We start from the raw sequence: 115,343 nt of genomic DNA, 5'->3' as shown, positions 1-115,343 counted from the left end.
CCAAATACGGACGTAACTTCCGTGTGGTAACACAGGCAGATACCAGTTACCGTATGCACATTGAAGATATCAATAAATTATATGTGAAGAACGTACAAGGTCAGCCTGTACCTATTTCAAACTTAGTGAGATATGAACTGACCACGAACCCTTCCATCGTGAACCACTTTAATATCTTCCGTTCAATCCAGATTTCTGGTGAGGCTGGTCCTGGTTATTCATCCGGTGATGCCATCCGTGCATTGGAAGAAGTAGCTGCACAGACTTTGTCTGACGGTTATTCGTATGAGTTCTCCGGCCTGTCCTTACAAGAGAAACAATCGGGTAGCAAGACCATCCAGATCTTTGCGCTCTGTATCTTGTTCGTGTTCTTGTTATTGGCATCGCTATATGAGAGTTGGTCGGTACCATTCTCCATCCTATTATCAGTACCTCTAGGTATTTTCGGAGCGATCTTGGCATTGACCCTATTACCAAACTTGGACAATAATATCTATGCGCAGATCGGTTTGGTTACCATTATCGGTTTGGCAGCTAAGAACGCAATCTTGATCGTGGAATTTGCCAAAGAGCGGGTGGATATTGGTATGAACCTAGTTGAAGCAACACTAGACGCTGTCAAGCTTCGTCTCCGTCCAATTATCATGACATCATTGGCCTTTATCTTAGGTATTATTCCATTGATGTTGTCCACTGGTGCAGGTGCTGTATCCAGACAGACCATTGGTTGGACCGTATTCGGTGGTATGACCGCAGCGACTTTCCTTGCCATCTTTATCGTACCAGTGCTATTCGTTGTGATTACACGATTGGCTTATGGTAAAAAGAAATTAGCCGAATTGGAAGCTAGTTTCGATGAGGAGAAAAAGAAAAGCTTAAGTGCGCACTAATTTAGTTTAACTCCATAATTTTAAAGGCTCGTCCAGCAATGGACGAGCCTTTTTTATTGCATTTTTCTCCAAATTTATGGTTATGCCTAATCTGTTTTTCAGCAATGGAAGAAAGTGGGAAAATTGAAAAAATAAGGAAAGTCTATGGCAAGAACCTTCGGGATTTCTTTTGCTCTCATTCGAGACATATTCGGAAATTTCAAAATGATTCTCGAATGAGGTCCGATTGAAGTCCAAAAGATTTTGCAAATTTTTAATTTATGAATTTGATAAGATTTTCTAAAGGTAAGGAATCAAATTTGGTGGGTGTTGAACCAGGATTCAAGGGATTTGGGGTTCGACTTCGCTCACCCACCGGATGGACCAAGATTATGGCCAATGTTTCGCTGGAAAGTCCATCATACTGTAGGGGCATATCGAATATGCCCGTTGGTATTTGAACCAGAATAGAAAGGATTTGGGGTTCGACTTCGCTCACCCACCGGATGGACCAAGATTATTTTGCTTACTTCCAATTCTGAACGATCAGTGAAGAATCTGTACGGTTCACCTCCCTAGGATCTTGTCATTCTGTACCGAAGGTACAGGAACTGTACGCTAATACAAAATATCGAAGAATACAAACTATCGAAGATAGAAGAACTGTACGTCAATACTATTTATTTTGTATTTGATTTTAAAAGTTTGCATTGCTTCGAGATACTTCGGATGGACCAAGATCTAATCCGAAGGTCGATCGGCACCTCGGCTTCGCTAACCGTTAATACCCGGCACAGGATAAATAAACCAAGATTATTTTGCTATTTCTTGCTAAATGGTATACCGCCAATGATCTTGGCCCATCCTCCCATCTTCGCTGGGTGAGCGGAGCCGAACCCCATCCTGGTTCAAATATCGCATTAACCGATAGGTCCCGAATTACTTCAACATTATCCCCACCGAAACATTCAAATGTTGATGGTCGAAATTGCTGGTATAAAAACTACCATGCAATTGTTGGTAGGCATAGGTTGCAGAAACCGTGAATTTGGTTTTGTTTAGGGAGTCATAAAGATAGAACAGCCCTGCTTTACCCATAAAACCCTTGTCATAGACTGGACCAATACTGGCGGAATAACCAGCATTTGCCACAAAACCGATCCTAGAAGCTTGTCCGAAATCCTTTACTGGCAATCGGCCATCGATAAATATGGGGAACAGGTTCCGGTCATACTTGGATTTTCTCACTTCCGTATTCCCAGCCTCTCCTGATTTGGTATAGTCCCCCTTTAAGGTTTCATTTCCAATCCCTAAACCTAAATAGGCTTTATCGTCAAAGTTTTTCCCAAAAATAAAATGCAGGGAATATCCATTGAAGGTGCCTTCGTAACCAGGATTGCGGACACCTAAATTTCCACCGCCTTGGATTAGGGTATAAAAAGAGCTTTGGGCAAAACCCAAGCTACTGATCAGCATCAGAATAAAAAATGAAAAAAGCTTTTGCATGTTCTTAGTTTAATATTTTATAGATCAACTCGGTCAATAGATCACCGGATTCAGTCAGGTGTCCTACATTCATACCCTTAGATTTCAAATCGAATTCCTTGATCAGATGGATGATCTCAAAGGTTTTCCTTCTATTGAAGTTCCTAGCGGCATATTCGTATTCCCTGACGAAAAATGGATGTACTCCGAGTTGCTTGGCAGCCACTGCGGAAGATTTATCTGGGAGGTAATGGTATTTCAGGATTTTGGTAAAATAGGTGCCCAAAGAACCTATCACAACTGGCATAGGATTACTCTTGGGGTTGGCGGCAAAATAATCCACGATCTGGAATGCCTTTAGTGCATTTCGCTTGGACAATGCAGTATTCAGTTCAAAAACATTGAAGTCCTTACTGATACCGATATTTTGCTCCACATCCACCGCAGTGATTTCCTTCTCGGCGGGGATATTCAACTGGAGTTTCTCTATTTCATTGGCAATCTTGGAAAGGTCGGTCCCTAAATATTCAGCCATTAGAGCTGCAGCTTGCGGATGCACCTTTCTTCCTGAAGCATTCAACTGTTCATTGATCCAGCCGGCAACCTTATCCTCATAAAGCTTATTTGATTCCAGCACAATACCTGCCTTTTCCATGGATTTGTAGGATTTCTTGCGCTTATCAAATTTGCTGTACTTATGGGCAAAGACCAAGACGGTCGATGGGGTCGGTTGTTCTAGGTATTTCAGTAGGAACTCATCATCTTTCCATTTCAGGTTTTGTGCTTCCTTGACGATGATAACTTGGTGGTTGCTCATCATGGGATAGCGCTTGGCCATACTGATGATGTTGGAGAAATCCGCATCCTTACCATACACGACGGACTGGTCGAAGCCCTTTTGGGAATCGTCGAGGACCGTTTGTTCGATGGCGTCAGAAATCAGGTCAATAAAGTAAGGTTCTTCACCATGCAGCAGGTAAACTGGGGCGAGCTTTTTTTTCTTTATATCGGATAAAATGGATTGGACATTCATGCTGTACGAAAGTACGAAAATACATAGACTTTTGCTTGTTGGAAAAGGTTGGAAAATTTCGTAATTTTGTAAATGTTTAGACCGGTTCCTTTGAACTTACCGCCGTTTCCGGCAAAAATCAGCAAAAAACAGGATCAGTATTTTATTTTCGACGAACTGCGGAAAAAGCATCTTTTGTTGACACCGGAGGAGTGGGTACGACAACATTGGGTCAGTCATCTGAACAAACATTATCAATATCCGATGGCCTTGATGAAGATCGAGGGCGGTCTATCGCTGAACAGCTTGCAGAAAAGGAGTGATCTAGTGGTTTATGACCGGGAAGGATCGCGCGTACTTTTGGCAGAATTCAAGGCTCCATCTGTCAAAATTACCGAAAAAACCTTCGAACAGATCGCAAATTATAACAGTATTTACAAAATCCCCCTTCTTTTGGTCAGTAATGGAATTGAGCATTATTATTGCAGGATAGATTTCGAGGAGGAGAAATTTACATTTATAACGGAACTGCCATCTTTTGGGCAGGAAAATTTCGGATATTAAAATAAATATTATATTAGTAGCACAAAGACAGAAAGAATCACATGAATATAGATAAAAACGAATTTAGAAAGTATGCTATTAAGCATCATAGAATTGGAAGCCAACACGTAGATGGTTACATTTCTAGATTACAACAACAAATTCCAAGCAACTTAACGCCATACATCATTGAAGAGAGACAATTGAACGTTGCTCAGATGGACGTATTTTCACGTTTGATGATGGACCGTATCATCTTTTTAGGAGATGGCATTAACGATCAGGTTGCTAATATCGTTCAAGCGCAGTTATTGTTCTTGCAATCGACCGATGCGCAACGTGACATCCAGATTTACATCAACTCACCAGGTGGTAGTGTTTATGCAGGTCTAGGGATCTATGACACCATGCAGTACATTTCACCAGATGTGGCAACGATCTGTACCGGTATGGCAGCATCGATGGGTGCGGTATTATTAGTGGCAGGTGCTAAAGGTAAACGTGCAGCATTGCGTCACTCGCGCGTGATGATCCACCAACCATCAGGCGGTGCACAAGGTGTAGCTGCGGATATGGAGATCAACTTGCGTGAAATGCTGAAGTTAAAAGAAGAATTATACACGATCATCGCTGATCACTCTGGCCAGACTTATGACTGGGTTGAGAAGTCATCAGATCGTGATTATTGGATGCGTGCCGCTGAAGCCAAAGAATTTGGTATGATAGATGAGGTATTGCTACCTAAGAAGAAAGAAACAAAATAATAACAATGAGTAAATCGAACAATAGAGATATCCATTGCTCATTTTGCGGAATCAGTAAAAATGAAGCGCAAATGCTTATTGCGGGTGATGGTGCGCATATCTGCGACAGATGTGTGCAACAAGCTGGGGAGATATTGGCGGAAGAGCTTAAGCAACGCAAGAATAAATCTATTCAAACTGCTCTTAAATTAATCCGTCCAAAGGAAATCAAGGAGCATTTGGATCAATACGTGATTGGACAAGATGATGCGAAGAAAGTCATTTCTGTAGCGGTTTACAACCATTACAAGCGTTTAAACCAACGTGTAGAGTCGGATGAGACCGAGATTGAAAAATCCAACTTGATTATCGTAGGAGAAACGGGTACCGGTAAGACCTTATTGGCCAAAACAGTTGCCAAGATCCTGAACGTACCTTTCTGTATCGTGGATGCGACAGTATTGACCGAAGCAGGATATGTAGGTGAGGATGTGGAAAGTATCTTGACCAGATTATTGCAAGCTGCAGATTATGATGTGGCTGCTGCAGAACGTGGAATCATCTATATAGATGAGATTGACAAAATCGCCAGAAAAAGCGACAACCCATCGATCACCCGTGATGTATCTGGAGAAGGTGTACAACAGGCCTTATTGAAAATCTTGGAAGGAACAAATGTAAATGTTCCACCTCAAGGTGGCCGTAAGCACCCTGACCAGAAAATGATCTCGGTAAATACCAGCAACATCCTATTTATCTGTGGTGGTGCATTTGATGGTATCCAAAAGAAAATCGCAAACAGATTGAGAACCCAAACTGTTGGCTATAAAATGAAAGATGAGGATCAGGAGATTGACCTGAACAACTTATATAAATACATCACGCCGCAAGATCTTAAGAACTTCGGCTTGATCCCTGAGTTGATCGGTCGTTTGCCAGTTCTTACGCATCTGAACCCATTGGATAAGGAAACTCTATTGAGTATCCTGACCAAGCCTAAGAATGCCTTGGTCAAACAATACATTAAATTGTTTGAATATGAGGGGATCAAGTTGTCATTCGAGCCTGAAGTCTATGACTTCATCGTTGACAAAGCTTGGGAGTTCAAATTAGGCGCCCGTGGGTTACGGAGCATTTGTGAGGCTATCATGCTGGATGCCATGTTCGAAACACCGAGCAATAAGGAAAATTCAGAAGACAAGACCTTGCAGATCAGTCTGGATTATGCAAAGAACAAATTTGCAAAGACGGACTTTAAGAAACTGCAAGTCGCATAAAAAATCTAAACCCTCGCCTATCACGCGAGGGTTTTTTGTATTAGTAAATTATTAAGAAAGGATGAAATTATGACTAAGAAGAAAGACGAAAAACAAGAAAATATCGAAGAGGTGAACTCTCCTATTACGGCTGGATTAAAGACAAAAGAAGATATTGTAAACAATTGGTTGCCCCGTTATACCGGTAGACCTTTGGAAGAATTTGGGGAATATATTTTGTTGACCAATTTCAGCAATTATGTGAAATTGTTCTCACAGATGCATGGCGATGCGCCCATCTTAGGTGAGGATAAACCCATGCAGACCTGTTCTGCAGACGGCATTACGATTATCAACTTTGGTATGGGATCGCCAGTTGCTGCAACGGTTATGGATCTATTGACTGCCATCCACCCTAAAGCAGTGCTTTTCCTAGGAAAGACGGGCGTATTGAAAAAGAAGATCGATGTTGGTGAACTGATCCTCCCTATCGCTGCAATCCGTGGAGAAGGGACTTCCAATGATTACTTACCTCCTGAAGTACCATCACTACCGGCCTTCGCCTTGCAGAAAGCAATTTCGACCACCATCCGTGACCACTCAAGAGATTATTGGACCGGAACGGTCTATACCACTAACCGTCGTGTGTGGGAGCATGACAAACAATTTAAGAAGTACTTGAAGAGCATCCGCGCCATGGCGGTGGATATGGAGACTGCTACGATCTTCTCGGTAGGCTTTGCCAACAAGATTCCTACCGGTGCCCTATTATTGGTTTCTGACCAACCGATGGTACCAGAAGGAGTGAAAACCGACAAGTCGGATGTAACCGTGACCAAGTCTTATGTGGAAACACACGTGAAAATCGGAATTGACGCTTTGAAGCAATTAATCAACAATGGCTTAACAGTAAAACACCTGAAGTTCTAAAAAATATCTACTTTTGTGGTAGACAACTAACAGACACAAAACTTCACCTATGTGGTATAATAACATTTTAGAAACCATTGGAAATACGCCATTGGTCAAACTAAATAAGATAACTGAAAATTTAAAGGGTACTATTTTAGCCAAGATCGAAACCAGTAACCCCGGCAATTCCATCAAGGACCGTATGGCCTTGAAGATGATCGAAGATGCAGAGGAAGCCGGATTATTGAAACCAGGGGGTACCATCATCGAGGGTACTTCGGGCAATACCGGAATGGGATTAGCCATGGCGGCAGTAGTGAAAGGTTATCGCTGTATTTTTACCACCACGGATAAGCAATCGAAAGAAAAGATCGATGCGCTACGTGCCTTTGGTGCGGAAGTGATCGTTTGCCCGACCAACGTAGATCCCGAGGATCCTCGCTCCTATTATTCGGTTTCAAGCCGATTGGAGAAAGAGGTTCCTAATGCTTGGAAGGCGAATCAATATGATAACCTTTCTAATTCCAAAGCCCACTATGAGCAGACAGGTCCTGAAATCTGGGAACAGACGGAAGGAAAGATCACCCATCTGGTTGTAGGTGTAGGAACTGGAGGAACTATCTCTGGTACTGCAAAATATTTAAGGGAGCAGAATCCTAACATCAAGGTTTGGGGAATTGATACCTACGGTTCTGTATTCAAGAAATATAAAGAAACCGGCATTTTTGACAAAAATGAAATCTATCCCTATATCACCGAAGGTATAGGTGAGGATTTCTTGCCTAAGAATGTTGATTTTTCAGTGATTGACCTTTTTGAAAAGGTAACCGATAAGGATGCTGCCTTGATGACCAGGGACCTGGCACGCAAGGAAGGTATCTTTGCCGGGAATTCTGCTGGAGCGGCATTGGCAGGTTTGTTACAATTAGGGAAAGACCTAAAGGAAGATGATGTGGTAGTCGTGATATTCCATGACCATGGATCTCGATACATGGGAAAAATGTATAATGAGGATTGGTTGCGTGAGCGCGGATTCCTGAAAGATGAAAAACTGACTGCAAAATCAATCCTTAAAAAACGTGGTGAACAAGCTATCGTCACCGCAGACGCCAACCAGACCGTTGTTGAAACCTTCAACATCATGAAATCCCTGAACATCTCCCAAATACCTGTCACCCAACAGGGTATGGTCATTGGGAAAGTAACAGAGTCTGATATCCTGTCGGCATTACTTGAAAATCCTTCGTTAAAATCATCGGCAGTAGAGGAGATTACCTCTAAACCATTCCCATTTGTGGACCTGAATACTTCGATTGATAAGATTTCAGGATTGATCAACAAAGATACCCAAGCGGTATTGGTGGAGGATGATTTTGGAAGGATCAATATCATCACGCAATACGATATTATTAACGCCATTTCAGAAGTTTAGGATATTTCCATTTTTTGGGTATATTTAAATTAATCTACCCCAAGGAATGGAAAGAAACGATAAACTTAAAAGATTAGAATATTGGATTAAAGCGCGTATCGGAAAGATTGCTTTTATTGACGTAGAAGAAAAACGTGCCAAGGAATGGTACGGTAACGGATACGGGGGGTTTTATGTGGACCCCAGCCTAGTTCCAGAGAATGCCATCGTGTATTCTTTTGGTATCGGTGAGGATATCTCTTTTGATAAAGCCATCATAGCGAAACATGGAGCCAAGGTCTTTGGTTTCGACCCTACCCCGAAATCCATCAACTACGTCCGTAATAACGAAACGCCTGAGCAGTTTTATTTCCATCCATTTGGATTAGGTGAAAAAACCGAAATGGTTACCTTTCACCTCCCTAAAAACAAAGAGCATGTTTCCGGAAGTGTCTATGACCATAGCTTGGTGGATGAACACGATTCGGTAGACGTGCTTTTAAAGGAGTTTAAAGAGATAGTACATGATTTGGGGCACCAATCCATTGATGTGCTGAAGATGGACATAGAGGGCTCGGAATACGCTGTAATGGAAGGGATACTGAACTCTGGCATTCCGATCAAGCAAATCCTTGTGGAAACCCACGAAAGGTTCTTTGCCAACGGCAAGGAAAAAGGCAAGGAATTCTTTAAGCTATTGCATGATCATGGTTATAGGATCTTTGCAATCTCGGATACCTACCAAGAAATATCATTAGTAAAAGGGTAAAAAGGCTTTTCTAAAACCCTAGTAGGATTCCAATATTATAGCAATTACGGCATATTAGCCTGAAAATACCGCAAAAACGATGTTCGATTAATCGAACATCGTTTTTGCAATATATGAATGATTTTTAGGCTATTATTGGCGGGCTTATGCAATAAGCCCCTACGAAAATTGGACACCTTTCAAGCGTTAAAATAATCTTGGCCCATTCTCTTATCCTCGTTTGGCGAGCTGAACCCTGAGAAGTCAAAGGGGAGTCGAGCCACATCCTGGTTCAAATCACATTTCCCCCTTCAGATCGTTCTTCATACAAACATTTACTTTCCGAAGGAAGTTCTTTAGCACCCGGCTCATTTCCAGTGGCGGAAAAATGGAAAGAATGCCGTTGACCTGTGCGATGGGATTGGCCTTGGAATGCTTTTAATAGATCATCCCATCAAAAGGGATGATCTATTAAAAGATATTCCCGACAACAAGGCATTCTTTTCATGTGCTATGGGTTGTGCGAAAAGCCACCTTAAATGAGCCAAAGGTTTTTGGTTACTTTTGGGCTCCAAAAGTAACAGAGAAGATCCCCCTTTCCTCCAAAAAAAAAGAGGCTGTCTTTTCAGACAACCTCTTTAAAATTATGATCAGAAAAACGAATTAATCGTTTTGTTTGATTTCTGGGTTTGCATTCAATTCCAATAATGGGAATAAGAACTGCCAATCTTTAGCACCAGCAGCAACCTTTACCATTCCATTTACACTTCCAGGAGCATAGTTAGGAACAACAGTTCTGTCTAATGGTTGGTTCAAACGTTTCAAATCGTAGAATCTGAATCCTTCGCCCCAAAGTTCTGTTCTTCTGTTAGTCCAGATCTCTTCCAATAAAGCAGCACCAGTGTTGGTAGATTTTGTAGCTTCAAGGTCACGAACTTTCACAAAGTTGAACAATGCCTCTTGTGCATTAGCAGTTTGGTTTGAGCTAGCATAAGCTTCTGCCAAGATCAAGTGCATTTCTGCTGATCTCATCAAAGGAACATCTCCTAAAGCACCACCTGGTGATTTGATTGCAAACTTTCTAGACATATACTCTTGACGAGCGAAAGATGCCAATGGCAATGGGAAGTTAGCCGCAGTTGGTTTTGGTTCCCAAAGTTTCTTTCTGATGTCTGTGTCAGAGATTTTTTCGTACAATGCAGAGTTGATTCTCTTAGGGTTTGCACGCATAAAAGAAGTATTCGCATTGTAAGCGATCTGCGCAAAGTATGATCCGAAAGCATCCATCTGATCTTGCGTCGGCATAGAAGCCCACATAAATTCAGACATTGAAGGAGCATCGTTGAATCCTTTCATGTATGTATCTTGGTTCATCAATGGGAAACTTCCTGACTCGATAACCAAATTAGCAAATTTGATCGCATTCGGGTAATCTTGCATAGTCAATGCAACTCTAGCACGGATACCGTAAGTCACATATACGTTGATATGAGACTTGTTCACTCTAGTTTGAACGTTCAATGCAACCGCATCATCTAAATCTTTGATGATTGAAGCATATACGTCTTTCACGGTGGATCTTGGTAATGCACCATCTGAAGATTTCAATACCAAAGGAACACCTAATTGATCGTTTGCTGTGCTTGCATCGTATCTTTTAGCATAAAGCTGAACAAGATTGGAGTAAGCATAAGCTCTAAGGGTCAAGGCTTGAGCTTTCAAGTTGTTTTTCTCTTCATCAGTACCTGGAAGACCGTCTACATTATCCAAGATGAAGTTTGAGTCACCAATGATCTTGTAGAAAGTTCTGTAATAGTATTCTGTCAATTTATGGTTGTCATTACGACCACCTTGCCAGTTACCTTCACCAGTAGAACCGAACCAGTTTGCATCACTGATACCTAAGTCTTCACCCATAAAGTCAAGGCCTAACATGATACCACCTACACCTGGTTTGTTTTGAACATTCCAATCCACTACGGTGGTACGCTCAAACATAAATCTATAGATACCGTTCAATGCTGTATTAGCATTGGCAATCGAACTGAAGATCTCATCTTGAGATACTTTGTCAGTTGGAGCGGTTTCCAAATAGTCCTTTTTACATCCGCTTAGGGCTAGAAGTAAAACGGAAGCATATATCGTTAAATTTCTTTTTTTCATAATAATTCAGCTGCTAATTAAAATCCAACATTTACACCGATGCTGAAAATACGAGTCGGCAAATAAGTAGATGATACTGATCCATCAAAGCTCTCTGTTGGATTCATACCTTTGCGTTTCGAGAATAAAGCTAAGTTCTCACCAGTGAAGAATACACGTGCAGTAGACAAGTCGATTTTGTTCAACAAGCTGCTTGGTAATCTATATTGGAAGTTTACGTTTTGGATGCTAAAGTAAGAAGCACTAGTTAACCATCTTGTAGAAGCAGCATTGATGTTGTTGCTGTTTGCTTGGTCTAATCTAGGGATATCACTTGTTGTATTCGTAGTGGTCCATGCTTTCATTGCATCAACATGGTATGATTTACCATATGAGTTGGTGCTCATTAAACCAACATAGTTACCATCATAGATTTTACCACCGATTTGGTAGTTCAACAAGAATGATAAAGTGAATGCTTTATAGTCGAAAGTATTGATGATGGATCCCATTACATCAGGAATAGAAGTACCTGAATAATCGAATTTAGCATAGTTTTGGTTGGTTACATATTCCTTACCATCAACCACACGGATGTTTTCTTGTGCAGTACCATCTGCAGGGATGTAAAGAGCAGAACCATCTGCATGGTCAACACCAGCATATTGTCTCAACCAGAAAGCGTAGTAATCTCTACCCACTTCTCTTCTCTTGTTACCTGCTGTGATCACTGGAGTTTCAACTGGCATCTTCGTGATCTCGTTCTTGAAAGTCGTGAAGTTCTTGGTCAATGTCCAAGTGAAGTTATCGTTTCTTACGATATCACCTGTTAATGACAATTCAAAACCTGTATTGTACATGGAACCAACGTTTCTGAATTCTGTACTAACGGCAGAAGAAAGAGGACGTGGAACGGATAACAATAACTCGTCAGAACCTCTCTTGTAGTATTCCGCCTCACCTCTTAATCTGTTGTTGAATAAAGAGAAGTTCACACCTACGTTGAAAGTATTTGAAGATTCCCAAGTCAAGTTAGGGTTTGCTAATGAACTAAGAACAGTTCCTGGCAATCCACCGTTTGACCATCCAAGGTTGTAAAGCGCTTGGTATCCGTAATAGATTCTATTTCCGTTTACATCCAATAGGTGGTTGTTACCAACTTGGCCGTATGAAGCTTTTAATCTCAAATCGTTAACCCAAGTAGCACTAGACATAAAGTCTTCTTTGTTGATTGCCCATGCAGCACCAACTGAGAAGAAGTTACCCCATCTTTTGCTATCGTCAAAGATTGAAGAACCATCCGTTCTGAAAGATGCATCAGCATAGTACTTCTCATCGTAGTTATAAGATGCTCTTGCGAAGTAAGACTCAAGACGGTTCACGTTTTTGTAACCTCCTGCAGAAAGTGGAGTTACGTAGTTATCTAATTCAGTGATACCAGAAGTAATCTGTCCAGTTTTAGTAGCATTTCTGCTGCTGAATTGATAATCATAGTTTTCGTGACCAGCTATTGCTGAAACGTTATGCAAATCAAATGATTTTCTGTATTGCAATACTTGGTTGAAAGTATATGATTTAGTGATGTAGTTTTCAGCAGAACCTAAACCATTGTAAGAAACACCATCACCCACTTTGTTGTTCCAAGAGTAATCGAAGTTTCTGTTTGAAAGGTCGATAGTTACTGTAGGAGTGAATGTGAAATCTTTTAGGAATTTGATTTCCATAAATGCTCTACCACCTAACATCGTACGTTTGTTCAAACGAGTGTTCAAGATGGTCTCGTAGATCACATGTCTACCTGGACTTGCGCCAGAAGGTCTGTTGATAGCACCTGGGTGCATTCCGTAGTCATAATATTGTTCGCCAGTAACTGGATCAACCACTGGTGCTCCTGTTGTAGCGTCGAATGCATGCACTGGGTAGATAGAACCTAAACCTCTGATGAAAGAGAATGGGTTGACGTATGAGTTAGCATTTCCTGTTGAAGCATCAGAAGCTAATGAGCCTTCTGACATAGCTCCAGAAATGTTAACACCTGCTTTTAACCAATCTTTGATCTGAGAGTTTACATTGATCCTACCGTTGAAACGTTGGAAGTCTGAGTTAAGGATATAACCTTGATCGTTCAAATAACCCAATGAAACGTAGTAATCAGTTTTTTCATTGCTACCACCAATGTTAATATTGGCATCTGTTCTTTTTCCTACACGCTGAATAGCATCAAACCAGTTGAAATCATCATATTTCAAACCTGCATTTGGATTCATCGTACCATCTAAAGAAACGATTTCATTGTCAGCAACGTTGAAAGGGTTGTAAGCTAAGAATCTCTTGATATTGTCGAATGCATATTTATTCGCATCTGCTTCTGAAGCACCTGGGCTTCCGTTAGCAGGGAACATTCTTGAGTTTTTGATAGCTTGGAATGCTACTGGGTAGTAATCATTGATTCCTACTGTTTCGTATTCTTGGATACCTCTTTGCGTAATACCTTGAGTTAAGCCAACATTTAATTTAGTAGCACCGCGACCTTTTTTCGTTGTGATCATGATCACACCGTTTCCAGCTCTAGATCCGTACAATGCTGCAGAAGTTGCATCCTTTAAGATAGAGATGCTTTCGATATCATCTGCATTTAGGTCTCCGATGTTACCATCAAATACAGCACCGTCCACCACGTACAAAGGAGAACTTGAAGCACTCATGGAACCGATACCTCTTAAACGTACACTAGCACCTGATCCTGGCTGACCATTTCCTGAAGAAACAGAGATACCTGGAGCCATACCTGCCAACGCATTCGATACGTTGGATACAGTACGTTTATCCAAATCTTCTGCACTCATGGTAGCCATGGAACCTGTTACTTCAGATTTCTTAGCTGTACCATAGGCAACGACAACAACCTCATCAAGTTCTTCGCCTGATAAGCTTAATTGAACATTAATGATGTTATTGTTGCTAACAGTTACGGTCTGCGAAGCATAACCGATAAATGAGAATGTGATGCTACTTCCAGAAGCCACATTGGTCAATGTGTACTTACCGTTAGCATCTGTTTGAGTCGCGTTAGTTGAACCAGACACACGAACTGATACACCAGGCAATGCTTGCCCATCGTTCGCCGAGGTAACTGTACCACTCAAATTTTGATTTTGCGCAAACGTTTGCCCAATTAGGCATGTAAACACAAAAAGAAGACAGAGTAATTTTTGTTTCATAAAAAATTGATCTTTTAATTGTAATTGTTAATAAAAATTAGACTTACGGCTAAATAAATAGTTATTAATGCCGTAAAAATATTAAAAAAGTCAATATTTTATCATTATTAAACGTTTTAAGTAAAAATATTTATTGAATAGAATTTGTTAGGGTAATATTTCAACTTAGTTGTCTCTATTCATTAATAATCTAACTATAGTTTATCTAATTTTCTTATGATTCAGAATTAACAACACACTCTTTCCGTAAATACGAAATTTTATTTTCAATTTTTAGCAAAACAAACTGCCTGTTTAAATGGAATTAAAACATATTTAGGGCGTTTTTAGAAATTTTGATAATTTTTTGATTAAAATATAACTACTATGGCAATTCCAAGAAGAATTGCAATTATTCATTATAAGAATAATTCTTTCTCTTTTTATCCAATTTGGTTGTCAATTATTTAATTTGATTTCATTTGGTTAGCTAAATCGAAAAAACAGCCTGTGGACCTACTTCAGCGCAGATTCTATCCTACGAATTTATCAGAATTAAGGAAACAGGAATAAGAAAAGAGGGAGGTTAGGCGAGTAGATTAAATGACAATAATATGATAATCGCAGAGCGATATCACTGTATTAAATTTAAAACTAGTTGTGGATTGTAACTAATTAGACCCTGGAGCGTCTATTTCGGTGATGATATAGACATCTTCTTGGTCTTTTTTCATCTTGTATTTCTCGCGAGCAATGCGTTGGATCTCACTTTGGTTGTATTGTACATCCTTAATGGATTGGGATATACTTTCAATTTCATTGGTATAGTATTCTTTCTCCTGTTCCAATTTGGTTTTTTCAGTCTGAAAGTTGTATTGGGTAGCAATGTCGTAACGATCGAAAAAACACATCCAAACTAAGAATGCAACTCCTGCGATAAGATATTGATTACGGATAGTATTGATGAAACGTTCCATAGGCTAGACCAAAGCAATTAAAATTCGGTTAAAGATAACTATTTTAAGATGAACAATACAAGGGGAGAAACAGTAATTAAATTAACCATTGTGGAAAACTAAATCTTTTTAAAATTTAGAGGCGCTGCAAAGTACCTAAACTCAATTCGTGAAAACGAAAAGCATAAAAAAAGGGAACCGCTTGGTTCCCTTTTCTGACCTTAAGGTCAATTATTTTTTCGGAGCGTATTTAAAATCTTTTCCGATGAATTTTGCATTCTCGCCTAATTCTTCTTCGATACGCAACAATTGATTGTATTTAGCAATCCGGTCTGAACGAGAGATTGAACCCGTTTTGATTTGACCACAGTTTAATGCTACCGCTAAGTCAGCAATGGTAGTATCTTCTGTTTCACCAGAACGGTGAGACATTACTGAAGTATAACCATTGGTCTGAGCCAAATGAACAGCATTGATAGTCTCAGTCAAAGAACCGATTTGGTTAACTTTTACTAAGATTGAGTTACCAATACCTTTGTCGATACCTTCTTGAAGACGTTTAGTGTTTGTAACAAATAAATCGTCACCAACTAATTGTACACGGTCACCGATCTTCTCAGTTAACAATTTCCAACCTTTCCAATCATCTTCTGCCATACCGTCCTCAATTGAGATAATAGGGTATTTAGCAGTCAATTCAGCTAGGTAATCTACTTGCTCTTCGATAGTACGAACCGCAGCACCTTTACCTTCGAATTTAGCGTAATCGTATTTACCTTTTTCGAAGAACTCAGTCGAAGCACAGTCTAAGGCAAGACAGATTTCCTTTCCTGGTTTGTAACCCGCTTTTTTAATAGCTTCCAAGATAGTTTCGATAGCATCTTCAGTACCTTCAAAAGTTGGAGCAAAACCACCTTCATCACCTACTGCTGTAGACAAGTTACGGTCGTGAAGGATTTTCTTAAGGCTATGAAAAACCTCAGCACCCCAACGTAAAGCTTCTGAGAAAGACTCAGCGCCCACAGGCATGATCATGAACTCTTGGAAAGCGATAGGCGCATCAGAGTGAGCACCACCGTTCACAATGTTCATCATTGGTAGAGGAAGTGTATTTGCATTTACACCACCGATATAACGATATAGAGGCTGACGGCTTTCTTGGGCTGCAGCTTTAGCAACCGCTAAAGAAACACCTAAGATCGCGTTAGCACCTAATTTACCTTTGTTTTCAGAACCATCTAAATCGATCATCAATTTGTCGATTGCGTTTTGTTCAAATACGTCAACACCTTCTAAAGCTTTTGCAATCTTAGTATTTACGTTTTCAACAGCTTTCAAAACACCTTTACCTAAGTATTTCTTTTTATCACCGTCGCGTAATTCTACCGCTTCGTGTGCACCTGTAGAAGCTCCTGAGGGAACTGCTGCACGGCCAACAAAACCGTTTTGCGTTGTTACATCAACTTCTATCGTAGGATTTCCGCGCGAATCTAAAATCTGGCGCGCATGTACGTCAATTATCAAGCTCATTTTATGTGTGGTTTATTTAAATATCTTCCTTAGTTAAATACTCTACTTAGTGTATTTAAGACACTAATATAACAATAATTCTTGCTTTATCAAAAATATGAAAAATCTAAGTGATTCGCCCTAATGCATAGAAAAATTAAATCATGCCTGCATTGATTATTATGAAAATCGCAAACCCAACAGATATACCAATACTTATACTCTCCGCACAAGACCATCACCTATTGATTAGCCTTATTCCCTCCTCCTAAAATAGATGACAAAAAAAAGGTCACATCTTCACGATGCGACCTCCTAAAATATTTTATTTGAAACTATCCTTTTACCATTGCGATAAAATCATCGAATAGATATCTTGAATCGTGTGGACCTGGAGATGATTCTGGGTGATATTGTACCGAGAAAGCATTCTTGCCTTTCACGCGGATTCCTTCAATAGAATTGTCATTTAAGTTTACGTGAGTGATCTCAACTTTATCCGACTTCTCAATATCTTCCGCTACTACACCAAAACCATGGTTTTGAGAAGTAATCTCACATTTATTAGCGATAATATTCTTTACAGGGTGGTTTATACCTCTGTGACCATTGTGCATTTTTTGCGTTCTGATATCATTTGCAAGTGCCAAGATTTGGTGACCAAGACAAATCCCGAACATCGGTTTATCAGCAGCTAAGATATCTTTTACAGTTTGGATAGCGTAATCCATTGCAGCAGGGTCACCAGGACCATTTGAAATGAAGAAACCATCTGGATTCCATTCTTGCATTTCTGCGAAGGTAGTTTTAGCAGGGAAAACCTTAGCATATACCTGACGAGAATCAAAGTTTCTCAAGATGTTCTTTTTGATCCCTAAATCCAATACAGCAATACGAGTCGGAGCGCCCTCTTCACCATAGTAGTATGGCTCGGTCGTAGAAACCTGAGAAGAAAGCTCTAATCCAGCCATTGAAGGCACCTTAGCCAATTCAGCTTTCAAAGAATCTACATCTAGGTTCTCTGAAGAAATGATAGCATTCATCGCACCTTTACTACGGATATGACGAACCAATGAACGCGTATCGATATCCGAGATACCCACCAAATTCTCCTCTTCGAAATAATTCTGGATAGATTGGTCAGCCATTTTACGACTGTAGTTGATGTTATAGTTCTTACAAACTAAACCTGCAATCTGAATCTTTCTAGACTCTTCATCCTCATCATCGATACCATAGTTTCCGATATGCGCATTGGTCGTAACCATGATCTGTGCATAATAGGAAGGATCTGTAAAGATCTCTTGGTAGCCAGTCGTACCAGTGTTGAAACAAATCTCACCTGTGGTAGTACCGATCTTTCCTGCGGCTTTACCATGAAAAACTGTTCCATCCTCTAGGACTAAAATTGCTGGCAATTTGCTGTAGTTGGTCATTCTTATTTCTAGTTAAAACGTATCACTAAATTACTGATAGATTTCCTTAACTCCTAAACATAAAAAAAGCCCAAACGGGCTAACAGATCAATTAAAATATTGACGAGAAGTAGAAACTACTTTTTGAAATGCTATTGGGTAGAAGGTCTCTTTCATTTTTATCGGGAGACAAAGGTACAAATTATTTTAATTCAGAAACAATAGTTTTTTATTTTATTCTTAAGCCAACATGCACAAAAAAAGCCCAGAGATCAATATACCTCAGGGCCCTTAAATTCTTTTAATTTCTATTACTTCGTCAGCTTGAAAATATCATTTCCAAACACGAATATCATCAAGGCTATAATAATGAAGAAACCCACGATCTGTGCCTTCTCCAAGAATTTATCACTCAGCGGTTTCCCTTGGATCATCTCAATCAACAAAAAGATCACGTGGCCACCATCCAAAGCTGGAATAGGCAGGATATTCATAAATGCCAATGCCATAGAAAGCATACCCACCAAGCTCCAGAACCTCAACCAATCCACCTCAGTACCAAACATGGTCGCAATCCCAACTGGACCTGAAAGCGCTTTATCCGCACGAACCTCACCTTTGAAGATCTTTCCGAAACCTTTGATATTATCCGTGATTACCGAGAAAGCTTTGCTAGCTCCCAACGGCAATGATTCCATAAAGCCATATTTATGCTGTACAACAGGAAGGTTCAAGAAACCTAAAGTAGAAGAGCTATCTGCTGCCGCTTTTAAAGCCATCGGACTTCCCTTACGTACAATATCCAAATTAACTTCCTTATTCTTGTTAGCTGCCAATTCAGATTTGAACTGATCTAGTTGCTGCACCTGAACACCATTGATCGACACGATGCTATCCCCTACTTGCAGTCCCATCTTCTCGGCCCTGCTATTCTTTTCGACCATAGTCACCGGAAGCATCTTGAACATAGGTTGAACCAATTCGTTCTTCTTATGCTCAGAAATATCATTCAGGATATCACTAGGCAACTTGATCTCCATTTGCTGACCAGCACGTTCAACGGTCAATACCGCATCGCCCATCAATACCTCAGAAGTCAATAGATCTTGGTAGAATAGGTTTGCTTTTTTACCATTCACGGCAAGGATCTTATCCCCTTCTTTCAAGCCTACCTTCTCACCGATAATGCCCGGTTTCACACCATAAAGTTGCGTATTGTTAAAGTCAGTAGTACCATATTTAAAGGTCAACATCCAAAAAACAACAATACCCACGATCACATTGACAATAATACCGCCTAACATGACGATCAAACGTTGCCAAGCTGGTTTAGAACGGAATTCCCATGGTTGTGGCTCCCCTTTCATCTGTTCGGTATCCATCGATTCATCGATCATACCCGCAATCTTCACATAGCCACCCAATGGCAACCAGCCCACACCATACTCACAACCTTTATAATTGAATTTGAACAATTTCACACCCCAGGCATCAAAGAAAAGATAAAACTTCTCCACCTTGATTCCGAATGCTCGTGCAGCTAGAAAGTGCCCAAGCTCATGCAAGATGATTAATAATGACAAGCCTAAAAGTACCTGCCCAATCATGATTACAATTCCCATCGATTATATTTTTATTATTTTATTTACTATTTAATTATTTAAATACGTTCTATTAAACTTCGTGCCACAGTCCGGCTTTCCAAATCGAACTGCAAATAATCCTCTAAACTTAACGTTTTTTGTGATTTCACCTGACACAATGTCTCTTCAATGATTTCACTCATCTGTAAAAATCCTACTCGATCATTCAAAAAAGCTTCCACTACGATTTCGTTGGCACCATTCAGCACACAGGCCGCATTACCACCCGCCTCAAGAGCCTGAAAAGCCAACTTCAGATTACGGAAAACCTCCATATCTGGCTGTTCAAAAGTCAAATTCGGGTAGTCCAAGAAATTAAAACGCTTGAAATTATTCTCAAATCGCTTCGGATAGGTCAATGCATATTGAATAGGAAGTTTCATGTCTGGCAAGCCCATCTGAGCTTTCAATGAACCATCTTCAAATTGCACCAAAGAGTGTATAATAGATTGCGGATGGATGATTACGTCGATTTGGTCATATTCCAAACCAAACAACCATTTGGCCTCAATCACCTCTAGGCCTTTATTCATCAAGGAAGCCGAGTCAATCGTTATTTTAGCGCCCATGGTCCAATTCGGGTGCTTCAAAGCTTGCGCTTTCGTAACGGACTTTAGATCTTCAATTGATTTTCCTCGAAAAGGACCTCCCGAGGCAGTAAGGATAATCTTCTCAATAGGGTTGGCTTCTTCACCAGCCAAGCATTGAAATATAGCGGAATGCTCTGAATCTACCGGCAACAATTTAACCTGATGTTTTTCAACCAAGCCAGTTATCAATTCCCCAGCTACTACTAAAGTCTCTTTATTTGCCAGGGCGATATCCTTACCCGACTCAATGGCTGCCACCGTTGGCCTCAGCCCTACTGCTCCTACTACCGCCGTCAAGACGATGTCAATATCATCCCTTTGCACCGTTTCCACGAGAGCATCTTCACCAAACAGCACCTCTATCCCCTTGCCCTGCAAAGTATCTCTCACCTTCTCAAAGGCAGCCTTTTCACAAACGACAACCGCAGCTGGTTTGAACTTAAGAGCCTGTTGGATCAATAAATCGGCGTTTCTTCCGGCAGAGAGTACAGTAATCGAAAAATGATCAGGATATTGTTCTACTACTTCTAAGGTCTGTGTCCCAATACTGCCCGTAGAACCTAATATGGCTAATTTCCTTTTACTCAAAACTTAAATGATTTTATATAATGTTATCCATAAGGGAAGGATCAGAACTGCCCTTATAGGCTTTTATCATGTCAATATACACAATTGACATAACAACGCTTACCACTGGGATAATTACAAAGGAATTGATCAGACTCAAGATCTTTGAAACCAAAGAGTATCCCATGTATTCTGTACCTAATTGTAGTAGATGAGTGAATGCAACGATAAATATAATGGCCAACAGCCTCAAAACATTACCTTTTGTCATCGCTAGGCTAAACCTGTACGATTTGAAGGTATTGAAACCATTCTCCACGATGAAGAACGGAAAGAAAGTGGTCCTGATCAACACAAACAGCATGATTACCCCCGTCAAGAAGGGGTGAATCTCGGTCTGAACCGTATTCATGTTGACTCCTAAATACAGCAATGGAAATAATGCCACATACATAATGATGTAAATCACGAATGCGATCAGACTGTACAGTAACAGTCCCAAAATATAATAGCAAAACTGCGACATGCTCGGCAGATAATCCATCAAGCCATGGCTCTTTTCATCCTTTGCTAAGAAAATAGCCTTCTTCAACAGCACTAATTGCAAGCCAAAATAAACGGCCACGAACAACAGCAACAAAAGCACCTTTACGATCAGATTCGAAGAATCTAAATACATAGCTAGAAAAGAAGAAAGGTTGGATGTTACAAAAATTAAAAAACATAGACCAGCAATAGAAATGTAATTCCTCATGAGGATATCTATCGCTCTTAAAACAACGTCGTTAGCTTTAAATGTAATGTCTTTGAGAAAATCTAGCATGGCATAAATAATATTGCAAATATGATAATTTTTTCGGTGGAATCAATTTTTTTAAAGCCCTATATGCTATAAAAAAAGGCTAAGATTTTATATTCTTAGCCTTTTATCGACAATTATTACTTTAAATTTTCTGGAACAGGTTTATCCAATAGGTATTGGTAATAGAACCTGGTTCTTTCCTTGAAATCATAAGGACTTTTAGACCTGTTGAATCCATGTCGGCTACCCGGATAGATCATCAGTTCAAATGGCACTGCTCTATCGGTCAAGGCATCCACCAACTGAATGGTATTCTGCATATGAACGTTATCATCCATGTCTCCATGCATGATACGTAACCTACCTTTGTATTGATTTACATAAGGCAAAATAGAACCGTTCTTATATCCTTCCGGATTAGACTGCGGCGTGTCCATCCAACGCTCGGTATAATGCGTATCATATAGCTCCCAGCTTGTTACCGGCGCACCCGCAATACCATAATCAAAATAATCAGCTCCTTTGGTCAATGCCAGACAAGTCATGTAACCACCATAACTATGTCCAGTAATCAACAATTTGTCCTTAGCCACAAATGGCTTAGCTTTCAACCATTTTGCAACGGTGATATAATCCACCAATTCCCAGTTTCCTAGGTTTCTGTGCATCCAAGCAACTCCTTGTTTACCAAAATGTCCAGAAGCTCTATGGTCAGCCTCAATCTGAATAATTCCTTCTTGAGACCAATATTCACCATTCACCCCTTTCCATGTATTTCTTACGGTACCCGCATCCGGACCACCATAGATACTCATGATCACAGGATACTGTTTTGTTTCATCAAAATCAGTTGGATAGGTGATGATAAGCGGAAGATTAAATTTACCATCTTCAGAAGGGATGGTCAGGTACTCACGTTTTGCAACTTTATAGTTCGCAAAATCATCAGCCTTGCTATCTGCCAATTCCTTCAAAACTTTGCCCTTATTGTCCACAAGAGCAACCTTATTAGGCGTGAAGATATTGGAATAGTTCGTGATGAAATATTTACCATCAGGCGACACCAATACATTATGTGTATAATCACCAAAAGTCAATCTCTGCATTTTTTTTCCATCAAAGCCAATTCTGTAAAGATCCTTCGTTGCAGAATTTTCCTTCCTAGCAGAGAAATAAAGCACTTTACCTTTCTCATCGATGCGCTCGATGGAAGTCACCTGCCAATCACCTTGGGTAATTGGGTTAACCAATTTCCCATCCAGTGTATATAGATAGTAATGTGCCCATCCGGTTTTATCCGATTTCAATATATAGTGTTTGTTATCGGCTAAATAAGTAATGCGCTCATCATGGTCCAAATTGATCCATGTGGGCTGCTCCTCATTGTAGATCTCTGTTTTTTGACCATTTTCAGGATTCACAGCGTAAAACTTCAAGGTATTCTGCTCCCTATTCATCCACTGAACCATGATCGATTGGCTATCAAAGCTCCAGTATGGTTGTCCAAAGTATTGATCATCTTTCTCATTGAAATCAGCCCAAACAACTGGAGAACCTTCCACTTTCACAAAACCAACTTTAACCTCTGGGTTAGGGTCACCAGCTTTTGGGTATCGCGTTTCCTCTAGGTAGCCATGCTGTCCTTTGGAAACATAGATCGGGAACATTGGGACCTTAGTGTCATCAAAGCGCATAAAAGCAATCTCCTTACTGTCAGGAGACCACCAGAAAGCCCTATAATTTGTTGGACGGCCTAAAATTTCCTCGTAATAAACCCATGATGACCAACCATTGTAGATCACATCCGTTCCATCATTGGTGTAGCGAACTTCCTTTCCGGATGCCACTTCGAGACCATACAAGTCACTTTTCCTTGTAAAAGCGACGTATTTACCATCGGGAGATAGCGTTGGGTTCTGTTCTTCTACTTCCGGAGAATTGGTCAATTTCTTAGCCTCCCCTTCCGGATATTGGATGAATACATCTTTATCCTTCACAAAAACCTGCGTCGAAGTATTCACAGGATAGCTGTAGCTCTCCTTTTTACCGGTTTTTACATTGACTTTGAAAAGCTGGTTGTTTGCTCTTTCTATATAATGATTGGCATCGGCCCATCCTTCAAATCGACTGATCGTCTTGGTCAATGAAGGCGCTTGGTTCCATGCCTGCTCATAGGTTAATTTTTTCGTTTGCGCGTCTGCCCCTGCTGTCGTCGACAAGATAAACAGCGTGAGACAAGCCGCTGAAAACAACTTGTTCATATGATTTCGTAATTAGTAATTTGTTTCAATAAATCTTCGAAAATAGGAAATTCTAACCGATCTAGTAAAATAATACCTGTAACATATTTAACGAAATCGATAGCATAAAATTCAAAGGAATCAAATGGTTCTTCTTAGGGTTTATTTTTGGGGCTTTCCCTTTGGCCCCATCATTTTATTGCTTTAGGCTTCCCAAAGCCGCTTGCAATAAAAAAAAGCCACTAAATTATAGTGGCCCATTAATTATGTATTCAAAACTAAATTAAAAAGAGTAATTGTCTTTTTGTACTAGTTCGCCATTGTTCTCAAAACCGTTTTCGTCTTGATTTGGCTCATATCTTTTTTCAACAACTTCTTGGTTAGCTTTAATGTATTCAACTACATCTTGAAGGCCTTCAGCAAACTTTTCGAAGTCTTCTTTATAAAGGAAGATCTTGTGTTTAATGAATTGTCCGTCTTCGAAGCGCTTTTTGCTTTCTGTAATTGTCACATAATAATCGTTCGAGCGAGTGGCTTTCACATCAAAAAAATAAGTACGTTTGCCCGCTCTCACCTTTTTTGAAAATACCTCTTCTCGCTCTTTATTGTCAAAATCTCCCATTAGATTAATATAAAATTTAAGTTTAACCCTCTATTTTCAGTCATAAATATATAATAATTAAATTCAATCATCCAAATTTTATTTAAAAATTATTATTATAATAATTAAAATATTGCATCAGATTTGAAGAGTTGGCAAAATGATTTCGAATTTTCACCGATTAAATGCAGTAATTCACCGAAAAAAATACCCAAGAGACCTATTTGCTCTGTGGCTATGCTTATATTCGCTATACTTTTGAGTAAACTAATTCAAAAGGAAACAATATCATGAATAATCAAACAACGAAAACAGATTACGAAAAGCCACCTAAAAACAACAAATCTTCCAACTTAGTCGGATTTATCATTGTTTTTCTAGGAGTAGCTATCCTTTTCAAAAACTTGAACATGGGCACGATCATCCCACATTGGATGTTCGGATGGGAAACGATCTTGATCGTCATCGGTCTAGTCATTGGGGTGAATTCAAAATTCGAAAAGAAATCCTCCATTGTCCTAATCATCATCGGTTCAGTATTCTTACTTAAGAATGAATTGGATATTCACTTAGGTAGGTTCTTGATCCCTGCTGCAGCAATCGCTTTGGGCTTCTACCTGATCAATCGTAACAAAAGCACGCCGCAATTGCCACCAACCACGCCTCCTCGAAATGATGAGTACGACTGGGACAAACGCGTAAACCAAGATTACCAAGGGAATACCGAAGGCCAAACCAACCCTGGCACGCAAAACCCTAACGATTCCTATGCTCAGGCCACCGGTACTGAGCATAGGCCATACGGAAGAAATTTCCTACCCGATTTTGAAAACTACTTGAAGGTCGACAACTTTTTCAGCGATACAAAAAAAGTGATCCTGAGCAAGAACTTCCTAGGTGGTAATATTACATCTGTTTTTGGCAGTACACAGTTAAACTTCCTTCAGGCAGATTTAAAACAACCTGTTGTCATCGACACCTTCCAATTATTCGGAAGCACCAAGATCATTGTACCTACCAATTGGAAAGTGTATTCAAATGTATCTTCTATTTTTGGTGAGGTAGATGACAGAAGACCTATGATCGAAGTCGTGACTGACGAGAACAAAAAGATCTATATCACAGGTACATCTTTATTTGGAGGATTAACCATTAAGAACAGTTAGTTTTAGGCATGCAAAAACCCATAAGTGAACAATCCAAACGCTATGTAATCCATGCCTCCTCGTGGATTATTTGTGTTTTATATTTCCTCATTGTCTATGGACTTTTGCTTTGGTCTAATATTGCCAAGGTTACTGCAGCTTACGACGCCGTTATCGGTGCCCTGACCATGACAGGTATTTCCTATCTAATCTACAGTACCCTCCAATTTTATCTTCCAAACAACAAAAACTATTGGAAGCTCTTTTCCATGGCGGCCATCTTTTCAGCCATCAGCGTTCTCATCATCCGCATCTTGATTATTCAGCTTTCCCCCGATGAAAACCTGGTCTATTTAGATTTCAGCCTGCCATTTCGCTTTGTGATCAATTTCTTGATCATCACCTGCGTCATGACCATCAATATCTTCTGGAATATCCAAGAAGAACTTGTATTCAACAAACGTAGAAAAGACGAAAGCGAACGCATGGTCCGTGATGCTGAACTTTATAATCTAAGGCAGCAATTACAGCCCCACTTTCTTTTCAACAGCTTAAATTCCATCATCGCTTTAATCGGCAGCAAACCGACTGAAGCCAGGAACATGGTCTTCCAACTTTCCGACTTCCTTCGCGGAACCATGAGAAAGGATGAAAAACAGTTTACAACCGTTGAAGAAGAAATAAATCATTTAAGCCTATATTTGGATATTGAAAAAGTAAGGTTCGGGCATCGATTGAGCACCGAATTTGATTATGATGAATCCGTTTTCAACGCCAAAATACCTGTGATGATCTTGCAGCCCTTGGTAGAAAACGCCATAAAATTCGGACTTTACAATGTGACTGACCAAGTAACTATTAAAACCAGCATCCACTTAGATAACAATATGTTGACCATCCAAATCAGCAATCCATTTGAACAGGACCAACCTGAGCAGAAAAAAGGAACTGGCTTTGGCTTGACCAGCATCCAAAGAAGACTGTACCTCCTATTTGGCAGAACTGACCTCTTGGAAACAGCGGTCGATGGTAGTACATTTATATCCACATTAAGAATCCCTCAACTATGATAAAGACAATCCTTATAGACGATGAACCATTGGCGCGTAGCATGGTCCTGGAATATTTAAAAGAGCATCCGGATTTTGAAGTATTAGCCGAATGCAACGATGGATTTGAAGGCGTAAAAGCCATCCAGCAATTCCAACCTGACTTGGTCTTCCTGGATATACAAATGCCTAAATTGACCGGATTCGAAATGCTGGAGCTGCTGGATACCCAACCGCATATCATCTTTACAACGGCTTTCGATGAGTATGCCCTAAAAGCATTTGAGAAAAATGCCGTGGATTACCTTTTGAAACCCATCAGGCCCGATCGTTTCCAAAAAGCCATTGACAAATTCAAAGCCTCTTTCAATAGCCAACAGGCTCCTAAAATAGATTCTGCCAAATTGCAAGAATCCATGGAAGAAGATACTTCCCTAGAACGAATCGTTGTAAAAACTGGAAATCAAATTAAAATTATCCCAGTGCAGCAGATCAATTTCCTAGAAGCCTACGATGATTATGTCAAGATCCACACCCCTGATGGTATGTTCTTAAAAAACAAGACCATGAGTTCCTTTGAAAAACAATTGGACGGAAAACAGTATGTCAGAGTCCACCGCTCTTTCATCGTAAAAGTGGATCAACTCCAAAAGATCGAGCCTATGGAAAAAGACAGCTATATCGCTACCCTGCTGACTGGCGAGAAGGTTAATATCAGCAAGTCCGGCTATGCCAGATTAAAGCAAGTTATAGGTTTATAATTTGTTTTGTATTTTTGGGCATGAGAATTAAAGCGATCAACCTCCTCATTATCCTAGTTTTAGCTTGTTTGGGTACTGTAAAAGCCCAAACGGTTGACGAGAATAACAATAGAGCCGTATTCAATAGAATAGAATTTTTCTTCAACTCCCAGCAAGTAGACTCCATCTACAATCTTGCCAATGATAATTTTAAACAAAACATCAGCAAAGAAAAGATGGCAGAATTACTGAATAACCTTTTTGTCTTAGGGAGGATTGAAAATGTAACCAAAACTGGTTTTAGCAGGGGATTGGCAACCTATAAAGTGGAATTGCAAGAGGAAACGCTGACCATGCAACTTGCAATTGACTCCAACATGAGGTACAATACCTTTTTGGTAAAACCTTATTCACCGGACGAAGCCCCGAAAAAAGAAGACATCATTTCCAATGTAGAAGCCAAAAGCCCATTGGATGTATATATAGACTCTGTGGCGCGTAGTTATGCAAAAAATGGGAATGCACATTCCTTAGCTGTTGCCGTGATTCACCAAAACAAAATCAATACTTTTTTCTATGGTGAAACTACGCCCGGAAACAGCACCTTACCAGATGCCAACACCTTATATGAAATAGGCTCGGTGACTAAAACCTTTACCGCGACCCTTTTAGCCGAGATGGTCAATCAAGGAACCATTTCCTTAGAAGACAGTATCGCAAAATTCCTTCCTGATTCCGTAGCCCAAAATCCTGATATACAAAAAATCACTTTCAAGATGTTGGCTAACCATACTTCGGGTTTACCGAGGCTTGCGGACAATTGGAACAAGGTCCCGAAATTCTCCAATAGTGATCCTTATGCAGCATACGACAAGAAGGCCTTATACGCTTTCTTAAAAGGCTATACAGCAAAGACAGAAGCAGGAACGGAATATGCATATAGCAATCTAGGTTATGGTCTATTAGGAGACCTTCTATCGACCATATCGAAAAAGCCATACATGACCATGGTCAAGGAAATGATCTTGACTCCCCTGGAAATGACCAATACGATTGATAAATTGAACCCCAAGGAAAAGAACATTGCACCTCCATTTGATGGAGAAGGCCAGCAGGTTCCTTTCTGGAATTTTCAAGCATTAACTGCAGCAGGCTCTCTAAAATCAAGTGTAAATGATCTTTTGCGTTATACCATCGCGCAATTGACCTACCCGGAAACAAATGTGCAGAAAGCGATGAACCTCACTAAACAGTTCACTTTCTTCGTCCCTCCTAATAGCGATATCGGATTGGCTTGGCACATGAACATGTTAGATGGAGTCATTTACTACCATCACACTGGTGCTACTGCCGGTTCTAATGCATTTGTAGGCTTTGTTCCGGATGAAAAATCAGTAGTTATCATGCTTTCCAATTCGAGCAATGAATTGGGCAAAGTAGGTACAGCCCTATTGGAAAAAGTACTTTCCACGAAATAATGTTTTCAAGCTGCATCTCCAAGGCAAAAATTCACAAAATAAACAGCAAGAATTAACAGGCAATAGAAAAAATAAAAAAAAGGGGAGATTTCCATTGGAAACCTCCCTTTTTTCATTGTTTAGTTGTCTTTAAAATTTATCTTTCAATTTCCAGATCCATCGTTGACAGAAATATAAATTGGAGATAAACCTAAGAAAGAAACCAATCGCTTTTTCATCCTAAACTTTATTTTAAACATCCACAGCGAGAAATTAAACTAGATTTTCTTCCGGGATAATAATAAACTCAATTTTCGAATGAAAAGGAATATACGGGTTTAATAAATGTGTGCAGGACTATACTTCTGCTATCAAGTCTACCTCTAGCATATATCCATGACGTAATTCAGCTACCGGAACGACCGTTCGGGCGGGCTTATGTTTACCAATGAAATCGGCAAATAAAGCGTTGAATTGGGGACAAAATTTAACGTCACTGACATAAGCTGTAACCTTGACGATCTTCGACATACTACTCGAAGAGGCTAATAGAATATTCTCAATGTTCTGAAACACAACGGTAAATTGACTTTCAAAATCATCTTCTTCATGGTGCTTTCCATCTGCCGATATGGGCAATTGGCCCGATACAAATAGAAAATGATTAGAAACTATGGCTGTGCTATAATGGCCGTTTGGCTTTGGCAGTCGATTCCCCTGTAGTATTTTCATGTTAAACAATTGATTTTATTCGCTTGCTACAAAATAAACCTATGCTTAAATTTTAAAATAGAACGATATTAGCGTCAGGCCTTCTGTAACTCCTTAGGCAAGAATCCAATCATTTGACGAAAGTACCTCGTAAAATGGCTTTGATCCGAAAAACCACATAAAAAAGCTATCTCTGTTAGCGAATAACCGCTAAAATGCATCAGTTCCACGGCTCGAATAATCCTAATTTTCCGCTGGTAAAGCAATACTGTACTCCCTGCATATTTTTCGAAATATTTCGATATTGTTACTTTATGAACTGCACATAAATTTGACAACTCTTCTAGCGTGATCTGCTTATTCCAATGTTCTTTGATGTAATCCTTGGCAATATTTACCCAGGAAGGGAACTGGCTCATCACCAATTTCTTCTGAGGTCCTAAATCAAGAGACATTATCAAAGTTTCTACCGCCATAAAAGATTCGTTATCGCGGTAACTTAATTCCTTATAAATGTTAATCATAAATAAATGTATACATCAACCCCAATTGTAATTTCTTGGCCCTTACAATATTTTATTATAGACTGGCTGATATTCGCAAAGACTAAAGAATTTTGAAAATGTTTAATGTAGCTTGAAAATATATTTTCATAAATACGGACGTTCGGTTAAATTACCCCCAAGGAAATAAATATCACATCATTCCCAGCAATTTAAAGCTTCGTATTAATCCAATAATTTCAATTGTTTGTTCAAAAATGTTTGCTAAAATTTGATTTAAGCTTTCCTTTCGGTATTTACATTCGCACAAATCACGGCCAGCATCTATTTAATCTTCAAAACCAAGATCCTTTTTGTTAGAATTCACTATCACTACCAATCAAGAACAGTTTTTTCCTTTAAAACTTTCAATATGTAAATATATGAAAACTATTAAATAAGTAATATCACTTTATTTTATTAGGAAAATTTTGGAAATAAAAAGTAAAATGTGCGAAATACAAGGTTTTTAATGTCCTAATCACGTTTTTGAAGGTACGGAAGGAGCGTTTCTACTCTGTTTTCACCGTCGAATTGTTTGATAATTTGTAGAGATTTAGCCTCATAGATATAGGTTGAAGGAAAATTCTTAGGATTAAAACTTAAAATAAATTCGCCTTCTGGGTCATAAAGAAATTTTACACGCTTATCATTTCTCAAACCTTTAGCAAACATATTGATGTATCCATCTACCAGAGGTTTCTCCTGCATAGAAATAAAATAGAAATCCACATCCTGCCGGATCTTATCCAAAGACTTGGAAATGCCCTGACCCAGCTCTTGGCAATGCCCACAGCCTGGATCAAAAAGGATAAATACCTGCGTATGCTTACTGTTCAAAGAGTCTGAAGTAAACTTAGCACCAGTGTTCATATCACTAAACTTGGAGAATGCAGGCATTTTCTCTGGCACTTGTCCATTGGACAATCCAACAGTTGTGAAAACAAAGATGAGGACTAAGATAATATTCTTCATAACCTGATAATTTGAGCTTAATGTCCCTAAATCTAACAAAAATTACCCCATAATGAGCTCAAATTCCCCTTTATTGGAAAAATTCAGCTATATTTGTGAAAAATTAAAGTTAAAATTTTCAAACGATAACACACTGTGAAAAAGCGTATTGCTATTTTTGCTTCTGGTTCTGGATCGAATGCTCAAAAAATCATGGAGCATTTTAAATACGCCGACAGCGCCGAAGTTGCCTTAGTTCTAAGTAACAACCCAGATGCATATGTTTTACAACGTGCAGATAATTTTGAAATCCCAACTCATGTTTTTGATAAGCACGATTTCTACCAAACCGATGAAATCGTAGAACTATTGAAAAGACTTGAAATTGATTTAGTGGTTTTAGCTGGTTTCTTATGGTTAGTACCTGAAAACCTATTGAAGAGCTTTCCAAACAAAATTATCAACATACACCCTGCCCTATTACCCAAATTTGGTGGCAAAGGAATGTATGGCGACAAGGTACATAAAGCAGTCTTGGAAGCGGGCGAAGAGGAACACGGTATTACCATCCACTTTGTTAATGAAAATTTTGATGAAGGTGAAATCATTCACCAAGCCCGCTTTCGTGTAGAAGCCGGCGATACCTTGGAAATTTTAAAGTTCAATGGTCAGCAGCTTGAGCATGCGCACTACCCGAAAGTAATCGAGAACTTATTGAAAAAATACAATTAAACTTACTTTAGTTTAATTCAATAAACATAACAAAGGAGCTACCCCATGGACAGCTCCTTTTTCATTATCTTCGAACCTTTTTTGAGGATTCTTACACATCCAAAATTTCCTGGAATATTTCTTGACCTCATTCGAGACACATTCGGAATTTTCCGAATGTGTCTCGAATGAAACCAAACTGAAACCAAGAGATTCCCGTTCTAAAAACACCTATCTTATTTCGGATACTTTTGCTTTTTACCTAATCAAAATCTCGGAAGAGGAATGTACTGAATTCAACTAAATAATCCCTCCAATTTGACCAGGTATGGCCACCTTTAGATTCATGATATATATAATCTAATTTTATCCCATCCAGCTTCTTCCTAAATTCAGCTCCTGTGTCATAGAGAAAGTCATCTTCACCCATTCCAATCCAATATATTTCGTAATCATTCTCCTTTTGCTTCAGCAAGTTTTCATCAAACTTATCATATACTTCGCGCTTGATCTTATCATTGATCCTATAAGCAGCCGAGAACAAACCCACATAGCCAAAGGTATTTGGATAGAAGCTTGAAATAAACATAGCATGCGAACCACCCATAGACAAGCCAGCTATGGCACGGCTCTTCTTATCCTTAATGACCCTATAATTCGATTCAACGAAATTAATCACTTCATCAAAATTGGATTCCATATCCCCAGACCCTACATCCGGCGTAAAAAACTCGATCATATATTCTCCCTTTTCTGAAAAACCAGGAGCTGCAGAGTTGCTGGTATGGCCATTAGGCATCACCACGATCATCGGTTCCACTTTCCCCTCTTCGATGAGGTTGTCCATGATCTGTGCCACCCGCCCCAGTGTTGGCCAAGCATCCTCATCCCCTCCCATTCCATGTAGCAAATATAGAACTGGAAACTTTTCCTTCGAAGACTCATAACCTGGTGGCGTGTAAACCGTCATTCTTCTTTCAGACTTATTGATCTTGGATGGATACCATTGCTTGATCATGGAACCATGCGGCACGGACATCGTCTTATAATAGTCCGCATTCCCTTCATTGGTAATGAAGTAATTGAAGACATTGCCCACATCCCTTACCTGATATACATTCAATGGATCATTGATTCGAACACCATCAACAATAAAATTATATAGAAATAGATCTGACCCTAAACTATCTTGTTTTACTGACCATAGCCCTGAAGCATCTTTTTTCATCGCTACCTTAGGCAGCTCTTGAGGCTTCTGGACCATCCAATTTCCCGTTAAATAAACTGACCTAGCTTCTGGAGCAACCAAGTTAAAAGTTACAGAATTGTCTGCAGCAACCACCGGAGAGTTGACTTTGATTTCTTTCGCACCAATATTTTCTTGTGCTTTTCCAGGCAATCCGAAGAGCCCTAAGGCCAAGGTCATTGATAAAATAAGAAGATTTTTCATGGTTAAGTTTGTGTTTTAGAATCGAATAAACCAATATACTAATAATTTAAAACTGTTTGAGCCGGAGCATTTTAATTAAGTAATAAAATTCAAGAAAATTATATTTTAAATAATTATCTTTGCGGCTCCAAACAAAACGCAATGAATCATCCTGTTAAGATTAAAAATGCATTGGTTTCAGTTTATTATAAAGATAACCTTGCACCTCTAATTCAACTACTAAACAAATTCGGAGTTACTTTTTATTCCACTGGCGGTACGGAGTCTTTTATCCGTGATTTAGATATCCCAGTAGAACGTGTTGAAGATTTAACTGGTTACCCTTCTATTTTAGGTGGCCGTGTAAAAACGCTTCACCCGAAAGTATTCGGCGGGATTTTGTCTCGCCGTCCATTGGCAGATGACAAAAAACAATTAGAGGAATACGAAATCCCAGAGATCGATTTAGTGATCGTAGACCTGTACCCATTCGAAGAAACGGTAGCTTCGGGAGCATCTGAGCAAGATATTATCGAAAAGATTGACATCGGTGGTATCTCTTTGATCCGTGCTGCTGCGAAAAACTTCAATGATGTAGTCATTATCTCTTCGAAAAACGAATATACTGAATTGGAAGAAATCTTAGCTGCCCAAGAAGGTGCTACTTCCCTTGAACAACGTAAATCATTCGCTAAACGCGCATTTAATACTTCATCGCATTACGATACAGCGATCTTCAATTACTTCAATCAAGAAGAGCCTCTAGACGTATTCAAACAATCTGAACAAAATGCACAAGTTCTTCGTTACGGCGAGAACCCACACCAAAAAGGGGTTTTCTATGGTAACCTTGACGCTATGTTCGACAAATTGAACGGTAAAGAACTTTCTTACAACAACTTGGTTGACGTAGATGCTGCTGTAGCCATTATCGATGAGTTTAGCGAACCTACTTTCGCTATCCTGAAGCATACCAATGCTTGTGGAGTGGCTTCAAGACCAACTATCCAGGCGGCTTGGGAAGCTGCATTAGCTTGTGACCCAGTTTCAGCTTTCGGAGGTGTATTGATTACCAATGGTGAAGTAGACAAAGCAACTGCAGAAGAAATCAACAACCTTTTCTTTGAAGTATTGATCGCTCCTTCTTACACTGAAGAAGCTTTACAGATCTTGACTGCAAAGAAAAACCGTATTATCCTTCGTCGTAAGGAAGTAAAATTGCCAACACAGCAATTCAAGACCTTATTGAACGGAGTAATCCAACAAGATAAAGACAATACCGTTGAAGGTCCGGAGCAAATGACAGCAGTAACTGAGGTAAAACCTACAGAAGAGCAATTGAAAGACCTTTATTTTGCGAACAAAATCGTAAAACACACCAAGTCTAACACAATCGTATTTGCTAAAAACGGCACCTTGATCGCTTCTGGAGTTGGTCAAACTTCACGTGTAGACGCATTGAAACAAGCTATTGAAAAAGCACAATCTTTCGGATTTGAAATCCAAGGTAGCGTTATGGCATCGGATGCCTTCTTCCCATTCCCTGACTGTGTGGAAATTGCTGGAGACGCTGGTGTTAAAGCTGTTTTACAACCGGGAGGATCCATTAAGGATCAATTATCCATTGATATGGCCAACGAAAAAGCTGTTGCTATGGTAACAACTGGTGTTCGCCACTTCAAACATTAATATCAAAAAATTAAGCTTTAGCTGAATAAAAGCCCTTTGTAAATATTACAGAGGGCTTTTTTATTGCTGGCAATCCTTGGAATTATTTTTGCACTTCTGATGGCAGACTATTTAAAAATCACATGAAACAACTAGCAATATGTTCCTTAGCAGCTACCCTTGCACTAACGGCTTGCCAAGGAAATAAAAATCAAGGCGACACAAGTGCTGATAGTACTTTGGTAGCTGATTCTGGAGCAATGGAAAGTCCAGTGGCAGGCAGTACAGATTCGACCTTGCTTGTCCGAGAAAACTTTCAAAGGATCAATGCGATCAAAGACTGGGATAAAATTGATTCGGCACAAATCCATGAATCCACAGAAGGTGGAGTGGCCACTTATTATTTCAAGAATAACAAACTCGAACTCATTAAGGCCAGGAACTATGGCGAAGGTGGTTATTCCCTGCAAGACATGTACCTCAAGGATGATAAGCTTTCCTTTGTATTCGAACAGCAGTACAACTATAATACGCATATCATCGATCCAAAATTTGATATGGACAAAACCAAAAAGGCTGGAGAGGTCAGGTATTACTTTATGAACGATAAATTGTTCAACCTCATAGCGACCGATAAGGAAAATGAAAAATACCTGAAGGAAGACCCTAGGACAGACACCCTTATGCTGCATTTATTCGATCAGTTAATCAAGGTAAAAAACAATGGCTTTGACCCGAAAGGGATCTCAGAATAAGCTTTTTAAGGATAATGCAGGTCATAAGATGACCTAGTCGCTCAATAAAATTGGACAGAAAAAGAATGCTGCCCACTTGCAAACCTCCCTAAACGAAAATTTTTCGCTATAATCGGGAGGTTTGTTTATTTTTGCAACAAGATGTCAGATTTAAAATATAACCAACGAGGTGTATCCGCAGGGAAAGAGGATGTACACAACGCGATCAAAAACATTGACAAGGGTTTATTCCCTAAAGCTTTCTGTAAGATTGTACCCGATATTCTAGCTGCTGATGAGCAATATTGCAACATTATGCACGCAGATGGTGCCGGAACAAAATCTTCTTTGGCCTATGTTTATTGGAAAGAAACCGGAGATGCATCCGTATGGCGTGGCATTGCGCAAGATGCCATTATCATGAACTTGGACGACCTATTATGCGTTGGGGCTATTGACAATATAATTCTTTCATCGACCATCGGTAGAAACAAGAACCTAATTCCGGGTGAAGTGATTGCCGAAATCATTAATGGTACTGAAGAAATCCTAGCTGAATTAAGAGAATTAGGCATTGGGATCTATTCTACAGGTGGAGAAACTGCTGATGTTGGCGATTTAGTGAGAACTATCATCGTAGATAGCACAGTTACTTGCCGCATGAAGCGTGAAGATGTAATTTCGAACCACAAGATCAAAGGCGGCAACGTAATTGTCGGTCTTGCATCTTATGGCAAAGCAACATACGAAAAGGAATATAATGGCGGTATGGGATCTAACGGTCTGACATCAGCCCGTCATGATGTTTTCAGCAAGTACATTGCAAAGAAATATCCGGAAAGCTTTGACCCTGCTGTTCCTTATGACTTGGTATTTGCAGGAGGAAAGGCATTGACAGACCGCATCAAAACGGAAACCGGAGAGGAAGTGACTGCAGGAAAATTAGTGTTGTCGCCTACGCGTACCTATGCGCCTGTGATCAAACAAATCTTGGACAAATACCGCAGCCAGATTGATGGCATGGTACACTGTTCAGGTGGTGCACAGACCAAGGTGCTACATTTTGTAGACGATGTGCATGTCATCAAGGATAACCTCTTCCCTATTCCACCGCTGTTTGAATTGATTCAGAAAGAATCAAACACGGATTGGCAAGAAATGTATAAAGTTTTCAATATGGGTCACCGTATGGAACTCTATGTTCCTGAGGAAATCGCTGCTGATATCATCCAGATTTCGGAATCATTTGGTATCCCCGCTCAGATCATCGGTCGTGTGGAAGCTGCAGCGCAGAAAAAAGTGACCATTCGTTCACCTTTTGGAGAATTTGTATACGAATAGACTAGGCAGTGAGAGGTAAAAAGACCATTGGCAGAACAGAAACCATTGACCTACCGGAATTAGGTCTATACAATATCCACGCGAAGACGGATACGGGCGCTGAGACCTCTGTTCTACATTGCGAAGAAATGGAGGTGGTAAAAAAAGCTGGCCACCTGTACATTACCGCTTATATCAGGCCAAACGAAGACAGTGAAAAGACCCTGAAACTGACTTTCCCCGTACACCGGGAAAGAACAGTAAAAAGTTCTTTTGGACAATCGGAGATACGCTATATCTTTTTGACCAAGATTCGTATGTTTAACGAGCTATATGATATCAAATTGTCCTTTCGAAATCGATCAGCCATGTCCTACCCCATGCTATTGGGACGTAATTTTATTACGGGGAAATTCTTGGTCGATGTCTCTAAAAAAAACATAGCAACAAACATCATATAAAACTCATAACATCGTTATCTGTTTAACAAATAAAGTATTGTGAAAATAGCCGTATTATCGACGAATAGGTCATTATATTCTACCCGTAGACTGGTAGAATCCGCCATAAATAGAGGTCACGAATGCGAAGTGATCGACCATAGCAAATGCTATGTGGGCATACAACAAGCAAAACCATCTATCCATTATAAAGGTCAAGATATTGCCGAGGTTGACGCGATCATCCCTAGAATTGGTTCTTCTGTAACCTTCTATGGATCAGCTATCGTTCGCCAATTTGAGGTCATGGGTGTTATCTCAGCGAATCCTTCCCAAGCGATCACTCGCTCTAGGGATAAACTGAGATGCATGCAGATCCTTTCAGGTGCCGGTCTTGGATTGCCTATCACTGGCTTTGCCAGGACAGCATCGAATGTAGACGACCTGATCTCAATGGTCGGGGGTGCACCTCTAGTCATCAAATTATTGGAAGGTACGCAAGGAATCGGTGTTGTATTAGCTGAGACAAAGAAAGCTGCTTCATCGGTCATTGAGGCTTTCTATGGCCTTGGAAACAATATCTTGATCCAAGAATACATCAAAGAAGCCAAAGGTACTGACATCCGTGCTTTCGTGGTAGACGGTAAAGTCGTAGGCGCCATGAAAAGAACCGCAAAAGAAGGTGAATTCCGTTCGAATTTACATCGTGGTGGAACAGCAGAGGTGGTTAAATTAACCCGTACGGAAAGAGAAACCGCGATTGCGGCTGCCCGTGCCATGGGATTGACCGTCGCTGGTGTGGATATGCTCCCTTCCGCTCGTGGACCATTGATCTTGGAGGTAAACTCCTCTCCTGGCCTCGAAGGAATCGAACAAGCAACCGGAAAGGACATCGCCGGAGAAATCATTAAATACCTGGAAAGACAATACGAAGCTAAACAATTGGCTAAGCCGATTACGACCAGAAGGAAAATCAAGAAGGAAAGTAATCTGTAGGGGAAAGAATTGAGATTTGAGATTTGAAATGTGAGATGTGAGACCTGTCCATCTGATACTTTGAACCAGGATTAAAGGGATTGGAGGATGGGCCAAGATCGAGGCATGAACCAGGATTAATGGGATAAGAGGATAGACCAAGATCAAGGGAGTATTGTACAATAAATGCATTATCCTTCTTGGGGAATTAGCGCATACGTCCGCAACATATTCCCAATATATCGTTTCTTTAAAACCCGATAAAGGTAGCCACCTTTTGTAGGGGCGTATCGCATACGCCCGCATCATAAACCAAAAATTACAAAACCCTATAACGCTTATTAAGCTTCTCTATTCTAATTATTCAAAGGATGGGGTCCATAGTTTTCCGAGGATGGGTTTTCTGATTCAGATGATGGAACCGAATCGGATATTTCATTTTCACCTAAGTAGTAATATCTATCTTTTTGATAAGGTACCGTAAAGGTTCGTTTGACTCTTTTTGAAACCACCAGATAAATAGACCAAGCCATAACAATGAGAATTGTCCAGAGGTCTCCTGGACTCATAAAACCCCAGACCAAGCCATCTGGATAAATAAGGGAAAATGAGAAATTTGATAAGATCATGATGACCAAACCTCCAATATTCACGATAAAATAGGTCTGCGGAAAGATATCCCTTCGTTGAAAAAACAATACACAGGAATAGATATTAGAAGCTAAATAAACTGCATAAAAAGCCAGGTAAAACATTAAATAGAGCAGTAAATAAGCATAGGCATTCCCTGCATTTTCAAGCATAGCCCATAGCGCATTACTGATTGGAGAAAAATTGACAAAGAACAACCCTAACAAGACAAAGTTCGCAACAACGAGCTTAATTGCCAAAATGATTAACCAACCGCCAATTTCTCTATGTTCATACTCATGATATAGATTGATTAATCCAGTTGGTTTTGTTTTCACCAATTTCTTCAACAAAAAGTAAATTGTACCAGCAAGAATGACAATAAACATCAAAAGTGCCACAAAATTTATTTTGGCAAATTGAATGGGACCAGTTGAACCAATCAAAAGCTGACCATCATTATCCACAAAATAGGAATAACTCAATCCATCATTCATGACCTTGAAATCATCCACGTATTGCTGAACCTCGTCCATGGGTACAAAGGAATCGTTACTGCGGAAGGTAATTGAAACCTTGAGGGTATCCTTATCGGAAGACTGGGATCTTGAATACCAATAAGCTTGCCGATCAAACACCTTTTCCTCAGGTTGGAAAAAGCCTAAGGGTTTATTATTCTTGTTGACAATCTTGATTTCATGATTCACATTCAAGGGAAAGTTCAAGGCAATTGGCTCCAATGTGCCATCTTCTACGTGAGGCAAACGATCATAAATGTATTTTGAATATACCGGCGCTGCATTTTGTGAATCCTCTTGCAGAAAATAATCTTCCAAGAGGTATTCTTCTTTAATAGTCAAGATATTGTTGGCTAGATCATCATTTATGTCCAATGGACTGATATTTTTAGCCTTTCTATAAATTTTTTGGAAATAATCCTCATATTCTCGTTGCAATTGGTTCTTTGCGGAGCTTTTCAGTAATGTGCGCATACGCTCTGCCTCATGATCATAATAGGTGGTTTTGACCTTAAGATTGGCTTTGCCATCATCCAAGATCTGAATGACATCAACAATTTCCACAAAATAGGCATTGTTAGGTATCGGTTTTCTTACTTCGGAAAGTCTTGTTCCATTTTCAAGGAATAGGACTTTACCGTAATATGGAAAATATCGATTCAGGATGTATCCTCCTTGATCACTGATCGTTGGATCAACGGCAATCATATTACCATCTAGCACTGCTGCCAATACCATGTGGTTAAAGGCAAATGGGCTTGGCTGTACTTTATCCAATTCCTTGTCCTGATAAGTATTAGCTAAGATCAAGGAAGACCCTATACCCTTGCTCTTGAGCATGGATGCCAATAACAGCGATTTATCCTTACAATCGCCATATCGTTGGTTATAGACCACTTCAGGAAGATGAGCGCGGTGGGAATGTTCGCCCAATTCAATTCCCATATAACGGATGGAGTTCTGAACGAAGTTCAGACTTTTCTCAAAATATTTCAGACTATCTCCTCCAGCTTCCTGCCATAGTTTTTGTACTTCTTTATCCAAGGCTGAACCGGCTTTAATATTAGGGATCGGATTAATCCTTTTCGCCCAGTCTGCAACTTGCCTCCATGTAGAGAATTCAGAAACCTCAACACGAGGGGTGGGATCAAACCAGCCCGGTGTATACAATCCCGTTCCTTCATTCGCATTCATAGGCTGTTCCCAATAATAATAGGTCAAATTACCCTTGACTTGTTTTTTCTCAACTGCTGCACCTTTTTGTTTGCGGATGTTCAATATACGACCCTCAGGAACGATATAAACCAGGTGTAACAACCCATTTGGTTCGGAACCTTCTAAATAATAAGTATTCGCGAATTTTCCTTCAAATACAGGATTAAAACCGACTAAGGAATAAGAAAACACAATCTTATCGTCTTTCCTCACATCATCTAATACGGCGATCGCCGAGTATTCACCATTGTAAATCAACCTGGAAAATTCAGTTTCAACAGCTACGGTCTTGAATTTGGAGAGATCAAGTCGATTGATAACCTGCCCCGCTCGAATAATATTGAGTTCATGGATGAGTAGTTTTTGGTAGTTAGGATCAAAGTTGACGCTGATCTGGCCGGCATTTTCCGCTCCGGCAGATTCACTAACGACTTTGATGGTTCTATTGAAATGGGTCTGGTTCTGGAGATTATATTGGCTTTCGATCAATTCAAAATAATAGCCCATACTGATATCATCCAAGTTAATGGATTGGGGCTTCATTGTATATGGTTTCAACCAAGAAGGCAGATCCGCTTTACTTAATTTAACTGAGGATTGTGCCCATAATACGGTGCTGCACACCAGTAGTAGGAGAACGGTTAATAAAAGTGGTTTTCTCATGTGTTAATAATCAGTAAACGAAGATACTGATTATTCAAGCCGCTTCATCCGGTAAAGAAAAATTATTAACGACTGAAAAACAACTACTTAAATGACAACAATTATCAATAAGCTCTATAATTATATATAAAATAAAAAAGGAAACCATTGCTGGTTTCCTTCATCTATAAACTTAAATTAACCTTAGATTATTTTATTGCATTGCCGACCTCAATCGGTAAATCCGACTCCAGTACCGTCGCTCCATCTGCAAAAACCGCTCTATACTTTTCGGCACGTTCTTGCACAGTTAGTAACTTATCGTAAGTTGGAGCCGTAGAAATCATACATAACACGCCTTTTTCCTTAAAGAAATTGTACATGGCTTGATTCGAAGGCTTGATTTCAGGACCGATATAAACAATCATACGGTCATAAGGTAGGCCTGAAGCCTTAAAAGCCTCTAAATCCTTTTCAGTTTTGATGTGCATGGATAAATATTGCTTAGGGTTCTGATCCAAATAGAACTTGGCCTGCTCCACATTATGGACCGTGACCCAGACCCAAGCGTAGGCATTGTGCTTACGGATGATTTCTGCCGTCATTTCCATAGGGAGATCCTTTTTGTCCAGATTCAGGATGGTCTTGCCCTTAGCCCATTTGATCATCTCCTCCAAGGTATTGATCTTGTACTTGGTCGGGTTGCCTTGATGGTCTTTTAATTTTAACCCCTGAAGCTCTTTCCAAGTGAAATCAGCCACTTTCCCCTTGCCGGTGGTCGTACGGTCCAAAGTCGCATCATGCACCATGACCGGCACGCCATCCTTGCTAAGACGAGGATCGACTTCAAAGATCGCTGGAGTATGCTTTAAAACTGCTTCCATGGCAGGAATGGAGTTTTCTGGCATCTGATTCTCTATAGTACCACGGTGTCCGGAAATGATCTTTTTACCGGGTTGATACTTAAAGTAATCATACATCTCCTCGACAGTCTTAAAATTGAGTTTATGTAATTTTTGGGAGAATACAGGGCTTGCCTGCATAAAAGCGATCAAAGTTAATAGTGCTAAATAGGATTTCTTCATAGTGTTTTTGTTGAAGCATTAAAATTAAGCATTCAATTTTAACAAATTGAAACCTTTGTGTTTATCCAAAGTTATCAAAGTCAAGGCAGAGTTCTCTTGGACGATCTTTCTGTAGTTCTTTAATGGCATGCCCAATTGCTGCGCCATAAAAAGTCTATTGACTCCATTATGTCCAACCACCAAAATGGTTTGTCCATCATATTTATCCATCAATTCAGCGTAGAAACTTTCCAGACGGCTAATAACTTGGGCAGCATTTTCTCCTGTCCTGCCCGCTTCAAAGCTTGCCGGATCTGATAACCAATTATACCATGAGTTTGGATCTTCAGCAATGAAATCTTCGGATCGCTTGCCTTCCCATTGTCCAAAATCAACTTCAATCAATCGTTCATCGACTTGGACAGCTTCAGGTCTTCCGGAAGCAATCTCAGCAGTGTTTTTCGCACGCTGCAAGGGCGAACAGAATATCTGGTCAAAATGGTAATCTTTAAGCAGTTCATTCATTCGCTTGGCTTGAGTAAGCCCTTTTTCTGTTAAAGGAATATCAGTTCTTCCGCAATATTTATTTCCATCTGCATTATAGGCAGTTTCTCCGTGTCTCAATAGACAGATTGTAATCATCTATATATAGTTTAAATCTTTCAATTTATTTTTAAAGTCCTGGTACTGCGATTGGTAAGAAGCATGCAATTGCGGATCAGGCTGAACCACTTTCTCAATTGATGTCATCTGTTCAGAAGCTTCAATCAAGGAATGGTAGTAGGTATTGGATGCGGCCATGATCGCTGCACCGAAAGCACCACTAGCCTCTTTACATTTATATATCGGAGCATTTAATACACTAGCCCTGATCTTTAGCCATACATCACTGTTACTGCCTCCGCCTGCGGAATAAACCGCATCGACCTGTTCTCCGGATAGCTCCTCGATAATATCATAAGCTAGCTTTTCTATAAAAGCAACACCTTCTAGATTTGCTGTAAATAGCTTTTCACGGCTTATGTTTTCAGGAGCAAATCCTTTTGCGTGGGGAGCCATAATGGGATAGCGTTCGCCTTCTTGGAGCAGAGGCCATGCCAACTCTTGGGTCGGAATCAAATGCTCAGCTGCCTGGTTCAACACATCCAATCCTTCTGCAAACTGCAATGAAATCCAATCTGCACCGGTATTGCTGGCTCCTCCGGGCATCCAATAGCCTTCAGGATGTCTATGGCTGTATAATCTTCCTAATGGATCAACCACATTGTTTTTCGTAACGCCTTTGATCACTAAGGTCGTTCCTATCGTGGTGTTCCAAGTACCCGGTTTGACAGCTCCTGAAGCCATTTGCGTAGCACAGCCATCGGTCATGCCCACCACAACTTGGATTGCTGGAATTCCCCATTCTTCGGCAAGAGATGGTAATAATGTTCCTACCACAGTTCCAGAAGGCACCACCTCTTGCAACCATTCCTTTTTTATTCCGATCTCTTCTGTTACATAAGCTGGCCATTCCAGTTTCTCCAGATCATAAGCCGATTTTAACACATTGGTATAGTCGGTTACCTGATAATTTCCGGACAACCTTCCAACGAGATAATCTGAGGCATGGATCCAGAGTGCTATATCCTGGACCTTTTCGGGATAGGATTCTATATACCATAGCATTTTGCTGATTCCACTGGAGGCATTGAATCCCGTGTAACCATGAGGCACATGGTTTTCAGCTATCGCTTTGATCCGCTTTCCTTGCTCAGCTGATCTGGGATCGCTGTACATGATGGCAGAATGCAAGGGTTGGTTATTTATATCCAAAGGAATGACCGTACCGGAGGTCGATGTAACGGAGATAGCAAGGATATCCTCCTTATTCAAGCTGTCTGGAAGGTTCTTGATTAGTTTGGATAGCATTTCCTGACAATCATCCCACCATAGCTGTGGAGATTGCTCTTCACGGAAGGTATCATCCAATTGGAATTTTCGGGAATCAGATGCTATCAATTCTCCTTTATCATCCACCAAGACCACTCTTGCCCCTTGGGTTCCGACATCTAATCCAAAAAAATATTTACTCATTTATGAAACTACCTCTTTAAAAGTTTTACGAGCGTTTTTCCACTCTTGATATAGTTTTTCAAACTCTTCATGGTCCTGTGGATGGATCTCTTCCAATAGCTCAGGACTAACATTCTTTACGCCCAAGGCATCATTGCAAAGGAAGACGCCACCAAGCACAGACGCCTGACGGAAGGTATCCCTGATCTTGATGCTCTTGCCAAACAGGTTGGCAATAAACTGACGCAGTTTGCGGCTCTCCACTCCACCACCACATGCCCAGATGTAGGACTCTTGGTGTGGAGAGACCACACTCAAGAACTTATAGTTCTCGTAGATACTGCAGGCAATATCCCATAGAATCGCGAAAACAAAGCTTCCGCGGGTTAATTGATGGGATACCGGCGCATTGAAGATAAAACCTCCCTTGGTCAAGGGTTCTTCCTCATCTGCAATCAATGAACCTAACGAAGCCACACACTGCGAATAGGTTGCATCTTCTAATTCTTTTTCGATGACATCATAACCTTCATTCGGATAAAAGATCTCTTTCAAGCGTTGATAATTCAATCCGGTCACACCGGCATTCGCTTCTAAAATGAAATTATCAGCGTCAATATGTCGGCTTGTCCAAGTCCTCTGTTCAGTATCTTTTTCATAGCTATCCACTATTTTAATAATAGGTGTAGTCGTACCCGAAACAATGACAACGTCATTTGCCGAAGGTTCCATACTACGGATGGCCAATTGGGTATCTCCGCCTCCAACGACGATCACGGCTTCTGGATTGATATCAAAGGCGGAAGCCACGTCGGGCTTGATCTTACCTAAGATCGACCCTGAATCTTTCAGGCCTGGCAATATGGTCGCGGATAGTTTAAATTGATCTAATAACTGGGTAGACCATGTTTTCTTCTCCACATCATATAGCAGGGTTTCAGAAGCTTGAGAATGTTCGTAACCAGCTACTCCAGAAAACTGAAATTGGATCCAGTCACTGATGCTCATCACGCAGGCAATCTGTTCGAATAGCTCTGGATACACCTCCCTTACACCGACCAACTTGAAAGCTGAAAACAAGGAAGTCGGATAACGGCCAGAAAGCTCATAGACCAAATCCTTATTCAATAGATCTACTTCCCATTTTCTCCCTCGGTGGTCAATGTTGGGCATACCCAGCAAAGACTTTCCTGCTTGATCTACCACGACAATGCCTTCTCTTTGGCTTGTCGCTGTGATGGCATTGATCTTCACCTCTCCAGATTCTGCCAAGGCTTCCTTGGAAAGTTTCAGGATCTGCGACCAGAGTTCTTCAGGATTGAAGTAGATAGAATCTTCATATTGCGTATCCGTTTCGTACTGGACGTTTTCTCTTTTGATACTTAGGATTTCTCCATCGATTCCACAGATTGCAACGCGTGCATTTCCAGTACCGATGTCAACGATTAAATAAGCTTCTTTTAGGGCCATGTTTAGCTAATTGATGTGTTCTCTAAAACAGCCTTGTTGACTAGCTGCTTGATAGATTTATTACCCTTATGGAAAAATTCCCTAAGGTTGTTGTTCATGATAAATGCGTGATGGTCTTCCACCTCATGGGTAGCACCAGCGATATGCGGCGTTGCTATGACGTTCTTGTTCAAGATCATTTTGTAATCGACCTCATCGGGTGGCTCATTGTAGAAAACATCTAAAACGGCACCGCGGATTTGGCCTCCTTCGATCACTTCCAATAAGTCTTCACGATTGACAACAGTCGCACGCGCTGTATTCACAAAAATCGCATCTTTATTCAACAATGAAAGATATTTCTTGTCAATCATACCAGTTGTTTCTGGCGTAACTGGCAAATGGATCCCCACCACATCACAGGTTGAGAATAATTCTTCTAATTCAACCTTTTTGAAATCGGCATTCGGATCTGTAAAGTAAGGATCGAAATAATAGATCTCACAAGGAAAGCTAACCAACATCCTTGCAATATGCTGTCCTACGGCACCAAAACCTACCATACCAACCTTTTTGCCGGCAAGCTCATTTCCCTTGAACTGCAGGTAGGAAGTATGCGCGCCTTCACCCCAGTTCTTACCTTCCAACCAATCAATAGCCGGAACGGTATTCCGCATCAAAGTGATCACGTTGGCAATAAACATTTCTGCAACTGCTTGGGCATTCCTTGCTGGCGTATTGAACACGGGAATCCCTAATTCAGTAGCAACCTTCAAATCAATATTCGATGGAGTACCACGGCAGATGCCTACAAATTTCAGGGTCGGGTTCTCGCGCAATACCTCTTCGGCGATTTCATCATGTTCCGATATCAAGGCATCAGCTCCTGTTTCCTTCAATAAGGCACTTAATTCTGTAGGGTTATATGCACGTCCATGAGGTTTCCATGAACGATAAACGACTTCATCAAAAAGACCTTTCAATTCATTCAAAGCTTTTTCATTCTCATAAGGCGCAGTTAGCAATACTTTCATAGGTTGTTTATTCAATTTTTAATCTAAATTCTTTAATTATACTGTATTCAATTCTTTCTCCGATTCTTTGATATTTTCTGGAATCGTGATAAACTTTGTCAATACTGCGCTGATCAGATACAATGCAGCCAATACCCATATCACCCCCTCACTTCCAATGGTACCGATCAACAATCCAACGATCGCGGGTCCCACAAATACCGGCAGACCTGCACCAAGGTTCAGAATAGCCATTGCTGCTCCTTTATCCTCCTTCACCAATGATGGAACCAATGCAGATAAAGGAACATAGCCGGCCAATAGTCCTCCCCAAGCTATTCCTGCCGCCATTACCGCCCAATACGCTCCTCCGAACCATACGGGCGAATAATAGAAAAGGACCGTTGTGATCGCGCAACCAACGCCACCAAACCACATGATGGTGCGCTGCCAGCCTAATCGATCTCCAACAAATCCAAATATTAAGTTAAATGCGATGTTACTCGTGAAAATAGTACCCCAGATCTGCAACCATTCTTTGGTATTGAATCCATGCTCAGCCATATACATCGGCAAGAACACTGGAAATGCAAACTGTGCAGTGGTATTGATAACCCGTACAATTCCGCCGATCAATACCTTTGGCTCTTTATTGACAATGGTCAATCCATTCATCAATTCCTGGGCTTTTGAACCTTTTGAAGCTTTCGTTTCAAACTTGTCACTATTCAGGACAAGAGCGAAGAATGCGCCTATTAACACCCAAAGAATAGAAGACCAAAGCGTATTTTCATAGCCCATTCTATCCAAAGCCCAGCTAGAGTAATAAGCGCCCAATACATTAAGTCCACCTGTGAACACAAACCAGAACCAGCCAACCGCTCTGCCTAACATCTGTTTCGGACTCCGGTAATTGATCCAAACCATAAAGGAATAAGCAAACAAAGGGTAGCCAAAGCCACGAATGGCATAGAACAGCAACATGGCATTGTAATCCAATTTGGCCATACCCATAGACACAAAACCTACCGTTCCGATCAGATACAACAGCAAGCCCATAAACATTGACTTACGCGGCCCATAACTCTCCGCCAATACTCCAGAAAACCAGGAAGAGATCGCAATGGTAATACCATAAACAGTGAAAAGCGCTGCAGACTGCTCCATACTCATGCCATGACTGACAAGGTAAGGACTTAGCCAGCCTTGCTCTACCCCATCACCCATCATGAAAATAAGGATCCCGAGGTAACCCCATTTTAAATTACTAGGTATACCTAGTTTATCCATTGTACTTTGCTGTGCCATTAAATTTAGTTAAGGTTTAAATTGAATTAGTGTTTAAGTAAAATAAAAATAAACAAAATTTAACATAATTAAACCCATTAAGTCTAAAAAAAGAACAGTACCATAACCTGTTCTTTATTAATTTTTTTAGAATCTTTTCCTTATTGATACTCCAAAACCGCACTCACAAAATAATGATCGCTTGGCAATACCCCATTGAAGCTATCCTTGATGATACTCGTATCGATCGCCTTCAAAGGTCCGTTCAGGAAGATAAAATCAATCTTCTTGGATTTCTTTCTATTCGGATCATTTCCTTTAAAACCGTGAGTCGTACCTTCAAGAGTTTCATTTCCTTTGACTTGTACATAAGAGTCTTTCCAACCCGCAGCGATTACATCCTGATAAACCTTGGAATCCATGCCGACATTAAAGTCACCGGTCAAGATTTGTGGAAAATCCGATTGATATTGCGCCGCTTCCTCCAACACTACTTTAATCTGACCTTCCTTTGCTTCATTACTGACGTGGTCTAAGTGCAGATTAGTCAAACGGATTTCCTTATTAGTTTTCTTATCCAATAACCTTACAAACACCGCGTTCCTGGCTCTTGCTGATCCCCAAGAAAGACTTCCAGCTTTCAGAGGAGTTTCAGACAGCCAATATGCACTGGCTGCCAACAACTCAAATCTCTTTTTTGAAAATAATATCGGATTCTTGGCAATGCCATGATAACCTTCCTTAAACGCGTCCATCTCTGGGCCATCAAATCCAAAAGCAAAGTAATCCTTCAAGTTTTCCTTGAGATCTAAAAACTGACCCTTCAAAACTTCCTGAAAACCGATCAAGTCAGCTTTCTGTTTTTTAATTACCGCCAAACATGCTTCCCTGCGATCTTTCCAACCTAATCCCTTTGCGGCATCTTCTTCTAGATCAACCCGAATATTGCAGGTCAACACTTTGATTTGATTGCCTTTTGCAGGCAATTGTTCGGCTTGCAAATCCAGCTTAACCAACAAGGGCATCGCTGTCAACAAGCCAACTTTCTTAAAAAACTCCCTGCGATTGGAGGTTTCGGAACGCTTCATAGTATTATTTTTAAACAGTCGCTGTTAGGTCTTCGCCTAAATACGCCCCTGAATTGATCAATTCTGCCCTCAACTCTTCCACATTGACATCTGCTGGACTTACACCATGGCGGACAGCTAATTTTGCCGCGCGTCCTGCCGCTTCGCCCATCGCCATACAAGGCGCCATCACACGGATTGCCGACATAGCCTCATGAGTAGTTGAGATCGAACGACCAGCTACCAATAAATTCTTTACTTTCTTAGGTACCAATGAGCGGTATGGAATATCATAACTATCTCCACACCAAGTCAAGGTACAACCACCACCTTCAGGATGGTGAATATCCAATGGATAACTCGCTACTGCCACGGCATCATCAAAACGACGGCAAGTCAGGATATCATCCGCAGTCATCACATAATCACCCACGATACGACGCGTTTCACGGATACCTAGAAACGGAGCCATCTTGGTAAAATGTGCCTCTTCAAAACCCGGCACAAACTCCACTAAATAACGTTGGATTTCCTCAACCTGCTTGCGACCTTCTATTTCACCAAAAGTCAAACTTTCCGGATTCGTACCGTCTACCCCATTGACCCTGGACATATTGACCCACACCTCGCCTTCACGAAGACCGGTAATCAAGATCGTACGCTCCACCGGCAGATGATAACCTGCCTGACGAGCCTTTTCCATTACGCTTCTCAATCCCACTACGATGAACTGGTGATTCTGTCCAAAGTATTCTGCTGGAATGAAGTCTGTCAAGTAGGTCCTAGGCTCTTCAGCAATGGACATACGCAACTTGTCGGTATCCACACCCGCCATACAGAACATCAAGGTCGGAGGTTGTGCACCACCATCATCATTACCTTGCTCACATTCCACACCAGCCTTGTAGGCAACATCGGCATCTCCGGTACAGTCGACCACGGTTTTTGCCAATATCACTTCCCTTCCCGATTTACTCTCAATGATTACCCCTTTCAGTTCATCGCCTTCCATCACTACACCAGCAGAGAAAACATAAAGCAACACTTTAACGCCAGCCTCTTCCAAAACCTTCAACCCTACATTCTTTACTGCTTCTGGTTCCACCAAGGTCAAGCTCATATGCAAAGGACATGGACGATGCTCTGATGCAGCATCCACTTCTTTCAGACGGTCGATAAATTTCTGAGGAAGCCCTTTGATAATCTGATTGCCCTTCTGACCTAAGAAACCTAAAATCGGCAAGCCGATGGTCATATTCCCGCCAACAAAGCTACGGTTGTCGATCAAAGCAACCTTTAACCCGTCTGAAGCTGCTGCTTGTGCAGCAATAATCCCTGCAGGACCGCCTCCAACAACCAAAACATCTACTTCCAGACGAACAGGAGTCTCTCTTGCAGGCTCCAAAATAGTCTTAACTTCTGCCATAACAATAATACTTTGTAATATTTTTATATTAATTTTTCTCTACTAAAACTGCCTCTTTAGGCTTTTCTTTTTTCACCATCGTCCACAGGATCAGAACCGCAATAGGATGCATAAAGGCCATGGCAATAAAAATGGTACCAGCCCCTAAGGAACCCATCATCTGCCCAACAAAATAGTTGAACAAAACTGCTCCCAATGCACCAAAACCACCGGCAATCCCTAAAACAGAAGCCACATTCTTCACCGGGAAAGCCTCTGCAATCACGACTGAAATGGTAAACAACCAGCTCAAACAAGCCACAGCGACCAACGAAAAGATCAGAATGGTCAAATAAGGATTAGACACATAGGCAGTCAAACAACATAATGGTGCCAAGACTGCAATGCTGCTCAGCATAATCTTTCTGGCCAACAAAGGCTCTTTGCCCTTACGAACCATTTTATCAGACCATGCTGAGGTACCTATTGCCCCCAAATCGGCGACTAAAAATGGAATCCACCCAAACATTCCGATCTGCGCCAAGGTCAAGCCGCTTTCTTCCTGCAAATAACCTGGCAACCAGAAAAGACAGAAATACCAAACCGGATCACTCACAAAACGAATCAACAGAATACCCCACAAGGTTTTCGTTTTCCATAGCTGTCCCCACGTAAATCCGTACCCGGAGGCTTGGGATTCACTCTCGCCAATTGCCTCCTTACGTATTTCCGCAGGTGGTTCGGTGTAGATCAAAAACCAAAGCAGGGCAATGATCAATCCGACAACCCCGGCCACGATAAATACCGTATGGAAATTATAGCGCATCGCTAACCACGCGACCAATGGCGGCGCAATGATGGCACCGATCGAACTACCAGCCACACATAGACTGTTTGCCGTCGCACGCAATTTCCCGGAAAACCAAACCGTAATCACCTTCAGCTGCGCAGGAAAGTTTGTCGGTTCTGCGGCTCCCAACATCCCGCGGAAGAACAGAAACGACCCAAACGTCCTTGAAAAACCACCGCCTAAACAAGCAACTGACCAACCTAATATACCCACCAACATCACTTTCCTTTCGCCAAACTTATCCACCAGCCAACCAGATACCGGATACATCAGAGCATAGAATACCGTGAACACATTGATCACCAAGGCATAACCATCATCACCCAAATCAAACTCATCCTTCAGCATCGGCTTCAAGATCGAAACGATCTGCCTATCGTAATAGTTGAACACAATGGCTAAAAAAATGACAATTATGATATACCATCTCCTTTTAGTGGCTGGAATCGGCAACGTAAATTTTGACATAAAGTAGATTCGGTTATTAAAATTATACCAGTTACGATTTCAAATGTAGAAATAAATGAATATAAAAAAAACATTTTTAAATAAAAAAAAACAATAGGCAAGTACAGAAATGCTGACTATATTTGCTATTATATTAACTTATTTTAATGAATTATGATGAATATCACAGACAGACACGAATTCATTCTAAAAAGCTTAAAGGAAAAAGGGAAAATTACGATAGACTGGCTCTGCGAAACCATGAAGGTTTCCAGCGTAACGATCCGAAAGGACCTTAAAGTGCTAGAAGACAAAAACCTGTTATTCAGGATTAAAGGAGGCGCTTCCAACAGCAATCCTTACGCTATCGACCGCCCGATCATGGTTAAAGAATCCATCAACAGCGAGGAGAAACAACGTATAGCACAGGCTGCAATAAAACTGATCAAGGACAATGACTCCATCATGATCGGATCAGGAACAACGGTGTTCACTTTGGCCAAAAACATCGAATCCACGCACATGCTGACCGTCATCACCCCAGCGTTAAAAGTTGGCCTAGAACTCAGCGGGAAGCCTAATATCGAGGTTTTACAGCTTGGGGGACTGATCCGGACCAACTCCTCTTCGGTAGCGGGACAATACGCGATCCGCATCCTGGATGAAATCAGCTGCGGGATCCTGTTCCTCGGCGCCGACGGCATCGACCTGGAATTCGGAATCTCCATCAGCAACCTACCTGAAGCAACATTGAACCAAAAAATGATCGAAACCTCCCAAAAGATCGCTATCCTGGCAGATAGCAGCAAATTTGGAAAAAGAGGCCTCGGCAAAATCTGCGAATTGATCGACGTAGACTACATCATTACCGACAACAAGGTGTCCCCAAACATCGTCAAGTCAATAGAAGATCTAGGCATTAAAATCATCCTCGCCTAAACTACCTTCACATCACATTTTCAGAAAAAAGATTTTTAAATTTTTGGTTTAAAAATCTTTTTTTTATTTTCGAAACGCTTTATTAGCTAGTAACCTATTGTTATTTTTGAATAAAATCTAATATGATATCGGCATTTATGCCTTGTTTTAACACAACGAAAACATAGACTTAATAATGATTTAACATTATTAATCTAATTTCGAAACAATTTTAAACATATTGTAAGGACATTAAAACACTACTCTAAGACATCTTTAAAAAGAACCTATTTATTATTAATACGCATCTAAATGAAAAAACAACTACAACTCATTTTTTTGCTGTGCTTTCTACCTATAGGAATCCTATGGGCACAGCAAAAGAATATCTCGGGGAAAGTGACCAACGAAGATGGAAACCCGCTGGAAGGCGTGACCATCAGCATCAAAGGTCATCTCAATGCCTTGTCCCAAACTTCATCTACTGGCGAGTACCAAGTTGAAGCCAATACTGGTGACGTTCTGGTCTTCGCCAGCATGGGTTATGCCAATACCGAAAGGACCGTTACTGAACAAGGCACAATCAATGTTATCCTAACAGCCGATCTGACCAATCTGGACGAAGTGGTTGTGGTGGGTTATGGTACACAGAAAAAGGTAAACCTAACAGGAGCTGTATCCACTATCAATAGCGAACAGCTTGAAAGAAGACCAATCGTATCGACCTCCTCTGCCCTGCAGGGCCTTGCACCGGGCGTAACGGTTACATCCCAATCTGGTGCACCAGGTGGCGATAAAGGGCAGATCCGGATCCGTGGAGTAAACTCATTCGGCGGTTCAGATTCCGAACCACTTGTCATTATTGACGGTGTAGCTGGGTCATTGGACAATGTAGATGCGAACCTGATCGAAAACATCTCCATCCTAAAAGATGCCGCTTCAGCAGCTATTTATGGTTCCCGTGCAGCAAATGGCGTTATCTTGATCACTACCAAACGCGGAAAAGATCAATTCGCCCTCAACTACAGAGGATACACAGGTTGGCAAGACCCGACTTTCATCCCTAAAGTGACTGATGGTGCTACTTTCATGAAAGTATTTAACGACGCGAACATGAACGATAATGGTTCGGTGATCTACAGCGAAAAAGATTTTGAAGAATTCAATAAACTATATGCAGAGAATCCAGACAATTTCGACTGGCAAAAAGCCATCCTAAGTGGTTCGGGATTCACGCACAACCATTTTGTTTCCCTAAATGCAGGTGCGGGCAAGATCCGTGTCGCTCCTTCCCTTGGCTATGTTTCCCAAGACGGCTTGATAGACAACACTGGGTTCCAAAGATATACCTTCAGAAACAACATGGACATCAATCCAAATGAAAAGCTGAACATCCGCTTTGACCTTTCGGCGGTAAACACAAACCGTCTGCAGATCGCGAATGAAGGCACCATCTGGAATTACATCGGCCGTATGCCCACCAATATTCCTATCCGCGTGGCTAACGGTCTTTGGTCAGAAGGCTGGGTAAAAAACAATCCCGTAGCCTTCATCGAAGAAGGCGGTAATAAAAAAGTAAACAACCTGGAATTATTGGGTAATCTGTCCATCAACTACAAACCATTCGACTGGTTGAGTATTTCAGGAATGGCAGCGCCTAGATACCGCACGCGGAATATCCACGAGTTCGCAAAGGCAGTAATGACCCATTACGAGGATGGTAGCGAAGCGGGCACCGCATTGCCATCTACCGAACTGACTGAATCTGCTTACCGTTATTTCAACGGCAGCTACTCCTTCCAAACAACTGCACAGAAATCATTCAACGACCATAACTTCAGCTTGATGCTAGGAGCTTCAAGAGAGACCTATGACGAGAAATACCTGATGGGTTACCGTCGTGATTTCACCTATGATACCTATGAAGTCCTGAATGCCGGTGCTGATACAGAAACCAAAAACAATGCTGGAAACCAATTCCAATGGTTATTGGTCTCAACATTCGGTAGGTTCAACTACGATTACAAAGGCCGCTATCTCCTAGAAGCCAACCTTCGTTATGATGGAAGTTCAAGGTTTGCCAAATCAAACCGTTGGGCAGCTTTCCCATCATTTTCAGCAGGCTGGAGAATCTCTGAGGAACCATTTATGGCCGACCTTAAGGGTTCCATCAACCAATTGAAACTTCGTGGTTCGTGGGGTATCCTGGGTAACCAAAATATCGGTACCACCTACCAACCATACATCGAAACCTTAAATCTAGGAAGTATCTCCGTGGGCGGGGCAGTCGATCAAATGATTGCACTTAACACCATGGCTAACTCAGGTCTATTATGGGAAGAAACCACCATGGCCGGTGTAGGACTAGATGCATCCCTGTTCAACAATTTCAGCGTTACATTCGATTGGTATACCAAACAAACCGATGGGATCCTGATGAAACTGTATGTTTCTGAGCTTTACGGCAAGAATGCACCATTCCAGAATGCTGCCAAAGTACAAAACCAAGGCTGGGAAGCATCCGTTCGATATGACAACCAATTCGGTGATTTCAAATTAGGTATCGGGGCCAATATTTCCGATGTGAAAAACAAGATCCTGGATATGAAAGGACAAGTTTCTGGAACTCTATTGAGACAACAAGAGGGATACTCAATCAATTCCATCTATGGTTACCAGTCAGACGGTCTTTACCAATCTCAAGAAGAAATCGATAATGGGCCAAAGCAAATCGGTACATTAAAACCTGGGGACATCAGATACAAAGACATCGCTGGTGATTTTGATGCCAATGGCAATGCCATCCCTGATGGCAAGATCACAGATGCTGACAAAGTAATCATCGGCAGTACCCTGCCTCGCTATACTTACGGATTCAACCTAGACCTAGGATACAAAGGCGTTCGTTTCAGTGCCTTCTTACAAGGTGTAGCGAAAGCAAACGGCTACTTGGACTCCCACTATGTGATTCCAGCCGTGAATTCTTCAGCAATCAAACCTTGGCAGTTGGACTATTGGTCAGAAGACAACCGAGGAGCGTCACTACCACGTGTATCGGTAACCTCAACAAACAATACACAGAACTCTGATTTCTGGATGAGAAGCGCGTCTTATCTCCGATTAAAAAATGTACAGTTAGGCTACGAAATCCCGAAGAGCTGGTTGGCAAACAGCAAGATCGGCGGGATCTTCATCTATGCTAACGGACAGAACTTATTTACCAAAACCAACTTCTACGAAGGCTACGACCCCGAAATCAATTACAATGCAGGAGCACAAGACGGAGTAACCTTAGGTTCAGGAAACTTCTACCCTCAGGTTAAGGTGTACACATTTGGTTTAGACTTTAAATTTTAAGAACATGATCAAGAAGACAAAATCTATCATAGGAATCAGTTTATTATGTGCAGCGCTAATGAGCTCTTGCGACCTAGACCGATTGCCATTGGACGGCCCATCGTCCGAAACCTTCCCTGCCAGCCAAAAAGAAGCTGAAATGGGACTTTTAGGAGCCTACAAAGGATTGACCCTGTTGGATGCCTCCAGCACTCCAATTTGGCACGTGATGGACAACATCACCGATATTGGCTATGCGAGACCTGGAAATAACTATACCTCGCCCATCACTAGTTCCATTACGACAGATAATGCCTTGGCAACCAAACCTTGGGCTGCCCACTATAAAACGATCGGAAGAGTGCACGATGTATTGGATAAATTGGGAGACATCAAAACCAGTATGGCAGAAGCGGATTACAAAAAAATCGATGCCGAACTGAGATTTATCCGCGCCTATTGCTATTCACAATTGATTGAATTGTATGGCGATGTACCCCTATTGAAGAATGCATTAAAATTGGGCGATGAATTACCGGGACGCACTAAAAAAGCAGAAGTAGAAAAATTCATCTTGGATGAACTGACTGCTATTGCCGACAACCTTCCGCAATCACAAGCTGGAAACAAGTTTTCCAGAGCTTCCAGCATTGCTGCCTATACCTTAAAAGCGAGAGTGGCCCTTTATGCTAAACAGTACAAGGTTGCCAGCGAAGCTGCCAAAACAGCGATTAGCCTATCCAATGGAATCCATTCCTTGACAGAATTTGACAATTCGATTGACTTTGCCAATAAGACCCACAAAGAAGGTGAACCAGAGGTGGCCAATATCTTTGGACATAAAGGCTTTGAAAACAGCAAAGAATGGATATGGGTCGTGGAATACAATCGCAATATCAGCGACAATGTCCATAATCAAGGTTATTACCTGGCTTCCAGACTTGGAAAAGGAGTATGTTATTGGGGACCAACCCAAAACTTCATCGACTCTTTCCAAGATTTGGACGGGAAGTACATCACAGAATCGACCAGCTACAATCCGGCAAAACCATTCGAGAACAGAGACCCACGTTTAGACCTCTATACGGTTCGTCCGAACGCAAGATTTATGGGGTTCCAATTTGAGCCAAACGCTTCCTTCTCGAAAGTGAACAACTATTGGCCCGTGATCAATGGCACATCCGACAAACCAAGCTCTCAGACCAATGCCGATGCGACCAATGCCTACCGCTCATTCAGCGGGTACCTATGGCGCAAGCATACCGATCTTGTAGACTTCCCAACTACTTCGGTTTCCGGCTTCTCAGACTTAAATGTCGGGGTGTTCAGATATGCAGAACTCTTGTTGATCTATGCTGAGGCAAAGATTGAGGATAACAGCATCGACGGAACAGTTTATGATGCCATCAACCAGATCCGTAAGCGTGCGCACATGCCAAACCTTCCAACCGGACTTTCACAGGCTCAACTGCGCCAAGCATTACGCTATGAAAGAAAAGTGGAACTGGCAAATGATGGCTTACGTTGGTACGATTTACGTCGTTGGGGCATTGCCAATCAAGTCATGAACGGTCATATCTATTTGAACCGTTTGGCAAATCCTTGGGACAAGAATGTATTGACCCGAATTGATGAAAATGCAAACCCTGTTTATAACCATGCAGTGGCAAGCAAAGTCTTCGGAACCCAAGCAGTTGTTTTCAAGGAAAACAAAGACGAGTACTGGCCAATCTCCGCACAAGAGATGGATGCCAATAAAAACCTGACCCAGAACCCAGGTTATTAATAAGTTTACAATTCATACAAATACTTTTATTTCTCAAACGTGACCCGCTCAGGTCACGTTTGCTTTTCATAGTTAATCCCAAAAAAACATGAACCCTATCAAGAAAATCATTAGCTTATGCTTACTATTAGCAACATTTTTGACCTGCTCCATAGCACAAGAAAAAAAGACTTTTGAACAGCCACAGCTTTCCGACTCCAGTTCCTGGACCATGGTTCTCCTACCTGATATCCAGAACTACGTCAAGTTTCAGAGGAACCAACCCATTTTGGATGTCATGATGAACTGGATCGTTGAAAATGAAGACAAGCTCAATATTCAGATGGTCATGTGCACCGGCGACCTAGTCGAGCACGATGACATTATCAATCCAGACCCTAAGAAAATGGACCAAACCGGCAAACAGCAATGGGAAGCAGCTGCAAAAGCCTTTGCAAAACTAGATGGAAAGATTCCTTACATCACCGCAACAGGAAACCATGACTACAATATCTTCAGTTATACCCATAAACCAAAGACTACCCACTTCCCAAATTATTTTTATCCAGATAAAAACAGCGAAAACCAAAAAATCCTAAGGGAGGTTACCGAGAATATCTATGGCAACCCAAGTCTAGAAAATGCCGCATATCAATGGAAATCACCACATGGAAAACCATTTTTATACCTTTCCCTCGAGTTTGCTCCCAGAGATACGGTATTGAACTGGGCCAATAAAATAGTCCAACAGAAAAAATACCAAGACCATACCGTCATATTATTGACTCATGCCTACCTCAATTATCAAAACGAACATATCAAGACTGCTAAATACGATCTGCAGGACGCCAATTACGGGACCGCTGTATTCGAAAAATTAGTAAAGCCATCCAAGAACATAGAAATGGTGTTTTCAGGGCATATAGGCGCTCCAAACGACCCCAGAAAACATGTAGGCTTCCGTATCGACAAGAACTCCGCAGGTAAAGATGTAAGCCAAATGACCTTTAATGCCCAAGCCTTAGGCGGTGGAACCTATGGCAGTGGTGGCGACGGCTGGATCCGGATTTTGGAGTTTATGCCAGATGGTAAAACCGTTAAAGTAAAAACCTTTTCCCCATGGTTCGCATTGTCCAGCAGCACCCAAAATATGGCTTGGAGAAAAGCAGATTATGATGAGTTTGAGATCATTTTGGGAGATAAATAATTTGAACCAGGATGGATGGGATCCGAGGATGGACCAAGATCTATTCCGAAGTTCGAGCCGGATAGGCCGAAATAATGTTATGAAAGCTATTTCCTGGCTATTATTGACCCCATTTCCGTAGGGGCGAATCGCATTCGCCCGCTTTATATTTTGAACATATAATTGGTTTATATAGCGTACAGTTCCATTATCTTCGATAATGGATGACAGGATCTAAAATATTATTAGCGTACAGATTCTTCACTATTCGTTCAGAATTTAAAATGCGCTAAAAAGGGATGCCAGTCATTCCGAAATCTTAAGATGAGGAAACCATTTTTTATTGGTTGGAGGAAGGAATTTTGACGTCAAATAGAAAGCATAAAAACCTCCATAATTTGTAAATGCAGGCGACGGGCGTATGCGATACGCCCCTACGAAAATTGGAAAAACATACCTCTAAATATGTTTCAACGCATCTAATCAAAAAATATATTGACCCCAGCGAGGGATGACAGTCATTCCGAAATCGTAAGATGAGGAAACCATTTTTTATTGGTTGGAGGAAGGAATTTTGACGTCAAACAGGAAGCACAAAGAACCCCATAATTTGTAAATGCATGCGACGGGCGTATGCGATACGCCCCTACGAAAATTGGAAAAAATGCCTCTAAATATGTTTCAACACATCTAATAAAAAAATATATTGACCCCAGCGAGGAATTCAGAGCGCAGCGAAGAATCTATTTATTGTTTTTTTAGGGATGCCAGTCATTCCGAAATCGTAAGATAAGGAAACCATTTTTTATTGGTTGGAGAAAGGAATTTTGACGTCAAATAGAAAGCATAAAAACCTCCATAATTTGTAAATGCATGTGGCGGGCGTATGCGATACGCCCCAACGAAATTTTGGCATTTCCCAAAACCAAAAAAAGCCACCCCTTTCGGAATGGCTTTATTTATATCTAACAAAAAGATGCGGTTTAAACTTATTTTACTGCGTCTACAACTGCTTTGAAAGCATCTGGATTGTTTAAAGCTAAGTCAGCTAATACCTTACGGTTCAAGCCGATGTTTTTAGCGTTTAATTTACCGATCAACTGAGAATAAGAAATTCCGTGTTGACGTGCTCCAGCGTTTATACGTTGAATCCATAAAGCTCTAAACTCGCGTTTTTTGGTTTTACGGTCGCGGTAAGCGTACTGTAAACCTTTTTCTACTGTATTTTTAGCAATAGTATATACTTTGCTACGAGATCCATAATAGCCTTTAGCTAATTTAAGGATTCTTTTTCTTCTTCTTCTAGAAGCAACTGCGTTAACCGAACGTGGCATAATTTTTAAAATTTAATTTGGTAAAAGGCGTTGCGTTTTCCAGCAATCTTACGACCCTATACCCGGTTAAAAAAATATTGTTATAAAATGTTTTCTAAACTTATTTACCGATAGCTAGCATACGTTTTACGTTGCCTGTATCAGCATCACTCACATAACTAGTAGTAGTTAAGTTGCGTTTTTGTTTAGTAGTTTTCTTAGTCAAGATGTGGCTTTTGTAAGCGTTCTTTCTTGCTATTTTACCGGTTCCAGTCAATTTGAAACGTTTCTTCGCGCTGGAATTGGTTTTAACTTTTGGCATAATACTTATATAATTTTTATCAATCTGTTAGATACGTCTTATTTCTTTGGGCTGGTTTTGGGCGCCAATGTCAAGAACATGCGCTTTCCTTCCAACTTAGGCAATAATTCCACCTTACCATAGTCTTCTAGGGCTTGTGCAAAACGCAACAACAAGATTTCACCTTGTTCTTTGAACACAATTGCACGGCCTTTGAAATGTACGTAAGCACGAACTTTCTCGCCACTTTCCAGGAATCGCATCGCGTGCTTCAACTTAAACTCGAAGTCATGCTCGCTGGTGTTCGGTCCGAAACGGATTTCCTTAATCACCGTCTGCTTCGCATTCGCTTTGATTTCCTTTTGCTTTTTTTTCTGTTCGTAAACGAATTTACTGTAATCAATAATTTTGCAAACAGGCGGCGTAGCGTTTGGAGAGATTTCAACTAAATCCAATTCTAACTCATCAGCTAATGCTAACGCTTGACGTGTCGGAAATACCCCTTGCTCTACATTGTCACCAACCAAACGTACTTCTGGAACACGGATGTGCTCATTGATACGATGTTCTGGTTCTTTTTTTCTTATCGGGCCTCTCGGGCCGAAATTGTTACTTTTTGCCAAATGTTCCTTTAATTAAACAGTTATTTCTTTTATTAATAAATCTTTAAATTCCTCTGCTGTGATCGAACCCAAGTCCACCCCACCATGTTTACGAACTGAGATTGTTCCGCTTTCCATCTCCTTCTCCCCTACAATCAACATGTAAGGCATCTTTTTCACTTCGGCATCACGGATCTTACGCCCAACTTTCTCGTCACGCAAGTCAATCAGACCGCGAATATCGGAATTATTTAGGGATTCCAAAAGTTTTTGCGCATATTCTTCATATTTTTCTGACACTGGCAGGATGATAAACTGCTCAGGCGCAAGCCATAACGGAAATTGTCCTCCACAGTGCTCGATCAAAACTGCAACAAAACGTTCCAAGGATCCAAACGGTGCACGGTGGATCATAACCGGACGGTGTTTCATGTTGTCACTACCAGTATACTCCAGCTCAAAACGCTCTGGAAGGTTGTAGTCAACCTGGATAGTACCCAACTGCCATTTCCTGCCCAAAGCATCCTTCACCATGAAGTCCAATTTTGGACCATAGAAAGCCGCCTCGCCATATTCAACCACAGTAGGCAAACCTTTTTCAGTCGCCGATTCGATGATCGCCGCCTCCGCCAATGCCCAGTTCTCATCCGAACCGATGTATTTAGTCTTGTTCTCTGGATCACGCAGTGAAATCTGAGCGGTAAACTCGTTGAAACCTAATGCTCCAAATACATAAAGCACCAAATCAATCACTTTCTTGAACTCCTCTTTCACCTGGTCTGGACGACAGAACAAGTGCGCATCATCTTGAGTAAACCCTCTAACGCGAGTCAAGCCATGCAATTCACCAGACTGCTCATAACGATATACAGTTCCGAATTCTGCAAAACGAACCGGAAGTTCCTTGTAGGAACGAGGTTTTGTTTTGTAGATCTCACAGTGATGCGGACAGTTCATTGGTTTGAGCAAGAACTCTTCGCCATCTACCGGAGTATTGATCGGCTGGAATGAATCCGCACCGTACTTCTCGTAGTGACCAGAAGTGATATAAAGTTGTTTATGACCGATATGCGGAGTAATCACAGGCTCATAACCAGCCTTGATCTGTGCTTTTTGCAAAAAGTCCTGAAGTTTTTGTCTCAATGCAGTTCCTTTCGGCAACCACAATGGCAAACCCATCCCTACTTTCTCCGAGAAAGCAAACAGCTCCAATTCCTTACCTAACTTACGGTGGTCACGTTTCTTGGCTTCTTCGATAAACTTCAAATATTCGGTCAATTCCGAAGCCTTAGGGAAAGTCACCCCATAAATACGGGTCAACTGCTTACGAGACTCATCACCTCGCCAATAAGCACCTGCCACATTGGTCAATTTTATCGCTTTGATAAATCCTGTATTCGGGATATGTGGTCCACGACACAGGTCAGTGAAATTTCCTTGAGTATAAAAAGTGATCTTACCATCTTCCAGGTCCTTGATCAAATCCAACTTGTACTCATCACCTTTTTCCTCGAAATAAGCCAAGGCATCCGCTTTTGATACGGCTTTACGCTCAAAAACCTCTTTTTGCTTAGCCAATTCCAACATCTTGTCCTCGATCTGCTTGAAGTCATCAGAAGAAAACTCGCGGTCACCGAAATCCACATCGTAATAGAAACCGGTTTCGATGTTCGGACCGATACCAAATTTAATCCCTGGATATAGGGCTTCTAGTGCTTCTGCCAATAAGTGAGCGGATGAATGCCAAAAGGTAGACTTGCCTTTATCGTCATTCCAGGTCAATAATTTTACCGAAGCGTCTCCTTCAATAGGTCTTGAAGAATCCCAAACCTCACCATTTACTTCTGCAGCTAAAACATTTCTAGCTAATCCTTCGGAAATCGATTGGGCAACCTGCATAGCAGTTGTACCCTTTTCATACTGACGTACTGAACCGTCAGGTAGTGTAATGTTAATCATTTACAACTATGATTTATTGTTTGTCTAAAATTGCAACCCTTCCAATATGTACAATTACATTGGTTTATAAAGGCTACTTGAATTAATGCAATGCAAAAATACGAAAATTTTTAGTCTTTTCGAAATGTACTTCTACCTAAAAAAGTTTATTTTCAGTCATTTCAGAAAAGTTTTTGCTGGAATTTCCACTGAATAGCCAAGCCTTATAAGCCCTGTTACAAATCCAATCCTCTGGAACAAGAAATCTCCACAAATTATTTTGACCTAAATTGCCTGACCTCATTCTATCCTTATTCGAGGCAGGTTTTGAATTTTCCGAATATGCCTCGAATAAGGGTAAAGCCAGTCTCGAAGGCTCTTTTCAATTTCAAGGAATAATGAGTCATTTTTTTGACCTTCAAACGACAAGGAAGCGGGTCCATCAGCGGAGGGACATTCCATTTATCTTGATTTTTTTCCTACTTTTGCAGCTCAAATTCAGTAACATGTCAAATCAAGTTCCAGAGGACGGCACATTTCTTCCCTTGATGGAAGAATTCTACACGATACAGGGGGAAGGATACCACACCGGAAAAGCAGCATATTTCATTCGTTTAGGAGGTTGTGATGTGGGTTGCCATTGGTGTGATGTAAAGGAGAGCTGGGATGCTGAAATGCACCCTTTGACTTCTGCCGACACCATCGTTGAGCACGCTTTGCAGCATCCCGCAAAAACAGTGGTCATTACTGGTGGCGAACCTTTATTGTACAACTTGACCTACCTGACGCAAAAACTTAAGGAAGCAGGCATCAAGATTTTCTTGGAAACCTCAGGAGCCTATCCTTTAACGGGATATTGGGATTGGATCTGCTTATCCCCTAAAAAATTCAAAGGTCCTAGGGAAGATGTTTTGAGTGCCGCTGGCGAACTGAAAGTGATCGTTTTCAACAAAAGTGATTTCCAATGGGCAGAAGAACATGCCAAGTTCGTAAGCTCCAACTGTAAGCTCTACTTACAACCGGAATGGTCCAAAGCTGCGGAGATGACCCCTTTGATCATCGATTACGTAAAAGACAATCCGAGATGGGAAATCTCCTTGCAAACCCACAAATACCTGAACATCCCTTAATGGCGAAAGCATTTCGTACATAAGATATAAAAAGCGAAGGGCTACCAATCAAGATTGGCAGCCCTTCGCTTTTTATATTGATCATTCCTTGTTATTGAAAAGGAAAGATTGCACTTTCTGTCCTGGCTTCAGCCATAATTTTTTTGGCCTTTTCCAGCAATTCAGGATGTTTTGATGCGATATTATTTTGCTCAGCAACATCCGTTGGCAAATGGTAGATCGCTATTTCAGCATCCGGATTTCCTTTAGCATTCAAACGGATTGCTTTGTAGTCTCCGATTCTTAGGCCTTGCTTCCCACCTTGCTCATGGAATTCCCAATATAGATAATCATGTTCTTTTTGGCCTTTTTTGCCTAATAAGGTTGGCAAGAAACTGATACCATCGGTTTGTTTCAATGGCTTAGCTTGGGCAACCTCCAATAAAGTGGGTGCCACATCCCAAAAAGCGCCAATATGATCAGACTTTTTGTTTCCTTTGATTTTGGCTGGCCAATGTACGATGAAGGGCGTCCTTACCCCTCCTTCATAAACATCGCGTTTATTCCCACGGAATGGACCAGAACTCTTAAAGAAATCAGGATCTGCTCCTCCTTCTCTATGCGAACCGTTGTCGCTCGTAATGATGATAATGGTATTCTCGAGCATGCCTTCTTCTTCCAATGCGGAAACCACCTCGCCTACCTGCTGGTCCATACGGGTAACCATGGCAGCAAAGGTAGCTCTAGGTTTAGCTTGGCTAGTGTAGCCTGAACCTGCATTTGGTCCGTAAGGGCTGCCCTTGAAAGGTTTTTCCTCAAACTTGCCATCAAACTCTTTAAAGATCTCATCTTCAGGGACGATTAATTCAGCATGAGGCAATACGGTTGGGATAAACAGAAATATAGGCCCATCCTTGTAATTGTGGATAAAAGTCAATGATTTCTGATGGATCAGGTCTGGAGCATAAGTCGTGGTCTTGATGAGGTTTTCATTTCCTTTCAGATCTACACGCGCTTCATTGTCCCAAAGATGGGTCGGATAATAGCGGTGGGATTGCCTTTGGCAATTATAGCCATAGAATTCATCAAAACCTTTTTCTAATGGATCCCCAGTCGTTCCGACCATTCCCAAGCCCCATTTTCCGAAAGCACCGGTTTTATAACCAGCATCCTTCAGGGCCATGGCAAAGGTTTCAATATTCTGGGCCAAGGGTTCTTGACCTTCCGGCTCGATTTCTTTGTTTCCACGGATATAAGTATGCCCCGTATGCTGACCAGTCATCAATGCCGATCGCGAAGGAGCACAGACAGGAGCACCGGCATAGAAATCTGTGAACAGCATGCCTTTTTTAGCAAGGGCATCGATATTTGGAGTGCTGAATTTTTCTTGTCCATAAATACTTAAGTCCCCATAGCCAAGGTCATCAGCAAGAATCAATACAATATTAGGTTTCTTGGTTTGGGCTAATAGCATCAGGTTGAGAAACAGCAACCCGATCAAAAGAGAGTATTTGCGCATTTTAAAGTTTTACAATTTCACCAGTCTTTACAGATTCATCACATGCAATAGCAATTTGAAGGCTATTGATGGCGTCCTGCATCGATTTTTCCAAATTCAAGTTTTCTTTGATGGCCTTCAAGAAGAATCGTTGTTCTCTATTGCAGAGCTCCTGATGGTCAGGTTCATCGGTTAGGTCTAGCCATTCATCCTGTTTCAAGAATTCATTCTGCGCATTGATATCCGCATAATGAACCTTTAAGGATTCTGTTTTGGTATGGGATTCTACCGAATCCGAGTTCCCAGCCTTAGCGGCTTCTTTAGCCACAATGGAAACACAGCCTTTCGGTCCGATAACGTCCTTGATAAAAAAAGCCGTATCGCTGATCATAGGCCCCCAACCAGCTTCATACCAACCCACACTGCCATCGTCAAAACGGATCTGTAATTGTCCGTAATTGTAATTGTCCTTTGGAATATCATCAGTAAGCCTTGCACCAATTGCCGATACAGAAACTGGATTGGCATTAGTCATCTGGCACATCACATCGATGTAGTGCACGCCACAATCCACAATGGGACTGAGGCTTTTCATCAGGTTACGATGCACATCCCACATATAACCCTGGCTTTGCTGATTCAGGTTCATGCGCATCACCAATGGATAACCCATGGTCTTTCCGATTTCGATAAATTTAATCCAGGAAGGATGATGTCTTAATATATAACCGACTACCAATTTTTTATTCGCTGCATTGGCGGCATCAATCACTTTTTGGGCACCTAGCACGGTATCTGCAAGGGGTTTCTCGATAAACACATGCGCATTGGCCTGAAAAGCCATGATGGCATATTCCTCATGGGTATCTGGATAGGTGGATATACAAACCGCATCTGGAGTTGTTTGTTCTAGGGCCTGCTCGTAGCTGTCAAACAGAGGGTATTGCGCAGCTAATTTCTCATTCAATTTCTGTTTACTGTCTCCACGTGAGACCAGTCCAACAATTTCAAAATCCTCCATCTCATGGTAAGCCTGTGCATGGGATGCACCCATATTCCCACAGCCTACCACTAAAATCTTAATCTTTTCCAACATTTCTCTTTCACAAATATTATGTAGCCAATCCCGGTCTAGGGATTCGAGCCGTATCTATTTCCATTTCCCAATTATAGCCATCCGAGCTTGGACCATAGGTCTTGGTCGAATTCAAGATCTCATCCAAAGAAATAATGCTACCTGAATAGGCTGCTTCACGCGCCCAGATAGCCATCAAGGTGGAATCTGCCATGAAATCGCCATCATTGATGACCTGTTTATTCTTGATTGCGGCAAACAGTTCATCATGTTGGGTCTGATACATATTGTTCATCTTTCCAGCGAATTTCCATGGATTTGAACCATTAATCGCATAAGAACTTAACAGGCTAACATTGAAGTTGCCTTTAGTACCGATAGCCTCAACTGAGTTTCTAGGCTGCGTACCGTTCTGTTGTCTACCGAAGTGGAAACCTTTCAACCCATCACCATAATCAAATTCAATGGCGAAGTGATCGAAAACATTACCATACTTGTCCCAAGGACGGCTCTGCCTACCACCGGTGCCTGAAACTGTTTTGGGCAAGCCTCTATTTAGGATCCAGTTCATGAAATCGATACTATGCACTGTTTGTTCTACAATGATATCACCCGAATAACGCTGATAATAAAACCAGTTATACAATTGATATTTTAGGTCGGTCCAATCTGCTTGTTTTGGTTTTTCGGTCAGTTCACCGCCCAACCTGAAGGTACTGATCGAATAGATATCACCGATGCTACCATCGTGGATTAATTTCGCCAACTCACGGTTTGGGGTAGAGTACCTAAAGCAATATCCAGACACCAGATTTAGTTTTTTCTCTTTGGCTACCTTAACCGCTTCACGCACCTTATGTACTCCAGGAACATCCACTGCCATCGGTTTTTCACAGAAGATATGTTTACCATGTTTTACCGCTTCGGTCAAGTGATCCGGTCTGAAGCTCGGCGGGGTTGCCAACAATACGACATCCACATCCGAAGCGATCAAGTTTTTATAGGCATCAAATCCTACATACTTTCTTTTTTCGGAAACTTTGACGCGGTCTTGGTGGGCTTCTTTCAGAGAAGCTAAGGCCGTTTCCAACTGTTCTGGGAAAATATCAGCCAATGCAACAATTTCGACATCTGGATCAGCAGCCAGCGCCTGGAAAGCGGCACCCGTTCCGCGACCACCACAGCCGACTAATCCTACTTTTATTTTTTTCTTGAAATCAAGGTTGGTATTTGAAAAGTCTAATGAAGTGGCACCAAGGATAATACCACCGTTTTTAATAAAATTTCTTCGGTCCATTCGGTCTATTTTTGAATGATTCAGATTGATTTAATGTTTTTGATATGTTGATTATTTCAATAAATAATTGAAAAATTATCTATTTTCACAGCAAAATAACAATTATTACAATTTTATGCAAATAACCGATACAGAAGCCGGACCATTGATAGAGAACACTACGGTGGTCTTTGGATTATTGATGACGATCTTAGGATTGGTTTTTTACACCTCCAGTCTTTCCAATAAATACATCAAAGGATTTTACAATGTCATCCCTCCTTTGTTGCTCTGTTATTTCCTACCGGGACTATTGAATTCCTTCAACATTATTGATGGAGAGAATTCACCCTTGACCAGCATCGGTAGCCGCTATTTTCTGCCAGCCTGTTTGATTTTATTTGTGATCAACCTGGACCTTAAGGAAATGTGGGCTTTGCGCAAGCGAGCAGGCTTGATGTTTATCACGGGTACGGTTGGTATCCTTTTAGGAGGTCCTTTAGCGGTCTATCTGACCTCATTGGTAGCACCTGAGGTTGTGGGCGGCACAGGACCAGATGAGGTTTGGCGTGGATTAGGAGCTTTGGCCGGTTCATGGATTGGAGGGTCAGCCAACCAGGTTGCCTTGAAAGAGATTTTACAGCCTTCCCCTAATCTATTCTCTTCTATTATTGCAGTCGATGTCTTTGTGGCCTACATCTGGATGGCAATCCTATTGTATGGCGCAAGTAAATATAAAGCAGTCGATAAATTCTTCAAAGCGGACTCGCAAGATGTGGAACACTTGAAAGCGAAAATGGATGAACGCGTGAAGGAAAACAGCCGGATCCCTGAAACCAAGGATTTGATGATCATGGTCGCCTTGGCCTTTGGAGGAACAGGTTTAGCCACCCTACTGGCAGATCCAGTTGCTAATTTTATGGCGACCCATTATCCAGAAACCGAAAAATTCTCCTTGACCAACAGCTTCTTCTGGTTGATCTTCTTTGCTACCGCTACAGGTATTTCACTATCCTTTACCCCAGCTAAAAAACTGGAGTTTGCTGGTGCCTCTAAGATCGGAACGGTATTGCTATATGTATTGATTACAACGATTGGGATGCAGATGAACATCATGGCCATTTTGGGAAATCCAGGATTGTTTGTAGTTGGGTTCATTTGGATCAGTTTCCACGCCATTCTATTGATCATCGTGGGCAAGATTTTCAAGGTGCCATTCTTTTACTTTTCAGTTGGAAGCATGGCGAATGTCGGCGGTGTAGCTTCTGCTTCGGTGATGTCTGCAGCCTTCCACCCTTCTTTAATTTCTGTAGGGGTTATTCTATCCGTTTTCTCTTATGCCATCGGAACCTATGCCGGTTGGTTGACCGCATTACTCATGAAAATCGCGTCAGGAGTATAGAAAAATACATAATATTGAGGAACAGCGCTATATCGAATAGCGCTGTTTTTTTTTGTATCCTGTCATCTAGATTAACAAGAAACCAATTTCCTAGCAAAAATTTAACCTAAAAGCCATAAATGATACACTAAATTTTATCTTAATATTAATATTTTTACATAATTTTGTTATTATTAGTTAATTAAGAGCTGATTAATTAAAATTCGATAAAAATCGATAAAAAGCTATTCCCATAAAAAAACCAAAGCAATCATGAAAAGCCCACAGAAAGATAACTGTCCGGGTCTTCAACATTTGAATTCCCCGGAGAGAAAAAAAGACAAACTCCCCTATTTGTGCCCAGAAATAACCTTGCATTTAATCCAATTGGATTTTAAAATCATGGTAGGCTCTACTTTTATCAGAACCGGAGGCCCAAGCAATGTTCCCAGAGTTGAAGATTGGGAGGATGAGGGTGAAAGCATAAAGGATTTTGACTTCTAGCGAAACCAAAAAACATAAAAATGATGACAAATAAAGCCCCACTATTCCTATTAAGCAGTTTGATTTGCATCTTAATTTTAAATTGTTGCAAACCACGGGACATAGAGCTACCTTCTGATAAGGGCATCACCTTTCGAGTAACCGGAATCGAGGAAGGGGGCACAACAGAATTATTAGGTTCTATTAAGGGTAGGAACACAGAAAATCCAGATAGACTATCAATCCATCGAGAAATACGCAATGTGAAAGGTTTGGATATCGACCTGATTATCGAAGAAAATGCTGTAAACAACTTAGCTTTGGCAAAAACAGCAAGCACCAGTCCAATTTCAGACAATACTGTTTTCTTCATTATGCTGTTTGAAGCAGATGGAAATGGAAATGCGGTTAAATTCAAATATAGCGTCAAGAGCACCGGTAATGGGCCAACCATCCCATTTCCCGCAAATCGCAACACACAATACAGATGGTTTGCTTATTCTTTCAATAGTGCTGAAGACTTCCGCCAACCAATAGTTGAATCCCCTATTTTAGACATCAACTCCTCCTCGGTCGGAGATGGCAGTGAGTTACTTTACGCCACAGGCGTAATCACGACCAGTAATGACCCAAATGCTGCCAACCAAGTTCCCATAACTTTCAAAAGAATGGTCAGCGCGATCCGCTTTGAAATCGATGCCAGAGGGGTATTCTCTTCTATTAAAGATTTGCAATTTGATTTTCCAGCATCCAATAATGGATTTCGAAATGGAAAATTTTCACTTCGCAACGGGGTGTTTACGGAAACAAGCGACGCGGAACAATTTAGTAGGTCAGCATGGCTTGATCATATAGCCGATACCATTCCAACTGGCTGGGTCAAATACCAACAATTATTGACTGTTCCGAACGGAGAACCCATGAATTTTCAGGCCATCCTAAAAAACTTGACTATCACGAGCCAAACCATCACACCTGGAAACCCAACAGCCATTACCTTTGCGGATCGAAATTACGGGGTCCCCACAGCAGGCATTCTTTTCGACTTCCCGGATTTCACGCCGACGGCGGGCAAGCGATATAACATAAAATTAAGGTTAAAAGAAAACCCCATCACAGCAGGAGGAACCCAATGGGCCCGGGGGAACCTGACCTATGTGGCTAATTCACCTAAAAACAAATACCGATTTTGGTACGACAACAGTTTTATCAAAAACGTCAATGGGGGAATGAACAATTTTATAGAACGTGATTATTTTGATACGCGACCTCCAAGAGGAGAGCCTCAGGCCCCACCCAGCAATTGGGATCCATGCGCATTGGTATACCCTGAAAAAACATGGCGACTACCAACAGAAGCGGAATTCAAAAGATTAGGCGAAGATGCGGAATCACATGACAGACACCGGGTGGACCAAGAAAACAGCCAAGGATGGTATGGGTCTTGGGGAAACAGATCGAGCATTGGGCCACCTAGGTATAAAAACAACGATTTAAATTTCGTGGCTGCTGGCTATAGAGATAGAAAGACAAGAGCGTTACAGAAATTTAATTACAGAGGTTTTGGGACCTTTTCTGCAGATGAAGGATTTTTTAAGACCTCAGATACCTCAAAATTTTTCCACATCGATTATGGCGGTTCAATCATTGGCTTTGATTTAGGAATCAGGATCACAACAGCTACTGACGGAAGAGGCGTCAATGTCCGATGCGTGAGAAGATAATCATCAAATCCAACCTGGATGGAATAATTAATTCCATTTTTTTCGAAAAAAGGAACATATAAATCCTATCAGTATTCGACGTGCAAGGAAAGGATGGTTTAGGCTAAAATATTCATAAACTTCAAGTGTTTTTCGTATAGGCGTAATGATTTTTCATTACGCCTATTTAATTTAATTTATTCTCCTTTCAGGCACTAAAAAAAAACAAACAACGAAAGAAAGTTCTAAAAATACATCGTTAAGTAACATTTTTATAGTGTAAATAAATATTATACAAAATATAGTTCTGAAAAATATAATTTTGAACCAAACAATTGAAAACCATAAACAAAATTAAATACATAAAGAACGGGAAGATTAAGATTAAGCCATTTGAAATAATCATAAACTTTAACGCAGGAATTTATGCCTATAAAAAACCAAAAATTTAAATCTCCTTTAAATACTTATGAAAAGTCCAAAAAAAACTATGCAGCTCCAATATTTGAAATGAATTTTATCTTAACTGAATTTGATTTAGCTATCACCTCATCAAGAATAATAATAGGTGGAGAGAATGAAAACCGCCCCCAAGTTGATGAATGGGAAGATTCAGAAGGCAAAACCATTAATGTTGACTTTTAATAACCCTGTAACCTAAATGAAAAATAATGAAGAACAGAACTGACCTAATTGTCTTCATCGCATTTATAACTTTAATTCTCTTTTGCCAATGCAAAAGACCAGACGAAATCATTGGCGGCAAAAATGGATTAACCTTTCATGTTCAGGGTATTAACGAGATCACGGACACAAAGGAAATCTTTGCAAAAAACAACAAGACGAACAAACAGGGTTCTGCTGAGTCATTGATCTTCAAAAAAGAAATAAGTACAGTGGGCGGAGTTGACTACGATTATTTACTTGCGGAATCAAAAAGCTTTGATCCAAAAGCCCCCTCTCTTGCCGTAACCAAACCCCTGCCCCTCAACACGAAATACCTAATCGTTTTATACGAAACCAATGCAGCCGGGGAAGCAACAACTTATTTTGACCAAGCACAGGCAACGGCAACCTCTGAAATCGTAATCGATGCTTATAGGAATAAAAAATACCGCTGGTTTGCATATTCCTTTAACAATGGCGATGACATTAGCCCCTTTAATCCGGCAAATCCTAATCTGACCATCAACCCAACAACCTTAGAACAAGGTCAGGAGTTTCTATATGCTACGGGATTGGTCCAGACTTCGGATGATCCAGAAGCTGAAAATCGAATACAGATCACGTTTGAACGAAAAATGAGCGCTTTAAGGATTGAACTGGATGCTAGGGGAATATTTTCCAAGATCAAGAGCAGCAGTTTAGAGTTCCCTAAGACCAGCAACAATACGGGACTAAACAATGGGGTATTCTCCATTCTAAATGGAACCTATAGCAGCATAAGCCCAGTAGCTTTCAACGCCCTACAATGGTCGGATGCCATTGCAGATTCTATCCCATTGGGATGGGTGAAGTACATGGAGTTCCTGACCGTCCCCAGCAGTGGCAACATAAGTCTTTCCGGTAATATCAAAAACACCATCATAAATAGCCAATCTGTAAATTCAGAAGCTCCAAATGTGGACTTTTTTGTCGACCGAACCTTTGATCTGGTCCCTTTTAACATTCCGGCATTCACTCCTGAAATGGGTAAGCGGTATATCCTTAAAATTAGATTGATTGAATCAGCAATTAATCTTGTTGGAGCAAATTGGGCACGTGGGAATCTGACATTCTTTGCTCAAGACACAAAAAATCAATATAGATTTTGGTATAACAACAATTTTGTAAACAATAAAGCTGGGGGAATGATGAATTTTATTGAGCGGGATTATTTTGATACGCGACCTCCAAGACCAATGCCCCAACAGGCTCCAAGGATCTGGGACCCTTGTAAACTGGTCTACCCAGAAGGGACATGGCGCCTACCGACTCCAACTGAATTTGACAAGCTGATAAGTACAACGAACAATAGAGTCCGGTACAACCAACCGGGTGATAAGGGCTGGTACGCAGCATGGATAAACAATAATGTCGCAGGACCACCGAGGTATCCGAATAAAAACCTAAGTTTTGTTGCTGCAGGCTATAGAGCGATGAACAGAACATTGAAGGAATTCAATTATGAAGCGGGGAATATGCTGCCCCTTTTCCCAAAATATGGCGATAAAGGGTATTATAGAACCTCTGACACATCGAGATACATGGCCATGTACTACAGGGAGAGTGTAATCTTTACCACCATGGCTTTTGATATTATCCAATCCAAGGACGGTAGAGGTGCAAACGTGAGGTGTGTCAGAAAATAACAGAGCAAGTTTTTAGGTAAATTAAGTATAGGTCGTTAGTTAGTGTTAGAAAAGGCCGCGATAATATCGCGGCCTATCTGTTGTTCAACCAATTGTTGTATGTTATTTCTTCGCATCAATCTGATCTTGGAATTGCTGCCAATCATAATAATGGAATACCATTCCATTACTCATGGCCACCAACATACCTTTAGGGAATTTTGTTCCTATCGGCATGGAAAGTGCATCAGCTCCATCACACTCTACAGCAGAAACTGGAACCTCTGCAAGTCTAGTATATTGATGAGGATTTCCAGCATCACCTTCTCTAGGATAGATATTGAAAGAGTTGTTCTGTTGGTTAGAAGCTACGATATACCCTGTACTGTCCGTGCTCTTGTAGATAGCAATGCCTTCATGGTCATCTTTGAAATCCTTCTGTCCAAAAACTGAAAGAACCTCATTGCCTCTGGCAGGATCAGCATAATATTTGTGGATACCGAAACCCTCATCAGAATAATAGACATAGCCCAACTCATTGTCCACGGCAATTGCCTCAATTTCCTTACCACCTTGGAAGGCTCCGAATTCACGGACTTTATTCCCTACAACCACTCCATCCTTATCTTGTAGTTCATACTGGAATAGATATCTACCGGTCGGTCCGATCTTTCTACCAACAATGGCATAGATCTTATTTCCTGCAGTATCCTTTTGGGTATATAGTGCGATTCCCATTGGTGACTTTTCGGTTTCACCTTCAAATACTGGGATACCTCCATTATCTAGTGGCTTCAAATCGGGCAAACTGAATACCCTGATTTTATCGGTACCACGCTCTGTGACTACGGCGATATCAACTTTCTTTCCGCCAAGGTTAAAGCCATAGGCAATATCCACATTGTTTGGACGATCTAAAGGCACGACCTTATTGATGATCTTTCCATCCATGTCATAGGCGTAGAGACCACCTGTTTTTTCATGCTTATCTGTCCCGATAACGATGACCTGTGAACTATCCTGAGGGTTAACCCAGATAGCAGGATCATCCGTATCATTTGGTACTACTTCGGTGATTACGATTGGTTTTAGTGCATTTTCGGCTACAGAGGCTAATTTATCTCCACAAGAGGCGAGCGCTAGTGCCGCAAAACTAAGTATTGTAAGTTGCTTCTTCATTTGTTGATTGTTTATAAGTCATATTTTAGACCAAGGGTATAGCGCGGTTTGTAATATTCCAATTGGCGCAAGCGTTGTACTTCTCCTTGGTAATAACGCAATGGTTGGTTAGTTAGGTTATTAGCTTCGGCGAAAATGCGAAGAGATTTTGTGATTTTATATGCAGCATTGGCATCTAAGAAAAACTGCTTGTCGTAATAGGCATCTGTAAAGGCATCATTTCCGATTTCATCCAAATAAGCAGCGGTATAATTTGCAGACACACGTGCAGAGAATTTATTGTTCTCCCAAGACAAGGATCCGTTCAACATGTGCGGTGCCGTTCTAGGAAGACCTAAGCCTTCGCGAAGTACTCCACCCTCACCAGAGATACCTTTAGCTTTTGATTTCGTGAAGGTGTAGTTCGCATAAACAGCCATTCCTTGAAGGAATTTTCCAGGAAGGAAATCCAACTGTCTTTGGAAAGCTACTTCAAACCCATAAACATCAACCTTATCACCATTTCTAAATTGAGAGAAACTCCAATCATCGGTTCCTACAATAGGGTTTTTCAGATTAGGGAATAACTCTGTAAAGCGATTGGCCGTAAATCTCCTATCGTTATACATGTAGATAAAGTTCTTTAGGTTTTTATAGAATACACCTCCTGAGATAATACCTACGTTCTGGAAATATCGCTCCAACATCACATCATAGTTTGTCGAATATGTTGCCTTTAAATTTGGATTACCTGCAAAAAGCTCTCTGTCATCAACTTTTGAATTCACATAAGGTGCTAATGCATAGTAATTTGGTCTTGCCAAACTGGTAGTTACCGCAGCACGAAGTATAAAGTTGTTCGTGAAATTATGCTTTAAGGTAATACTTGGAAGGATTTGGGTGTAATTGTTTTTATTTTGGATCTGCCCCTCTAATTCCTTTTCGTCGAATACGTTATTTCCTGTATAATCGATCCTAGTATGTTCCAAACGGGCACCTAAGATCAAGGCAGTTTGCTCGGTGATATTTTGATCCCAACGAACATAACCAGCAAAGATTTGCTCTTTGGCTTTATAGTTTTGAGAAAGGAATTCAGTTGGATCAGTTTCTTCTTTAAATTTTGACTTGTCGGTTAGGTTCAGTCCGCCTAAATAATTCTTATCAACGAATGTACCCGGTGCATATTTCTCGCCTTGGTCCCAACCTTTAGCATCCCATGCAACCAATGGCATTCCAGAAGTTAAGGTTTCAAAACCTGAAGTCGGGCTGTATTCAAAGAAGTTATTGTCTCTTTCCTTGGTTTTCAACCTAACACGTCCACCGAAACGGATTCTACCCTTTTGATCTTCAATAATTGATAGTGGAATACGGAAGTTTAGTTTAGCGCCAAACTCATCTTCATGGGTATTATTTTCGTTTTCAGTGATTTTATCCAATTTAAATGCAGAAAGATCATTAGTTGGGTTGGTAACCAACGGCAAGTAAGAATCGTTTACATCTACATTAAGTGGGATTTTTTTAACTTCATAGTTAATATAACGCTCGTTAGGACGCCATTCAGAAGCTCTGGAATAAGATGCTGACCAATCCATATCCAAGATAGGTGACAGAACATGCTCACCTTGCAAAGAGAAGTTCAACACGGATTGACGCTCTAAACGACGGGATTTATTTCGGTTATTGTCAATACCACCTTTAGTCTCGCGTTCAATATTACCTGTGTAAGTTTTAGTAGCGGCATCATATGCTAATTTGGAATACTTGGTTGCAAAACGATTCTCGCGGTCATCACGCCAGTTGTACATGGCATTGAAAGCGATCCTGTTCCTTGAGTTGAAATTATAATCCCAAGCTGCGGATACACTTCTACGAACACGTGTAACGTCATACTTACGGATCTGCATTTCTTTTAACAACACGTCACCTTTTTCTTCAACCCATTCTGCCTCGATGTTATTAGAACCGAAATCATTGGTCTGCATCGTTCCACTCAACACCAAGCCCATCTTATTGTCCATAAAACGGTTACCATAGATTAATGCTCCATTATAGATCGCTTTTTCGCGAACTGGAGAATAACCACCACTCAGGGTAGCAGAAATACGTTGCTTATTCGGCACCGCACGAGTGATCAAGTTCACACTACCACCGATCGCATCTGCATCCATATCAGGGGTCAAGGTTTTATTAACCTCGATAGATGAAATCATGTCCGAAGGAATTAAATCCATCTGAACATTACGGTTATCACCTTCTGCCGATGGAATACGGTCACCATTCAAGGTAACGGAGTTTAATTCTGGGGAGAGACCACGCACGATAATATTTCTTGCCTCGCCTTGGTCATTTTGCATCGTAATACCGGGAACCCTTTTCAAGGCATCTCCGATATTCTGATCCGGGAAACGACCCACTTGGTCAGAAGAAATAATATTAGTGATGTTGCTGTTGTTCTTTTGCTGGTTCAGGGCCTTTGCCTGACCCCTTGCAATATCTCCAATGACTTGAACTTCATCGATAGTTTTGCTAGCAGGTTCCAAGAAAATTTCAATTGATTCATCAGAAGTATGGATTTTTTGCTCAAAATGTTGATATCCCAAATAGTCAACTGATACAGTATATGTTCCAGCAGGGAGGTTTAGGAATTCAAAATTTCCGTTTGCATCAGAAACGGTGAACTTATTGCCTTCGGCGATCCTCAGGGTTGCACCTGGCAAAGAAAAATGGTCATTGTTGTCCATCACCTTACCTTTTAAGATGGTGGTCTGGGCAAAAGAAATACAACAAATGAAATTGAATAAAATGAATAGGGATAATCTCATAAAGTTAATAATTTAATGGCCCAAAAATATTTATAGGGATTAACTAGATTATTAACCGAATGTTATTAATTTGTTAACATACAGGATTATACACTTTCCTATTACGAGTAATTATTTCTTTTTATTGCGAAAATAGCCTTGTGGAATGATAGGCAACAAACATTTTGTTAACACTGAATTCTCATTAGATTGTTAAGCTTCGGAAATCATGGAAAGCTGATTGTTTATTTTTCATATTTTTAGGGAAACACTAAAAGGTTAAGTTCAATGGAAGAAAATATATTTTACGAAGGACAGGTTTTATGGTCACAGATTGATGCAAATGTACATTTACGCCATTCGGCTTATGCGGATTTTTGTGCACAGGCCAGAAGCAATATGTTGAACAAGCTGGGATTATCCCTTGAGGAATTCAACAAGAGAAAAATTGGACCTATCCTATTTCGTGAAGAGTTGAATTATTTGAGAGAAATTGGTTTGGACGAACGCGTGAAAGTGAGCGTGGTCATCACCAAGTTTAACACGGTAAACTCTAGGTTTTCCTTCCGACATGAGATCTTTAAGGAAAACGGCGTGAAGGCAGCCGTGGTGCTGGTCGATGGTGCCTGGATGAACATAAGAGAAAGAAAACTGACTAACATTCCGGAAGAATGGATGGAAATAATAGGTAAAATACCTAAGTCCGAAGATTATACTGAAATAGATTCTTAGTTAATCGCTATCTTTGGATTATGTTATACATCGTTCCCACACCAATAGGTAATTTGGAGGATATGACCTTTCGGGCAATCAACGTACTGAAACAGGTCGATATTATTTTAGCTGAGGATACAAGGACCAGTGCACCTTTGTTAAAACACTTTGGAATCGACAAAAAAGTCTTTGCCCATCATCAGCATAATGAACATAAAGCTGTCCAAGAGATTATCCGATTGCTCAAGGAAGGGAACCAGATTGCTTTGATCTCAGATGCAGGGACTCCTGCCATCTCTGACCCTGGTTTTTTATTGGTGAGAGAGACGATCAAAGAGGGTTTGGATGTGCAATGTTTACCGGGAGCAACGGCTTTTGTACCTGCTCTGGTCAATTCAGGACTACCTAACGACCGTTTTTGTTTCGAGGGATTCCTTCCTGTAAAAAAAGGCAGACAGACCCGCTTGAAATCCTTGGCAGAAGAAAAAAGGACGATGATCTTTTATGAATCTCCACATCGTATCCTGAAAACAATAGAAGAATTCATCCAAGTATTTGGACCAGAACGACAGGCTTCGATATCTCGTGAAATCAGTAAGCTGTATGAGGAGACCGTGAGAGGCACCTTGGAAGAAATCAAGCAGCATTTTGAGACGACCCCCATCAAAGGTGAATTTGTTTGCTGTGTTGCTGGACATGAATAATTAAAAAGAATTTAAGACGTAAATATCAAATCAATGGAAAATTATCAAATCGACAAATTTGTTCAAGATGGACAGGATCCAAAAGTGGTAGAAAAAATCCATGGAAAGATTTTAGATATGTTGACCCCTGGGGAATCCATTAATTATATAGCCTTGCAAAAGAAACCGGCAGTGAACTTACTGCCTGACAGCATTACCCTTTCTAACAGGAGGATTTTCCTGTGTGAATTCACCAAACTTGGCCTTGCTACCAATTTTGAAATTTTCCCTTGGAAAGACATCAAGGACATCGCTTTTAAGGAAGAGATTTTTGGTTCCAAGGTTACTGTAATCCCTTTTACTGGAGAGAACTTAACCATTGATTATATTCCTAAAATACAGGCTAGGAAATTGTATCAGTTGATCAAGGATGCTTTGGCGAATTTGCAGAACCAAAAAAATGAAGCAAAGGAAAATCCATCTGCTTTTACCAGCAAACCCGCTTACAGTAATCCTGTTGCAAGTCCGGAAGAAAAGGTTGAGCCTATAAAACCAGCTGAACCGGTAAAGCCTTTTGAAGCGGAAAAGCCGATAGAACTTCCAAAATTTGAGGAAAGACCTAGTTTGAATTCTATGTTTGCCCAGCAAAACCAACAAGCGCAGGCTCCGAAAACAGAACCTCAAAATTACCCACAGACTTCTTCATTTAACCCTCCTACCCCTCCTGCTCCAGCAGCAAGTCCAGAGGTAAACAAGGTAGAAGAAGATGATGAGATCACTTTGAAATTAAAGAAATTAAAGAGCTTATATGACAAGCAGCTTATCACCCAAGCCGAATATGAAACGAAAAAGGCTGAAGTTTTAAGTCAATTATAATAGCATGAAAAACAATTACCTTTTAGCTGGTCTAAGTGCAGTATTGCTATGGCTGGCTTGGCCTCCTATACCATATTCTAGCTTTTTACTTTTTATTGCATTTGTTCCTTTATTGGTCGCTGTAGAAAACGTAATCCGTGGGGATTATAAAAAGAAAGGCCGTAAGATATTCGGATTAGCTTTCTTGACCGGTGTCATTTGGAACACGGCATCCATCTATTGGGTTTTTAACGCAATGAATGCTGTCTTGGATGTATTCCCTTCGCTAATGGTTTCCCTGATTCCATTTACATTAGCCCCTCTTTTGATGGCCTTGGCATTTCGCCTATATTATCAAATGCGTAAATGGAATAATATCTTCTTGAGCTTTATGGGGCTTGCTTCCTTTTGGATGGCTTATGAATACCTACACCAGACCTGGGAACTTGCATTCCCTTGGATGACCTTAGGAAATGGATTCGCTAACTTCCACCAGATAGTACAATGGTACAGCATCACTGGGGTTTATGGCGGTACTTTATGGATCTGGATAGCTAATATCCTAGTTTTCCTTTGGTATTGGCAAAGAAAGGAAAAGGTAGAGATCTACAGTCAGAAAATACTCTTAGGATCTCTTGCGGGATGGATTCTGGTCCCTGCAATTGGCTCTTTGATTGTGTACAGCACTTACGAAGAACATATCAATCCTTCTGAAATCGTTACTGTTCAACCTAACATTGACCCTTACGGAAAGTTTGGTTCCATTACTCCGGAAGAACAATTAAAAACCCTTACTGATCTCTCTCAAAAAGTAGCAAAATTAAACACTGAATTCTTTATCTGGCCTGAAACTGCAATCTCAGGATCTAATGGGATAAACGAAGAAGAATTCCGGGAATATGACCAATACCATAAAATCCTCGAATTCTTGGAGCCATACCATAATGGAAATGTGCTTTCGGGAATTGAAAGTTACCAGATCTATGAAGACCAAAAGACTTTGACAGCAAGACCTTATGGCAATGTTTTTTATGATAGCTTCAATGCAGCGGTTTTGGTAGATGGGTCGAGCAAGCTTCAGTTTTACCATAAATCCAAATTGGTACCTGGAGCTGAAAAAACTCCTTTTGGAAAAAGCTTGGCCTTTATGACTCCGTTATTCAAACATTTCGGTGGTACAACCGGTGGTTATGGTAGCCAAGAGGAGCCTTCTGTCTTTTACTCGGCTAGCGGAATCGGTGCAGCCCCTGTAATTTGCTATGAATCCATTTGGGGAAATTATGTGGCTGATTATATTAAAAAAGGCGCTCAATTTATTGCTGTCATCACCAATGATGGCTGGTGGGGAGACACCTCAGGCAAGGACCAACACCTACAATATGCCAAGCTTAGGGCAATTGAAAACCGACGTTGGGTAGTTCGTTCTGCCAATACAGGGATATCAGGATTTATCAACCAACGTGGAGATATAGTCCAAAAGAGTTCTTGGTGGGTGCCCACTGCGCTATCTCAAGAAATCAATTTGAATGAAGACCTCACTTTCTATACAAAATATAGTGATTTAATAGTCTATTTATCATTCGTAACAGGCTTAATATCAATAGGCTTATTGATTGTCAGAAAAAAATAAATATACCAGAATTATCCTATTGAATAATTATATTTGCCGCCATGCAAGTTTATTTTGATAATGCCGCCACCACTGCCTTAGATAAAGAAGTTATTGAGGTAATGGTTCAGATGTTGAACGAGAATTTTGGAAATCCTTCGTCCATCCATGCACATGGCCGTGAAATGAAGACCATTGTTGAAAAAGCAAGAAGAACAGTCGCTAAATTATTGAATGCATCACCTTCCGAGATTTTCTTTACCTCCGGAGGAACTGAAGCAGACAACATGGCTATTGTTCGTGCTATTGAAGCCTATAATATTACCCATGCAATCAGTTCGCCGATTGAACACCATGCTGTTCTACATACCTTGGAAGAACTGGAAAAAGCAGGAAAAATCCATTTAGATCTTTTGCGCGTTGATGAAAAAGGTAATGTTGACTTGGGTCAACTGGAAGAGCTTTTGTCTAAAAATCCAAAAACTTTCGTTTCCTTGATGCATGCCAACAATGAGCTAGGTAACTTAACTGACATTAAAAAGGTGAGTGAGCTATGCGAGCAATATAATGCGATCTTCCATTCAGACACTGTTCAAACGATGGGGCATTATGCACATGACTTGACCGATCTGAAAATTGATTTTATTACCGGAGCAGCCCACAAGTTCCACGGTCCTAAGGGAGTTGGATTCTTGTACATCAATGCTCGTAATAAGATCAAACCTCTAATTTACGGAGGAGCTCAAGAAAGAAACATGCGCGGTGGTACTGAAAACGTATATGGTATCGTCGGATTGGCTAAGGCTTTAGAGATTGCTTATGCTGAAATGGAAGAACACCAAACCTATATCCAGTCCCTAAAAGACTATATGAAAGCGGAATTGATCAAAGCGGTTCCAGATGTAAGATTCAATGGCGAGGTAGATTCGGATAAATCTTTGTACACCGTATTGAATGTATCTTTGCCTTGCAGTAACATGGGTGACATGCTATTGTTCAACCTAGATATCAAAGGGGTTTCCGCATCAGGAGGAAGTGCATGTAGTTCAGGTTCCGAAATAGGCTCACACGTACTTCAAGGAATTGGCGCTGATGGCAGCAGACCTTCAGTGAGGTTCTCTTTCAGCAAATACAATACAAAAGAAGAAATAGACTTTGTTGTTGGTGTCGTAAAAGAGATCTGCAATCATAAATAAGTCTCATAAAACATTATCAAAAAAGGCTGTTGCAAGAATGCAACAGCCTTTTTTTGTGACTAATTGTCTCGTCCTGAAATAGCTATACACAAAAAAATCGTTATGAAAACAGATATTGTTGCGCAAAAACAATGGTTAATACGGAGTTAATTATCTACCAATATAACTACTTTAAAAACCAAGCAGAAAAAGCCACTGTACAAGCCGAACAAGAGCGAATAGAAAAAGATGTATTAATCAGAGATTTAACTTTAAAAGTCATACAAAGTTATTTAGAGACATTACTATCTCAATCTCTAGTTAATGAACAAGATTCGGCAATCAATTTTTCTACTCAATTATTAGATAAAACAGAAAAACGCGTAATAATAGGTGTTACAGCCCCTTCTGTTGTATCGGAAGTGAGAGCAAACTTAGCTCGAGAAAAACAACAATATCAACAATATTATAAAGATTTACTGTTGAAAAAAGCAACTCTAGCTCAGTACATGAATTATCCTGAGTATAACATTTTGAAATTATATGATCCGCTATTAGAATCAAACCTTCTCGAAAGTAAAAAAGAAGTATATAAGGAAAATTCTATTAATTATTGAAACACCTTAAATTATTTGTATCATGAAATTATACTTATATATAGACAGAATAAATCTTATAAATAAACTCATCAGTAAAGCAAAAACAGGAAGTCAAGAAGAATTTGCAAAACGCCTAAATATTTCTGTTTCTAGATTAGCTCGAATTATTGAGTATATGAAAGACCAGGGTGCCCCTATAAAATTCGATAGAATAGCAAATACATACTATTATGAGGATAAATATTCTATTAACATTCAAATTAAAATAGAGAAAATGAAGGAATTTGAACTAAAAAACACGAATGCAGGGTTAAATATTTTTTTCAAAAATCACTTAAATGCTTTTTTTATACATTAAAGTAATATATTTTAGATACATTATTACAAATAATAATTGCAAACAATATGAATAATATGAATAAAGAACTAATTATAAAATATGCTTTTAAACTGTTTATAATAGGCATACTAATCGGAGCTTATGTTGCATTTAATCAAAAATCTTAATATTTTTTTATAAAAAAAACAAAATTAAACGTACAAGAATTATCTCTTCAAGACCAACAAAATATTGAAGGTGAAATTATTCCTGCTGTAGTTGCTTGGTGGTCAGGTGCTACCTTATTAACTAAAGTTGGAGTAATCGGCGGTGCAACTGCTGTCGTTGGTGGAGCTGCATATATTGGAAATAACAACGGATATGAATCAGTTAAAAATTAAAATTCAATCAATTTATCATGAAAAAATCTTATTCGATGCTAGAAGTAGTTGTTTTTTTATTTATTGCAATATCTATTGCTGCCTTTGTAGTATATAAATTATCATATGCTATCGGTATATACGTGGCTAACCATTAAAAAAAACATGGTAAATTTCCATTAAAACGCACAAGAACTATCATTTGAATACCAACAAAATGAGGTGTTTTTTAATCTCTGAAAATCTGTCTCCATTTTCAGTACTAGTCAATCCTTATGTAATTTAACAAGGATATAGTCTTCATCCTGTTTCAAGGATAGATGCAGTTCATTATTACCAAAATATAGAACCTTAAAAATAGTGAGATGTCTCTTTGTTGAATCATTTAGGACTAGTGCTGCTTCAGTTTGGTCTATCCTCCAATTCACCTGCATCCTTTGGTTATAGGACTCGTCATAAACTGTATTTTGACAACTTGAGTCAAAGGAATTAGCCTTATAATATTGTTTTTCTAGGATTTCCGCTTTGCCGTTTGGTTTAAAATTGATCTTAAAGAATTCCATTTTCTGTTCCACCTTACTGATTTTATCAGGACATGGCGTTTCTTTCGACTGGAACTTTATGAGTTTAGCAATTTGGTTAATCTTGGAATAATCCTGTTCAGATGATTGCCCTTTGGGTTGGATGTTATTGTCATAGTATTCATAGGCTTTCCATTGCCCTACAATTTCCAATGGATTGATGCTGTTCGCCCAATCTTTTTCACCCACTCTCTCAGGCAAAAGACTACCAATGGACCCTATTAGTAATAGCAATACCGGCATCATCATAAAAGACAACTTGGTTTTCATCAATTAATAATTAGTGTTAACCAAAGATAACCAACCTCTTAAGCAGAAAAAATACCTAGCATTAGGTATTCCTTAAAAATAAACTAACAAATAGGGTAAATAAAAATACCTACGAATGCAGGTATTTATTTTATTTTTTGAAGGACATATTTTTCGGCGAGATCGCCTTTTATTTCCTTACCAGAGAGATCTAGTTGATTGAGTTGATCCTTTGATATCTTAAAGCTGTAATCCACATTCTCTAAGCTCAAGATATCTTTATCAACCTTCCATTTACCGGTACTTTCAAATATTTCGGCACTTTTGCCAACATATTCATAGCGCATGGAATAATTTTTATTCTTATCCAAGCTGAGTACTGTTGCAATTGTAGTACAATCAGCACAAGGAAGTTTGCCTTCATAAGTACCAACGATAGCTAATCCTTTCACCGCATTATCTTCGGACGCAACAAGCTGATTGACGTTGGATTTGTTATTTATACAACTAAATCCAAAGACCAGCATGATTAATCCTATTAATGACAGTGTTAATACTCGCATAATTTTCTTCCTTGCCCTAAAAAAGACAAAAAAGATACCACAAATTTATTTTTTAGAAAATTTAACATTAATCGTCGTCATCCAGCAAACCATTAGCCATGAGCATGGCATTTTTCAGTTCATTTAGAGCATGGAAATTTCTTTTCTGCTGTGCGACCTGCATGCCTTTTTCATAGATTTCAATTGCAAAATCCTTCTCTCCCTCCACTTCCAAAAATTTCCCAAAGTGGTAATAAGTCCCTACATAATCCGCATGATTATGGACGAGTTCTTCAAACCCTTCCCTTGCTTTTGCTTTATCTCCTAGTTTCACAAATTCCATGGTCAGCGCATACTTCAAAAAAGGATCTTGCGGGCTTTCTTTTAAAAAATTCTGTAACTGTTCTAATCTACTTTCCATAAACAAAAGTAAACATAATTTAGAAATGGAAAACCTATGTGTAAGGTGAAAGGAAATACTATGCTAGCATACAAAATGACAAACGCATGACTATTGTGTTTTTAATGCATTTATTTACATTTATTATATTATTTAAATCATTTAAGGGCAAACATTATCATTTTAATAATATAATGAGATATTTTATAGTATTTAGGCAATTAACAATTAGCTAACAGTTCCTGAAAATCGAGGAAACACATCTTTGAAATGCTCCTTAATTAATGTAGGTTTGTGTAAAACGTTTGAATTATGAGAATATTAGTATGTATAAGTAATGTCCCTGACACCACTTCAAAAATAACATTCAGCAACGATAATACGGTTTTTAACAGCAATGGTATCCAGTATATCATTAATCCCTATGATGAGATTGCATTATCAAGAGCAGTTGAGTTGGCGGAAGGCGGCAAAGGTACCGTCACTGTGATCAATGTTGGTGATGCTAGCACAGAACCTACCATTAGAAAAGCATTGGCAATTGGTGCGGACGATGCCGTTCGCGTAAATTCTCAACCTAGAGATGCTTGGTTTGTAGCCAATCAGATTGCTAACTACGCAAAAGAACAAAACTTTGACTTGATCTTAACGGGTCGTGAGTCTATTGACTATAACGGTGCTCAAGTGGCAGCCCTATTAGGTGAACTATTAAACCTTCCTTCAGTTTCAATTGCAAAGAAATTGGAAATCCAAGACAACAATGCTACCATCGACCGCGAAATTGAAGGTGGTAAAGAAGTATTGACGGTTTCATTGCCTGTGGTTGTAGGTACAGCAGAAGGTGTTGCCGAGCCTAAAATCCCGAATATGCGTGGCATTATGGGTGCAAGAACAAAACCTCTTCAAGTTCTGGAGCCGATTGCAGTAAATGAATTGTCAAACATCTCCAAATACGAATCTCCTGCTCCACGAGGTGCAGTGAAACTTGTAGAAGATGTGGATCAATTGGTTCAATTACTTCGTAGCGAGGCAAAAGTTATTTAATTCATTTACCCCATTAAGAAATTATCATGGCAATTTTAGTATATATAGAAAATACAGAAGGTACATTAAAGAAGTCGGCATTTGAGGTCGCTTCCTATGCCAAAGCTATCGCTGACCAATTAGGTGATTCTGTGACTGCTCTTTCCATTGGAAATGTAGACAAAGCAGAATTAGAGAAATTGGGCAAATACGGTGTATCCAAAGTTTTGGATGCCAACCAAGACAAATTGAAGAACTTTGTGAACAAAGCCTATGCATCCATTATTGCTTCGGCTGCTAAGCAGGAGAATGCAAAAGTTGTTGTCCTTTCCAATTCTTTCAGTGGAAAAGGTTTGGGACCAAGGGTTGCAGCTAAATTAGATGCAGGTTTTGCGGATGGTGCTATCGGTCTTCCTACATTCAATGGCGATCAGATGGAAGTAAAAAAGACTGCATTTTCCAATAAAGCATTTGCAACCGAAGTCATCAGTTCTGCGGTAAAAGTCATTGCAGTTAATCCAAATGCATTCGATGTCAAAGAAACTGGTGCTGCAGCAGAGGTGGTAGATTTCACCCCAGATCTGCAAGACCAAGATTTCAATGTCATGGTCAAAGAGATTGTACGTGCAACGGATAAAATCTCCCTACCAGAAGCCGAAATCGTGGTATCAGCAGGTCGTGGAATGAAAGGACCAGAGAACTGGGGAATGATCGAGGAATTGGCAAATGTACTTGGTGCTGCAACAGCATGTTCAAAACCAGTTTCAGATGCCGGTTGGAGACCACATTCCGAACACGTAGGACAAACAGGGATCGTAGTGAGCCCTAACCTATATATTGCGATCGGTATCTCGGGCGCAATCCAACATTTAGCAGGAGTAAGTTCCTCAAAAAACATTGTTGTGATCAACAAAGACCCAGAAGCACCGTTCTTTAAAGTGGCGGATTATGGAATCGTTGGTGATGCCTTCGAAATCGTTCCAAAGCTGACAGAAGCGATCAAAAACTTAAAAAACAACTAGGAATAACTAAACAATGAACGAGTGGCCTTGCCTAAAAAAACGCAGGGTCACTTTTTTTTTGCTGTTAATATTCCCATCTTTGTATTCACGTTAACGTGTTATCGATGAAGAAAATCAAGTTAGATATTGTGGGCTTATCATATAGCCAGACCCAGTCTGGTGCGTATGCCCTAGTTCTCGGAGAGGTAGGAGGTAACCGAAGACTACCTGTCATCATTGGAGGCTTTGAAGCGCAATCCATTGCCGTTGAAATCGAAAAAATGACTCCAAGCAGGCCGCTAACCCATGATTTATTCAAATCGTTCGCTGAAACCTTTAAGATAAAATTAGAAGAAGTCTTGATCTACAACCTGGTAGACGGGATATTCTTTGCCAAATTGATCTGTACAGATGGTGAACAGACTTCAGAAATCGACGCCCGTACATCGGATGCTGTTGCCCTTGCTGTTCGCTTCGAATGCCCGATCTACACCTATGATTTTATCATGAACACAGCCGGAATCGTGATCGAAGGAAATGACTTTGCTTTCCTTGAAAACATCGAAAACGTAGGAAACTACAAACAATCGGATACTCCAACCGAGGAAAAAGAAAAAGAACAAGAAAGCGTTGAAAAAGAACCAGCAAAAAACAAACCATCACCTTACGCTTCCTTAACGCTGGAACAACTTGAAAAGACCCTGGAAAAAGCCATCGAAAACGAACAGTATGAGACGGCAGCCAAAATCAGGGACGAAATCGAAAAACGAAAATCTTAATTTCTACCTACAATAACTAATAGCAAAATACGATGTCTATTAAACTGAGGTTAACGATCATGAACTTCCTACAATTCTTCGTCTGGGGAGCATGGTTGATTACTATTGCAAACTATTGGTTTGGGACTAAAAACTGGGGTGGTACCGAATTCGGCGCCATTTTTTCCACCATGGGTATTGCCTCTTTATTTATGCCCACCTTGATGGGTATCATTGCCGACCGTTGGGTCAATGCAGAAAAACTTTATGTAGCCCTTCACCTTCTTTACGCAGCCTGCCTGATCTATCTTGCACAAGTGCAAGACCCAGGATCGTTTTTTACTGTCATGCTGCTCAGTATGTGTTGTTACATGCCTACTTTAGCCCTTTCCAACTCCATTGCCTATACAGCCCTCAACCAAGGGAATTACGACCTCATCAAGGCCTTCCCTCCCATTCGTGTATGGGGAACAGTAGGTTTTATCGCGGCAATGTGGATGACTAACTTAAGCGGAAGTAAAGCAACCGAAGGCCAGTTCTATATTGCTGCCGGCGGTTCCATCTTATTGGGGCTCTATTCCCTGATCTATCTTCCAAAATGTCCTCCCCAGAGACATATCCAAGAGAACGCTAGCTTTTCCCAGATCATGGGACTCGAAGCTTTCAAGCTCTTTGGAAACTTTAAAATGGCGATGTTCTTTATCTTCTCCATGTTCCTTGGCGCAGCCTTACAATTGACCAATGCTTATGGAGATGTCTTCTTGGATGAATTCAAATTCTATCCAAAATATGTCGATTCCTTCGTGGTGAAGTATTCCACAATCATCATGTCCATATCACAGATTTCGGAAACCTTGTTCATCCTTGCGATTCCGTTTTTCTTGAAAAGGTTTGGTATCAAACAGGTCATGTTGATCGCCATGGTAGCCTGGGTGCTTCGATTCGGACTATTCGCTTATGGAAACCCTTCCACTGGCCTATGGATGATTATTATGTCCTGTGTAGTCTATGGGATGGCCTTTGACTTTTTCAACATTTCAGGTTCCCTATTCGTGGAGACCAATACAAATAACAAGATCCGTTCATCAGCACAAGGATTGTTCATGATGATGACCAACGGATTTGGAGCCGTATTTGGCTCTTGGGTATCGGGGTGGATCATTGATAGGTTCTACACCCTTTCGTTCAACGACAGCGCCTCTTTAGCCTCTTTCCTGGACACTACAGCCGACAATGGTTCCCTGCAAAAATTCATCAGCTCCAGAGGAGTTAATGTAAGCAATGGAATCTTCGATCAAGTCATACACTTAAAGGACTGGCACCATATCTGGATCGCCTTTGCCCTGTATACCCTAGTCATTGCTATACTCTTTGCTATCCTGTTTAGACATAAGCATGAAGTTAAATAGTAGTATTTAGTATTTAGTATTTAGACAAAAGATATAAAGCCTGTCAGATTCTGTCAGGCTTTTTTGTTTCTGGATATTTTTCGGGAATAATGGCATAAGAGTAAAGCGGGTAATTTGGGGAGAAATGTCATAAAGATATCTGAGTCATTCCTTTTTGTCATCGAAATCTAATCCATCTGTTAAAAGATGTTAAGAGGCAGTATGCAATATACAATCGGCATTTACTTTGCGTTATAGATAGTACAAACAGAGTAAAAAAGAGTAAAGAGTAAAAAATTTCATAATTTAGGTTAATAATTGGTTAGTTAAAAATCCTGAGGCTCCCCGCCCCAGGATTTTTTTATGCTTTAGCATATTTAATACCTAAGAATAGTCTTAGTAAATCAGCCTAAAGGCTAATTATATGAAGGTTTATTTGCGGCGGGCGTATTCAATACAAACATAAGGCCTACCAACCTTGATAATTTTCTGTGATATATACATCATAATCTTGGTCCATCCGGTGGCTGAGCCTGTCGAAGTCCCCATCCCATTAATCCTGGTTCATTCCCAAATCTTGGTCCATCCGGTGGCTGAGCCTGTCGAAGTCCCAATCCAGTAGCCCGAGCGGCATCTCGACTTCGCTCGATAATCGTCGAGGGCAATCCTGGTTCTTTCCCAAATCTTGGTCCATCCGGTGGCTGAGCCTGTCGAAGTCCCAATCCAGTAGCCCGAGCGGAGTCGAGGGCAATCCTGGTTCATTCCCAAATCTTGGTCCATCCGGTGGCTGAGCCTGTCGAAGTCCCAATCCCGTACCCCGAGCGGAGCCGAGGGGAATCCTGGTTCAAAAAAAAAGACCGCCATGAAGGCGGTCCTTTGTATTTGATAAACTATTTAGTACTATGTTCTTAGAATTTGTATCCAGTCCAGCTGAAAGCACCTGTATCAGCACCTTTCAAGCCATCTTTAGCTGTAGCTGAAGTTCCAGGGATTGTGTTAAGTTTTGCTTTGTCTAGGTTGTTTGCTTTATCAATTGTGTATTCAATTGAAGTCCCTGCAGCAGCAGTACCGTTTTTGTCAGTGTAGTCAACTAAATCAACAACTACTGCGCCTGTAGCATCCAAAACGTTAGTTTTAGGACCGAATTTCACAAAAGCATTAGTAATGGTAGCTTTAGCACCTCTTCTGATTTTGAATACATCGTGCATGGTTAAGTTTGCACCTAATCCTGGAGCGTTATTGATGATAGTGATACCATCAACTTTGAAGTTTGATTGGTTTACATGGCTTGGAGCTTTTCCGTCCATGTTACCATCAGCTTCGATACCACGTGGGTCAACAGTTACTGGCAAGTAACCTTCTTCACGGATACCATATACGTTTTTAACTGTACCTGAATAACCTTCAGTAAAGTCAAACATATCATCTGTACAGTTTACTACTAAAATGTTAGAAGCGTTTACTGATCCACCGAAGAACTCGATTGCATCATCATCACCGTATGCTAAATAAATATTAGACAAGGTAGTTTTGTTACCAACACCGTTCAAAGTAAGACCATTGTGTTCTTTCTCATCAGAGATACGAGCACCAGTGTACTCGATTCTTACGTAGTTAAGAATACCTGAATTGTCATCAACAACACTACCACCGTATTTGTATGCCTCACCAATCTCAGCATTGTTCTCAGTTACTTTTCCAGCTTCACCTGAAAGAGGTGCTTTTCCGTTGATCAAGACACCACCCCAATCTCCTTCTTTAGGCTTTGCAGCTGCTGAAGTGAAAACAATTGGTTTTGCTGCTGTACCGTTCGCCATGATCTTTCCACCACGCTCAACCATTAAATACACATCAGTACCTCCGTCTAATGCTTTGATCACAGTTCCCGCAGGAATGGTCAAAGTCACTCCGTCCTTCACATATACTGCACCTGTCATCGTGTATTCAGTATTAGCATCTAGAACCATGTCTTTAGTGATGTTACCAATTAATTTTGCTTCCCCTTTTTCGCCTGGACCCACAATAGGATCAGTCGAAGTACAAGCTGTAAATGCTAAAGCGCTAGCTGCTAAAATTGAAAATAATTTTGTCTTCATAATCTTTTAATTTCTACACAAAGAAACTGTTACCAATTAACCTTTGTGTTATGTGTAAATTAATTTATTGTTAAAACTTGTAAGAAACTCCTGCACTAAAATCTACCCCGCGCTTAAAGCTCTCCACGATGATGCTCGGAGCTCCATTCACAAACCCACGATTGTATTGACGCTCTGGATTTAAGATGTTTTCAGCCTTGATATTGACACCAAATTTCCTGCTGATCGTACCGTTCATCACGAAATCCAAGGTCGGATAGCCTTTTTCCATTACGTTCTCATATCCGTTCGTACCTAAGGCATAAATACGGTCTGAGAAGTAGTTCAAGACCAAGGTAGGTTGTAGGTCAAAATTCTTGAAATATGCTTTATAAGAAAGGTCTGCATTCACTAAGATTGGCGATGCGCCCTCCAATTTATCCTCTGCTTTTAGGAATCTCGCAAATGTATAATCCAACTTTTGTTTCGAATGCAGATACGAGAAGTTCAGACCTGCTGACAATACGTTTTCGCCAAACTCACCTGCAGTACGCAATAAGTCTTTCTTCACCTCTAACTCTGCACCCAATACCGTAGCTTGGCTACCTGTGTTCGCAAAAGTAAATGGGTTACCTGATGAGAAGGTCTGGATTCTTGAAATCGGGTTTTTGATGTTTTTATAGAATAAACCAACCGCAACCAAATCACCAGCTCCTGGGTATAATTCCCATTTCAAATCCGCATTGATCACTTCTGATGGAACTAGATTACTGTTACCTTGAGTAGTAATATTCTGTCCATTGTACAACATCGGTGCAATTTCAATAAACTGCGGCAAGATATAAGACTGGCTTCCTGATGCTCTCAAGATCATCTTTTCGGTTAAACTATATTTCAAGTTCAAACTTGGCAAAAAGTAGTTCTTGTCAATGATCGATGGACCACTCACATCACTGTTACCAATGTTGGTGTTATATTCTACTGTTTGTTTGATTTTATCGAAACGAAGACCAACTAAAGCAGTGAATTTCTCATCAAATTGGTAAGTCAGGTTTCCTAATGCCGAATGTACATCCTTGTTTCCTAAGTAGTAAAAAGGATCTGCATTGTTCTTTCCACGACCGGTTTCGATTTGGAATTTGTTACCTACATTCTCTTGGGTAAAGAAATTGTCCAAACCATTCATGTCAGCGGTTTCTGGGTATGGAGGGATTAGTTTGAAGTTATAGATAACTGCTCTAAAATCTCTTCTTACAATGTTCCCGTTATATCCAAAGTCAATTTTTCTTTCAAAATCCGTGTTATCACCAAGTTTGTAAGATAAGATTGCTTTTGCGGTCACTCCTTTTTCATTCATGTACGAGTAGAAACGCTCATTACTGTTCGCTGAACTTGTATGGAACGCTAGCTTGTTATCTCTGAATAAAAGTTTATTGTTTCTACGGTCAGGTTCATTACCAATGGTATAGTTGAATCCTAAACCTAAATCAGCAGTCAGTTTTTCTGAAAGTGATAACTTAGAAAGGATTTGGTTAACAAATAAGTGGTTATCATTTACTTGTTGTCTTCTGTTCATTTCCTTATCACCTTCTAGCTCATTCTCACCAATACCAAACATATCCCAGATGGTTTGGGTCTGGTCATGGATATACAATGAATTGAAGCTTACTGAACTGTTGTTCCAAGTATAACGTGCATTCAACATACCCGATTGGGATACATTATATTCGTTGGAGGTATAATCTTTGTCTAAGAATAGGGCACCCTCATTGTTTGCTCCTTGGAATTTACCTTCATAGTAACGGTATTTGCTTTCCATTCCAGCAGTAAAGAATATACTTAATGGATTGTTGTTTACTAAGAAGCGTTTGTTAGCTGATAATTTGATACCTGAATTGATCAGATTTTTGATTGGCGTAGGCGTCCAAGAATTCTGGAAAGCGTGCTGGCTAAAATCTGTGATCGGAGGTTTTGAACCTGCTGGAAGTGTTCCAAACCAGTTTGTTCCATTAATCCTGCGGAAATTATCCTGGCCAATGGTCTGTGAGTTACCACCACCGCTCAATCCAATCTCTAAACTGTTTCCTGTTGCTTCTTTCGTGAAGATATCGATGTTTGCTCCCGCGACATCTCCCGAAATACCAGGGTTCAGGGTCTTGTTTACATTGATGTTTTGAATAACATCAGTTCCAAAGAAATCCAAGGATACGTTTTTGTACAATGGATTTTCCGACGGCAATGGCAAGCCATTTAATGAAGTTGAATTATAACGGTCGCCTAATCCACGAACCAATACATTCCTTACACCTTCTTGTCTTGATACACCCGCCATTTTAGTCAATGCTGCTCTGGCATCGCTAACTCCTTTTCTAGAAAGCTCCTGTGCACCAATGGACTCCACCATCAGGTTCGATTTCTTTCTTTCTTCTAATAAGGCTAATTCTGTAAATTTCTCACGGCGTCTGGTCACAACGACTTCCTCGATCACCGCATCTGCATTTTTCAGCGCAAAAGACACAAACTCCGTGTCGCTTGACTGCAACGTAAAGTTCATCTCCTGGGCATCGTACCCCATTAGAGTCGCACGAATCAGATATTCCGCGGATTTATCGCTAGGTAGGGGGATGAAAAACTCACCCTTGTCATTTGTGGTTGTGCCCAACTGGGAGTTCGCAATTGTTACTGTAACACCTGCCAAAGGTTGGTAGGACTCCACGTCCACAACTGTCCCCTTTACTCCAAATGGTGCTTGCTGGGCATAGCTCATCATCACGCCGAAGCAAACAACCAACAATAAAAATACTCGTTTAATACAATTCATACAATGTTAATATTATGTTGCAAAAGTATAATCGTATTGTTACGTGAATATTAATCCTTCATTATGTTAATATTAGTCTCTAGTTAAATAATTGTTAAGACACCTATCGGTCAAATTGTTACCCTTTAGATTGGGTTTAGCCAACAATTAGTGCTATTTTGCAACAAAGTTTTATTATGAGCGATTTTGTATTAAAAACCTCCAGTTTATCGTATCAATATCCTAAAGGCCCCAAACTTTCTTTCCAAGATCTGCTGCTTGCCGATCAGCAACATACCTTGGTATTAGGGGACTCTGGATCCGGAAAATCAACCCTGTTGAACCTGATCGCAGGTTTTTCATCGCCAACAACCGGACAGGTCATCATCAACGGACAAGATCTTTATCAGCTCTCCGGAAGTGATCTGGATAAATTCAGGGCGCAAAACCTAGGATTTATTTTTCAGGAAGCCCATCTGCTCAAAAATCTCTCTGTAACAGAAAATATCAAACTTGCCCAAAGTCTAGCGGGACTCGCTGTCGATGAACAGGCCATAAAATCACTGTTGGAAAAACTGCAATTGGGAGGTTTTGGAAACAGAAGACCCAATGAACTGAGCCGCGGACAGGTACAACGTGTCGCTATCGCTAGGGCACTCATAAACAAGCCCTTGCTTTTGATTGCAGACGAACCCACCGCTGCCCTAGACGACAAGAATACCTTTCTGGTTGTGGAGCTGATCAAGGGCCTTGCCAAAGAACAAGGAAGCACCCTTTTGATCTCTACCCATGACAAAAGGTTAAAGGATGAATTTACGAACAACTACATACTAGCTGCGCAATAAGATGAACACACTACAATTAGTCTGGAAAAACATATCACAACAATGGGGCTCCACGCTGTTAAGTATCATCCTAACCGCATTCGGAGTAGCCATATTGGTAAGTATCTATATTACCAGCGACACTTTTGAAAAACAGCTCGACAGCAATAGCAAACAGGTTGACCTCGTGGTAGGTGCCAAAGGCAGCCCTCTACAATTGATCCTGAGTGCATTGTACCATGTGGACAACCCCACCGGTAACATCAAATTAGCCGAAGCCGAAAAGCTGATGGATAACCCTTTTATTGAAAAAGCAGTTCCCATTTCCCTAGGCGATAACTTCAAAGGTCACCGAATCGTTGGAACGGACACTAGCTTTATGGGCTTATATGAGCTCCAATTAGCCGATGGTCAATTATGGAACAAAAGCTATGAAGTGGTTATTGGTAGTGAAACTGCCCGTAAAAACAAACTGAAATTAGGGGATCAAGTACATGGAGCCCATGGTTTAGCTGAAAACGCCCATGTCCACGAAGAACATCCTTTTACCGTTGTCGGAATCCTGAAACCATCGGGTTCTATCGTAGACAACCTTTTATTGACCAACCTAGAAAGTGTTTGGGATATCCATGGAATCGGTCACGAGGAACACGACCATGAGCACGATCATGCTGATGAAGCTCATGATCATGAACATGCAGACCATAACCACGATGAACATGCGCATGAACATACAGCTACAGAAACCCATCAACACGAGGAACATGATCATGATCATGCTGATCACGAACATGAAGAAATCGTAGCAGAAAAACCTAACCCTCTTACTCAAGCTACTGAAGATAGCCTAGTGACAGAACGTCCTAGATCGGATGTATTCGTAAAGAGCATCGCTGATGATATCGTTCAGGACAAAGGATTGGAGATTACGGCCTTATTGGTCAAATTCAGCTCCCCTGCTGCCATTGGTGTTGTTCCTAAATTGGTCAACCAATCCACCAGCATGCAGGCAGCATCCCCGGCATTGGAAACAGCAAGATTGTTTTCTTTAATGGGTGTAGGGATCGATTCTCTTGAAATCTTGGCTTATGTCATTATGATCATCGCGGGATTGAGCGTGTTTATCAGTCTATACAATGCCCTGAAGGACAGGAAATATGACCTTGCCATCATGAGGACATTAGGCGCAAGTAAGATTAAACTATTTACCATGCTGATTGTCGAAGGATTGGTAATCACCTGCATTGGAGGTATTGTCGGATTGTTCATTGGTCATATTGGCCTGTACCTGATCAGTACACAGACCAGTCAGAGTGCAGACTTTATCCAAGCATTCCAGATATATAGTAAAGAATGGTTAATTTTGCTTACTGCTTGTTTGATCGGTGTGATAGCATCCCTTATACCAGCAGTTAAAGCATATAACACAACAATTTCTACCATTTTAGGTAATAAGTAATGATGAGAAAGTTAATATTTACAGTATTCGTATTGATGATGACTGTGAGCTTTTCAAAAGCTCAAATCGGAAACTATAGCAATGAAACCCAGGTTCCAGACCATACTCCTATGATGAACGGCACTTGGGAAGCCATTGACAAAATGATGTACAAGGTGTCTACCGTGGGTAACAAAAAAGTGTATACGCCAACCTATCCACCTGCATTGAAAAAATTAGAGAATACCATAGTAGACCTTCCAGGTTATATGGTGCCATTAGTGAGTGGCAGAAACCACAGCACTTATATGTTATCGGTATTGCCGATCACCCAGTGTCAATTCTGTGGTACCAATGGTATTCCTCCAATGGTTGAGATCTTTATGAAAAAAGGAACAGTGAAGTTTACGGATGAACCGATCAAGATCAAAGGAAAGATGAAGTTCAATCCTGAACCCTTAAAAGGTAATGCGGAAATCCAAATTGTGGATGCTGAACTCGTGAACTAACGGTTCAACAAAGCAATTTCTGTACAAGCATACAAAGCAGCCGTTTCTGTGCGAAGTCTGGCCTCCCCTAGGGAAACCGGAATAAATCCTACAGAAATGGCTTTTTCTATTTCAGAAGGCGAGAAATCCCCCTCAGGACCGATCAAGATCAGATAGCGTTGGCCGCGCTCAAATTCCTGGTTTAAGTATTTCTTCTCTGCATCTTCTTCACAATGGGCAATAGCCTTTTTCAAGTCCTTGTCCTCCCCAGCCTTGTTCAAGAAGGCATCCAAACTGATAGCTTCATTTAGAAGGGGCATATAAGCCTTTAGAGACTGTTTCATCGCCGAAACGATGACTTTATTCAAACGCTCGGTTTTGACCTCCCTGCGCTCGGAATGCTCACTGATGATTGGAGTGATTTCCTGGATCCCGATTTCGGTCGCCTTTTCCAAGAACCATTCGATCCGATCGATGTTCTTGGTGGGTGCCACAGCAATATGTAAATGGTAATTAGGCTTTTGAAATTCTGGGGTATAATTTAAAATGCGCAGCTGTGTCCTTTTGGGATGTGCATCGGCTATCTCAGCTTCATAAAACCCACCGACCCCATCAACCAATTGAACCTGGTCGCCCACATTCAATCGCAAGACACGCACAGCATGCTTGCTTTCTTCCTCAGAAAGTTGAAATAAGCTTTGATCAGGCTTTAAATCTGCTGTATAGAATAAATGCACAATATGATGGATTATTCTTCGTCCTCATCGTTTGGAGTTTCGACAAGGTCCAATTTTACAAATTCAATGTTCTGTTGGGTCTTCTTGATGATGGTAAAACGGTAACCCAATTGTTCCGTGCTATCGCCAACATCTGGAATCTTCTCAAAGAGATGCGAAACCAAACCAGCAATCGTATCATAATCTGAACTCTCAGGTAATTCCAATGGCAAATGGCCGTTGGCATCATGTACACTGGCACCAGCGTCCACCATAAATTCAGTTTCAGAAATCTGCTCAACTACTGGAGTTTCCTCATCGTACTCATCCTGGATCTCTCCGACCAATTCTTCCACGATATCTTCAAGCGTAACCATACCAGCCGTTCCTCCAAATTCATCAAGGACAAAAGCAATCTGGATCCGTTTCAATTGGAACTCCGTCATCAAGTCGTTGATCTTTTTGGTCTCAGGAATAAAATATGGCTTACGCATGATGTTCTTCAATACCACATCTTTACCCTTTACAATAAGCGGTAAGATGTCTTTGGTATGGACAACACCAATGATCTGGTCAATATTATCATCATAGATCGGAATACGGGAATATCCCTCTTCCGTTACCGTATTGATAAACTCCTCTGCGGTATCATCCTTGTCTACTGCTACGATCTTGGTACGAGGCACCATAATGTTCTTGACGATACGCTCATTGAAATCAAAGACGTTCTTGATCAGCTCATGTTCAGCATTGTTCAAGGCACCACTCTCCTTTCCTTTCTCCAATAGGTATTGGAGTTCTTCGGATGAATGGCTAGCTTCATGGGCACTCACTTGGATCCCGATCAATTTCAACAGGAAATTGGCGAAACCGTTCAACAACCAAATGATCGGTCGGAAGATGTAATAGAAGAATTGAAGCGGCACAGCCACTTTCATTGTGGTTGCCACAGGTTTTTGGATCGCGATGGACTTAGGAGCCAACTCCCCAAAAACAATATGTAAAAAGGTAATGATACTGAACGCTAGGACATGGCCTAGGTTAGTCGCTAATTTACCGGTAAGTTCAACGTTAAAAAATCCGAAGATCTGGTGTACGATCTGCGTCATGACGGCTTCACCGACCCAACCTAAGGCTAGGGAAGCCAAGGTAATACCCAATTGGGTAGCAGCTAGGTAACCGTCCAAATGATCGGTAATGCTCTTGGCCATCTTGGCAACTTTGCTGCCCGATTTAGCCTGTAGCTCAATCTGAGAGGCTCGAACCTTGACAATAGCGAATTCAGCTGCAACGAAAAAACCATTTGCCAGCACTAAAAAGATAGTCCAAAAAATATCAATTGCCATGATTTAGGTTTTTATTAGCGAATTCTTTCTTGTACAATTCTAAACTCTCTAATATAACATTTTGAGCGATAGCTCTTCCACTAATTTTATTAATAATAACTTTTTTACCTTCCAGGTTTTTATACTCCTGGAAAAACTGCACGATTTCTTTCATGGTATGAGGCGGAAGCTCCGAAATATCATTGATGTAGTTATAGGCCATATCGTTTTTCGCTACGGCAATAATCTTATCATCCTGTTCACCGGAATCCGTCATGCCCATCACACCGATTACTTTTGCATCCACTAGGGACGCAGGAACAAGATCCACTGAACATAACACAAGTATATCCAGTGGATCTTTGTCGCCACAGTAACTTTGTGGAATAAAACCATAGTTGCTAGGATACACCATTGAAGAATGCAATACCCTATCCAACTTGATCATTCCAGAAGCCTTATCAATTTCATATTTGCCCCGGCTACCTTTGGGGATTTCAATTACTGCTGTAACAGTACTTGGCGCATCCTTTCCTGGGGAAACCTGGTGCCATGGGTGCTGCTCCTGACCTAGCCCGAGTAGGCTGGAAAACATCAAGAACAGCGACAATAAAATTGAGAGGTCCATGAAAATGGTTACTTAGTCCTAATTTCTTTATTGTAAAGTTCGATACTTTCCATGATAATGTTCTGAGCATAAGCACGGCCATAAAGATTCTCAATGGTCACATTCTTACCCTCTAGGGTTTTATAATCTTGGAAGAAACGAACGATTTCCTTCATCGTGTGCGGAGGAAGTTCTGATAAGTCGTTGATGTAGTTTACAGACATATCGTGTTTGGCAACGGCAATGATTTTGTCGTCTTGTTCACCATTGTCGATCATGTGCATCACACCTACAACTTTAGCTTCGATCATACACATTGGGTAAACATCAACTGAGCATAAAACTAAAATGTCCAACGGATCTTTATCATCGCAATATGTCTGTGGAATGAAACCATAGTTAGCTGGATACATTACAGAAGAAAACAATACACGGTCCAATTTGATCAAACCACTGTCTTTGTCGATCTCATATTTCGCTTTAGAACCTTTAGGAATTTCGATAATGGCATTTACGGAGTTAGGCAAGTCCTCACCAGGAGACACTTGATGCCAAGGATGTTGTGTACTCATTAAATAATTACTGTTTGTTTATTTCGTTTTTCGTTTTTCTATTCTTAAGCCACTTTTTCAACAGAGCAATCGCGATAGGTAGGAATGCGATGACGATCAAGGCGACGATGATATACTCTACATAATCGATGATCCACGGGAATTCTATACCTAAATAATAGCCTGATAGGGTCAATAATGACACCCACAACAGGGCTCCCAGCACATTGAACAGCACGAACTTCCTGAAGTTCAGCTGTACTACACCTGCAAAGATGGGTGCAAATGTACGAATAATAGGTACAAATCGTCCAATTATTAATGCCGTACCACCATATTTCTGGAAAAACTCCTCGGCCATGATCACATATTTCCGCTTGAAAAGTATGGAATCCTTCCGTTTAAAGAGCATTGGACCCGTTCGATGCCCAAACCAATAACCGGCAAAATTACCGAGTATACCGGCGGATAAAATACCAAAATACAATGTAACAATGTCCACATCGATTTTATCCAGCGCACAAAACAGCCCCGCTAAAAACAACAAATAATCCCCTGGGAGAAAAAATCCAAAGAAAAGACCGGTTTCGGCAAAAACTATAAGACAGACGATGTAGAATCCACCGTGACTTAAGAGATATTCAGCATCTAGCAATTGTTGAAAAGACAACAAGTATTCTTGCATAGTAAATTATATTTCCCGCTTTGGAATTAAGCTGGGTTTGTTATCGTTGAAATTGCATCACGAATTGTGTCCGCTATAGCGTTCAAGCTATCCTCAGAAAGCTTCAACTTTGGTCGCTCAAAGTTCATGTCGTGCACATGGTTCAATGGAATCAAATGAATATGCGCATGGGCAACTTCTAGACCAACTACAGCTACTCCTACCTTCTGACATGGAAATGCCTGCTTGATCCCTTGGGCAACAATCTTGGCAAAAACCCACATCCCCATATATTCCTCGTCGTTGATGTCAAAGATATAGTCTGTTTCTTTCTTCGGAATAACTAAGACATGTCCTTCAGTTAGTGGATTTATATCTAAAAAAGCTAAGTAATCATTGCTCTCAGCAACTTTATAGGCAGGAATCTCTCCTGCAACGATTTTAGCGAATATGGTTGACATAAACTATAGTTCAATTTCGTGAGTAACAAAGATAATAATTTTGTGCACATATGAACAGACATTCAGCCCTCTAGAAGCATAAGATTTAACTTCAATGTGACATTTATTGATTTCTTAACAATAAAATAACTACAAATAGGACAAAAAACCCATTAATACCCCCTATTTTCTCCACTCAAATAGGAAGATACTATTTTCTCAAAACCGACCATTCCGAGTCAAGCCCAAGCAAGTTTTATGGCTACGCCAGCTTATCCTTATTCGAGGCATATATTGAAATTCCCGAATATGCCTCGAATGAGAGCAAAGCCATTCCCGAAGCAACAGCCAAAAATCAAAAGGATATAATTATTATGGAAAGGTTAGAAAAAACGCCTTGCGGAATATAATGGCACAAAAAAGCCCCGAGAGATCGGGGCTGTAAATTTTAAGAAAAGTGCGGTTATGGCATCACCGCACATAACCTTTATTTCATTATCTTGAAATCTCCAGAACTTCTAATTCAAGTTGTCCTGCTGGAACTTCAACCGTTGCTATATCACCAACCTGGAGTCCTAGTAGACCTTGAGCGATCGGTGATTTAACAGAAATCTTTCCTGCCTTTAAATCAGCTTCTGTTTCCGAAACCAATTGGTAAGACATGACTGCTCCATTTTTCTTATTCTTTATCTTTACGTAAGACAACGCCAATACCTTGGAGGTATCCAAGCTCGACTCATCGATGATCCTTGCTGATGCCAAAACTTCTTCTAGTTTAGCAATCTTGGCTTCATGTAGACCCTGAGCTTCCTTAGCGGCATCGTATTCAGCATTCTCCGAAAGGTCTCCCTTATCTCTTGCTTCAGCAATTGCTTTAGCGATGTTCGAACGACCTTCTGTTTTTAGGTATTGAAGCTCTTCTCTAAGCTTTGTTAATCCTTCTTCTGTGTAATAAGTTACTTCTGCCATAATATGTACCTTTTACCCTGTTTTTATAGTTTTCTAATATTTTAATAAACAAAAAAAAGACAAGACCACACTATCCGCTAATAGGACAACATGGTCTTGCTCTTCTGACGAAGTTATATAATTAAATTTAATAAAACAAATATCTAACTTACATCATCAGTCTCTTCATTGATGAATCTATAGCCCAATCCTCTAACGGTTTGTAAGTAGTGAGGTTTGTCGGGATTGGTTTCAATTTTCTTTCTCAAGCGCACAACGTGCATGTCCAATGTACGGGTATTCACGTTGGAACTATAGCCCCATACCACCTCCATCAATTCTTCGCGGGTGATATCTCTGCCCTTGTTTTGCAAGAAGTGCAACAGGATACGGTTTTCAAGGATAGTAAGCTCGATTTTCTTACCATCTCTGATCAGCGAATGTACATTGGGGTGATGTTCGGTGTCACCGAAATGGTAAACCTCGTTTTGGGTTTTAGGCACAAAAAAGCGTACTTTATTCTCAATCATCGCCACTAATACATCCATATTGAATGGTTTAGTGATATAATCGGTCACTCCGTAGCTATATGCATCAATTTTATCGATATCTTGGGATTTGGCGGTCATCATGATAATGATGTTCTCAAACCCAGACTTTCTTACGGACTCACATACATCTATCCCTTCCTTTCCTGGCAACATCCAATCCAATAGAACGATATCCGGCTTTTGGTCTAAGATGATTTTCTCAGCCTCCAAGCCGTCACTGCATTGAATTACTTGAAAATTTTCGGTCTGTAGACGGTGACTAACCAAGAACCTTAAGTTATCATCATCCTCTACAACGGCAATAGTTATATCTTTATTCATAGTATTCTAAACATTATTTAGGAAAACTCAAAGTAAATGTCGTCCCTTCTCCCTCCACACTACTGACTTTGATCTCTCCACCCATAAATTCGGTAATCTCTTTGCAAAATGCCAATCCTAGCCCAACACTCCCACCTTGATTGAACTGATTCTTTACTCTATAAAATTTCTTAAATATGTTTTTAAGTTCATTTTTGTTTATCCCAATTCCTTTATCACTAAACTTCATGATAAAGTGCTTTTTAGATTGTTGCACACTAATATCAATAAATTTTCTTGAAACTTCTGAATATTTGTATGCATTATCAATTAAATTCTGGAACACGGAATTCAATAAAACCGGATCTGTATGCATTTTGCTATCCACATCAATGTGATGCGTCAGGTTCAGATCGGGATATTTAATACGCGTTCCAGCAAATACTTCCTCGCAAAAACTGTTCAAATCAATGTATTCTCCTTTAAATTTTAATGATTTATTCTCTATCTGTGTGAAAGACAGCAACTTATTCATTAAATTATTTAATTTGTCAGCCTCCTGATCCAGGATCTTTCCATACATCGCTCGCTCTTGATCACTTATTTTCTCCGCACTCCGAATATTGTTCCCCGCAATCTTGATCACGCTCACAGGTGTCTTAAACTCATGCGTAAGGTTGTTGATAAAGTCATATTGCAATTGAAACAACCTACTATTGATGGAGATATTCCTATAAATCAAATAAATAATCAATAACAAAATTAAATATAATAAGGAAACGCCCAATACAACAGGAAAAAATCTTCTATTAATCTCTCCTCTCAAAAAATGTTCCGATGAATCAAATTGCAGCTTATAGTCGGCTAAGGCACCTGGCAAAGGCATATCAGTGGAAAGAAAGGCTTCTTCTTCCATTACATTCGGATCGGCGATCGCCTTGATCCGAATGGATTCATACAGCCTCTTTTGGTTATTGACTATTTTTATCTTTTGTGGATTAACCTTATAGACAAATAAATCTTGATCAAAGGCCACCGGTGCAGTCATTGCTGTGGTGTCATCCATCATAGATTTATAGGCGCGCAGGGTATTGACACGTGGAATGTTCAGATAGGTAATTTTTCCAGGGACCGTGTTGTAAAAGATCCTATAGATATCATTTTCACTCAATGAGGTAGAATCATCCAAGACGTCCAAGAAATTTACCATTTTAATGGCCATATTATTGAAATCATTGGAATTGGGTCTATTTTCTACGGATGAAACAGAGGCTTTGACCAATTTATTCTCTTTATCCAATCTATAGGAAAAGATCGACCTGGGATAGGTCAATAGGTTCTGAAAGCGTACACCGCGAACCGTTGGGTTTTGATTGGTGAACAGCACATCATAAAAGACCACCTCATCTATAAAAGGGTTTTTGCGCAATACCTTTTCAGAATAATTACTGGCATGTATGGAGTCAAGGTATCCCTGATAATTGGAAACCTCGGAGATATCGTTGTTGTAAAAGCTGTTGAAGGGTTTTAGGGTCGCATCAAAGACATCGACTTTTCGGTTGTAAAATTCAGATTCCACAAAGTTGGACATCATCGTCCTCGCCAAGAAAACTGAAATGATATATAGGACCGTCAAAAAGGCCAAAAAGGCAATCAACAAACCAATGTTTTTCCTGTATTTACTTGCTCTTTTCACCATGTGTGATTACTTCAGGTACACTGCAAGGAATTTCTCTATCTCCTGATAATATTCGACAATATTCTCTTCGTTCCTGAATCTTTTGCTTTCTTCTTTCTTAAAGATATAACGAACTGGAACTTCATTGCCCTTCAATTTACCAACAAATTGATTAGCATCGGTAACTGAACTGTATTTATCTTTTCCTCCTTGGAAAAATAGGATGGGAATCCGCACCTTGTCAGCGTGGAAAATTGGTGAAATTGCCTGAAACAATTCTGGTTCTGTTTCGGGATTCCCGATAATTCTATAGAATAATTGTACGTAATGTTTTAGATGTGGAGGGATCTCCCTGAAATAAGTAAATAAATTACTGTATCCCGAAGAGGAGATGGCACATTTATACAAAGAAGGGTTAAATGCAGCAGCATAAAGAGCTGAATATCCTCCAAAGCCTGTCCCCATGATGGCAATCTTTTCCTTATCGGCAATCCCCTGATGGATTAACCAAGCGACACCATCCGTAATATCAGATTGGATTTTTCCGCCCCATTCCTTAAAACCAGAGGTCCAAAAGTCCTTTCCATATCCAACCGATCCTCGGTAATTTACTTGGAAGACCGTGTAACCACGATTGGCAAGGAACTGAACTTCGGGATCAAATCCCCATTCCGATCTTCTGTTAGGCCCATCATGGACCAATACAACCACTGGACTGTTCTTTCTTTTATTTTTAGGATAGGTAATATAGGCATGGATATTCTTGTTATCTCTGGACAGGAACTCCACTTCTTCCATTTGATTGAACTCCAAATCCTTCAGTTTAGGATTCTCTTCATTCAAGAGCTGTATATCGTCTTTCTCTTTATTGTAATAGTAGGTCTCGCCGGGATGTATATCGCTATACACACGGACCACAAAGCCGGTCAGGCTGCTGTCGCTATCCAAGAATCCGATCTCAGAATCCTTAAACTTCTTTTTCAGCTTTTTATAGACCTGCTCGTAGGTAGGGTTAAAGATGTTTTTCTTAAACTTATCGATGAAGGATGTGGTATAGAGCATTTCCTGCAAATTGGCAGAGTAGCCCTCTACCCCAAGGTCACCAAGTTTGTTTTCATAGATATTGCGAACTTCTTTGCCATTTTCAGCATCAAACTCCACCAATGCCATCTTATCTCTGTTCTGATTTGATAGGGCATAAACATTTTTATCAGAATTCTTCACGAAACCTAGCGGCACAAAAATCGTTTCGAAATCATTTTTCATGACCTCTTTGAAAGGCAGTCCGTCATTTTTTCGGTACAATAATGACTCCTGTACGCTATCACTGGTCAGTGCCATTCTAACCACACCATCCGGTGCGCCAATCCAGCTCACGACATTCCCCGGGTTATGCTGCACCAATTGCGGCTTTCTTCCGTCCAGATAAATCCGATAGAGATCAAACAGGGACGAATCACGCAGGTTCAATCCAGCCATTATGCTATTATCCTTCTCAACAATCGGGTAAACCCAACGCAACCTGGACTTTTCAGGCGAAAAAAGGGCCTGTCTTTTTTCGGTTTTCACATCGATCTGGAACATCCTCAAACTATCCGTCGGTGACTGGGTATTAGAAAAAATAATGCGTTTATTGTCCAGCCAGAAAAAGCTTTGGACGTTCAAATTGACTTGATAGGTCAATTGCTTGGAAGAATCTGGTTCTTCAAGGTCGAGAATGAAGATATTCTTGCAATGGTCATGCACCCCCAGATAAGCTACTTTGCTTCCATCGGGAGACAGTTTAAAAGAGGTTCTTTCTGGCTTAACGAAAAAGTCCTCGATTGGCACATGGAACTGACCACCCTGTTCTTGCTTACATGAAACGAAAACTAACATGATAAGTAGAACAGAGAACAAGTAATTTAAATTCATTCTATTTTTTTAGCCTCTAATCAAATATTATAAAAAAATACCGTAAAGTTCCTTTTGCAACCTTAATTTTACAGCTTCAATCAAGCTTAGATTTATATGTTTCTATACAACGTTTCAATTATCATCGAAGATTCCATCCATCAGGAAGTAATTTCTTGGACCAAAGGTCTATTAAATGAGAATCCTGAATTTGCCATTAAACTCCTCAAAATGCTCCATTCGCCACATGAAGGGCAAACCTATTGCCTTCAGGTAGTATTGAACAATGAAGAAGAAATTGAGAGGATTAAAGAGCAGGTTATTCAGCGGCTTCAGGAATATATTAGCAGGCATCATGTAGAAAAGGCATTTCTGTTTGATAGCATCATGCAATACATCCCCCATAATTAGCCCTTTAGGTTTGCACTATTTTTTCTATCCCCATACAATTTAGGGTCGAAGGATACCTTCGGAGAAAGATAGTGCAGTAAAACCAAACGTGAATAACGATAATTGAACGGTGCGAAGATCACGATCGCACTAAAGAGGACAATGATATAGGTCCATGGAGATTCGCTACCTGTGAAATAAGCTGTCAGCAAGGCCAGCATTAATACTTCGCCTACCGAAAAAGCATAGCTCACATACATGGCTGCATAGAAATAGCCTGGTTCTATCTCGAATTTAAATCCACAATGTGGACAAAACTCATGCATTTTTTGTTTAGATAGACCATAGGCAGATCCACTATACATATTCCCAGTTCTACACTTGGGACATTTACTTTGGCAAACAGCTTGAAATTTAGAAATCATTCCTTATTCTTCCACCTGTTTAACCATATTCAATGAATTTGCTGAGCCGGTATTCCTGAATTTCTTATACCATAAGAAACCCACACCAGCAGCAATCATAAATGGCATTGCTAATAAAAACAAAATCCCATCATTTAAGCCCTTACCTTGGGTATTACCTTCCTGTGTACTGTTTTCAGCATTCAAGGTACACATGGCACATTGAGCTGAACTCGCAGTTGGCACAGCCAACAGGGTAATACTTAGCAAACTAGCAATTAGACCTATTCTGAACTTTTGCATGAAACTCATATTGCAAAGTTAACGTTATTATCCCAAATTTCTTATATGTTTCCCTTAATCAGGACATTAAATTTCTCCCAGAAGCCATCCTCAGGCAATGGAGCCTTAATGATCATCGGTTCATCCTTGATGGGATGCACGAAACTCAATGATCTTGAATGCAGGCAAATAGTCCTTCTGTGGCTTCCACGTTGATAACCATATTTATTGTCTCCAACGATAGGACAACCCATGTATGCGAGTTGGCTGCGGATCTGATGGGTACGACCCGTCAAAGGATTAACCTTTAGCAAATAATAACCATCCAGGGTTCCAACCACTTCATAATTAAGTTCGGCATAACTTCCATTCTTTACCTCACGATCATAAGCTTTGGTAATCATCTTTTTTCGGTCGCGCAACAACCAGTTTTTCAAAGTTCCTTTGGGATGCGCCGGTTTTTCACGAACCAGGGCTAGGTAGGTTTTTTCCACCTTTCGATCATGGAACAATCGGTTCATTCGGTCCAAACCCTTACTGGTTTTGGCAAAGAGGATCATGCCACTTACTGGTCTATCCAAGCGATGGATAACCCCTAAAAAAGCCTCATTTGGTTTATTGTATTTCTTTGCCAAAAACTGTTTGACCATGTCCTCCATAGAAGGATCTCCAGATACATCCACCTGGACGATATCACCCCCACGTTTATTGATGGCGATGAAATGGTTGTCTTCGAAAAGAACATCTTTTTCTGTAATTCCCATATCAATGATTAAATATAAAAAGCGTCTTTGGCAGACGCTTTTCTATACTTTTTGACGATCAAATTCTTTAATTATTTAATTGAATCTTGAGCTGCGGCTGCTTCTTCTTTTGCTTTTTTCTTAAAGAAACCTCTCAACAGGAAGTTGCTTTGTAATGCTTCCATGTTTTCATCCAACTTTTCCGTGCTCAGGTTTAGATTCCTTAGAATCTTTTTAATTTCATTTGCTGCCTCAGGATCATTGGTCAATACACCGATTGCATTGTCCTTGTCGTTTAAGCGTTCTGAAGTCTGATTTAAGTTTGCCATCAATGCAGTTGCCGTTTGAGTGACACCTTGCAATTGTGCAGCAGACTCTCTTAGACTAGCAAATACAGCAGTATCTGTAGATAATTCGTGGATCAAACCTTGGTTACTGTTCAACTTTTTGGTTAATACAACCAAGTTGTTAACCGCTTGGTTTGCCTGGGTCATGGTACCATTCAACGAAGAAACAGATTGTTTCAAGTTGTTTGCAATGGTCTCATCAGTCATCATAGCCCCAACAGCACCCTTACCTTCAAGCAGGTTTTTAGATAGTGCAGCAAAGTTTTTGGTTATTTCCACTAAGTTTTCGTTGTTCACCTGTAGGGTAGCCAACATAGCGTCCATTCCACCTGAAACACCTGATTTGATTTCATCACCATTTTCGATCTGTGGAAAGGTTTCTGTACCACCCACCAAACTGATAATAGCATTACCGATCAAACCATCGGAACTCAATGTTGCGATAACGTCTTTTCGGATAAATTTGCTGGATTTCTCTTCAACGTTCATGACTACACGAACATTCTCCACACTTTCAAAGCTGATTTCTTTGATAATCCCCACCTTAACACCTGAAAACCAAACATTATTTCCGACTTTCAAACCTTTTACATCTTTGAAGTAAGTGGTTACCGTCAGGTTTTTAGAGAATTTGTTCTGTTGTGTTCCAATGACCAAAATCCCTGCAACCAAAATGATTAATCCGATGAAGGTAAACAATCCTACAATTATTGATCGTTTTCTCTCTGATGTTGCCATATATCTTGCTATACTATAAAATTATAATCATAAAAAGGTTTCACTCTCTCATCATCTGTATCAAAAATCTCAGAGAATTTACCCACCCGTTCAAATTTGCCATCCAAAAGCATGGCGACTCTATCGCCTACCATTTTTGCGCAGGCCAAATCGTGTGTAATAATAATAGAAGAAGTCTTATATCGTTCTTGAACCTCATTGATCAGGGTATTGATATCCAAACAAGTCAAAGGATCCAATCCTGCTGTTGGTTCATCATACATCATGATATCAGGTCTTAAAATCAAAGTTCGTGCAATACCGATACGTTTTCTTTGTCCACCGGATAGTTCGGAAGGCATTTGATTGATGGTCCTCAATAGGCCCACTCCATCCAATACATCCTCGACTTCACGGTCGATCTCTGCCCTAGTCAAGTTCCTTTTGTTTCTGACCAATGGGAACTCCAGGTTTTCACGTACCGTCATACTATCATAAAGTGCACTATTTTGGAAAGAGAATCCAATTTTCAAACGCAAGTCTCGTAATTCCTTTTCGTTCAATTGGTTCACTACTTCACCAAGTACCGTAATATCTCCCTTATCAGGTTTCAATAAACCGGAAATAAGTTTAATCAATACTGATTTACCTGTACCCGATCTACCTAGAACCACCAGGTTTTCGCCATTATAGAGTTGTAGGTCAACATTGCGAAGGACATGCAAATCACCAAAGGACTTACTGACCCCTTCCACATTGATCACTACATCATCGTAATTTATATTTACTGGCTTTTTCTGTTCCATAATCAATTATCCCATTAAAGCTAGAACCTGAACGATCAATAGTTCCTCGATGAACACTATAAACATGGACGCCACAACGGCACTGTTTGCTGCTTTACCTACACCCTCTGTACCTTTTGAAGAATAATACCCCACATAGGTACTGACAAATCCAATGGTAAATCCGAATACAATAGCACGGAAAACCATGGCGAAAATATCTTTAGGAGCGATTGCTTCAAATACCTGGGTAATAAAGCTTAGTATACTCAACTGATCTTTGGAAATAATACTCAAATACCCCCCTGCCAATCCAATACCTGCTACATAAAAACAGAGAACCGGTATCATAAAAGTTGTGGCCAATATCCTACTCACAATTAAGAACTTAAACGGATTGGTCCCTGAAACTTCCATCGCATCGATCTGTTCGGTAACATTCATGGAGCTTAATTCGGCCCCGATTTGGGAACCTACTTTACCGGATGCAATAAGGGCCGTTACCAATGGGGCCAATGCCCTTACGATGGCAATCGAGATTAAGGCTGGCAACCAGGATGCGGCACCAAATTCTTCTAAGGAAGGTCGAGATTGTTTTGTAAAAACAAATCCTACAATAAAACCCGTTAAACTAATCAATGGGAATGATTTCCACCCGATCTCATAACATTGTCTAATGATCTCTTTAAACTCGTATGGCGGACTCACCACTTCGCGAAAAAAACGCATCAGGAAGCGGTGGATCTTCGCAAATTCTAGTAATAAGGACTCAATTTTTTTAGCCATTAACTATGTGTATTAACGTGTTTTTCCAATTGCTAATTCGGAAATATTTTGTGGCAAATGTACAAAATTTCTTAATATCCATTCGGAAAGTCTATCCAATATTAGCAGAAACATCAATAAGAGCAAAAAAGTTTGACAAAATAATTATACAATTAAACCTTTTCTCAAAAGCGCTGGTCATACCTACAAATTATGGTAAAAAATTAAATTGTTTACATATGAAAAATTTGAAAACATCCACAATATATACCGCATTTATCATGATGCTCTTTGGGCTATTCAGCATAAATGCCGCTTCGGCGCAGGGATATGATGATGTCGATTTCGATGTTTTTCATGAAGAACTGGATCCTTACGGGGATTGGGATCATGATGACGAATATGGCGATGTCTGGTACCCTGATGAAGACGATGATTTTCGTCCTTATGGTACCAATGGTTATTGGACCATGACTGAATATGGTAACACATGGGTATCGAATTACGATTGGGGCTGGGCTCCTTTCCACTATGGTCGTTGGATCCACAGACCGCATAGAGGTTGGGCATGGGTTCCAGGCTATGAATGGGGACCAGCATGGGTAGATTGGCGTAGTGGTGGTGGCTACTATGGTTGGGCACCGATGCGTCCGGGAATAAGTGTAAACGTAAGCCTTGGTATTCCCCTAGACTTATGGGTTTTTATCCCAACTACACGCATCTATGATCGCTATATGAACAGACACTGGTCTTATGGTCGTCGCAACATTTATAATAACACAACGATTATCAACAATACATACATTGTCAACAACAACCGTTACTATGGAGGTCCTGCACGCAGAGACATCGAAAGACACATCGGTAGACGTGTTGATGTTAGAAATGTAAACTTTGACAACAGACGTGGTGCTTCACGGGTTAGCCGCAGCTCTGTATCGATGTACCGTCCAGACAGAAACAATCGTTCGGATCGTGCTGCCAACAGCAGAAGCGGCCGTCTTGAAAACAACCGTAACGCACGTTCTTCTGACAGATCTCCTGCAAACCGCGTAGAGAACAGGTCAGGACGTAGCCAAAGCGGAAGAAGTAATTCAGATTACAGAATCACTAGAAATGCCAACGGACAACGTGAAATGCATATTGGTAACGGAAATTCAAACCGTAGCAATAGAGAAGCAACCAATAATTCACGTTCTGGCAGAGTAGAAAGGGGAAATACGAACAGCAGAGACCGTCAGCCTTCTTCTCGCGGAAAAGTATCGATGGATCGTTCTTCATCTAGAAACGAAACAATGAACCGCAGCTCTAGATCGACTAGAAACGAATCGATGAACCGTAGTTCTAGACCGACTAGAAACGAATCGATGAATCGCAGCTCTAGACCGACTAGAAATGAATCGATGAACCGTAGCCAACAAAGGCAATCGGCTCCACAGCGAGAACAACGCCAACCTAGAATGCAACAAGAATCTAGGTCGCAAAATAGAGTATTTCAAACACGCAATTCAGAAAGACCACAAAGTCGTCCTTCTGTACAACGTAGTTCAAACCATGAATCTAGGTCCTCTTCAAGACCACAATCAAACCAACGTTCAGAACGTGGTTCAGGTAGAGGAAACAGAGGATAAATTTTTATATTTAGTTGAAACAATTTGTTAAAGCGGGCTGATCTAGATCAGCCCGCTTTGTTTTTAATTAGGCTGCATCCTTTCAATTTGGAAGCTAATGGAATAGAAATCCATGGTTAGATTTTAATCCAAAAGGGGATGATTTTTTGTTTTGTTGTGGATAAAAAGGCATTTTTGTTCCTGCTTTTTGTTAACTTCAATAAAGCACAAGCATTAATTTTTTAGGGAATGGCAAAACTTACCTCCATTTTAGACAATGATTTTTACAAATTCACCATGCAATATGCGGTGGTGAAACTCTTTCCAAAAGCGAAAGCTCGCTATCAATTTATAAACCGTGGGAAACATCAGTTTCCAGAGGGTTTTGCCGATAAACTGAGGGAAGCTGTAAATCAATTGGCAAATTTGAAGCTTACTGCTGCGGAAAAAAGCTTTTTCGCAAAGACCTGTCCATATATTGACCCTACCTATTTTGATTTCCTACAAGGGTATCATTTTGATCCTGATGAAGTCAAGATCACGCAAAATGGCCCCGACCTTTCGGTGAAGATCGAAGGCTATTGGTACAGGACCATTTTATGGGAAGTACCATTGATGGCATTAATCTGTGAAACCTACTATGAGGTAACTGGACAAAAAAGGGTTGACGATGCGGAGGTCATGAATATCGTACATGAAAAGATGTACAAATATGATAAACTCAATATTACGATTGCCGACTTCGGAACCCGAAGGCGCCACTCTTACGCTGTTCATGATTTAGTGATCAAAGCCTTGAAGGAACATCCTTCCAAGACTTTTATCGGTACAAGCAATGTGCATTTAGCCATGAAATACCATATCAAGCCAATTGGCACTCATGCACATGAATGGTTTATGTTCCATGCTGCGAAATACGGTTATAAGATGGCCAATTTGCTGGGCTTGGAGAATTGGTCTGACGTGTACCGTGGTGACTTAGGGATTGCCCTTTCTGATACCTATACTACGGAAGTCTTCTTTAAACAATTTGACAAAAAGCTAAGCAAGCTATTTGATGGCGTTAGGCATGATAGTGGCGATGCGATAGAATTTGCCCAAAAGACTATAGACCATTATAATAGCAAAGGCATTAATCCGCTCAATAAGACCATCATCTTTTCAGATGGTTTGGATTATGAGAAGGTGGTTAAGATTTCGAATTTCTGTCAGGGTAAGATTGGATACTCTTTTGGTATCGGAACCGATTTTACCAATGATGTTGGCTTATCGAGAATGAACATCGTGATCAAGATGACAGAAGCCTTTCCTGATGAAGGGGAATGGACTCCAGTGATCAAGCTGTCTGATGAGCCTAACAAGCATACTGGCGACCCTGAAGAGATAAAAATG

At 40.5% G+C, this 115,343-nt stretch carries 100 protein-coding genes (2 of these 100 only partly in view); 44 read left to right on the top strand and 56 right to left on the bottom strand.

Annotated elements, in window-relative coordinates:
• Positions 1-890 carry the end of an efflux RND transporter permease subunit gene (locus ACK2WI_RS08640; protein ID WP_093099000.1) on the top strand. The gene continues 2,281 nt to the left of window position 1, outside the view, so only the last 890 of its 3,171 coding nucleotides appear in the window; the start codon falls outside the window, past its left edge; it ends in the stop codon at positions 888-890.
• A gap of 260 nt (positions 891-1,150) precedes the next feature.
• The gene (locus ACK2WI_RS08635; protein WP_409150391.1) at positions 1,151-1,330 is read left to right on the top strand and encodes a hypothetical protein; all 180 of its coding nucleotides are present in this window, start codon (positions 1,151-1,153) and stop codon (positions 1,328-1,330) included.
• A gap of 478 nt (positions 1,331-1,808) precedes the next feature.
• Here the strand turns inward: ACK2WI_RS08635 and ACK2WI_RS08630 are convergent, their stop codons facing one another.
• The gene (locus ACK2WI_RS08630) at positions 1,809-2,375 is read right to left on the bottom strand and encodes a hypothetical protein (RefSeq protein ID WP_409150389.1); all 567 of its coding nucleotides are present in this window, start codon (positions 2,373-2,375) and stop codon (positions 1,809-1,811) included.
• A gap of 4 nt (positions 2,376-2,379) precedes the next feature.
• Positions 2,380-3,387, bottom strand: a complete 1,008-nt coding sequence (gene holA, locus ACK2WI_RS08625) for a DNA polymerase III subunit delta (protein WP_093098994.1) — start codon at positions 3,385-3,387, stop codon at positions 2,380-2,382.
• A 72-nt stretch (positions 3,388-3,459) separates the two neighbouring features.
• Between holA and ACK2WI_RS08620 the strand changes: the two genes are divergently transcribed.
• The 6 genes from ACK2WI_RS08620 (at position 3,460) to ACK2WI_RS08595 (ending at position 9,000) form a co-directional block, all read left to right on the top strand.
• Positions 3,460-3,930, top strand: coding sequence for a type I restriction enzyme HsdR N-terminal domain-containing protein (locus ACK2WI_RS08620; RefSeq protein ID WP_093098993.1), 471 nt, complete (start codon positions 3,460-3,462; stop codon positions 3,928-3,930).
• Between the two features lie 41 nt (positions 3,931-3,971).
• Positions 3,972-4,673: an ATP-dependent Clp endopeptidase proteolytic subunit ClpP gene (gene clpP, locus ACK2WI_RS08615; RefSeq protein WP_093098991.1), complete on the top strand. Its 702-nt coding sequence runs from the start codon at positions 3,972-3,974 to the stop codon at positions 4,671-4,673.
• A gap of 5 nt (positions 4,674-4,678) precedes the next feature.
• Complete coding sequence (gene clpX, locus ACK2WI_RS08610) at positions 4,679-5,929, top strand: ATP-dependent Clp protease ATP-binding subunit ClpX (RefSeq protein ID WP_093098990.1); 1,251 nt, start codon at positions 4,679-4,681, stop codon at positions 5,927-5,929.
• A 69-nt stretch (positions 5,930-5,998) separates the two neighbouring features.
• Positions 5,999-6,838, top strand: coding sequence for an AMP nucleosidase (locus ACK2WI_RS08605; protein WP_093098988.1), 840 nt, complete (start codon positions 5,999-6,001; stop codon positions 6,836-6,838).
• 49 nt (positions 6,839-6,887) lie between these two features.
• Positions 6,888-8,252: a pyridoxal-phosphate dependent enzyme gene (locus tag ACK2WI_RS08600; protein WP_093098987.1), complete on the top strand. Its 1,365-nt coding sequence runs from the start codon at positions 6,888-6,890 to the stop codon at positions 8,250-8,252.
• A gap of 46 nt (positions 8,253-8,298) precedes the next feature.
• Entirely contained in the window at positions 8,299-9,000 is a 702-nt protein-coding gene (locus tag ACK2WI_RS08595) for an FkbM family methyltransferase (RefSeq protein WP_313367585.1), read from the top strand.
• A 642-nt stretch (positions 9,001-9,642) separates the two neighbouring features.
• On the opposite strand, the gene ACK2WI_RS08590 is transcribed toward ACK2WI_RS08595, so the two are convergent.
• From ACK2WI_RS08590 to ACK2WI_RS08545, 10 genes are all read right to left on the bottom strand, one after another.
• Entirely contained in the window at positions 9,643-11,142 is a 1,500-nt protein-coding gene (locus tag ACK2WI_RS08590) for a RagB/SusD family nutrient uptake outer membrane protein (protein ID WP_093098984.1), read from the bottom strand.
• A gap of 17 nt (positions 11,143-11,159) precedes the next feature.
• On the bottom strand, positions 11,160-14,267 hold the full coding sequence (locus ACK2WI_RS08585; RefSeq protein WP_409150388.1) for a SusC/RagA family TonB-linked outer membrane protein: 3,108 nt from the start codon (positions 14,265-14,267) through the stop codon (positions 11,160-11,162).
• Between the two features lie 725 nt (positions 14,268-14,992).
• The gene (locus ACK2WI_RS08580; RefSeq protein WP_093098980.1) at positions 14,993-15,298 is read right to left on the bottom strand and encodes a septum formation initiator family protein; all 306 of its coding nucleotides are present in this window, start codon (positions 15,296-15,298) and stop codon (positions 14,993-14,995) included.
• A gap of 210 nt (positions 15,299-15,508) precedes the next feature.
• Positions 15,509-16,807: a phosphopyruvate hydratase gene (eno, locus tag ACK2WI_RS08575; protein WP_313367583.1), complete on the bottom strand. Its 1,299-nt coding sequence runs from the start codon at positions 16,805-16,807 to the stop codon at positions 15,509-15,511.
• Between the two features lie 314 nt (positions 16,808-17,121).
• The gene (gene carA / locus ACK2WI_RS08570) at positions 17,122-18,222 is read right to left on the bottom strand and encodes a glutamine-hydrolyzing carbamoyl-phosphate synthase small subunit (RefSeq protein WP_312696619.1); all 1,101 of its coding nucleotides are present in this window, start codon (positions 18,220-18,222) and stop codon (positions 17,122-17,124) included.
• A 290-nt stretch (positions 18,223-18,512) separates the two neighbouring features.
• Positions 18,513-19,823, bottom strand: coding sequence for an RIP metalloprotease RseP (gene rseP, locus ACK2WI_RS08565; protein WP_093098976.1), 1,311 nt, complete (start codon positions 19,821-19,823; stop codon positions 18,513-18,515).
• Between the two features lie 38 nt (positions 19,824-19,861).
• On the bottom strand, positions 19,862-21,022 hold the full coding sequence (locus tag ACK2WI_RS08560) for a 1-deoxy-D-xylulose-5-phosphate reductoisomerase (RefSeq protein ID WP_093098974.1): 1,161 nt from the start codon (positions 21,020-21,022) through the stop codon (positions 19,862-19,864).
• Between the two features lie 13 nt (positions 21,023-21,035).
• Positions 21,036-21,680, bottom strand: coding sequence for a hypothetical protein (locus ACK2WI_RS08555; RefSeq protein WP_095067853.1), 645 nt, complete (start codon positions 21,678-21,680; stop codon positions 21,036-21,038).
• Between the two features lie 260 nt (positions 21,681-21,940).
• The gene (locus ACK2WI_RS08550; protein WP_409150386.1) at positions 21,941-24,064 is read right to left on the bottom strand and encodes a DPP IV N-terminal domain-containing protein; all 2,124 of its coding nucleotides are present in this window, start codon (positions 24,062-24,064) and stop codon (positions 21,941-21,943) included.
• 262 nt (positions 24,065-24,326) lie between these two features.
• Positions 24,327-24,665, bottom strand: coding sequence for a DUF3276 family protein (locus ACK2WI_RS08545; protein ID WP_093098970.1), 339 nt, complete (start codon positions 24,663-24,665; stop codon positions 24,327-24,329).
• A gap of 269 nt (positions 24,666-24,934) precedes the next feature.
• Here ACK2WI_RS08545 and ACK2WI_RS08540 point away from each other — a divergent pair, with 269 nt between their 5' ends.
• From ACK2WI_RS08540 to ACK2WI_RS08525, 4 genes are read left to right on the top strand one after another with little or no spacing between them, the layout of a single operon-like run.
• Entirely contained in the window at positions 24,935-25,810 is an 876-nt protein-coding gene (locus ACK2WI_RS08540; protein WP_093098968.1) for a LiaF transmembrane domain-containing protein, read from the top strand.
• Positions 25,811-25,818: 8 nt separating this feature from the next.
• On the top strand, positions 25,819-26,859 hold the full coding sequence (locus ACK2WI_RS08535; protein ID WP_093098967.1) for a sensor histidine kinase: 1,041 nt from the start codon (positions 25,819-25,821) through the stop codon (positions 26,857-26,859).
• Positions 26,856-27,599, top strand: a complete 744-nt coding sequence (locus tag ACK2WI_RS08530) for a LytR/AlgR family response regulator transcription factor (protein WP_409150384.1) — start codon at positions 26,856-26,858, stop codon at positions 27,597-27,599. Before ACK2WI_RS08535 ends, ACK2WI_RS08530 begins: the two co-directional genes overlap by 4 nt.
• Before the next feature lie 20 nt (positions 27,600-27,619).
• Positions 27,620-29,056, top strand: a complete 1,437-nt coding sequence (locus ACK2WI_RS08525) for a serine hydrolase (protein ID WP_409150382.1) — start codon at positions 27,620-27,622, stop codon at positions 29,054-29,056.
• Positions 29,057-29,392: 336 nt separating this feature from the next.
• Here the strand turns inward: ACK2WI_RS08525 and ACK2WI_RS08520 are convergent, their stop codons facing one another.
• The 3 genes from ACK2WI_RS08520 to ACK2WI_RS08510 all read right to left on the bottom strand — a co-directional run bounded on the left by ACK2WI_RS08520 (position 29,393) and on the right by ACK2WI_RS08510 (position 31,263).
• Complete coding sequence (locus ACK2WI_RS08520) at positions 29,393-29,767, bottom strand: RidA family protein (protein ID WP_093098962.1); 375 nt, start codon at positions 29,765-29,767, stop codon at positions 29,393-29,395.
• Between the two features lie 74 nt (positions 29,768-29,841).
• The gene (locus tag ACK2WI_RS08515; RefSeq protein ID WP_093098961.1) at positions 29,842-30,270 is read right to left on the bottom strand and encodes an AraC family transcriptional regulator; all 429 of its coding nucleotides are present in this window, start codon (positions 30,268-30,270) and stop codon (positions 29,842-29,844) included.
• Positions 30,271-30,765: 495 nt separating this feature from the next.
• A complete protein-coding gene (locus ACK2WI_RS08510; RefSeq protein WP_312696614.1) occupies positions 30,766-31,263 on the bottom strand; it encodes a redoxin in 498 nt (165 codons plus the stop codon).
• 135 nt (positions 31,264-31,398) lie between these two features.
• On the opposite strand from ACK2WI_RS08510, the gene purN reads away from it, so the two are divergent.
• The gene (purN, locus tag ACK2WI_RS08505; RefSeq protein WP_093098958.1) at positions 31,399-31,974 is read left to right on the top strand and encodes a phosphoribosylglycinamide formyltransferase; all 576 of its coding nucleotides are present in this window, start codon (positions 31,399-31,401) and stop codon (positions 31,972-31,974) included.
• A 241-nt stretch (positions 31,975-32,215) separates the two neighbouring features.
• Here the strand turns inward: purN and ACK2WI_RS08500 are convergent, their stop codons facing one another.
• Entirely contained in the window at positions 32,216-33,403 is a 1,188-nt protein-coding gene (locus ACK2WI_RS08500) for an esterase (protein ID WP_409150380.1), read from the bottom strand.
• 141 nt (positions 33,404-33,544) lie between these two features.
• On the opposite strand from ACK2WI_RS08500, the gene purH reads away from it, so the two are divergent.
• From purH to rimK, 5 genes are all read left to right on the top strand, one after another.
• Positions 33,545-35,071 carry a bifunctional phosphoribosylaminoimidazolecarboxamide formyltransferase/IMP cyclohydrolase gene (gene purH, locus ACK2WI_RS08495; RefSeq protein WP_409150379.1) on the top strand — a complete coding sequence of 509 codons (1,527 nt, stop codon included), beginning with the start codon at positions 33,545-33,547 and terminating at the stop codon, positions 35,069-35,071.
• A gap of 122 nt (positions 35,072-35,193) precedes the next feature.
• The gene (locus tag ACK2WI_RS08490) at positions 35,194-35,805 is read left to right on the top strand and encodes a hypothetical protein (protein WP_409150377.1); all 612 of its coding nucleotides are present in this window, start codon (positions 35,194-35,196) and stop codon (positions 35,803-35,805) included.
• A 141-nt stretch (positions 35,806-35,946) separates the two neighbouring features.
• Positions 35,947-37,125: an AIR synthase related protein gene (locus ACK2WI_RS08485; RefSeq protein ID WP_409150376.1), complete on the top strand. Its 1,179-nt coding sequence runs from the start codon at positions 35,947-35,949 to the stop codon at positions 37,123-37,125.
• A gap of 8 nt (positions 37,126-37,133) precedes the next feature.
• Entirely contained in the window at positions 37,134-37,565 is a 432-nt protein-coding gene (locus ACK2WI_RS08480; RefSeq protein ID WP_093098950.1) for a RimK/LysX family protein, read from the top strand.
• Positions 37,566-37,604: 39 nt separating this feature from the next.
• Positions 37,605-38,540, top strand: coding sequence for a 30S ribosomal protein S6--L-glutamate ligase (rimK, locus tag ACK2WI_RS08475; protein WP_093098949.1), 936 nt, complete (start codon positions 37,605-37,607; stop codon positions 38,538-38,540).
• Positions 38,541-38,875: 335 nt separating this feature from the next.
• On the opposite strand, the gene ACK2WI_RS08470 is transcribed toward rimK, so the two are convergent.
• The 10 genes from ACK2WI_RS08470 to ACK2WI_RS08425 form a co-directional block, all read right to left on the bottom strand.
• Positions 38,876-41,545, bottom strand: coding sequence for a DUF3857 domain-containing protein (locus tag ACK2WI_RS08470; protein WP_409150374.1), 2,670 nt, complete (start codon positions 41,543-41,545; stop codon positions 38,876-38,878).
• Positions 41,546-41,733: 188 nt separating this feature from the next.
• Positions 41,734-42,609, bottom strand: a complete 876-nt coding sequence (locus ACK2WI_RS08465) for a glycerophosphodiester phosphodiesterase family protein (protein WP_409150372.1) — start codon at positions 42,607-42,609, stop codon at positions 41,734-41,736.
• A 24-nt stretch (positions 42,610-42,633) separates the two neighbouring features.
• On the bottom strand, positions 42,634-43,230 hold the full coding sequence (locus tag ACK2WI_RS08460; protein ID WP_409150371.1) for a histidine phosphatase family protein: 597 nt from the start codon (positions 43,228-43,230) through the stop codon (positions 42,634-42,636).
• The gene (locus tag ACK2WI_RS08455) at positions 43,231-44,664 is read right to left on the bottom strand and encodes an FGGY-family carbohydrate kinase (RefSeq protein WP_409150369.1); all 1,434 of its coding nucleotides are present in this window, start codon (positions 44,662-44,664) and stop codon (positions 43,231-43,233) included. It lies immediately after the preceding gene.
• Positions 44,665-46,113, bottom strand: coding sequence for an FGGY-family carbohydrate kinase (locus ACK2WI_RS08450; protein WP_409150367.1), 1,449 nt, complete (start codon positions 46,111-46,113; stop codon positions 44,665-44,667).
• A gap of 2 nt (positions 46,114-46,115) precedes the next feature.
• Entirely contained in the window at positions 46,116-47,126 is a 1,011-nt protein-coding gene (locus ACK2WI_RS08445) for an NAD(P)-dependent oxidoreductase (RefSeq protein ID WP_409150365.1), read from the bottom strand.
• A 36-nt stretch (positions 47,127-47,162) separates the two neighbouring features.
• Positions 47,163-48,413 carry an MFS transporter gene (locus ACK2WI_RS08440; protein WP_409150364.1) on the bottom strand — a complete coding sequence of 417 codons (1,251 nt, stop codon included), beginning with the start codon at positions 48,411-48,413 and terminating at the stop codon, positions 47,163-47,165.
• A gap of 140 nt (positions 48,414-48,553) precedes the next feature.
• Positions 48,554-49,480 (bottom strand): endonuclease/exonuclease/phosphatase family protein, encoded by a 927-nt coding sequence (locus ACK2WI_RS08435; RefSeq protein ID WP_409150362.1) that lies wholly within the window; start codon positions 49,478-49,480, stop codon positions 48,554-48,556.
• Positions 49,481-49,490: 10 nt separating this feature from the next.
• Positions 49,491-50,885, bottom strand: a complete 1,395-nt coding sequence (locus ACK2WI_RS08430) for an FAD-dependent oxidoreductase (protein WP_313368588.1) — start codon at positions 50,883-50,885, stop codon at positions 49,491-49,493.
• A 28-nt stretch (positions 50,886-50,913) separates the two neighbouring features.
• Complete coding sequence (locus tag ACK2WI_RS08425) at positions 50,914-52,182, bottom strand: MFS transporter (RefSeq protein ID WP_093098934.1); 1,269 nt, start codon at positions 52,180-52,182, stop codon at positions 50,914-50,916.
• Positions 52,183-52,335: 153 nt separating this feature from the next.
• Between ACK2WI_RS08425 and ACK2WI_RS08420 the strand changes: the two genes are divergently transcribed.
• The 4 genes from ACK2WI_RS08420 (at position 52,336) to ACK2WI_RS08405 (ending at position 59,387) form a co-directional block, all read left to right on the top strand.
• On the top strand, positions 52,336-53,100 hold the full coding sequence (locus ACK2WI_RS08420; protein ID WP_175486313.1) for a DeoR/GlpR family DNA-binding transcription regulator: 765 nt from the start codon (positions 52,336-52,338) through the stop codon (positions 53,098-53,100).
• A gap of 291 nt (positions 53,101-53,391) precedes the next feature.
• The gene (locus ACK2WI_RS08415) at positions 53,392-56,436 is read left to right on the top strand and encodes a SusC/RagA family TonB-linked outer membrane protein (protein ID WP_409150361.1); all 3,045 of its coding nucleotides are present in this window, start codon (positions 53,392-53,394) and stop codon (positions 56,434-56,436) included.
• Between the two features lie 4 nt (positions 56,437-56,440).
• Positions 56,441-58,201, top strand: coding sequence for a RagB/SusD family nutrient uptake outer membrane protein (locus tag ACK2WI_RS08410; protein ID WP_409150359.1), 1,761 nt, complete (start codon positions 56,441-56,443; stop codon positions 58,199-58,201).
• Between the two features lie 88 nt (positions 58,202-58,289).
• Positions 58,290-59,387: a metallophosphoesterase gene (locus ACK2WI_RS08405; protein ID WP_409150357.1), complete on the top strand. Its 1,098-nt coding sequence runs from the start codon at positions 58,290-58,292 to the stop codon at positions 59,385-59,387.
• A 968-nt stretch (positions 59,388-60,355) separates the two neighbouring features.
• Here ACK2WI_RS08405 and rplT read toward each other — a convergent pair.
• From rplT to thrS, 4 genes are all read right to left on the bottom strand, one after another.
• A complete protein-coding gene (rplT, locus tag ACK2WI_RS08400) occupies positions 60,356-60,700 on the bottom strand; it encodes a 50S ribosomal protein L20 (protein ID WP_093098929.1) in 345 nt (114 codons plus the stop codon).
• Between the two features lie 100 nt (positions 60,701-60,800).
• Positions 60,801-61,001, bottom strand: a complete 201-nt coding sequence (gene rpmI, locus ACK2WI_RS08395) for a 50S ribosomal protein L35 (RefSeq protein ID WP_093098927.1) — start codon at positions 60,999-61,001, stop codon at positions 60,801-60,803.
• 38 nt (positions 61,002-61,039) lie between these two features.
• Positions 61,040-61,603 carry a translation initiation factor IF-3 gene (gene infC, locus ACK2WI_RS08390; RefSeq protein WP_214648496.1) on the bottom strand — a complete coding sequence of 188 codons (564 nt, stop codon included), beginning with the start codon at positions 61,601-61,603 and terminating at the stop codon, positions 61,040-61,042.
• A 12-nt stretch (positions 61,604-61,615) separates the two neighbouring features.
• Positions 61,616-63,541 (bottom strand): threonine--tRNA ligase, encoded by a 1,926-nt coding sequence (gene thrS, locus ACK2WI_RS08385; protein WP_093098926.1) that lies wholly within the window; start codon positions 63,539-63,541, stop codon positions 61,616-61,618.
• A gap of 485 nt (positions 63,542-64,026) precedes the next feature.
• Here thrS and ACK2WI_RS08380 point away from each other — a divergent pair, with 485 nt between their 5' ends.
• The gene (locus ACK2WI_RS08380; protein WP_093099082.1) at positions 64,027-64,650 is read left to right on the top strand and encodes a 7-carboxy-7-deazaguanine synthase QueE; all 624 of its coding nucleotides are present in this window, start codon (positions 64,027-64,029) and stop codon (positions 64,648-64,650) included.
• A 91-nt stretch (positions 64,651-64,741) separates the two neighbouring features.
• Here ACK2WI_RS08380 and ACK2WI_RS08375 read toward each other — a convergent pair whose 3' ends face one another.
• The 3 genes from ACK2WI_RS08375 to ACK2WI_RS08365 are packed head-to-tail and all read right to left on the bottom strand — an operon-like array spanning position 64,742 to position 68,499.
• Positions 64,742-66,148, bottom strand: coding sequence for an arylsulfatase (locus ACK2WI_RS08375; protein WP_409150353.1), 1,407 nt, complete (start codon positions 66,146-66,148; stop codon positions 64,742-64,744).
• 1 nt (position 66,149) lies between these two features.
• Positions 66,150-67,223, bottom strand: a complete 1,074-nt coding sequence (locus ACK2WI_RS08370; RefSeq protein WP_409150352.1) for a Gfo/Idh/MocA family protein — start codon at positions 67,221-67,223, stop codon at positions 66,150-66,152.
• Positions 67,224-67,239: 16 nt separating this feature from the next.
• The gene (locus ACK2WI_RS08365; protein ID WP_409150350.1) at positions 67,240-68,499 is read right to left on the bottom strand and encodes a Gfo/Idh/MocA family protein; all 1,260 of its coding nucleotides are present in this window, start codon (positions 68,497-68,499) and stop codon (positions 67,240-67,242) included.
• 115 nt (positions 68,500-68,614) lie between these two features.
• Here ACK2WI_RS08365 and ACK2WI_RS08360 point away from each other — a divergent pair, with 115 nt between their 5' ends.
• The 4 genes from ACK2WI_RS08360 (at position 68,615) to ACK2WI_RS08345 (ending at position 74,396) form a co-directional block, all read left to right on the top strand.
• Positions 68,615-69,880, top strand: coding sequence for a DUF819 domain-containing protein (locus ACK2WI_RS08360; RefSeq protein WP_409150348.1), 1,266 nt, complete (start codon positions 68,615-68,617; stop codon positions 69,878-69,880).
• Positions 69,881-70,383: 503 nt separating this feature from the next.
• Positions 70,384-72,066 (top strand): fimbrillin family protein, encoded by a 1,683-nt coding sequence (locus ACK2WI_RS08355; RefSeq protein WP_409150347.1) that lies wholly within the window; start codon positions 70,384-70,386, stop codon positions 72,064-72,066.
• Between the two features lie 405 nt (positions 72,067-72,471).
• Entirely contained in the window at positions 72,472-72,690 is a 219-nt protein-coding gene (locus ACK2WI_RS08350; protein ID WP_409150346.1) for a hypothetical protein, read from the top strand.
• A gap of 26 nt (positions 72,691-72,716) precedes the next feature.
• The gene (locus ACK2WI_RS08345; RefSeq protein ID WP_409150344.1) at positions 72,717-74,396 is read left to right on the top strand and encodes a hypothetical protein; all 1,680 of its coding nucleotides are present in this window, start codon (positions 72,717-72,719) and stop codon (positions 74,394-74,396) included.
• Between the two features lie 102 nt (positions 74,397-74,498).
• Here the strand turns inward: ACK2WI_RS08345 and ACK2WI_RS08340 are convergent, their stop codons facing one another.
• Positions 74,499-75,554, bottom strand: a complete 1,056-nt coding sequence (locus ACK2WI_RS08340) for a phytase (RefSeq protein WP_409150343.1) — start codon at positions 75,552-75,554, stop codon at positions 74,499-74,501.
• Between the two features lie 11 nt (positions 75,555-75,565).
• Positions 75,566-78,355: a TonB-dependent receptor gene (locus ACK2WI_RS08335; protein ID WP_409150341.1), complete on the bottom strand. Its 2,790-nt coding sequence runs from the start codon at positions 78,353-78,355 to the stop codon at positions 75,566-75,568.
• 267 nt (positions 78,356-78,622) lie between these two features.
• On the opposite strand from ACK2WI_RS08335, the gene ACK2WI_RS08330 reads away from it, so the two are divergent.
• The 7 genes from ACK2WI_RS08330 to ACK2WI_RS08300 all read left to right on the top strand — a co-directional run bounded on the left by ACK2WI_RS08330 (position 78,623) and on the right by ACK2WI_RS08300 (position 84,327).
• Positions 78,623-79,066: an acyl-CoA thioesterase gene (locus tag ACK2WI_RS08330; protein ID WP_312697470.1), complete on the top strand. Its 444-nt coding sequence runs from the start codon at positions 78,623-78,625 to the stop codon at positions 79,064-79,066.
• 20 nt (positions 79,067-79,086) lie between these two features.
• Positions 79,087-79,752 (top strand): 16S rRNA (cytidine(1402)-2'-O)-methyltransferase, encoded by a 666-nt coding sequence (gene rsmI, locus ACK2WI_RS08325; RefSeq protein ID WP_409150340.1) that lies wholly within the window; start codon positions 79,087-79,089, stop codon positions 79,750-79,752.
• A gap of 33 nt (positions 79,753-79,785) precedes the next feature.
• Positions 79,786-80,607, top strand: coding sequence for a PH domain-containing protein (locus ACK2WI_RS08320; RefSeq protein WP_409150339.1), 822 nt, complete (start codon positions 79,786-79,788; stop codon positions 80,605-80,607).
• Positions 80,608-80,611: 4 nt separating this feature from the next.
• Positions 80,612-82,216 carry an apolipoprotein N-acyltransferase gene (gene lnt / locus ACK2WI_RS08315; protein WP_409150338.1) on the top strand — a complete coding sequence of 535 codons (1,605 nt, stop codon included), beginning with the start codon at positions 80,612-80,614 and terminating at the stop codon, positions 82,214-82,216.
• Positions 82,217-82,257: 41 nt separating this feature from the next.
• On the top strand, positions 82,258-83,391 hold the full coding sequence (locus ACK2WI_RS08310) for a cysteine desulfurase family protein (RefSeq protein WP_313367118.1): 1,134 nt from the start codon (positions 82,258-82,260) through the stop codon (positions 83,389-83,391).
• 131 nt (positions 83,392-83,522) lie between these two features.
• Positions 83,523-83,987 (top strand): TolC family protein, encoded by a 465-nt coding sequence (locus ACK2WI_RS08305; RefSeq protein ID WP_409150337.1) that lies wholly within the window; start codon positions 83,523-83,525, stop codon positions 83,985-83,987.
• 22 nt (positions 83,988-84,009) lie between these two features.
• Positions 84,010-84,327 carry a hypothetical protein gene (locus ACK2WI_RS08300; protein WP_409150336.1) on the top strand — a complete coding sequence of 106 codons (318 nt, stop codon included), beginning with the start codon at positions 84,010-84,012 and terminating at the stop codon, positions 84,325-84,327.
• A gap of 607 nt (positions 84,328-84,934) precedes the next feature.
• On the opposite strand, the gene ACK2WI_RS08295 is transcribed toward ACK2WI_RS08300, so the two are convergent.
• The 3 genes from ACK2WI_RS08295 to ACK2WI_RS08285 all read right to left on the bottom strand — a co-directional run bounded on the left by ACK2WI_RS08295 (position 84,935) and on the right by ACK2WI_RS08285 (position 86,461).
• Positions 84,935-85,519, bottom strand: coding sequence for a hypothetical protein (locus ACK2WI_RS08295; protein WP_409150335.1), 585 nt, complete (start codon positions 85,517-85,519; stop codon positions 84,935-84,937).
• A gap of 125 nt (positions 85,520-85,644) precedes the next feature.
• Entirely contained in the window at positions 85,645-86,061 is a 417-nt protein-coding gene (locus ACK2WI_RS08290) for a copper resistance protein NlpE (RefSeq protein WP_093098900.1), read from the bottom strand.
• Between the two features lie 67 nt (positions 86,062-86,128).
• Positions 86,129-86,461: a tetratricopeptide repeat protein gene (locus ACK2WI_RS08285; protein WP_409150334.1), complete on the bottom strand. Its 333-nt coding sequence runs from the start codon at positions 86,459-86,461 to the stop codon at positions 86,129-86,131.
• A gap of 291 nt (positions 86,462-86,752) precedes the next feature.
• Here ACK2WI_RS08285 and ACK2WI_RS08280 point away from each other — a divergent pair, with 291 nt between their 5' ends.
• The 4 genes from ACK2WI_RS08280 (at position 86,753) to ACK2WI_RS08265 (ending at position 90,631) form a co-directional block, all read left to right on the top strand.
• Complete coding sequence (locus tag ACK2WI_RS08280) at positions 86,753-87,484, top strand: electron transfer flavoprotein subunit beta/FixA family protein (protein ID WP_093098897.1); 732 nt, start codon at positions 86,753-86,755, stop codon at positions 87,482-87,484.
• 26 nt (positions 87,485-87,510) lie between these two features.
• Complete coding sequence (locus ACK2WI_RS08275) at positions 87,511-88,485, top strand: electron transfer flavoprotein subunit alpha/FixB family protein (protein WP_409150333.1); 975 nt, start codon at positions 87,511-87,513, stop codon at positions 88,483-88,485.
• A 104-nt stretch (positions 88,486-88,589) separates the two neighbouring features.
• On the top strand, positions 88,590-89,243 hold the full coding sequence (locus ACK2WI_RS08270) for a bifunctional nuclease family protein (protein WP_093098894.1): 654 nt from the start codon (positions 88,590-88,592) through the stop codon (positions 89,241-89,243).
• A 32-nt stretch (positions 89,244-89,275) separates the two neighbouring features.
• Positions 89,276-90,631 (top strand): nucleoside permease, encoded by a 1,356-nt coding sequence (locus ACK2WI_RS08265; RefSeq protein ID WP_093098893.1) that lies wholly within the window; start codon positions 89,276-89,278, stop codon positions 90,629-90,631.
• Between the two features lie 887 nt (positions 90,632-91,518).
• On the opposite strand, the gene ACK2WI_RS08260 is transcribed toward ACK2WI_RS08265, so the two are convergent.
• Both ACK2WI_RS08260 and ACK2WI_RS08255 read right to left on the bottom strand, forming a co-directional pair.
• Positions 91,519-92,706: a hypothetical protein gene (locus ACK2WI_RS08260; RefSeq protein ID WP_409150332.1), complete on the bottom strand. Its 1,188-nt coding sequence runs from the start codon at positions 92,704-92,706 to the stop codon at positions 91,519-91,521.
• A gap of 70 nt (positions 92,707-92,776) precedes the next feature.
• Positions 92,777-95,506: a TonB-dependent receptor domain-containing protein gene (locus ACK2WI_RS08255; protein WP_409150331.1), complete on the bottom strand. Its 2,730-nt coding sequence runs from the start codon at positions 95,504-95,506 to the stop codon at positions 92,777-92,779.
• A gap of 176 nt (positions 95,507-95,682) precedes the next feature.
• Here ACK2WI_RS08255 and ACK2WI_RS08250 point away from each other — a divergent pair, with 176 nt between their 5' ends.
• The 3 genes from ACK2WI_RS08250 to ACK2WI_RS08240 are packed head-to-tail and all read left to right on the top strand — an operon-like array spanning position 95,683 to position 98,256.
• On the top strand, positions 95,683-96,330 hold the full coding sequence (locus ACK2WI_RS08250) for an ABC transporter ATP-binding protein (RefSeq protein WP_093098888.1): 648 nt from the start codon (positions 95,683-95,685) through the stop codon (positions 96,328-96,330).
• Between the two features lies 1 nt (position 96,331).
• Entirely contained in the window at positions 96,332-97,768 is a 1,437-nt protein-coding gene (locus ACK2WI_RS08245; RefSeq protein ID WP_409150330.1) for an ABC transporter permease, read from the top strand.
• Complete coding sequence (locus ACK2WI_RS08240; RefSeq protein WP_236736521.1) at positions 97,768-98,256, top strand: hypothetical protein; 489 nt, start codon at positions 97,768-97,770, stop codon at positions 98,254-98,256. Before ACK2WI_RS08245 ends, ACK2WI_RS08240 begins: the two co-directional genes overlap by 1 nt.
• Here ACK2WI_RS08240 and ACK2WI_RS08235 read toward each other — a convergent pair.
• The 10 genes from ACK2WI_RS08235 to ACK2WI_RS08190 all read right to left on the bottom strand — a co-directional run bounded on the left by ACK2WI_RS08235 (position 98,253) and on the right by ACK2WI_RS08190 (position 107,929).
• The gene (locus ACK2WI_RS08235) at positions 98,253-98,972 is read right to left on the bottom strand and encodes a 16S rRNA (uracil(1498)-N(3))-methyltransferase (RefSeq protein ID WP_409150329.1); all 720 of its coding nucleotides are present in this window, start codon (positions 98,970-98,972) and stop codon (positions 98,253-98,255) included. The two genes, ACK2WI_RS08240 and ACK2WI_RS08235, sit on opposite strands and share 4 nt — an antisense overlap.
• A gap of 11 nt (positions 98,973-98,983) precedes the next feature.
• Positions 98,984-100,297, bottom strand: coding sequence for a hemolysin family protein (locus ACK2WI_RS08230; RefSeq protein WP_093098883.1), 1,314 nt, complete (start codon positions 100,295-100,297; stop codon positions 98,984-98,986).
• Complete coding sequence (locus tag ACK2WI_RS08225; protein WP_313367125.1) at positions 100,287-100,871, bottom strand: inorganic diphosphatase; 585 nt, start codon at positions 100,869-100,871, stop codon at positions 100,287-100,289. Before ACK2WI_RS08225 ends, ACK2WI_RS08230 begins: the two co-directional genes overlap by 11 nt.
• Positions 100,872-100,912: 41 nt before the next feature.
• Positions 100,913-101,455, bottom strand: coding sequence for an inorganic diphosphatase (locus ACK2WI_RS08220; protein WP_093098881.1), 543 nt, complete (start codon positions 101,453-101,455; stop codon positions 100,913-100,915).
• Positions 101,456-101,462: 7 nt separating this feature from the next.
• The gene (locus ACK2WI_RS08215) at positions 101,463-102,119 is read right to left on the bottom strand and encodes a VTT domain-containing protein (protein WP_312697486.1); all 657 of its coding nucleotides are present in this window, start codon (positions 102,117-102,119) and stop codon (positions 101,463-101,465) included.
• 26 nt (positions 102,120-102,145) lie between these two features.
• On the bottom strand, positions 102,146-102,559 hold the full coding sequence (locus tag ACK2WI_RS08210; protein WP_409150328.1) for an HIT family protein: 414 nt from the start codon (positions 102,557-102,559) through the stop codon (positions 102,146-102,148).
• Between the two features lie 474 nt (positions 102,560-103,033).
• A complete protein-coding gene (gene greA, locus ACK2WI_RS08205; RefSeq protein WP_093098877.1) occupies positions 103,034-103,507 on the bottom strand; it encodes a transcription elongation factor GreA in 474 nt (157 codons plus the stop codon).
• A 143-nt stretch (positions 103,508-103,650) separates the two neighbouring features.
• Positions 103,651-104,358: a response regulator transcription factor gene (locus ACK2WI_RS08200; RefSeq protein WP_093098875.1), complete on the bottom strand. Its 708-nt coding sequence runs from the start codon at positions 104,356-104,358 to the stop codon at positions 103,651-103,653.
• 13 nt (positions 104,359-104,371) lie between these two features.
• Positions 104,372-106,036, bottom strand: coding sequence for a sensor histidine kinase (locus ACK2WI_RS08195; RefSeq protein WP_409150327.1), 1,665 nt, complete (start codon positions 106,034-106,036; stop codon positions 104,372-104,374).
• 6 nt (positions 106,037-106,042) lie between these two features.
• The gene (locus tag ACK2WI_RS08190; protein ID WP_409150326.1) at positions 106,043-107,929 is read right to left on the bottom strand and encodes a prolyl oligopeptidase family serine peptidase; all 1,887 of its coding nucleotides are present in this window, start codon (positions 107,927-107,929) and stop codon (positions 106,043-106,045) included.
• Positions 107,930-108,025: 96 nt separating this feature from the next.
• On the opposite strand from ACK2WI_RS08190, the gene ACK2WI_RS08185 reads away from it, so the two are divergent.
• Entirely contained in the window at positions 108,026-108,319 is a 294-nt protein-coding gene (locus ACK2WI_RS08185) for a DUF4286 family protein (protein WP_093098871.1), read from the top strand.
• On the opposite strand, the gene ACK2WI_RS08180 is transcribed toward ACK2WI_RS08185, so the two are convergent.
• From ACK2WI_RS08180 to ACK2WI_RS08155, 6 genes are all read right to left on the bottom strand, one after another.
• Positions 108,316-108,624 (bottom strand): DUF983 domain-containing protein, encoded by a 309-nt coding sequence (locus tag ACK2WI_RS08180; RefSeq protein WP_312697492.1) that lies wholly within the window; start codon positions 108,622-108,624, stop codon positions 108,316-108,318. The two genes, ACK2WI_RS08185 and ACK2WI_RS08180, sit on opposite strands and share 4 nt — an antisense overlap.
• 102 nt (positions 108,625-108,726) lie before the next feature.
• A complete protein-coding gene (locus ACK2WI_RS08175) occupies positions 108,727-109,005 on the bottom strand; it encodes a hypothetical protein (RefSeq protein WP_093099076.1) in 279 nt (92 codons plus the stop codon).
• A gap of 41 nt (positions 109,006-109,046) precedes the next feature.
• On the bottom strand, positions 109,047-109,748 hold the full coding sequence (locus tag ACK2WI_RS08170) for an RluA family pseudouridine synthase (protein ID WP_093098868.1): 702 nt from the start codon (positions 109,746-109,748) through the stop codon (positions 109,047-109,049).
• 71 nt (positions 109,749-109,819) lie between these two features.
• Complete coding sequence (locus ACK2WI_RS08165; protein WP_409150325.1) at positions 109,820-110,812, bottom strand: MlaD family protein; 993 nt, start codon at positions 110,810-110,812, stop codon at positions 109,820-109,822.
• A gap of 8 nt (positions 110,813-110,820) precedes the next feature.
• Complete coding sequence (locus tag ACK2WI_RS08160) at positions 110,821-111,597, bottom strand: ABC transporter ATP-binding protein (protein ID WP_093098865.1); 777 nt, start codon at positions 111,595-111,597, stop codon at positions 110,821-110,823.
• Positions 111,598-111,603: 6 nt separating this feature from the next.
• Positions 111,604-112,362, bottom strand: a complete 759-nt coding sequence (locus ACK2WI_RS08155) for an ABC transporter permease (protein ID WP_093098864.1) — start codon at positions 112,360-112,362, stop codon at positions 111,604-111,606.
• A gap of 218 nt (positions 112,363-112,580) precedes the next feature.
• Here ACK2WI_RS08155 and ACK2WI_RS08150 point away from each other — a divergent pair, with 218 nt between their 5' ends.
• A complete protein-coding gene (locus ACK2WI_RS08150; RefSeq protein WP_409150324.1) occupies positions 112,581-113,972 on the top strand; it encodes a DUF6600 domain-containing protein in 1,392 nt (463 codons plus the stop codon).
• A gap of 228 nt (positions 113,973-114,200) precedes the next feature.
• A protein-coding gene (pncB, locus tag ACK2WI_RS08145) for a nicotinate phosphoribosyltransferase (RefSeq protein WP_093098861.1) crosses the window boundary here: on the top strand, positions 114,201-115,343 show its 5' portion. Its footprint extends 36 nt past the window's final position; 1,143 of the gene's 1,179 nt are visible here — the first part of the coding sequence; the start codon lies at positions 114,201-114,203; its stop codon lies off the right edge, out of view.

It is taken from the genome of Sphingobacterium sp. BS-2, from assembly GCF_046161205.1.
Taxonomy (GTDB): domain Bacteria; phylum Bacteroidota; class Bacteroidia; order Sphingobacteriales; family Sphingobacteriaceae; genus Sphingobacterium; species Sphingobacterium mizutaii.
This window is presented reverse-complemented; position numbering and strand designations above follow the sequence as displayed.

Bases quoted from the DNA above. Each gene is read 5' to 3' on its own strand.
- ACK2WI_RS08635 (WP_409150391.1), top strand. From the start codon at position 1,151: ATGAATTTGATAAGATTTTCTAAAGGTAAGGAATCAAATTTGGTGGGT.
- ACK2WI_RS08630 (WP_409150389.1), bottom strand. From the start codon at position 2,375: ATGCAAAAGCTTTTTTCATTTTTTATTCTGATGCTGATCAGTAGCTTG.
- holA (WP_093098994.1), bottom strand. From the start codon at position 3,387: ATGAATGTCCAATCCATTTTATCCGATATAAAGAAAAAAAAGCTCGCC.
- ACK2WI_RS08620 (WP_093098993.1), top strand. From the start codon at position 3,460: ATGTTTAGACCGGTTCCTTTGAACTTACCGCCGTTTCCGGCAAAAATC.
- clpP (WP_093098991.1), top strand. From the start codon at position 3,972: ATGAATATAGATAAAAACGAATTTAGAAAGTATGCTATTAAGCATCAT.
- clpX (WP_093098990.1), top strand. From the start codon at position 4,679: ATGAGTAAATCGAACAATAGAGATATCCATTGCTCATTTTGCGGAATC.
- ACK2WI_RS08605 (WP_093098988.1), top strand. From the start codon at position 5,999: ATGACTAAGAAGAAAGACGAAAAACAAGAAAATATCGAAGAGGTGAAC.
- ACK2WI_RS08600 (WP_093098987.1), top strand. From the start codon at position 6,888: ATGTGGTATAATAACATTTTAGAAACCATTGGAAATACGCCATTGGTC.
- ACK2WI_RS08595 (WP_313367585.1), top strand. From the start codon at position 8,299: ATGGAAAGAAACGATAAACTTAAAAGATTAGAATATTGGATTAAAGCG.
- ACK2WI_RS08590 (WP_093098984.1), bottom strand. From the start codon at position 11,142: ATGAAAAAAAGAAATTTAACGATATATGCTTCCGTTTTACTTCTAGCC.
- ACK2WI_RS08580 (WP_093098980.1), bottom strand. From the start codon at position 15,298: ATGGAACGTTTCATCAATACTATCCGTAATCAATATCTTATCGCAGGA.
- eno (WP_313367583.1), bottom strand. From the start codon at position 16,807: ATGAGCTTGATAATTGACGTACATGCGCGCCAGATTTTAGATTCGCGC.
- carA (WP_312696619.1), bottom strand. From the start codon at position 18,222: ATGACCAACTACAGCAAATTGCCAGCAATTTTAGTCCTAGAGGATGGA.
- rseP (WP_093098976.1), bottom strand. From the start codon at position 19,823: ATGGGAATTGTAATCATGATTGGGCAGGTACTTTTAGGCTTGTCATTA.
- ACK2WI_RS08555 (WP_095067853.1), bottom strand. From the start codon at position 21,680: ATGTATTTAGATTCTTCGAATCTGATCGTAAAGGTGCTTTTGTTGCTG.
- ACK2WI_RS08550 (WP_409150386.1), bottom strand. From the start codon at position 24,064: ATGAACAAGTTGTTTTCAGCGGCTTGTCTCACGCTGTTTATCTTGTCG.
- ACK2WI_RS08545 (WP_093098970.1), bottom strand. From the start codon at position 24,665: ATGGGAGATTTTGACAATAAAGAGCGAGAAGAGGTATTTTCAAAAAAG.
- ACK2WI_RS08540 (WP_093098968.1), top strand. From the start codon at position 24,935: ATGAATAATCAAACAACGAAAACAGATTACGAAAAGCCACCTAAAAAC.
- ACK2WI_RS08535 (WP_093098967.1), top strand. From the start codon at position 25,819: ATGCAAAAACCCATAAGTGAACAATCCAAACGCTATGTAATCCATGCC.
- ACK2WI_RS08530 (WP_409150384.1), top strand. From the start codon at position 26,856: ATGATAAAGACAATCCTTATAGACGATGAACCATTGGCGCGTAGCATG.
- ACK2WI_RS08525 (WP_409150382.1), top strand. From the start codon at position 27,620: ATGAGAATTAAAGCGATCAACCTCCTCATTATCCTAGTTTTAGCTTGT.
- ACK2WI_RS08520 (WP_093098962.1), bottom strand. From the start codon at position 29,767: ATGAAAATACTACAGGGGAATCGACTGCCAAAGCCAAACGGCCATTAT.
- ACK2WI_RS08515 (WP_093098961.1), bottom strand. From the start codon at position 30,270: ATGATTAACATTTATAAGGAATTAAGTTACCGCGATAACGAATCTTTT.
- ACK2WI_RS08510 (WP_312696614.1), bottom strand. From the start codon at position 31,263: ATGAAGAATATTATCTTAGTCCTCATCTTTGTTTTCACAACTGTTGGA.
- ACK2WI_RS08500 (WP_409150380.1), bottom strand. From the start codon at position 33,403: ATGAAAAATCTTCTTATTTTATCAATGACCTTGGCCTTAGGGCTCTTC.
- purH (WP_409150379.1), top strand. From the start codon at position 33,545: ATGAATCATCCTGTTAAGATTAAAAATGCATTGGTTTCAGTTTATTAT.
- ACK2WI_RS08490 (WP_409150377.1), top strand. From the start codon at position 35,194: ATGAAACAACTAGCAATATGTTCCTTAGCAGCTACCCTTGCACTAACG.
- ACK2WI_RS08485 (WP_409150376.1), top strand. From the start codon at position 35,947: ATGTCAGATTTAAAATATAACCAACGAGGTGTATCCGCAGGGAAAGAG.
- ACK2WI_RS08470 (WP_409150374.1), bottom strand. From the start codon at position 41,545: ATGAGAAAACCACTTTTATTAACCGTTCTCCTACTACTGGTGTGCAGC.
- ACK2WI_RS08465 (WP_409150372.1), bottom strand. From the start codon at position 42,609: ATGAAGAAATCCTATTTAGCACTATTAACTTTGATCGCTTTTATGCAG.
- ACK2WI_RS08460 (WP_409150371.1), bottom strand. From the start codon at position 43,230: ATGATTACAATCTGTCTATTGAGACACGGAGAAACTGCCTATAATGCA.
- ACK2WI_RS08455 (WP_409150369.1), bottom strand. From the start codon at position 44,664: ATGAGTAAATATTTTTTTGGATTAGATGTCGGAACCCAAGGGGCAAGA.
- ACK2WI_RS08450 (WP_409150367.1), bottom strand. From the start codon at position 46,113: ATGGCCCTAAAAGAAGCTTATTTAATCGTTGACATCGGTACTGGAAAT.
- ACK2WI_RS08445 (WP_409150365.1), bottom strand. From the start codon at position 47,126: ATGAAAGTATTGCTAACTGCGCCTTATGAGAATGAAAAAGCTTTGAAT.
- ACK2WI_RS08440 (WP_409150364.1), bottom strand. From the start codon at position 48,413: ATGGCACAGCAAAGTACAATGGATAAACTAGGTATACCTAGTAATTTA.
- ACK2WI_RS08435 (WP_409150362.1), bottom strand. From the start codon at position 49,480: ATGAAGCGTTCCGAAACCTCCAATCGCAGGGAGTTTTTTAAGAAAGTT.
- ACK2WI_RS08430 (WP_313368588.1), bottom strand. From the start codon at position 50,885: ATGGCAGAAGTTAAGACTATTTTGGAGCCTGCAAGAGAGACTCCTGTT.
- ACK2WI_RS08425 (WP_093098934.1), bottom strand. From the start codon at position 52,182: ATGTCAAAATTTACGTTGCCGATTCCAGCCACTAAAAGGAGATGGTAT.
- ACK2WI_RS08420 (WP_175486313.1), top strand. From the start codon at position 52,336: ATGATGAATATCACAGACAGACACGAATTCATTCTAAAAAGCTTAAAG.
- ACK2WI_RS08415 (WP_409150361.1), top strand. From the start codon at position 53,392: ATGAAAAAACAACTACAACTCATTTTTTTGCTGTGCTTTCTACCTATA.
- ACK2WI_RS08410 (WP_409150359.1), top strand. From the start codon at position 56,441: ATGATCAAGAAGACAAAATCTATCATAGGAATCAGTTTATTATGTGCA.
- ACK2WI_RS08405 (WP_409150357.1), top strand. From the start codon at position 58,290: ATGAACCCTATCAAGAAAATCATTAGCTTATGCTTACTATTAGCAACA.
- rplT (WP_093098929.1), bottom strand. From the start codon at position 60,700: ATGCCACGTTCGGTTAACGCAGTTGCTTCTAGAAGAAGAAGAAAAAGA.
- rpmI (WP_093098927.1), bottom strand. From the start codon at position 61,001: ATGCCAAAAGTTAAAACCAATTCCAGCGCGAAGAAACGTTTCAAATTG.
- thrS (WP_093098926.1), bottom strand. From the start codon at position 63,541: ATGATTAACATTACACTACCTGACGGTTCAGTACGTCAGTATGAAAAG.
- ACK2WI_RS08380 (WP_093099082.1), top strand. From the start codon at position 64,027: ATGTCAAATCAAGTTCCAGAGGACGGCACATTTCTTCCCTTGATGGAA.
- ACK2WI_RS08375 (WP_409150353.1), bottom strand. From the start codon at position 66,148: ATGCGCAAATACTCTCTTTTGATCGGGTTGCTGTTTCTCAACCTGATG.
- ACK2WI_RS08370 (WP_409150352.1), bottom strand. From the start codon at position 67,223: ATGTTGGAAAAGATTAAGATTTTAGTGGTAGGCTGTGGGAATATGGGT.
- ACK2WI_RS08365 (WP_409150350.1), bottom strand. From the start codon at position 68,499: ATGGACCGAAGAAATTTTATTAAAAACGGTGGTATTATCCTTGGTGCC.
- ACK2WI_RS08360 (WP_409150348.1), top strand. From the start codon at position 68,615: ATGCAAATAACCGATACAGAAGCCGGACCATTGATAGAGAACACTACG.
- ACK2WI_RS08355 (WP_409150347.1), top strand. From the start codon at position 70,384: ATGATGACAAATAAAGCCCCACTATTCCTATTAAGCAGTTTGATTTGC.
- ACK2WI_RS08350 (WP_409150346.1), top strand. From the start codon at position 72,472: ATGCCTATAAAAAACCAAAAATTTAAATCTCCTTTAAATACTTATGAA.
- ACK2WI_RS08345 (WP_409150344.1), top strand. From the start codon at position 72,717: ATGAAGAACAGAACTGACCTAATTGTCTTCATCGCATTTATAACTTTA.
- ACK2WI_RS08340 (WP_409150343.1), bottom strand. From the start codon at position 75,554: ATGAAGAAGCAACTTACAATACTTAGTTTTGCGGCACTAGCGCTCGCC.
- ACK2WI_RS08335 (WP_409150341.1), bottom strand. From the start codon at position 78,355: ATGAGATTATCCCTATTCATTTTATTCAATTTCATTTGTTGTATTTCT.
- ACK2WI_RS08330 (WP_312697470.1), top strand. From the start codon at position 78,623: ATGGAAGAAAATATATTTTACGAAGGACAGGTTTTATGGTCACAGATT.
- rsmI (WP_409150340.1), top strand. From the start codon at position 79,087: ATGTTATACATCGTTCCCACACCAATAGGTAATTTGGAGGATATGACC.
- ACK2WI_RS08320 (WP_409150339.1), top strand. From the start codon at position 79,786: ATGGAAAATTATCAAATCGACAAATTTGTTCAAGATGGACAGGATCCA.
- lnt (WP_409150338.1), top strand. From the start codon at position 80,612: ATGAAAAACAATTACCTTTTAGCTGGTCTAAGTGCAGTATTGCTATGG.
- ACK2WI_RS08310 (WP_313367118.1), top strand. From the start codon at position 82,258: ATGCAAGTTTATTTTGATAATGCCGCCACCACTGCCTTAGATAAAGAA.
- ACK2WI_RS08305 (WP_409150337.1), top strand. From the start codon at position 83,523: ATGGTTAATACGGAGTTAATTATCTACCAATATAACTACTTTAAAAAC.
- ACK2WI_RS08300 (WP_409150336.1), top strand. From the start codon at position 84,010: ATGAAATTATACTTATATATAGACAGAATAAATCTTATAAATAAACTC.
- ACK2WI_RS08295 (WP_409150335.1), bottom strand. From the start codon at position 85,519: ATGAAAACCAAGTTGTCTTTTATGATGATGCCGGTATTGCTATTACTA.
- ACK2WI_RS08290 (WP_093098900.1), bottom strand. From the start codon at position 86,061: ATGCGAGTATTAACACTGTCATTAATAGGATTAATCATGCTGGTCTTT.
- ACK2WI_RS08285 (WP_409150334.1), bottom strand. From the start codon at position 86,461: ATGGAAAGTAGATTAGAACAGTTACAGAATTTTTTAAAAGAAAGCCCG.
- ACK2WI_RS08280 (WP_093098897.1), top strand. From the start codon at position 86,753: ATGAGAATATTAGTATGTATAAGTAATGTCCCTGACACCACTTCAAAA.
- ACK2WI_RS08275 (WP_409150333.1), top strand. From the start codon at position 87,511: ATGGCAATTTTAGTATATATAGAAAATACAGAAGGTACATTAAAGAAG.
- ACK2WI_RS08270 (WP_093098894.1), top strand. From the start codon at position 88,590: ATGAAGAAAATCAAGTTAGATATTGTGGGCTTATCATATAGCCAGACC.
- ACK2WI_RS08265 (WP_093098893.1), top strand. From the start codon at position 89,276: ATGTCTATTAAACTGAGGTTAACGATCATGAACTTCCTACAATTCTTC.
- ACK2WI_RS08260 (WP_409150332.1), bottom strand. From the start codon at position 92,706: ATGAAGACAAAATTATTTTCAATTTTAGCAGCTAGCGCTTTAGCATTT.
- ACK2WI_RS08255 (WP_409150331.1), bottom strand. From the start codon at position 95,506: ATGAATTGTATTAAACGAGTATTTTTATTGTTGGTTGTTTGCTTCGGC.
- ACK2WI_RS08250 (WP_093098888.1), top strand. From the start codon at position 95,683: ATGAGCGATTTTGTATTAAAAACCTCCAGTTTATCGTATCAATATCCT.
- ACK2WI_RS08245 (WP_409150330.1), top strand. From the start codon at position 96,332: ATGAACACACTACAATTAGTCTGGAAAAACATATCACAACAATGGGGC.
- ACK2WI_RS08240 (WP_236736521.1), top strand. From the start codon at position 97,768: ATGATGAGAAAGTTAATATTTACAGTATTCGTATTGATGATGACTGTG.
- ACK2WI_RS08230 (WP_093098883.1), bottom strand. From the start codon at position 100,297: ATGGCAATTGATATTTTTTGGACTATCTTTTTAGTGCTGGCAAATGGT.
- ACK2WI_RS08225 (WP_313367125.1), bottom strand. From the start codon at position 100,871: ATGTTTTCCAGCCTACTCGGGCTAGGTCAGGAGCAGCACCCATGGCAC.
- ACK2WI_RS08220 (WP_093098881.1), bottom strand. From the start codon at position 101,455: ATGAGTACACAACATCCTTGGCATCAAGTGTCTCCTGGTGAGGACTTG.
- ACK2WI_RS08215 (WP_312697486.1), bottom strand. From the start codon at position 102,119: ATGCAAGAATACTTGTTGTCTTTTCAACAATTGCTAGATGCTGAATAT.
- ACK2WI_RS08210 (WP_409150328.1), bottom strand. From the start codon at position 102,559: ATGTCAACCATATTCGCTAAAATCGTTGCAGGAGAGATTCCTGCCTAT.
- greA (WP_093098877.1), bottom strand. From the start codon at position 103,507: ATGGCAGAAGTAACTTATTACACAGAAGAAGGATTAACAAAGCTTAGA.
- ACK2WI_RS08200 (WP_093098875.1), bottom strand. From the start codon at position 104,358: ATGAATAAAGATATAACTATTGCCGTTGTAGAGGATGATGATAACTTA.
- ACK2WI_RS08195 (WP_409150327.1), bottom strand. From the start codon at position 106,036: ATGGTGAAAAGAGCAAGTAAATACAGGAAAAACATTGGTTTGTTGATT.
- ACK2WI_RS08190 (WP_409150326.1), bottom strand. From the start codon at position 107,929: ATGAATTTAAATTACTTGTTCTCTGTTCTACTTATCATGTTAGTTTTC.
- ACK2WI_RS08185 (WP_093098871.1), top strand. From the start codon at position 108,026: ATGTTTCTATACAACGTTTCAATTATCATCGAAGATTCCATCCATCAG.
- ACK2WI_RS08180 (WP_312697492.1), bottom strand. From the start codon at position 108,624: ATGCATGAGTTTTGTCCACATTGTGGATTTAAATTCGAGATAGAACCA.
- ACK2WI_RS08175 (WP_093099076.1), bottom strand. From the start codon at position 109,005: ATGCAAAAGTTCAGAATAGGTCTAATTGCTAGTTTGCTAAGTATTACC.
- ACK2WI_RS08170 (WP_093098868.1), bottom strand. From the start codon at position 109,748: ATGGGAATTACAGAAAAAGATGTTCTTTTCGAAGACAACCATTTCATC.
- ACK2WI_RS08165 (WP_409150325.1), bottom strand. From the start codon at position 110,812: ATGGCAACATCAGAGAGAAAACGATCAATAATTGTAGGATTGTTTACC.
- ACK2WI_RS08160 (WP_093098865.1), bottom strand. From the start codon at position 111,597: ATGGAACAGAAAAAGCCAGTAAATATAAATTACGATGATGTAGTGATC.
- ACK2WI_RS08155 (WP_093098864.1), bottom strand. From the start codon at position 112,362: ATGGCTAAAAAAATTGAGTCCTTATTACTAGAATTTGCGAAGATCCAC.
- ACK2WI_RS08150 (WP_409150324.1), top strand. From the start codon at position 112,581: ATGAAAAATTTGAAAACATCCACAATATATACCGCATTTATCATGATG.